This is a genomic window from Marinobacter sp. P4B1 (genome assembly GCF_001447135.1).
In the GTDB taxonomy this organism is placed as follows: Bacteria; Pseudomonadota; Gammaproteobacteria; order Pseudomonadales; family Oleiphilaceae; genus Marinobacter; species Marinobacter vinifirmus.
In genome coordinates this window covers 1135099-1236531 of the sequence record NZ_LLXM01000015.1, presented here as the reverse complement: position 1 = coordinate 1236531, position 101433 = coordinate 1135099, and the positions used below count along the sequence as shown (strand labels likewise).

Below are 101433 nucleotides of genomic sequence, written 5' to 3'. Positions count from 1 at the left end.
TAGCCAACCAAGTAATTCGTGTGGACTCTGACCGAAGCATTCGGCTTCGTTTAAGGAGGTGATCCAGCCGCAGGTTCCCCTACGGCTACCTTGTTACGACTTCACCCCAGTCATGAACCACACCGTGGTAATCGTCCTCCCGAAGGTTAGACTAACTACTTCTGGTGCAATCCACTCCCATGGTGTGACGGGCGGTGTGTACAAGGCCCGGGAACGTATTCACCGCGACATTCTGATTCGCGATTACTAGCGATTCCGACTTCACGGAGTCGAGTTGCAGACTCCGATCCGGACTACGACGCGTTTTAAGGGATTGGCTCACTCTCGCGAGTTGGCAGCCCTCTGTACGCGCCATTGTAGCACGTGTGTAGCCCTGGCCGTAAGGGCCATGATGACCTGACGTCATCCCCACCTTCCTCCGGTTTGTCACCGGCAGTCTCCCTGGAGTTCTCAGCTTTACCTGCTAGCAACCAAGGATAGGGGTTGCGCTCGTTACGGGACTTAACCCAACATCTCACGACACGAGCTGACGACGGCCATGCAGCACCTGTCTCAGAGTTCCCGAAGGCACCAATCCATCTCTGGAAAGTTCTCTGGATGTCAAGGCCAGGTAAGGTTCTTCGCGTTGCGTCGAATTAAACCACATGCTCCACCGCTTGTGCGGGCCCCCGTCAATTCATTTGAGTTTTAACCTTGCGGCCGTACTCCCCAGGCGGTCAACTTAGTGCGTTAGCTGCGCCACTAAGACTTCAAGAGTCCCAACGGCTAGTTGACATCGTTTACGGCGTGGACTACCAGGGTATCTAATCCTGTTTGCTCCCCACGCTTTCGCACCTCAGTGTCAGTGTTGGTCCAGGTAGCCGCCTTCGCCACTGGTGTTCCTTCCTATATCTACGCATTTCACCGCTACACAGGAAATTCCACTACCCTCTACCACACTCTAGTCTGACAGTTCGAAATGCCGTTCCCAGGTTAAGCCCGGGGCTTTCACATCTCGCTTACCAAACCACCTACGCGCGCTTTACGCCCAGTAATTCCGATTAACGCTTGCACCCTCCGTATTACCGCGGCTGCTGGCACGGAGTTAGCCGGTGCTTCTTCTGCGAGTAACGTCAATCCTTAAAGGTATTAACTTTAAGGCCTTCCTCCTCGCTGAAAGTGCTTTACAACCCGAAAGCCTTCTTCACACACGCGGCATGGCTGGATCAGGGTTGCCCCCATTGTCCAATATTCCCCACTGCTGCCTCCCGTAGGAGTTCGGGCCGTGTCTCAGTCCCGATGTGGCTGATCATCCTCTCAGACCAGCTACGGATCGTCGCCTTGGTAGGCCTTTACCCCACCAACTAGCTAATCCGACTTAGGCTCATCCAATAGCGCAAGGTCCGAAGATCCCCTGCTTTCCCCCGTAGGGCGTATGCGGTATTAGCAGCCGTTTCCGACTGTTGTCCCCCACTACTGGGCAGATTCCTAAGCATTACTCACCCGTCCGCCGCTCGTCAGCGGGGTGCAAGCACCCCCTGTTACCGCTCGACTTGCATGTGTTAAGCCTGCCGCCAGCGTTCAATCTGAGCCATGATCAAACTCTTCAGTTTAAATCATACAAGAACTCGAAAGTTCTTAATTCTTGCTCAAGACAAAACTCAATTTTCGACGAGTCACTGTCCTGATATTTCGTATCCGAAATACCTCGGCCAGCGCCCACACGAATTACTTGGTTAACTTGTTAAAGAGCGTTTGAGCTGTGTTGCTCAACGAGGAGGCGAATTCTACATTCTTCTCCGAGACTGTCAACGCTGATTCCCAAATTATTTTTCTTTATTTCGGTTTCCCGCTATCAGGACAACCAGAACTGTTCAACCCTTGCACGAAATGTGCAAAATTCGAACTGACGCAACCTCAGTTACCCCGAAACCCCTTCGCTACCAGGTACACTTCCCGGGACCGGGCCCTGGAAGAATCCGGCTTGCGCACCACTACTTTATCGAATACGGCACGCACCGCCTTCACATATTCGTCATAGCCTTCACCGTGAAACACCTTGGCCACAAAGCTGCCTTTAGGTTTGAGCACCTGGCACGCCATATCCAGCGCCAGCTCTACCAGATACATGGAAGCGGCCTGGTCTGCCGCATTCACGCCGCTGATATTGGGCGCCATATCGGAGATGACCACATCGGCACGGGTGCCGTCGAGTACGGCCATGATCTGGTCAAACACGTCCTGCTCGGTGAAATCACCCTGGATAAATTCAACACCCGCAATGGCATCCATGGGAAGTATGTCCGAGGCCACCACTCGCCCCTTGTGACCTACCAGCTTCGCTGCAACCTGAGACCAGCCGCCCGGGGCGGAGCCCAAGTCAACCACGAGCATATTAGGCTGGATCAGCCGGTCTTTGTCGTTAATCTCCAGGAGTTTGTAACTGGCACGGGATCGATAGCCATCTACCTGCGCCTGCTTCACAAAGGGATCGTTGACGTGCTCTTCGAGCCAGCGGTTACTGCTTTTGGAACGGGCCATGGGGTGTCTTCTGTCTACTGCGGGAAAGACTGCATTGTACGCGGCCACCCTCACTACCGCAAAAGCCGCCGAGCCTGACAATACAACGGGGCAACAGTACAATGACGCCACTGTTGCAACCGCTACCCAATGCAGGAACCCGGCCGTGAAACTGGATGACATCAAGAAACTTCACCAGAAAAAGTATCGCCAGTCGCTGGGCCACTTCCTGGTGGAAGGGGAGCACCTGGTACTGGAGCTGGAAAAAGCCGCCACCAGAAACCCGCACTGGCAAAAGGCCAGGCTGTTTGTCACCAGCAGCTATGAACATTGGCCCAGCCCCTGGCCAAAAACCACCATCAGCGACCGCCAGATGGCTCAACTGGCTGACACCAAAACTCCGCAAGGCATTCTTGCCGTGGCACCGCTTCCCTCTGATAAGGCAGGTACATCAACAGCCGGCGGGAAAGCGGTCTATCTACATGAGGTTCAGGATCCTGGAAACCTGGGCACGATCCTGCGCACCCTGGCCTGGTTTGGCGGCATGCGTTGCCTGCTCAGCCCCGGTAGTGTCGATCCCTATAACCCGAAAGTTGTGCGCGCCAGCATGGGCGCCATCTTCCATGTTCCGCTGGAAACCGATGTAAACCTGAACACACTCCCCAGCCGTTATCCCCGCATTGCCTGCCTGGACATTGGCGGAGAGCCAATCACCAGCCCAGGCTTCCTGAGCCACGACTGCTATCTTTTTGGCAACGAAGCCCGGGGCGTACCGGAAGAGGCTCTGACCAGCCTGGGCGCCGGGCGTTTCACCATCCCCGGCGCGGCTGCGGTGGAGTCTCTGAATCTTGCTTCGGCGGTGAATATGGTGGTTTATGAGTTGAATCGGACATTGCCTTAAACAGAACCCTCTGGAGCTACCGCTCATGTACATCAATGGAAATTGGATTAAAGACCGACCGGATTTCATCGTTACCAACCCGGCAACCGGCGAGACCATAGGACGGGTGCCAGACTGCACCGCCCAGAATATCGAATCGGCCATCGCCGCCGCCGACCAGGCATTCCGGGCGTGGCGAAAAACAACGGCCCATGAACGCTCGCAGCTACTTTACCGGGCCTGGGAGCTAATGATCCGCCAGAAGCGCTCACTGGCAGAGTTGATGACCCGCGAACAGGGCAAACCCCTGAAAGCTTCCCTGAACGAAGTACAATACGGCGCAGACTTCCTGCTGTGGTTTGCAGAAGAAGCCAAGCGCATGTACGGACAGATCATTCCCTCGGCCCGCGAGAATCAGCGTTTCCTGGTACAGAAATCCCCAGTGGGCGTTGTTGGCGCAATTACGCCCTGGAATTACCCTATTTCGATGATTACCCGCAAGCTTGCTCCTGCCCTGGCCGCCGGCTGCACCGTCGTTCTCAAACCCGCCGAAAGCACGCCTTTGTGTGCCGCGGCCATGATGGAAATCTTTGAGGAAGCCGGCTTTCCACCAGGGGTAATAAATCTGATTACGGCTGAGAACCCCGCCCGGGTTGGCGAAGCCTTCTGTACAGACCCGCGCGTCCGAAAGCTCACATTCACCGGCTCTACTCCCGTTGGAAAAATGCTCAATGGGTTAGCGGCCGCCAACATGAAGCGAGTCTCAATGGAGCTCGGCGGCCATGCCCCGGCCATCGTATTCCCCGATGCAGACCCGGTGCATGCGGCCAAGGGCCTGTCTATGGTCAAGTTCCTCAATACCGGCCAGGCCTGCATCAGCCCAAACCGGATATTCGTGCATGAAGACCATGCAGAGCCCTTTATCAAGGAACTGAGCAGCCGCGCCAGCCGACTTGTTGCGGGTAACGGTATGAGTGACGGCGTTGGCATTGGGCCGCTGATCAACGAAGCGGCCATACAGAAAGTGGACGACCAGGTTCAGGACGCCCTTGCCCGAGGCGCCAAAGCTGAAACCGGCGGCCACCGCCTGACCGATAACGGCCTGGCCGGGGGTTATTTCTACGCACCCACGGTGCTGTCCGGAGTAACAGCGGACATGAAGATTTATCGGGAAGAAACCTTCGGGCCGGTTGCACCCGTGATTACCTATCGCTCGGAAGACGACGTTATTGCCATGGCAAACGACACAGACTATGGCCTGGCGGCTTACATCTATAGCAACAACCTGGCCACCTCCATGCGGGCATTTGAAGCGTTGAACTTCGGCATTATCGGGATTAACGATATCAATCCCACCAGCGCAGCCGCGCCATTTGGCGGCATGAAGAACAGTGGTCTTGGCCGTGAAGGCGCCCAGGAAGGCATTGAGGAATATCTGGAAACCAAGCTTGGCGGGCTTGCCATCTGAGCCTAAAAAGGCAGGGCAAGGACGCCACAAATCAGGCTGGAAACCGCCAGAGATATCACTGAATACCTGAAGCTCCAGTCATAGGCAGCAACCCGGGTGTTGTAACCGGTACAACGCTCCAGCAGCAGCGCGTTAGCCGAAAACGGCGTGCCGGCAATGGTAATTCCCCATCCAGTCACAATGCCGAACCCCAGCGCCAGTAACCCGTAATCGGGCCATATCGGGCCGAGAATACTGCCCGACAAAGTACCGGAAATGATCGGATTGACACCGACGGCACCGCCGGCAAAAAACAGCCAGGGCACCAACATGGCTACCAGTGGATAAGCCCACACCGGCAGCGAGAAGTCTGAACCCATCCAGTTCAGGGCGAAGGTGCCAATCACACCCCCCAGAAAAGACGAGCCCCCCATAATCGCCAACTCATTGTTCATCATCGCCAGCGACGGTATGAAAAGCTTGCCGTCCTGAATACGGCGGTACAGCAACCCCAGAACGACTGCGGTCAGGCAACTGAGCGTCACCGCCTGGGAATAAATCAGACCGGCTAGACTGGTGAGGGCAAATGCACCAAGACATATCAGCGCGATAGTACTCAGGAATCGGACCCAGGCTGGCCCCGCTCCCTCAACAGCGCCTACCACAACCTTACTCTCCGGGGCCTCCTGCTCCCGGAACACAGCGCCGGCGACAAGATACAAAGCAGCAAACGGCAGGGAGGCTGCAATCAGCTTCCAGCTGGAAAGCCCGGGCAGAAACGTCACCACCATGACAATCGCAATAGACAGAGGCGATGCCATGGGCGATGCCCCAAATCCGCGCACCACCGCTCTGGCGGCATTTCTTGCCAGCCCACTGTCGCCCCTTTCCCTGATCTGAACACCAATCATGGTGGCAATAACGCCCACGGCGCCAAAATTCAGCGGCACCGACAAAACGGCGGTGCCAGTGGTCACGCCCAGGTAGCGATGGGCAGGCCGGCCGCTAAACAAACTTCTGGAAATGATTTTTATATCATTCGACTGGGCCAGAACGGCAGACAACAGCATCACGGTGATGATTAGTGCACCGATCCTCGCCATGTTGCCGGATGCCCGCTCGAGTGCGACCGGCTCTATCGCAAGCGCGAGCCCCCCAAGAATCAGGATCAGGCTGAAAATCACCCGAGCAACCATTCTCAGATTGGCCCAGCCAAGCACAATAGCCAGGCACGCCAGCGCGGTTGTCAGATAACTGAAGCCTGGCAGAAAAGTGAATACACCGGCCAGAAGTGCCAGATAAGTCAGAACCGTCCGGTAGCTGGCCAACCCGTATGGTCGCAGAAACGCTGTCATCCTCGTATCACCCGCACGTTCATATTGTTGTTAAAAACATTGCCTGCAAAAAAAGACCGCCGAGACTCCTGTTCAAAGTCTGGCGGTATAAAGGAGGGTCAACACTAAACCCCGGCGCTTCAGCCCATCCCCCGGCTGAAACACAGAGGCACATCCATCAGCTACGGCTTACCCAGTACCGACGAATTGCGAACGCCAGCGAGGCAACGGTCAGAAGAACAAATACCCAGGTAATCGGACCACGGAAGAACACCGACGGGTCACCCTTACTGATCAGGATGGTCCGGCGCAGGTTGTCCTCGAACATGGGACCCAGAATAAAACCGATGAGAAACGGAGCGGCAGCAATACCAGTGCGATTGAACACAAAGCCAAGAATGCCAAATGCCAGCATCAAGCCGATATCAAAGGTACTGTTGTTGACAGCATAGGCGCCGTAAATACAGAACATCAAAACGATCGGCAGCAAAATGGTTTTAGGGATATCAGCAATCAGGGAAAAATATTTGATAGCCGCATTACCCACTACCAGCAGAACCACAGAGCTCACCAGAATCCCACAGAACAGGGCATAAACCAGCGTCAGGTTTTCCTGGAACAGCACCGGCCCCGGAGTCAGCCCGTGAATCATGAAGGCGCCGAGAATAATGGCGGTAATAACATCCCCGGGAATCCCCAGCGACAGCAACGGAATCAGGGTTGCACCGGCAACGCCGTTGTTACCGGCCTCGGCTGCCGCAACACCCTCAACCTCACCTTTGCCGAAGTTATCCTTTCTGGGGGATGTCCGCTTGGCTTCGCTGTATGAGATAAACGCGGCAGACGTGGCTCCCGTTCCCGGGATAGCACCAATGATTACACCAATAATGCTGCCCCGGATAATGGTCTTCAGAGACGCTTTAAACTCTTTCCAGGTCAGAGACGCACCCGTAACCGCGGTACGTATGTGTGGAGCAACCTTGGACGTGTAAAAATCGATAACTTCGGGTATTGCAAACAACCCGATGAGCAACGGTATGAACGACACCCGGTCCATCATGTTGTAGTTATCAAAAGTCAGGCGCTGCGTGCCGTATACCGCATCCAGCCCGATTGTGGAGACGATAATACCCAGAAACGCTGCAATGAGCCCTTTGACAACAGAACTACCTGAAACCGAAACAATAATGGTCAGGGAGAAGCAGATCAGCCAGAAATACTCCGGTGGCCCGAAATTCAGCGCAATCTTCGCCAGGTAGGCGGCAAAGAAAATCAACGCCACGTTGGAAATCACATCGGCAACCACCGATGAATACAACGCCGTTTTCAGCGCCTTCTTAGCCTTGCCTTGCTGAGCCATCGGGTAGCCATCAAGCAAGGTACAGGCTGAGGCCGGAGAACCCGGGGTGCGAATCAATATCGCAGTAATCGAACCACCATACATTCCGCCCTTATAAATACCAACCAACAGAAGGATCGCGGTTACCGGCTCCATGGAGAAGGTAAACGGCAGGGCGAGCGCAACCGCCATAGTTGCCGTCAACCCGGGGATGGCACCCACCACAACGCCAATCAGAACGCCGACAGCTATCGCTATAAAATTATCAACGCTCAGAAAGAGCGACATAACTTCTGAAAAATTTTCCATCTCTGGCACCCAAAGCTTTTGGACCAACGCCCGCCCCAACTGACCGGAGCCTGCGCATACTTAACGAGTTTTTGCTGGCTTCAGAACCAGGCTTCCCACAGCTCCCCAACAGGCAGGGGCACATTCAGCAGGTAAATGAACAACATGGTCACAAGCACCGGAAAGGCGATCGCGAGGAGGTATATCAGCGGATTGCGCAGGCCGCTGGCCAAAAACAGCAACACGCAGGCAAGCACACCACTGCCGATGGCACCCAACTGCTCAAAGAAAAACGCATAGACAACACCTGCCGCTACCATCAAGGCCTGACGAATTAAAGACACGCCTCGGCGAAGCTCATCTCCAGGCTCTCGCTCGGGGGGAACTCGAAGGCCGGAGACCATCAGCACAAGAGACAGAACCAGCACTGACCAGCCGGCAACCTGCGGCAAGAATCGCGGCGACAGCAGCGGATGCTGCATAAACGGAGGCGCTGAAATGTAGCTGGGGATGATGTAATAAAGAAAAACCAAGGCCAGAATAAAGAATACCGCACCCACGATTGTATTCGGATTGAGTCGGCCGTAATGAGTTGCCGGCGTATCGGCACTCTGGTTCTCGGAGATAGCCATGATAAAACTCTCGACAGTATTCGTTGATAAAGAAAAGGCGGGCCGGCCTGTCAAACCGGTCCCGCCCAGCGCAAGATTGATCAGCGTTTCAGGTTTGCCTTCTCAGCAACGTCTGCCCACTTTTCAAGCTCGTCAGCAACGAAGGCACGAAACTCGTCACCAACCTCTTTACCTGCTACCGCACCAAACTGGGGCAAGAAGCTTTTAAAGTTTTCGCTTTCAACAATTTTCTCGAGCGCCGCCTCAAGCTTCGCCTGCGCTTCCTCGGGGAGCGATTTGTGAGCAATCAGGCCAAACCAGGCCGAAGTCACGTAATCGCCAAGACCAAATTCAGAACCAACTTCCTGCAGCGTAGGAACCTCCGGCAGGAATTCTGAACGCTCAGCAGTGGTTACCGCCAGGGCCTTGAGCTTTCCGGATTGGATATGGGGGTAAACCGTTGGCATATTTTCAAAGGCCACGTCTACATCCCCTGCCAACAGCGCCGGCAGTGCTTCGCCTGAACCCCGGAAAGGGACGTGAATCAGGTTAGCCTGGGTCAGGTTCTTGAACAGCTCACCAGACATATGGATCGAGCTGCCGATGCCTGGGGAACTGAACGACAACTGCCCTTCACGTGCCGCAGCAACGAACTCTGCAACAGAGTTATAGGGACTGCTTGCCGGCACAACCATCACGTTCGGGATGTCGATGACATTACGAATGAACACGAAATCCTCAACCGGGTCATAGCGAAGGTTGGGATAAATCGACGCGCCGATTGTGTGCCCCGGGGATGCCATCACCAGCATGTGATCGGAACCACGGCCGCCACGTGCCAACTGTGCTGTTGCAACAGTGGAGCCCGCACCTGGACGATTCTCGACAACAACGGTGGTGAGTTCTTTCTGAAGCAGGTCTGCCACCTTACGGGAGAGCAGATCTGTAGTGCCGCCAGCCGAATAGGGTACGACCAGGCGAATGTTATCACTCGGCCACTCTTTGCCATGCGCGACTCCAGTCATGGCGATAGTGACAGATGCAACGGCTGCAACAACCGCGGATTTGAACAGTTTAGTTGATGTACTAATCATCTTGTCATTGTCCTGCTTATCTTTGGTTCGATTATCGAACATATGTTCGTATTGTCGAACGCCAATTTCACATAATACGCTTGTTCGTGCAAGTACTTTTACGAACAAAATCTGATCAACTGAGGGCAATACGACTAATAGACGGGCTGATGCAAGGAGGCAAAAAAGACAGGGGAAAGGAAAACGCCGGGGCCGGTATCAAGTACACCGACTCCGGGCATGAACAGCTTCAGGGCAACACGGCCGCTATGTTACGAGCAGCCGTTTTCATTATCGGCACATACTCATCAACGATTCGCTCCAGGGTGACAGAACTGACGTGGCTGCTGGAGTTAAGCGCAAACCGCACCTGCCCCCTCCGGTCAATTACAGGGACTGCCACAGCACGCATACCCAACTCCAGCTCCTGATCTACGATCGCGTACCCTTGCTCTCGAACCCTTTCAAGCTCCACTCTGAGTTCGTCCGGCCCCTTGGTGTTCGGTGTATGCTTCTCAAAACGAGACTTTTCGAACACCGCCTCCAGTTCTGGCTTCTGCAAATACGCCATCAGAACGCGACCACCGGAAGTGGCATAGGCCGGCAACCTCGCACCAATCTGCAGATTGATCGGAATCAGGCCCCTGCGCGGAATACGAGCCACATAGACGATGTCTGCCCCGTCCAGAACGAGCGCAGAGCAGGATTCACCCAACTCGTAGGCAACCTTTTCCAGGTGGGGGGTTATGGTTTCCGAGAAGTCCAATGACGCAAGGTAGGCATATCCAAGCTCCAACACCTTGGCCGTCAACCTGAACTTTTTGTCCTCCAGAGACACATAACCCAGTTTCTGCAGAGTCAACAAAAAACGCCGGGCTGCCGCTCTGGACAACCCGTTTTTCTCTGCAACGGCGGACAGCGTCATGGAAGGGTTTTCCGTATCAAACGATCGGATAACCTCCAGCCCTCGCGCAAAAGTGGTCAGAAACTCCTTGTCAGCTCCTGACATATCCTTGTTTTGATCAGTCATTAAATCGGTCCATAAAGCTGAGGTAAAACAACATCACCCCTTATCGGCGCTCCAACTATCCAGTGTTTTTCCCTCAAGAGCCAGTTCTTCCAGCAAAGGTGCAGGCTGCCAGTAATCCGCCCCGGTTTTGTCACGCAGCGCACAGATGCAGTCGTACACTTCCCTGAGCCCCATCTGGCTTGCCGTGAACATGGGGCCACCGCGGAATACCGGGAAGCCGTAGCCATTCACATAAACTACATCAATGTCACTGGGCCGTTGCGCTATTCCTTCACCGAGAATGTGGAAACCCTCGTTAATCAGTGCCATCAGGTGCCGGTCAAGAATTTCCTGATCAGTCATGGTCCGGCGCTGCACGCCGTGGGCCCTGGCCTGCGCTTCAATTACTTCCAGAACCTCTGGATCCGAAGACCTGGCCCGGGTCTCTGGGTCGTAGCGGTAGTATCCCGCTCCGGATTTCTGCCCCAAACGTCCCATCTCGACAAGCGCATCAGCAATGCAATAGCTGCGGGGGTCGCCTTTTTGCTCAGGAGTCAGGGCCTGACGGGCCTTATAGCCGATATCCAGGCCGGCAAGGTCACCAACCGCGAGCGGCCCCATGGCCATACCAAAGCGCGTGAGAACACCGTCAATCTGCTCAGGTGACGCCCCCTCAATCATCGACAGCTGGGCTTCCCGCGCATAGGGGCGCAGCATCCGGTTGCCGATGAAGCCGTAACACACCCGAGCCAGAACCGGCACCTTACCAATTTTCTTGCCCAGCGCCATAGAGGTCGCAATCACATCCTCGGATGTGGCGTCGGCGCGAACCACTTCCAGCAGGCGCATCACATTCGCCGGGCTGAAAAAGTGCAGCCCGACCACGTCCTGCGGGCGCGAAGTGCAGGCAGCGATTTCATTCACATCAAGGTAGGAGGTATTTGAGGCAAGAATGGCCCCGGGCTTGCACACGCGGTCAAGCTCACCGAAAACCTGCCGTTTCACATCCATGCTTTCAAACACCGCTTCGATAACCAGATCGACATCGGCCAGGCTGTCATAGCTCGTGCTGCCAGTAATCAGGGCCTGACGTTTATCCGCCACCTCCTGCGACATCTTGCCCTTACTGACCGTGATGCCGTAGTTCTTGCTGATCATCGCAAGGCCACGATCCAGCGCCTCCTGGTTAAGCTCCAACAGCGTTACCGGGATTCCGGCATTGGCAAAGGTCATTGCGATGCCACCACCCATGGTCCCGGCACCGATAATGCCAACACGGTTGATGGGTTTCGCCTTTGCATTTTCGTTAAGGTCTTCAACAACTGCGGCCTTGCGCTCGGCAAAGAACATATGTCGCATGGCGGCCGCCTGGTCAGAGCCGACACACTCAACAAAACTCGCCCTTTCGAACTGCAGACCGTCCTCAAAGGGTTTCGAGACCGCCGCTTCCACACAATCAACAATCTTCTGCGGAGCAACCTGCCCACGCCGGCGCTTGGCCATGTTCTTGCGCCATACTTCGAAGACATCTGCATCGCTTTCGGCAGCAGGCACCTCCAGGTCTCTGACCCGGCGCAGCGGCGCGCCCTCTTCCAGAAGGGATTGAGCATATGCCAGGGCCGAATCCTGCAGGGGCTCCTCAACCACACGGTCAATCATGCCCAGTTCCAGAGCTTTCGGCGCAGCCACTCGCTTACCAGAGGTAATAACATCCAGGGCCGTTTCCACGCCGACCAGTCTGGGCAAACGCTGTGTTCCACCGGCTCCGGGCAAGATGCCCAGATTAACTTCCGGCAGGCCCACAGCCGCCGTATTCAGCGCGCAACGATAGTGACAGCTGAGCGCCAGCTCAAAGCCGCCGCCCAGAGCCGTGCCGTGTAATGCGGCAATAACAGGCTTTGCGGAAGACTCAATGGCTTCGTTCACTTCCGGCAGGGAGGGAGCCATAGGCGGTTTGCCAAACTCCTTGATATCCGCTCCGGCCACAAAGGTTCGGCCCTCACAGATCAGGACAATGGCCTTTGAGTTGTCCGTCTGAGCGTTTGTAATGGCGCTCATCACGCCCTCACGCACCTTTTGCGACAGGGCATTTACCGGCGGGTTATTGATGGTAATAACGCCGAAGTCACCAACCAGCTCATAAGTAACCAACATACGGAATTTCCTCTTCTGATAAAAAAAGAGCCGATCCCGCACTATCGGGAACGCGGTTCGGCTCTACAGAACACCTCAATACGGGCTAGATTACGCCTTTGTCGCGCAACGCCTTGATATCATCGTCTGACTTCCCTAGCACCCTGTTCAACACCGCAGCGGTGTCTTCTCCAAGCAGCGGAGGCGCCTTCTGGTAGGCCTGCCTGGTTTTGGAGAACTTGATCGGGTTTGCAATCCCCGGAACCGGGCCAATAGCCGGATGCTCCAGCTCGATCTTCATATTGCGGGCCTGAACCTGAGGGTCTTCGAATACCGCTGCAATATCCTGAATCGGGCCACAGGGCACACCCACAGCAACCAGTTTTTCCATCCAGTCACGACTGGTTCCGGTGCGGGTACGCTCGCAGATCTTGCCGACAAGTTCCGGACGGTGAGCAACCCGCTGGGGGTTGGTCTCAAAGCGCGGATCTTCAGACAGTTCCGGACACCCCAGAACATCACACAAACGCCTGAACTGGCCGTCGTTACCCACGGCGATAATTATCTGCCCATCACTGGTAGGGAATGGCTGATAAGGCGTTAGGTTCGGGTGGTATTCACCGGTCCGGGTTGGCACATCACCACTGCAGAAATAGTTGAGGGCCTGGTTTGCCAGCCAGCTAACCTGCACGTCAAGCAGAGCCATATCAATGTACTGGCCTTCACCCGTCTTCGAGCGATGATGGAGTGCCGACAGGATGGCAATCGTTGCGTTCATCCCGGTGGTCAGGTCAGCTACCGCCATGCCAACTCGCTGAGGGCCGGCACCCGGGTTGCCGTCGGCAACGCCGGTGATACTCATCAACCCGGCCTGCGCCTGCACCAGGTAGTCATAGCCGGGGTAACTGGCCATTGGGCCGGTCTGGCCGAAGCCGGTGATTGAACAATAGATCAACCCCGGATTCACCTTGGCCAGATCGTCATAGCCCAGGCCTTTCTTGGCGAGCCCGCCCGTTTTGAAGTTCTCAACCAGAATATCGCAGTCCGCCGCCAGTTCACGGACCAGCTGTTGCCCCTCTTCGCTGCCAAGATCAATCGTAACCGAGTGCTTACCCCGGTTTGCAGACAAAAAGTAGGCAGACTGCTTTGTCGGATTGCCGTCTTTGTCTTTCAGCCAGGGGGGGCCCCAATGGCGAGTGTCGTCACCGAGCTTCGGGCGCTCAACCTTGATAACCTCGGCCCCCAGATCCGCCATGATCTGGGTGCTCCAGGGCCCCGCCATAACACGGGACAAATCCAGTACACGAATGCCTGATAATGGACCTGACATCTCAATCTCCCCGATGTATCAAGCGTTCTGCGCGTTACGAATGAGGTGCCTGGCAATGACCAGCTGCTGGATCTGGGAAGTTCCCTCATACAGCCTGAACAGACGAACATCGCGGTAGAAGCGCTCGACACAGTACTCACCAATGTAACCTGCACCGCCATGAACCTGCACCGCGCGGTCTGCAACGCGTCCGACCATTTCCGTACAGAACAGCTTGCAGCAAGAGGCATTCATCGACACCGGCTCACCCGCATCATAGGATCTTGCGGCTTCTTCCACCATGCATTTGCCGGCATAGTATTCCATCTGGCTGTCTGCGAGCATCGCCTGAACCAGCTGGAAATTGGCAATCTCGGTTCCAAACTGTTTGCGCTGGCTGGAATAATTAACGCTTTCCTCAATCAAACGTTTTGCGGTGCCGACGCTCAACGCGCTGATGTGCAGACGGCCCCGGTCCAGCACCTTCATGGCTGTCTTGAAACCCTGGCCTTCTTTACCACCGATCAGCGCAGTCGCAGGCACACGCACGTTGTCAAAAATCACATCGCAGGTGTGAGAACCTTTCTGCCCCATTTTCTTGTCGGGCTTACCGAGAGTAATGCCCGGCAGGTCGGCATCAACCAGAAAGGCTGAAACGCCACGACCACCTTCCTCTTTGGTTCCGGTACGCGCCATGACCGTAAAGACTCCCGCACGGGGCGCATTGGTAATGTAGCGCTTGGTGCCGTTGATCACGTATTCGTCACCGTCGCGGCGCGCCATGGTGGAAACGGAGCCCGCATCGGAACCGGCATCCGGCTCGGTCAGGGCAAACGAGCCGATCAGTTCGCCGCGGGCCATCTTCGGCAGGTAGTGGGCTTTCTGTTCCGGAGTTCCGTCAATAATGATGCCTTGCGAACCGATTCCCACGTTGGTACCAAACATGGAGCGGAAAACCGGCGAGGTGTAACCCATTTCCTGAACCACCGCGACCTCTTCAGACATGGTCAGCCCGAGGCCACCGAATTCCTCGGGGATAGACAGGCCGAACAGCCCCATATCTTTCATTTCGTCGATAACTTCTTCCGGAATCCGGTCCTCCTCTGCAACCTGCATTTCCAGGGGAACCAAGCGCTCACGGACATACCGCCTGACGCTATCCACAAACTGATTCAAAGTATCTTTATCAAGTGCCATGCCGGCCTCCACTGAATTTCAGGTAGCGGAACGCCAGCCTCGAACAACTTTGTTCGATAATCGGTCATGGCGTTCGATTTTCGATTCGCGAGGACAAATGTCACACATTCTTTGCCCGCAATCAAGCCGAATGTCGACCACCTGGCTGTAGACCGGGCACCAGTACACAGCGAACAAACCAGCCCATAGTCTGAATTGACACGCCGACAAGCAGCGGCCTACACTAGAATTTACTGCAGAATTATATTTTGCACAGCGAAACAATAAACATAAAACAGGATGACTTTATGAACAAAACAAAAACCAAGATCGTATCCGCACTTCTTGCATGCAGTGCAACCACTGCCTGGGCTGCAGGAAATGTTGATCTGCCACAAACCATCGGGATGACCGCCTATGGCACCAGTTCGGCCGGCTATAGCCAGATGGTTTCTATCGGCAACCTGCTACGTAATGAGTACGGCGTATCCCTGCGGATCCTGCCCGGCGAGAACGACGTTTCCCGGATGACACCACTCAGAACCGGGCGCGTACCGGTTTGTTCCTGTGGCATTGCCGCTTATTACGCCGCCGAAGGCGTACTGATGTTCTCCGAGGACAACTGGGGGCCGCAGCCGGTTCGGGTTATTACCACCTCCATTGCCAGTTTTGGCCTGAGCATTGCTGTAGCCGGCGATATCGGCGTAGAAACCCCCTATGACCTCAAGGGCAAACGCATTTCCTACATTCGTGGTGACGATGCCCTGAACCTCGGCACCGAAGCCATGCTGGCCTTTGGCGACCTCACCTGGGATGACGTGGAGCGGGTAGACTTCCCAGGATACGGCAGGGCCTTTGAAGGCATTGTTGCCAATCAAAGCGATACCGCATTTACCGTTTCTGTCGCCGGCGGCCCACAACAGCTTTCCGCCAGTCCGCGCGGTATATCCTGGCTGGAGCTTGATCCTGAAGACACCGAGGGCTGGGAGCGACTGCGCTCCGTGGCTCCCTATTTCCAACCGCACCGGGTTACTTCCGGCGCCGGCATCAGCAAGGATGAGCCGTGGATTGGTTCCAGCTACCCCTACCCCATCATTATCGCCAACGCCGATGCCGATAAAAAACTGGTGGACGGGCTGATTCGTGTCTTCACCGAGGATTACGACAAGTACAAGGACTCCGCACCGGGCAATGCAGGCTATGCCTTGGAGAACCAGAATCTCAACTGGGTCATCCCGCTGCATGATGTGGTCGTCGACTACTACAAGGAAATCGGCCACTGGACGGAAGATATGCAACAGCACCAGGACATGCTGGTACAGCGCCAGAATATCCTCCTGGACACCTGGGAGAGCTACACCAAGGCCAACCCGCCTGCCGACAAGGAAGCCTTCAAAAAGGGCTGGATGACGGCGCGGGCAGAAGCACTTCAAGCGGCTGGCATGAATCCGGTATTCCGGTAAAACCTGCTGTCCTGGTTGAAACCTGATTCCGGTGTAAAGACAAGGGGTCTGTTACACCGGAGTTCTTTCAGGAGTCTTACTGCATGTCTGAAACACACAACACTGAACCATCGAAAGAAACCGTCAGCGGCATCCGGCAGCTTTCCGGCGGATGGCCATGGGTCCCCAGGGTTGCAACCCTTGTCCTGACTCTGCTGACGATTGACTACCTGTTCAATTTGCAGCTGATCAATATTGTTACCAAAGTAGAAAGCCAGTTTTTCTATGTGGTGGTGGCACTTATGCTACCGCTGGTTTTTCTGCTTTGGCCAATGTCACGCCACGCTTCCCGGAACAAGGTTCCCTGGTACGACATCATCCTGTTCCTTGCCGCCTCCATTATCTGCGGGTTCTTTGTCTACAACGCGGAAACTATTCTGGATTACGGCTGGGAATACGCGGCTCCCCAATACGCCGTAGTGTTCAGTTTCCTGTTCTGGGTTACCGTCATCGAAGCCATTCGCCGGGCCGGCGGCCTGCCGATTGCCATGATTGTCGGTGTCGCCAGCCTGTACCCGATATTTGCAGACAAGCTGCCGGGCCCCATCCAGGGCTTTCCATCTGCCCCCGACCAGACCGCTATCTACATGGCCATGAGTCGAGAAGGCATCATGGGCGTGCCCTTGCAAGCCTTTGCCAACATCGTGATCGGCTTCCTTCTGTTTGGCGTCGCCCTGCAGAAAACCGGCGGCGGTCGTTTCTTTATCAACCTGGCCTTCGCATTGCTGGGCCATGTTCGGGGCGGACCGGCAAAGGTTGCGGTTTTCTCCAGCGGCCTCATGGGATCCATGAGCGGCAGCGTAATCACTAATGTGATGACAACCGGAGTGATGTCAATTCCAGCAATGCGCCGCGTCGGCTTCAGCCGTTCCTACGCAGCCGGCGTAGAAGCCTGTGCTTCTACGGGCGGTGTTCTGATGCCACCGGTTATGGGTGCCACCGCGTTCATCATGGCCGCGTTCCTGAATATTCCCTACGGCACCATTGCACTGGCGGCAGTCGTGCCCTCCGTACTGTATTTCCTCGGCCTGTTTATCCAGATTGATGCCTATGCTGCCCGCAACAAGCTTCAGGGCCTGCCCGCCAGTGAATTACCATCGCTCAAGCAAACATTAAAGGAAGGCTGGTACTTCATCTTCGTGTTTGCCCTGCTGATCTGGATGCTGTTCTTCCTGCGACGAGAGGCCACGGCACCATTCTTTGCAACGGTTCTCTTGCTGGTGATCAACCAGGTACTGCCCTATCAGCGCTGGAAGTGGCAAGACGTGAAGGACTTCTTCGCAGAGTCAGGGAAGCTGTTTGCAGAGCTGATCGCGATCCTCACCGGTGTTGGCTTGCTGGTAGGTGCACTGTCGGTTACCGGGCTGTCAGGCACTATTGCCAATGACCTTATCTACCTTGCCGGTGGCAACACCCTGGTACTGCTGTTGATGGGAGCACTGACCAGCTTTGTGCTCGGCATCGGCATGACAGTTACAGCTGCCTATATTTTCCTGGCGGTTGCGCTGGCACCGGCCCTGATAAACGGCGGCGGCATGGATCCCCTGGCCGTTCACCTGTTCATCCTTTACTGGGGCATGCTCAGTTTCATCACCCCACCGGTTGCCCTGGGCGCCTTTGCCGCTGCAACGGTTGCCGGCTCCAACGCAATGAAAACCGGTGTGGAAGCCATGCGGCTGGGCAGCGTGATCTACTTTATCCCGTTCCTGTTTGTGCTTAATCCGGCGCTGATCTTTCAGGGCACCTGGAGCGAGATTCTCCTGGTGATTGTACAAGCACTGATCGGGGTAACGTTGATAGCATCGGCCATGCAAGGCTGGCTGATCGGGGTAGGCTCTCTGGCAGCAAGCAAGCTGTTGCAATGGCCAATCCGGCTGGGACTCATTGCCGGTGGCATGATCCTTGCCATCCCCGGTGGCGGACCGGTTCCGCTGACCAATCTGGAATTGTCTCTTATTAGTGCTGCGTTGATCATTCCTGCGGTCATCGCCGCCGCACTGACGCACCAGAGATACGAAAGAAGGGAAAAGGCCCTGGCCTGAAACCATGTGCCCGGAGGGTGATGCACCCTCCGGGCTATTCATTTACAAAAAGCCGGCAAGTCTCTGGCGCACAATCCCTTCGGCCTCGGCCATGATTCTGCTGACCAGCTCATCGCATGAAGGGATATCATTAATCAACCCAACAACCATGCCACAACTCCAGGCGGCTTCATCCATCTTGCCTTCCTGCAGTACCAGCTTACCCTTTGCGCCTGTGACCAGGTGGCGGATATCGTCAATGGTTTCCTGGTCACCCTTTTCACTCTCAATCCGGATGATTTCCCGCACGGCTGCGTTATCCATCACCCGCTCGGTGTTCTTCAGGTTACGCATGATCAGCCGGGTCTGTAGTTCATTGGCGTCCACAATTGCCTGTTTCACGTTCTCATGAACCGGCGCTTCTTTGGTGGCCAGAAAACGGGTGCCCATATTCATGCCTTCGGCACCCAATGCCATAGCCGCTACCAGGCTCCGGCCATCGGCCATCCCGCCAGATGCAATGAAAGGTATCTTCAGCTCTTCAGCCGCACGAGGCAGCAGGATGAAGTTTGGCACATCATCCTCACCGGGATGGCCGCCGCATTCAAAGCCGTCCACACTGACGGCATCACAACCGATTCGCTCGGCCTTCAAAGCGTGGCGAACAGATGTGCACTTGTGGATAACCTTGATACCCGCAGCCTTCAACTGCTCCATGTACTGCTCGGGGCTGCGGCCGGCGGTTTCAACCGCCTTGACACCACTGCGGATGATAACGTCAATGTACTCGGGGTAAGGCGGCGCATTGAAGGAAGGCAGGAAGGTCAGGTTTACGCCGAAGGGTTTATCCGTCATCTGCTGGCAGCGGGCGATTTCACTGGCGAGATGTTCAGGCGTAGGCTGGGTCAGGGCGGTAATCATGCCCAGACCACCGGCATTGGATACCGCCGATGCCAGTTCGGCAAAGCCTACGTTGTGCATGCCACCCTGTACGATCGGGTGTTCGATTCCAAATAATTCCGTAATTCGTGTTTTCACGGCATCACTCTTTTGTTGTTGATAAATGTTTCCGGTCTCTGAAACGCGAAGGAGCCGCTGCTGCGGCTCCTTCGTTGTCTTGCGATTACAGCTGCAGCGAACGCACTTCCAGAAACTCCTCAAGCCCCCACTTGCCGAACTCTCGCCCGATACCGGAATGGCCAAAACCACCAAAGGGAGCCAGCGGGTTGAAGCCGCCACCGTTCACCGTCACCTGTCCGGTCCGGAGTTTTGCGGCAAAAGCCTTTGCCTTTTCCTGATCCGCCGACCAGACCGCTCCAGACAGCCCGTAGGCAGTGCCATTGGCGATACGCAAGGCTTCTGCCTCATCGTTGTAGGGAATCACGCACAGCACCGGGCCGAAAATCTCTTCCTGGGCGATTGTGCTGTTCGGGTCTACATTGCCAAACACGGTTGCCTGTACAAAGTAACCCTTGTCCAGGCCTTCCGGCGCGTCCGGGCCGCCGGCTACCAGGGTGGCGCCTTCCGCAACACCGAGCCGGATGTAATCCACTACCCGGTCCCGCTGCTGCGCGGAGGCCAAGGGGCCCAAACGGGTGGCTTCGTCCAGCGGGTTGCCCGGGGTCATTCTGGCCGCGGCTGCAGCCGCCAGCTTGCACGCCTCGTCATGGCGATCGGCGGGCACCAGCAGCCGGGTCAGGGCGGTGCAGGTTTGTCCGGAGTTGAGCAGGCAGTTGCTCACTGTGCCTTTTACTGCGGCTTCCAGGTCCGCATCCGATAAAACAACCGATGCCGATTTGCCGCCCATTTCCAGCGCAATCCTCTTGAAGTCATCCGCAGCGGCATGGGCAATCGTGTGGCCGGTACGAGTGGATCCGGTAAAAGACACCATGCGTACATCCGGATGCCGGATCAGGGTTTCACCAACGGTTTGCCCGGCCCCGCATACCATGTTGAACACTCCCGCCGGCAGGTCGGTTTCATCCAGAATGTCTGCGAGGATAAAAGCTGCCTGCGGCGCAATCTCAGAGGGCTTCAGCACGACGGTGCAGCCGGCAGCAATCGCCGGTACTACCTTCAGAATGATCTGATGCAGCGGGTAGTTCCAGGGCGTAATACAGCCCACCACTCCGACCGGCGCATATTGCACTTCCGAGTTACCAGACTGCTCAACGAACGGAAACTCCGGCAACATATCGGTATAGGTCTTGGTTACAGTAGCCGGCAGACCAGCCTGGATTGCCGTGGCAAGCTTCAGTGGCATGCCCACTTCCCGGCTGACCGCTTCCGCAATTTCCGGTGCCCTTTGCTTGAGTCCAGCATGCAGCTGGCCAAGCACGTTCACCCTTTGCTCTACAGAACTTTCAGACCAGACCTCAAATGCTGCATGCGCAGCGGCAATTGCCAGTTCCATCTGTCCCGGATCGGACATGGGCACCCGGGCAATCACGTCGCCGGTGGCCGCTTCATGCACATCCGCCATGTCGCCGCTCCAGTCGACCCAGCTACCATTAATGTAGTTCTTGTTCAGAATCTTCATGTTTTTCCCTCAGTCGAAGACAATCACGCCACGCGCGTTCTTGCCCGAGATCATATCGTCAAAGGCCTGAACAGCTTCATCTATGGAGTAAGTCTGGGTGATCAGCTCATCGAGTTTAAGCTTACCCGCACGGTACAAACCTAGAAGCCGCGGGAAATCGTGTTGCGGCCGGGCTGAACCCAGCCAGCTGCCCTTCAGGGTGCGCTCGTCGGCCGGCAGGGTGAGCGTAGTAATCGAGGTTTTGTCTTTCGGGTCAGCAACGCCCACCACGACGGCGGTACCACCGCGCCCGAGAGACTTATAGGCTTGCTCAACCACGGCACCGGCACCAACACACTCAAAGGCGTAATCCACGCCGCCGGTCAGTTTTCTGATGGCCTTGGCGGCATCGTCCACTTCATTGAGGTCAATCGTGTGGGTGGCACCGAATTCCCGCGCCATGGCGAGCTTTTTCGGGTTGTTGTCCACCGCCACAATCATTTCGGCACCGGCGGTTGCGCAGCCCTGAACGGCGTTCAGGCCAACACCGCCAATACCGAACACCGCAGCCCTGGAACCCGGCTCCAGCCCGGCAGTATTAAATACAGCACCCACACCGGTCATCACGGCACAGCCCACCAATGCGGCGTTCTGTAGTGGCACATCCTCTGCAACCTTCACGCAGTTATCCACATGCAGGGTTGCATACTCCGCCATCACGCCACAGGCGCCGAACACATTCAAGGGCTCGCCCTGACTGTCGCGGGTTCGAACGGTTCCATCGGGCAGTGTAAACATCGCCTTGCGGGCGCTTTCACACAGAACCGGATGGCCACGCACACACTGGCGGCACTTGCCGCACATTGAGATAAACGAACTAACAACGTGGTCGCCTTCACTGAAGCCTTCCACACCCTCGCCAACTTCAACCACCACACCGGCCGCCTCGTGGCCCAGTACCAATGGCGGTGGATACTGAATCTTTCCAGTGGTGGCTGAAAGGTCGCTGTGGCATACGCCGCAGGCGGCAACCTTGATGGTTATCTCGCCCCGTTTTGGTCCGTCCACCGTAATCTGTTCGACCTGTACCGGCTTGCCCCACTCCCGGCAGACCACCGCCTTTGCTTGTCTGTCCATTACCCTGACTCCTGTTGTTTTTGTGTTGATTCAGAGTTGGCGAGGCCGGTCAGAATGCCTCGTCAAACATATCCAGTGCCGTTGAGTCCACCGATTGCAGCAACTCAGCCGTTGCTACCACGCCCGGCAATTCATACCGGCAAAAATAATCACAGGCGCGTAACTTGCCCTGATAGAAGGACTCAGGCTGATCACCGGCCCCACTGACTCCAGCAAGGGCTTTCAGGGCCTGTCGCAGCCAGAGCCAGCCGACAATTACCTGCCCGAAGGCATCCAGGTACAGAGTGGCATTGGCCAGTGCTTTTTCCTTATCACCAGAGGCCTTTACTTCATTAATCACCCGGGTAGCTTCAACCATTGCGGCCAGGGACCGTTCAAGCAACCCGGCATTAGAAGCCAGCCGTTCCTGCTTGCAGGCCTCGGCAATAGTAACTTCGATCCTGCGCACCAGTTCGCGGTAGTAACGGCCATCGGCCATGGAAACCTTGCGACCAAGCAGGTCGATGCCCTGAATACCATGGGTGCCCTCGTGGATCGGGTTAAGCCGGTTATCCCGGTAGAACTGTTCTACCGGATATTCCCGGGTGTAGCCGTAGCCACCATGCACCTGAATTGCCAGGCTGTTAGCTTCGAGACAATAACGGGAAGGCCAGGACTTGATCACCGGCGTGAGCAAGTCGAGCAGCCCGGCAGCAAGCTCACGCTGCTCGCCAGTTTCCGCAAACTTCTTCTCGTCCACCAATACTGCACCCTGCAGACAGAGCGCCAGCCCACCTTCCACATAGGCCTTCTGGGCCAGCAGCATGCGCCGGATATCAGCATGGCGGATCAGAGGCACCTGGGGGCTTTCCGGATCCTTCTCTCCAACCGGACGCCCTTGCTGCCGCTCGCGGGCATACTCAAGCGCATGAAGATAGCCGGTGTAACCCAGCATCACCGAGCCCAGGCCAACACCAATCCGGGCTTCGTTCATCATATGGAACATGGCAGCCAGGCCCTGGTGGGGCGAGCCAACCAGATACCCGACCGCCCCCGCTGCCTCACCAAAGTTCAACATGGTAGACGTCGTGCCACGGTATCCCATTTTGTGAATCAGGCCAGCCAGGGCGACATCGTTGCGCCCACCCAAAGAGCCATCTTCGTTAACCAGGACCTTCGGCACCAGAAACAGGGAAATTCCTTTCACGCCGGCCGGGGCCCCGGGTAAACGCGCGAGTACCATATGAATGATGTTCTCGCTCAGCTCGTGATCACCACCCGAGATGTAGATCTTGTTACCAAATAACCTATAACTGCCATCCGCCTGTGGCTCCGCGCGAGTGCGCAGATCTCCCAGAGAGGAACCTGCATGGGGCTCGGTCAGGCACATGGTGCCGAAAAAACGCCCCGCCAGCATCGGCTCGGCGTAGCGGCTTTTCTGCTCGTCGGAGCCATGGGCGAGAATCAGGTTAGCTGCCGCAATAGTCAGCCCGGCGTAGCCCTGAGTCCCTACGTTGGCTCCTTTGAGCATCCCCACACACATCTGGGCAACCGCACTGGGCAACTGCATGCCACCGCGCTCGTAGTCCTGGCTGGCCGCCATCAGACCAGTACTTTTCAGTACGTCCAGCGCCTTGTGAACTTCCGGGCGCATGTGCACACGGCCATTCTCGAAGGTCGGCTCTTCTTCATCCACCAAGCGAGCATGGGGTGCGAACTCCTCTGCGGCAACTTTCAGCGCCAGGTCCAGCGCCGCCTGCAGCGTTTCACGACTATGGTCCTGATAGCGCTCAAATCTGAGCACCTTCTCTACTTCATGAAGTTCATAAAGCTGGAAAGCCAGGTCCCGGGTACTGACGATTTTCTGCTGCATGACGGCGCTCTCCGTTTATACCACTTCGAACAGGCCGGCTGCGCCCTGACCGCCGCCAATGCACATGGTGACCACCACATATTTGGCACCCCGGCGCTTGCCCTCAATCAGGGCATGGCCGGTAAGGCGGGAACCACTCACACCATAGGGGTGACCCACAGAAATAGAGCCGCCATTCACGTTCAGCTTTTCCATCGGAATACCCAGACGGTCGCGGCAGTAGACCACCTGGGATGCAAAGGCTTCGTTCAGCTCCCACAGGTCAATGTCGTCCATGGTCAGGCCGTTGCGGGCAAGCAGGCGTGGAACAGCAAACACCGGGCCGATACCCATCTCGTCGGGCTCGCAGCCCGCAACAGCAAAGCCACGGAAAATGCCCATAGGCTCAATGTTGTGCTTTTCGGCATAGGTGCTGTCCATGACCGTACAGACGGAGGCGCCATCAGAAAGCTGGCTGGCGTTGCCCGCGGTAACAAACTGGCCCGGGCCACGTACCGCGTCCAGTGAGGCCAGCCCTTCCAGTGTGGTATTCGGGCGGTTGCACTCGTCCCGGTCCAGGGTTACCTGTTTTTCGCTCACTTCACCGGTTTCTTTGTCTTTAACCAGCATGGTGGCGTCGAACGGCACGATCTCGTCGTCAAACTTTCCGGACTGCTGGGCCGCGGCGGTGCGCTGCTGGGAAATCAGTGCGTACTCATCCTGGGCTTCACGGCTTACGTTGTAACGCTGGGCGACAATATCGGCCGTTTCGATCATCGACAGGTACAGTTCCGGCTTGTTCTTCATCAGCCATTCGTTAGTAGCACGGAAGCCATTAAGTTTGTCGTTCTGAACCAGGGAGATGGACTCTACGCCACCAGCCACGATGGCAGGCACCTTCTCCGACATCACTCGCTGCGCAGCAATAGCAATAGATTGCAGGCCGGAGCTGCAGAACCGGTTAATTGACAGCCCGGCCGTAGTAACCGGGAGCCCGGCGCGAATAGCCGCCAGGCGTGCCATGTTCTTGCCCTGACAACCTTCGTGGAAGGTTGCGCCCAAAATGACATCTTCAACAATGGCAGGATCAATTCCGGCACGCTCAACGGCGTGCTGGATAACGTGCCCGGCCAGATCAACACTGTGCGTGTTGTTCAGGGCACCACGATAGGACTTGCCAAGGCCGGTACGCGCGCTCGAAACGATGACAGCATCAGACATAAGATGAACTCCTTATAATTATAGATCGCTGAACTTGCGGCCTTCCGCCACCAGCTTCTCGAGCAACGGCGCAGGCTTCCACTGCTCGCCACCCACTGTGTTGTTGTAGTTCTTCACTGCCGCCAGAATATTGTCCAGCCCAACCTGATCTGCCCAGAACATGGGGCCGCCACGATACGCGGGGAAACCATATCCGTAGATCCAGACCACGTCGATGTCCAGTGACCGGTCGGCAATGCCTTCATCCAGGATCTTCGCACCTTCGTTGACCATTACATACATGCAACGCTCAAGGATTTCCTGGTCGGTAACCTCCCGGGCTACGATCCCCTGTTCCGCGCGGAAGCTTTCAATCAGCTGTTCCACTTCCGGGTCGACAACCGGCGCGCGGCTACCTTCCTCATATTTGTATACGCCAGCCTGGGTTTTCTGTCCCAGACGACCCTGCTCAACCAGCTTGTCCATCCAACTGGCCGGCACATCTTCACCGGCGTTACGACGCTCTTCACGAATACGATAACCGACATCAATGCCGGCCAGGTCAGACATCGCAAACTGCCCCATCGGGAAGCCCAGATCTGTCAGCACCTTGTCCACCTGCTGCGGCGAGGCGCCTTCGTTAACCAACGCCATGGCCTCGGCACCGCGCTTGTGCAGCATCCGGTTGCCCACAAATCCGTGACAGTTGCCAACCATCACGCCGACTTTCTTGATCTGCTTCGCTACTGCCATGACAGTGGCTTTGACTTCGTCGGACGTCTTGCTGCCGCGAACATTCTCCAGCAGCTTCATAACGTTGGCCGGGCTGAAGAAGTGCATGCCCACAACGTCTTCGGGGCGTTTGGTAGCCGAGGCAATTTCGTCAATGTCGAGGGTGGAGGTGTTAGACGCGAGAATGGCGCCCGGCTTGCACACTTCATCCAGCTTGGCGAAGATCTCTTTCTTGACGGCCATGTTCTCAAAGACGGCTTCAATCACCAGATCCACATCACGGAAATCGTCATAGCTCAGGCTGGTTTTGATCAGCCCCATGCGTTCTTCCACCTGCTCTGCAGTGAGCTTGCCTTTCTTGGCGGAGTTTTCGTAGTTGCGGCGAATTACGGCAAGGCCTCGATCAAGCGCGTCCTGTTTGACCTCAACGATGGTGGCAGGAATGCCCACATTGGCGAAGTTCATGGCAATACCACCACCCATGGTGCCGGCACCGATAATACCCACACTCTTCACCTCACGTACCGGAGTATCCTTGGCCAGGCCTTTGACCTTGGAAACCTCGCGCTCGGCAAAGAACGAATGAATCAGGCCAGCACGCTGCGGCGATTCCATGCATTCCTTGAACAGTTCACGTTCACGCTTCAGGCCCTCGGCAAACGGCAAGGTGAAAGCTGCTTCTACGGCGTCGACACACTTGAAAGGAGAGAACAGGCCACGGGCTTTTTTGGCCAGACCAGCACGGAACTGGTCAAAGACATCGCTGCCCTTGTCAGCTTCAACCTTGTCGGCAATATCACGCACCCTGCGCACCGGAGCACCTTCAGCTGCCAGTTTCCGCGCATAGGCCAGCCCAACCTGGCGAATATCGTCACCGCCTTCAACAGCATCAACAATGCCCAGAGCCAGCGCGTCTCTGGCGCCTACGAAGTTGCCAGACGTAATCATTTCCAGTGCCTTCTGGGCACCCACAAGGCGAGGCAGGCGCTGGGTACCGCCAGCACCGGGCAACAGACCAAGCTTTACTTCAGGCAAGCCCACCTTGGCAGACGCCAGGGCAACCCTGTAATGACAACCCAGGGCCGTTTCCAGGCCACCGCCCAGTGCGGTGCCATGAATAGCGGCAACAATGGGCTTGTCGCTTGATTCATAGGCATTGATCACATCGGGGAGGCCCGGCTCCTGCAAAGGTTTGCCAAATTCGCGGATGTCCGCGCCAGCAATGAACGTACGGCCTTCACATACCAGCAGGAGGATATCTGCTTCTGCATCCTTCTGGCCCTGCTCCAGGGCGGAAACCAGACCGGCACGCACCGCGTGGCTCAACGCATTAACCGGCGGGTAGTTTACGGAAATGACACCGACATTCCCTTCACGGGTATAAGCAACAACCTCAGACATAATCTCCCCTCGCCTTATGATGAAATATGGTTTTATCTAGCGAAATCAATTAACGATTTAATACAAGTTTACCCCTCATTTCAACCACCGTTTTGGTTCAGGCATAAAAAAACCGCAGACTTTCGTCTGCGGTTTTTTTATGCCTTTCTGTCTGATCCGGCCGGCTACCGGCAGCCTGGCCTAGACACCGAGCGATTCAATATCCCGGGCTAACATAGCCAGCTGGTGAGCATAGGAGTCGCGCAACTTGTCGCCAGGCACCAGGTACGACGGCGCCGCACAGGTCAGAACCATCGTAGTGCCATCCTGCAGGTGGATAGGTACACCGGCGGAGTTAATGTTCCGATCCCAGTCTCCCAGCGACAGGCAGAAACCGTGCTCCCGGTAATCTTCCATGGCCTGGTCCAGGCCTTCTTTAATTACCGGCCATTTTTCACCGTACTTCTTCGCCATGGCATCGTCGATCAGCTTGCGGGCCGGGTCGCTGATCGCGCAGTAATAGGCGCGCCCTGCAGAGGTTGTCGACATAGGCAGCTTCAGGCCAATATCCATCCGCAGGAGGGTTGCTTCAGGCGGCAGCCGGTTTTCTACATAAATCATGTGCAAGCGGTCGCGACAAGTCAGACCAACCGACATGTTGGTTTGCCGGGCGAACTCGTCCATGTAGGGCTTGGCCAGCTGACGCACCTTCAGGTTTGATACATAGGCGTAACCCAGAGCCAGCACGCCGGAACTAAGCTGATACTTTTCCAGCTGCTGGTTGTAGCCCAGATAACCCAGCTTGGTCAGCGTATAGGTCATGCGCGAAACGGTGGGCTTGGGAAGGCCGGTAATTCTGGCAATGTCCTGGTTGCCGAGTATGACAGACCCCTGACTGAACGCGCGCAGAACATCCAGCCCCCGGGACAATGCCTCCACAAACTTGCGATCCTTACCCGGCTGAACCGGCTCACCATCACCGGATGCCACTTGCAACTCCGGTGAGTTGTCCTGCTGTTTTTTTGCCATAACTTGCCTATTTCCTGAACTGCGTTGCCTGTCACGGATAGCCTGAAGAACCGTGGGCGTGAAAATTGGACACATTCTAGTCTATGAGAAACTCAAGAACCACAATCTGCCATCAAATTTCATGCCAGATTCGAAACACTGGCATTACCCGATGCCACGAAATAACCATGACGGAAACCCGGGCAACCTTTACCATAGTAGAGCGATACTTTATTCTGCAATGCGGAACAAAGTCATATGCACGACAACAAACACTACTCAGGAGCATGTATGAAGGTACTTTTTGTAGCGGGCGATCCCAAACCAGAGCGCTGGACCGTACCTATCAAACAACTGCTACCAGAAGCAGACATTTATGTCTGGGATCCGGACGGCCCGGCGATAAATGCAGACTACGCCATCGTATGGCAGCCACCGGCACAACTGTTCGAGCGTGAGACCCACCTGAAGGCCGTTTTCAACCTGGGCGCCGGTATCGACGGATTGCTGAAAGTGCCCAACCTGCCGGCAGACCTTACCGTGGTAAGACTGGAAGATGCCGGCATGTCAGTACAGATGGCCGAGCATGTACTGCACCAGATACTGGAAGTCAGCCGGCAGATGGAGCTGTACCGGGAGCAGCAACGCCAGCGCCTGTGGAAGATACACCGCCCCATCAGCCGGAAAGAGTGGCCCATCGGCATTATGGGGCTAGGGCACATCGGCAAGCGTGTGGCCAGCACACTGGCAAGCCTGGACTATACGGTAAACGGCTGGGCCAGGAGTGAGCACACGGTAGAAGGCGTGCGCACCTTCGCAGGCAACGGGCAACTCAGAGAGTTTCTGGGGGCAACGCGAGTGTTGGTTAACACCCTGCCACTGACCAGCGAAACCGAAAACATCCTCAACTACGACCTGTTCAGCCAGCTCCAGCCGGGTGCGGTGCTGATCAACGTCGGCCGGGGGGAGCACCTCGTGGAAGAAGACCTGCTCAGAGCCCTGAATGAGGAGAAACTGCAGCGGGCCTCCCTGGATGTGTTCCGCAAGGAACCTTTGCCGGCTGGCCACCCGTTCTGGGAGCGAACCGACATCACAATCACGCCGCACATTTCGGCGCGAACTCTTCGGGATGCCACCCTGGAGCAGATCACCGGGAAAATCCGGGACCACGCCAGCGGGCGAGCCATCACAGGAATAGTCGACATAACCCGCGGCTACTAACCCGCAAGCCGATTCTGCCGGTCAGCCCGGGGCCGGCAGAATCACCGCAAACACCGCCAGCAATAACAGCAACAGCGGCACCACCAGCAAGACAAAAACACCGTTCCACTGAAAGGCCACTACGTTGCGGGAAACCTGACCAAACCGTGACAGCAACATCACCGACGGCCCGAACGGCGACACCATCATTGCCAGTGAGAAACCAATAACCAGGCCAATTGCCACCAGCATCGGGTCAGCGCCGCTAGCTACCAGTTGCGCAAGCATGCCGGACTGAACGCTGAGCACGGTAATCGGAATCACGCCCGCCATGGAAAACAATGGCATGATTAACAAGCCAGCAGCTGCAATCAGGTAACTGCCCCACCCGCTCACCACAAGCCCGTCAAACAGATCTGCAGGCACCACAGTGGCAATCGACACCCCCAGCATGGCCGACCCGGCAAAGATCGCCATCTCGTTGGACATTACTGCCAACTGGCCCACCCCCTCTGCCACCGTGGCCCCCGGAGAGCGCTCCTGCCACAACATATAGGCCAGGGTAACCGCCGGAACCGCCAGCATAGCCGCCACCGAAACTTTCACTCCCGCCAGCGCCACCAGCAACCCCATACAGGCAAACACCACCAGGACCAGTACGACTAACTTACCGGTTCCGGCGGGCCAGCCGTCCAGGGCAACCCGCTCACTGCTGATTTCCCTGAACCGCTGCCTTTCCAGCACCCAGCCAACCACAATCATCAGTAACGCTGCGACAAAACCAAAAGGCAAAAGCGAAGACCAGCTCAGCTGCGGCAGCTCCCGGGTCAGAATGGCGACCGCCACACTGGTTGGCGCCACCAACGGCACCAGCGCAAATCCCCGCAAGGCGCTGATCAGCACACTCCTGAGCCACTGCAGCCGCGCCGCGCCCTCAATGCCCCGCTCTTTGAGACTGTCCGCCAGGGTGCCGCATAAAAGGCTCATCATCCCGAAGCTGAGTACCGAGGCAATACCGCAGCTCACCGCCGCATACTTTGGGTATAAAAGGGATACCCGGCCCCCGAGCAGCACATCGTGGATACGCCTGAGGACTTCAAAGCGGCGCACCAGGCACTGCATCATCCCCAGGCTGCCCAAAAACGCCGAATAGAACGCTGCATCCGACAACGCATCAAAGGCACCATCCATTCCGAGACGGCCGGTCACAAACAAACCAGCACTAAACGTGAGGGAAAGCAGGAACAACGTCCTTGCATAGACCTGAAGGCGCATCGCGCCCAGAACAAACACCAGGATGAATACCAGCCCGGCAGAGGCGCTAAGGGCTTTGCTCTGCAGACAAATCGCGACAAGCTCCATGACCACGGCACAAGCCAGCAGCCAGCGAAGAGTTCCATTCATAAACCAGTCAGCCACCAATGATGAACAATTCTTGCAATTGAGATAGACCCAGATTAGTCTTTTCCAATATCATTTACAAAACTATATTCCGCAGTTCGGAATTACCTAACCATAATCGATACGGCAATTCTTATGAACGCATACATCTATGATGGCTTGAGAACACCATTTGGGCGGCATGCAGGCGCCCTGGCCAAGGTTCGCCCCGACGACCTGCTGGCCGAGGTCATTCGCGCACTCATTGAGCGCAACGCCTTTGCTCCGGATAATTATGAAGACGTGATTGCCGGCTGCACCAACCAGGCCGGTGAAGATGCCCGCAACCTGGCGCGGCACGCCGGACTGCTGGCAGGCTTGCCGGTTGAAACCGGTGGCCAGACCGTTAACAGGCTGTGCGGCTCAGGCCTTGCCGCCATCATCGATGCTGCCCGCGCTATCCGTTGTGGCGAGGGTGAGCTGTTTGTAGCCGGTGGTGCCGAGAGCATGAGCCGCGCGCCGTTTGTGCTGGCCAAGTCCGAATCACCTTACAGTCGTGAATTCCGGGCCTTTGACAGCACCATTGGCGCGCGCTTCCCGAACCCACTGATCGAACGTCAGTTCGGTTCTGACACCATGCCTGAAACCGCAGACAACATTGCGCGCGAACTTAACCTGTGCCGACTGGAAGTGGATCGCTTTGCCGCGCAAAGTCAGGCCCGTTACGAGGCGGCCCGCCAGGAAGGCTTCTTCAAGGACGAGATCCTGCCCATTTCGGTGCCTCAGGGGCGCAAGCAACCGCCACTGACCGTGCAGGACGACGAGCATCCAAGGCCTACATCCAACCTCGAGGCGCTTTCCAATCTTCGCTCGCTGGCTGAAGATGGCGTGGTTACTGCCGGCAACGCCTCCGGCGTGAACGATGGCGCTGCCGCCCTGATTATCGGCTCCGAAGAAGCCGGCAAGCGGGCTGGCATCCAGCCCCGCGCACGTATCGTATCGGCTGCCATCGCCGGCGTTGCGCCCAATGTAATGGGCTACGGCCCGGTTCCGGCAAGCCAGAAAGCCCTGGCCCGGGCAGGCCTGACACTAAAAGACATGGATGTAATCGAGATCAACGAGGCGTTCGCCGCCCAGGTTCTCGGTTGCACCACCAAACTGGGAATCGATCCTTCCGATTCCAGACTCAACCCGAACGGCGGTGCCATCGCCGTGGGGCACCCTCTTGGCGCTTCCGGCGCCCGGATTGCCCTGACGGCGGTACGCCAACTCGAACGTACCGGTGGCCGTTACGCTCTGATCAGCATGTGCATTGGTGTAGGCCAGGGCATTGCTGCTGTAATTGAACGGGTTTCCAACTAACTTTTCAGGAGAACAACAATGGCTTCCGCACCTTGGGACGACCTGCTGAACTTTGAATCACAACTGGACGAAACCGAGCGTCAGGTACGCGACAGCATTCGCAGCTTCTGCGATAACCGTCTGATGCCCGGCATCGTCGAGGCAAACCGCCACGAAAAATTCGACCGCAGCATCTTCACCGAAATGGGTGAACTGGGCATGCTGGGTGCCACCCTGCCGGAAGAGTACGGCGGCCCCGGCCTGAACCACGTGTGCTACGGCCTGATCGCACGGGAAGTTGAGCGGGTCGACTCCGCCTACCGCTCCGCCCTGAGCGTACAGTCTTCACTGGTGATGTACCCGATCTTCTCTTACGGCAAAGAAGAGCTGAAAAAGCGCATTCTGCCGAAACTGGCCTCTGGCGAGTTTGTTGGCTGTTTCGGCCTGACCGAACCCAACCATGGGTCTGACCCCGGCGGCATGGAAACCCGCGCCAAGAAAGTTGACGGCGGCTACTTGCTGAGCGGCTCCAAGACCTGGATCACAAACTCCCCGATTGCCGACGTTTGCGTGGTCTGGGCCAAGCTGGACGGCGTGGTAAACGGCTTTGTGATCGAGCGCGAAGGCGCCACGGGCCTGGAAACCCCGAAGATTGAGGGCAAGTTCTCGCTGCGCGCCTCCGACACCGGTTCTATCTTTATGGACGAAGTCTTCGTTCCTGAAGAAAACCGCCTGGAAGTTGAAGGCCTGAAAGGCCCGCTGAGCTGCCTGACCAAGGCTCGCTACGGTATCAGCTGGGGCGCCCTGGGTGCCGCAGAGTTCTGCTGGCATGCAGCCCGCAACTACACCCTGGAGCGTAAGCAGTTTGGCAAGCCCCTGGCCGCCAACCAGCTGATCCAGAAGAAGCTGGTAGACATGCAGACTGAAATCACCCTTGGACTGCAGTCTGTGCTGCAGCTGGGCCGCATGATGGATGCTGGCATTGCCACCCCGGATTCCGTTTCCCTTCTGAAGCGTAACAACTGTGGCAAAGCCCTGGACATCGCCCGCGTGGCCCGCGATATGCACGGCGGCAACGGTATCGCTGATGAATACCACGTTATCCGCCACGTTATGAACCTGGAAGCAGTTAACACCTACGAAGGCACCCACGACGTCCACGCCCTGATTCTGGGCCGTGGCCAGACCGGCATTCAGGCCTTCAGCTGATCCTTTCAGGAACAGTGTAAGCAAAGAACCCCTCCGCGGAGGGGTTTTTTAATGCCTGACATCCGGCAACGAGTTTCAGGCAGGCCCAAAAAAGCCCCGGTGTGCAGGGCACCCGGGGCAAGCGATGAAATACCTGATATTCGTTTTAACTCAACGGAAATCGCTGATCAGAATGACAGCTTGGCGGAAGCCATTACCTGCTCATACTGCTGGCTGCCGCTGCCTGCAATCTCGCCAAAGTCCCAGTAGGCATACTCAAGGCCCAGCGTCAGGTTTTTGTGGGCGGACCACAGCAAGTTGGCGTGGACAGAGGTGGAGGAGTCGAAGTAGCTGAGAGTCCCTGCAGGAGAGAAGTCCAGATCGTCCACAATCTCGGTATGGGAAACCGTCAGGTTACTTCTCCAGGTTGAATTCCAGAAGTGACGGTAGGCCGCAGTGACCCCGTAGGTATTCAGCGGCTCAACCTTTCCGGCCGCCTGCTCAGCCCGATCCACATCCGGGTAGGTGAACAGCCCCATGTAACGGCCAAGCGCTCCATAGCTGTATTGCAGACGCAAGTCATCACGCCCAAACGTAGGAATACGGGCACTCAGAGATACAGCACCGGCTGCCTTGGTGTCCTCCGCAGCATCATCTTCCAGATGGCGCAACAGGGCCGCAACAGAGTAGATACCGTAGTTGCCGCGAGTCTGATAGCGCGCTACGAGATCCGGATAGGACTGATCGCCATAGGATTCAGAGCCAAAACCATCTTCCGGGTTTTCCAGCGCCACCATTAACTTACCACCCGGAGCGGACATGTTATAGCGGAGCATCGGCTGTCGGGTATAGATAAAGGCAGCCTGTTTACCTTGGTCCAGAATCTCTGGCAATGCAGCCAGATCGGTAAAGGTTGTGAAGGTCTGGCCAAAATCCCAACCATTCCAGGAGCCATACGCCTGCCGCATGCGCGGATTATAGCTGTTTGAGACAACTTCATTGCCGGGAGCATCAGCCGCGGTGTTGAAATCCATTTCGATGTACGTGGTCAAATCATGGCCGGCAACATCCTCGGTCTTGGTACCAATGCTGATACGAGATTCACGAGCAGAGAAGCCTGTTTTCCAGTCGCTTTCACCTTCATTGGCCGCCTTGGCAAGCGTCCGGGGCAAACCAATGGAGTAACCGTTGCTGATTCCATTACCGTTGGATCCGAAAATCACATCGGCCTTGATGAACCCGCCAAATGAAATCGTGGTGTCACCAATCTTGATGCCTTTGCCATCACGCAACAGATAACGGCTATCGTCCCGCGTTTCAGGGGCAGTCGACACAGCACCTTCCAGCTTTCCTTCCAGAACCTGGATGCGCTCACGCAGCTCTTCCAGTTCTGTGTTGCTCTGCGCCTGGGCAGTTACCGAGCCAAGCATCAGCAGAGGTGCACCAGCCAGGGCTACGGCACGGACCAGCGGATGGGTGGCAAAACGGGTTGTTGTTGTCATCTTGAAAAACCTCGCATCGGAGTTGGTTAGCGTCTTTATTGTTAAATCTACGGGACTGGCACATACCTTCCCGCAATAATTCCGCACAGCGGAACTATTGGTTATTTGCATTTCATTATGCAGCATCATCTTCCACGCATCCGAATATAGATGAAGAATTTTAGATCAACAAGTCCATTTATCTTTTTGCACGTCTACAACGGCGCATTTTTTTGACAGTTGATTCCGTTAGCATTGACATCCACCGTTTGGTTGATGGATCATGGATCAATTCTGCTATGCGGTATACATTTTCGCTAAGAGCACGGTGAGGGTTACCTATGAACATGAATTACACAGCCGAGGAATTGGCTTTCCGCGACGAAGTTCGCGCATTTCTGGATGCCAAGCTGCCTGCGGACATCGCAGCCAAGGTGAAAGGCTTTCGCAAGCTGAGCAAGGAAGACCACCAGCGGTGGCAAAAAATTCTCAGCGAGCAAGGCTGGTACGCCACGCACTGGCCGGAACAGTACGGGGGTGTCAGCTGGACACCGGTCCAGAAGCACATCTGGGATGAAGAGTCCTGCCGTTACGGTGTGCCCCGCTCCATTCCCTTCGGCGTAAATATGGTGGCTCCGGTCATCATCAAGTTCGGCTCCGAAGAACAGAAGCAGCAATACCTGCCCCGGATTCTGAGCGGCGAAGACTGGTGGTGTCAGGGTTATTCCGAGCCGGGCGCCGGCTCTGACCTGGCTTCCCTGAAAACACGGGCTGTACGCGAAGGCGACCATTACATCGTTAATGGCCAGAAAACCTGGACCACGCTGGGCCAGCACGCCAACATGATCTTCTGCCTGGTTCGCACCAACACAGAAGTGAAGGCGCAGGAAGGCATCTCATTCCTGTTGATCGACATGAATACCCCGGGCATCACCGTTCGTCCGATCATCACTCTGGACGGCGAGCACGAAGTTAATGAAGTCTTCTTTGAAGACGTGAAGGTTCCGGCCGAAAACCTGGTAGGTGAAGAAAATAAAGGCTGGACCTATGCCAAGTACCTGCTCACCTACGAGCGCACCGGCCTGGCCGGCATCGGCCTGTCCAAGGCAGCGCTGACACATCTCAAGCAGCTGGCCAGCCGTCGGGTGAAGAACGGCAAACCCCTGATTCAGGATCCGACCTTCAGCCAACGTATCGCGCAGGTCGAAATCGACCTGATGGCAGCAGCGATCAGCAACCTGAGAATTGTTGCCTCGGTAGAGGGCGGCGGCGTTCCGGGAGCGGAAAGTTCCATGCTGAAAGTGCGCGGCACCGAGATTCGCCAGGCCATCAACGACCTGGCACGCCGGGCGATCGGGCCTTACGCCATTCCGTTTGTTGAAGAAGAGATGGACCAGGCCTATGACGGCGAATTCCTGTCTGACCCGGATGCTGCTCCTCTGGCTGCCCATTACTTCAACAACCGCAAGCTGTCTATTTTCGGTGGATCAAACGAGATCCAGAAGAACATCGTTTCGAAAATGATTCTGGGACTTTAAGGAGGCGACCATGGATTTCCGACTCAACGAAGAGCAGCAAATGCTGCAGGACACCGTGGCTCGTCTGGTTCGCGGTGAATACAGCTTTGAAAAGCGGCTGGAATACAGCGAAACCGAACTTGGCTTCAGTGAAAGTTTCTGGAAGCAACTGGGCGAACTGGGCCTGATGGCTGTGCCATTCCCCGAGGAACTTGGCGGCTTTGGCGGCACCGGTGTTGAAGTTCAAAGCGTGATGACCGAGCTGGGCCGCGGCCTGTGCATCGAGCCGTACCTTCAATCTGTGGTTCTTGGTGGCGGGCTAATTAGCCAGGCCGGCAATGAACAGCAGAAAGAACAGTGGCTGGCCGGCATTGCAACAGGCGAAACCCAGGTAGCCGTTGGCCTGCAGGAGCCCCAGAGCTTCTACAACACAAATGACGTAGAAACCACCGCCGAGAAAGCCGGCAGCGACTATGTTCTTAACGGTCGCAAAGCGGTCGTAATCGGTGGCCATAGTGCCGACCTGCTGGTGGTTTCTGCCCGCACAGCCGGCAACAGCCGTGATGCCGCTGGCATCAGCCTGTTCGTCATCGACGCCAATGCTGAAGGCCTGGAGCGTCGCAGCTACCCGACCATCGACGGCGCGAAGGGCTGCGATCTATTCCTGAACAACGTCAAAGTCGGCGCAGACGCTCTGCTGGGCAACGAAGGTGAGGCTGCCGATGTTATTGAATACCAGGTTGGCCGTGCCATTTCCGCTCTGTGTGGTGAAGCGGTCGGCGTTATGGAAGTCGCCTGTGACCTGACCCTGGACTATCTCAAACAGCGCAAGCAGTTTGGTGTGCCCATCGGAAAGTTCCAGGTGCTTCAGCACCGGATGGCCGACATGATGTCCGAACTGGAGCAGGCTCGTTCAATGGCCATCCTTGCCGCCAGCGTGGCTGATGAGCCGCAGAGTGACGAGCGCCGCCGGGTAATTGCGGCCGCTAAGAACGTAATTAGTCGCAGCGCCCAGTTTATTTCCGAGAAGGGCGTTCAGTCACACGGCGGTATTGGCATGACCTGGGAATACAACTTTGCCCACTACGCCAAGCGCCTGGTGATGATCAACCACCAGCTGGGCGATGATGATTTCCACCTGGAGCGCTATGCCGCCCTGCTGGAAGCCAACTGATACTGAATCAGTGAACCTTGGGTCTGCCTCCACATTCAGTCAGGACCCTCTTTCGGGGTGGCCTATGCCACCCCTTTTTTATGCCTGGAATAACCTTGAGTAATAAATCTCTACGGAGGAACAATCATGACAAAAAACCATCCGGACGAAATGCAGGCTGATCTGAGAAAAGCCGAATGGAAAATAAGAACCGAACTGGCTGCCGCCTATAGACTGGTAGCCCTGTTTGGCTGGGACGACCTGGTGTTCACCCATCTGTCGGCCCGGGTGCCCGGCCCGGAGCATCACTTTCTGATCAACCCCTACGGATTGCTGTTCCATGAAATGACTGCCTCATCCCTGGTGAAAGTCGACCAGAATGGCGAAGTCGTGGAAGCCGGCGGGCTGCGCAGGGTTAACCCGGCGGGGTTTACCATCCACAGCGCCGTACATATGGGGCGTGAAGATGCAGGAGCCGTCATGCACCTGCATGCATCAGATGGTGTTGCGGTATCAGCCCACCGTGATGGCCTCCAGCCCCTGAGCCAGACCGCCATGCTGTGCCTTGAGCACCTGAGTTACCACGAATATGAAGGCGTAGCGCTCAACCTTGATGAGAGGGAGCGCCTGATCCGGGATCTGGGTAACAAATCCATGATGATCTTGCGAAATCACGGCATTCTGACCGTGGGCCGCGACGTGCCGGAAACCTTCACATACCTCTACTTCCTGATGAAGGCCTGCGAGATACAGGTAAAAGCGCAGAGTTGTGGCCCGGTATACATGCCCACCCAACAGGCTATCGACACCACGGCGGATCAATCAGGCTCACTCGGCAAGGCAGCAAAGCTTACCTGGCCCGCCCTTCTGAGACTGCTTGATGCCAGGTCTCCTGGCTACAACGTTTGAGCCCTTCATCAATCCACTATCAGGAAGGTCCTATGATTACTGTTGATATTAATGAACTGGCAGCCTATCAGGGCATGCTGATTGGCCACAGCCCCTGGGTAACCGTGAGCCAGGCCATGATAAACGCCTTTGCCGAAACCACCGGCGACCATCAGTGGATCCATGTGGATGTCGACCGGGCCAGCCGGGAGTCACCCTGGAAGAGCCCGGTAGCCCATGGCTACCTGACGGCATCACTGATCCCCAAGCTCAACAGCGAGGTCATCAAGGTGACCGGTACTTCAGCCACCATCAACTATGGCCTGAACAAGCTGCGTTTTCCGGCGGCGGTGAAGGCTGGCTCGGATATCCGGTCCCGGGTTGAGCTGGCATCCCTGAAGCAGGTGGATGATCACCGCCTGCTGGCCACCTACCAGACCGTGGTGGAAATAAGGAACGAAGACAAGCCAGCCTGCGTACTGGAAAATCTGGCCATGTACGTGGTCTGAGCCTTCCGGTCAGTGCAAAAAGGCGGCAAGCCCTGAGAGTGGGGGGGAGCCGCCTTCCTAACTTCCAGTGTTGTGCAAGCTACTTCTGCCACTCCTGTTCCTGGAGTGCCCGCCACATCAGCTTTCCGGTCGGTGATTTTGGTAACTCATCAACAAATTCAATGATGGTTGGTACCTTGTAGGCCGCCATTTGCTCCTTACACCAACTGATGATGTCATCCTTGGTTGTTGTGTTTTCAGCCTCAGGCGTTAGTACAATACAAGCCTTGACCGTTTCACCACGCTTGGGGTCCGGGGCAGAAATAATGCAGACTTCGTGGATGGATGGGTGACGGTACATCAACCCTTCCACTTCCGATGGCCAGACCTTGAAGCCAGAGGCGTTGATCATGCGCTTGACCCGATCCACCATGAAGAAATAGCCGTCTTCGTCGTAGTAACCCAGGTCGCCGGTACGGAAGAAACGCTTGCCATCGATTTCGACGAATGAAGCCTCGGTATCCACCGGGCGATTCCAGTAGCCCAGCGTGACCTGAGGCCCGCAGGACACGATCTCTCCGGTTTCTCCCACGCCTTTCTCTTCAAGCGTATCCACGTCGATAATCCGGCTGTCGACATCAAACACCGGAATGCCCAGACACTGGGGCTTGGGGCTTTTGGTTGGATTGATATGGGTCGCTGCCATGGTTTCAGACAGACCGTAGCCTTCAATGTAATCAAGGCCCGTCAGCTTTTTGAGCTTCTCGGCGACCGCAACCGGCATGGCGGCACCACCACCACCAATCATGTTCAGGCTGCTGATGTCGTACTTGCCCAGATCCGGATTCGACAGGAAGTCCACCGCCATGGTGACGATGTTGGTCCAGCCGGTAACCTTGTAACGCTCAATCAAACGTGCCGCTGTGGTTCTGTCCCAACGGGTCATGATGACAGAAGTGGCACCGCAGAATATGGGACCGTTCATGGAGCCAGTCATGCCGGTTACGTGGAAGAACGGCAGCGTGGATAGCTGAACACTATCCGGAGTGGACAGATTCCAGAATACCCGGTGCACGGCTGTCGCCATCACCGACCGGTGAGTGTGCATGCAGCCCTTGGGTGCCCCGGTGGTACCGGAGCTGTACGGAATAACGGCAAGGTCATCCGGGCCGGCAGTATGTTCACCGGGCTTGTGTCCGGCTTCCAGGGCCGCCTCCCAGGTAACCACTCCCGGTATATCCCTGGACCACGCGGGCGCAGCAACTTCAGCCGGCAATGTCAGGTCGGTTTCCGGGTTAATGTAGGTGTTGTAAGATGCAACAATCACTTGTTCCAGGTTGGTCTCACCAATCAACGGCGCGATGAAGCCCGCCAGTTCCTGGCCCGCCATGCACACCGTGGAGCCAGTATCCGAAATATAGTGCTCAAGCTCCGCCGCGCGGTTCATGGGATTCACAGGAATAACCACGGCGTCGGCCCGCAGGATGGCATAGTAGGAGATCACATACTGCGGGGAGTTCTGCATATAAAGCAGGACCCGATCACCCTTCTTGACCCCCTGGGCCTGCAGGTAACCCGCCATAGTATCGACTTCTCGCTTAAGCCGGGCATAGGTCATGGGCGCATCGTAGAAAACGATGGCATTGTGGTCCGGATAACGCAGTGCCGAGACTTCCAGGTTGGTGTACAGACTGGTTTTCGGCAGGGTCATGGTTTTGGGCAGATCTTTCGGCCAAACCTTGTAGTGGCGTGTAAACATATTCTTGTTCTCCCCCTGGGTTAATTCAGTCAACCGCTTGAGCGGACAAATCAAAATAATCAACAGCCCCGGGCAAGGGCTCGTCATGGCGTAACGGTGAAATGGCAACGGCTTTTTCACGAAGTACGGTCACATCCGCATCCGGCGCCACAATGTGGCGTGAGCTCCGGTCAAAACCAAGCCACCAGTAAGGCAGGCTGCGCGCATCACGGCCAGCGACCAGTGTTGGCTTCTGGATAGAGCCGTTGGACTGCCGACACCATCGGGCTGCGGTAATATCGGCCGCTTCACAGGCTGGAAAGTTCACATTCCACGCCAGAACCTGGCCGGGGTGGTAAAGCCTGCGAATGACCGCTTCAGCAAAGGTTTCCACCGGCGACCAGCGGACGTCGTCCCGGTTCAGGTAAGCCTGGCTCAGCGCAATGGCCGGAATGTTCATGTGGTGGGCACTCAGTACCGCTCCAACGGTACCCGAGTACTGGACCGAATCACTGATATTCGCTCCGCAATTCACACCGGAGAGCACCAGGTCTGGCGGTGTTTCCCCGAACCACTCGGCCAGGGAATACAACACACAATCGGCCGGTGTGCCTGAAACCGAATAACGATTAGCCCCAACCTGATAAACCCGTAACGGACTGTGAATGGATATGCTCTGGCCAGCTCCGCTGCGATCATGTTCCGGAGCCACAACCCAGACCTCATCGGCCAACCGCCGGGCAATGGCTTCAAGGATAGCGATACCCGGCGCATTGATGCCGTCATCGTTGGTAATCAGAATTCGATTGGCAATCTTTCCCTGCATCATCGCTTCTCCGCTCATGGCTTCCGGCCTTCACAAGCAATCTGCCAGCCGATATCCGCCAGCAGGCTGGCACGCTTGCCAACTTCCAGCGCATTGGCGTTGGCAGCATTGCCATCCAGGGCCCGCTTGTAAACGCCCTGAAGAATGGCCGCCAGCCGGAATAACGAGAACGACAGGAACACGTGCCAGTCATCGATGCCGTCCCGGCCGGTTTTCACGCAGTACCGGGCAATGGTTTCCTGCTCGCTTGGTATACCAAGCTCCTGCAGATCTTCACCATTCAGGCCTCGCATACCGGGCATGTCAGCAGGCAGGTGGTATGGCAGGCAGTAATAGGCGAGGTCTGCCAGCGGATGCCCGAGAGTCGACAGCTCCCAATCCAGGATCGCGATTACTTCCGGGCGATCCGGTGCCAGCATCAGGTTGCCAAACCGGTAGTCACCGTGGGCAATCGAAGTCTCATCCCTGGCCGGGAGGTTCTCCGGCAGCCAGGACATCAGCTTGTCCATGGCCGGCAGGTCATCCGTCCGGGATGCGAGATATTGCTTGCTCCAGCGAGCCACCTGACGGGACACATAACCCTCCGGGCGGCCGTAATCTGCCAGGCCAATAGCGTTGACATCCACAGAGTGCAAAGCTGCCAGCGTGTCGATGGCTGAGTGATGAGCCCTCATTCGCTCATCACGCTCCAGCTCTTTGAGTGCTGAATGGGAGTAAATCCTGCCTTCCAGAAAATCCATCACGTAGAAGGGAGTGCCAATGACCTCACTGTCTTCACACAGTACGCGAGCATTGGGTACCGGAACGGACGTGTGTTCAGCGAGCGCGCGCATAACGCGGTATTCCCGTTCCACCATGTGAGCCGAAGGCAGCGTTTTTCCCGGGGGCTTCTTCCGCAGTACATAACGCCTGTTGCCGGTATCCAGCAGAAAGGTAGGGTTGGATTGCCCGCCCTGAAACTGCTTCACGTCCATCTGGTTACCGAATTCCGGCAATGCCTGCTGAAGCCAGTTGAGCAGGTGGGCTTCATCGAATTTGTGGGCTGGCAGAACCGCTACCAGCTCTGGAGTCATGCTCATGATTATCTCTTGTCGTTATGTTCTGACTACCCCTGGCGCCAGACAGGTGCCCGGCGGCAGGGGTGTTCCGGTTTCCCGGTATCAGCAGATGGTTTCACCACCGTCGGCAACAATCACCTGCCCGGTAATGTAGGCACTGGCCGGGGTCGCCAGGAAAACAGCCAGGCCGGCAATATCGATCGGATCACCGATGCGCCGAAGCGGGGTTTTGTCTTCTGCCCGCTTTACGCGAACCGGGTCTTCCCAAAGCGCTTTGGCAAAATCGGTCTTGATCAGGCCCGGCGCAATGCTGTTCACACGGATACCCTTCGGCCCCCACTCAACGGCCAGGTTGCGCGCCAGGGCAGCTTCTGCCGCCTTGGACACACCGTAAGTGCCGATAGTGGTGTTGCCGCGAATACCGGCAATACTGGACAGCAGCACCACAGAACCTGAGCCCTTTTCGGCCATCTGTGGCAGCACCATATTGGTGAGCCAGAAGGTTCCCTTGACGTTGGTGTCCATGATCTTGTCCCAGGCGTCGTCGGTCATTTCCGCGGTCGGACCATACACCGGGTTGGTCGCGGCGTTGCAAACCAGAACGTCGATGCTGCCCCAGGCTTCGTTGGTTTTGTCGACCAGGTTTTGCAGGTCTTCCTTCTTGCCGACGTGGCAAGCGATGGCCATGGCATCAAAGCCCTGGGCCCGCATTTCACTGGCAACCTGTTCACAGGCTTCAGCCTTACGGCTGGAGATCACAACCCGGGCGCCACAGCGGGCCATTTCTTCGGCAATGGCCCGGCCAATGCCCTTGGTGGAGCCTGTGATAACAGCCACTTTCCCGGTCATATCAAATAATGGATTAGTCATTTCCGAATCCTTATTACTCTGGGTAACAGCTGTTTCAGCGGTACTGACGCAATTCAAGTTTGGCGACGGAATCCAGGTGAACCTCATCCGGGCCATCTGCCAGGCGCAGGGTACGGACTTTCGCCCAGGCCGACGCCAGGAAGGTGTCCTGGCTCACGCCAGCACCACCGTGCACCTGTATTGCGCGGTCGATGACCTTCAGGGCCATGCTCGGGGCAATCACCTTGATCATGGCAATTTCCTGACGGGCCACTTTGTTGCCTACGGTATCCATCATATGGGCAGCCTTAAGGGTCATCAGGCGAGCTTGCTCGATGTCGATGCGACTACGGGCAATGTCTTTCCGGATGGAATCAAATTCGGAAAGCGGGCGACCAAAGGCCTCACGGGCATTCGCGCGCTTGCACATAAGTTCAAGGGCCCGCTCGGCGACACCGATGGTGCGCATGCAATGGTGGATACGGCCCGGCCCGAGGCGCCCCTGGGCGATTTCAAAGCCGCGACCTTCACCCAGCAGGATATTACTGACCGGTACACGCACGTTGTCGTAGTGAATCTCGGCGTGGCCGTGCGGCGCATGGTCATAACCGAATACCGTCAGCGGGCGAATCATTTTCACCCCGGGTGCATCCAGTGGCACCAGAATCATCGACTGCTGCTGGTGCTTGGGAGCGGTGGGATCGGTTTTGCCCATAACGATGGCAATCTTGCTGGTGGTGGTCATGGCACCTGAAGACCACCACTTACGCCCGTTGATAACGTACTCGTCACCTTCCCGACGAATCTCGCAAGCAATGTTGGTTGCGTCAGAGGAAGCGACGTCCGGCTCGGTCATGGAAAAGCAGGATCGGATTTTTCCATCCAGAAGCGGCTTCAGCCACTGCTCCTGCTGTTCCTCGTTTCCGTAACGGGCAATGGTCTCCATGTTGCCGGTGTCCGGCGCGGAGCAGTTGAATACCTCGGGAGCCATCTCGGAACGGCCCATAATCTCGCACAAATGTGCGTACTCGAAGTTTGTCAGGCCGGCCCCCAGATCACTTTCTGGCAGGAACAGGTTCCACAGCCCGGCAGCCTTCGCTTTTTCTTTCAGCTCTTCAATGATCGGAACCGGTGCCCAACGGTTCTCCGCGGTTGCCACCTGATGGTGATGCTTTTCTTCATTCGGGTAGATATAGGCATTCATGAACTCGGTTAATTCGGCCTGCAGCTTCTTGGCCTTGTCAGACAGCTCGAACATATCCGCTTCCTCTCTGTTTAGTTATTTGCGACTGCTACTAACGCCGGCAATCGCGTTAGCAGGCATTCAGACGGGAACGCCTTCAGGTTTCTCACTACCAGAACGTATCCGGAAAGTGCCCTCACCGATTGCTAGCAGATTGCCCTGCTCGTCGTGAACTTCACCGGTACTGTTAAAAATCCGGCTTCCCCCCGCGCGCTTACGACCGGTCACCCGAATTACGCCCCCGGTGCACTGCCCAGTAAACGTGGTGGTCAGCGAAAGCGTAATAGCCTTGCGCATGCGCCCGGGATAGGGGCAGTAAGTGCCGGCCTCGGCCATGGCAATATCCAGCAAGGAGGTAAGTACTCCGCCATGGATCACACCACCCAGATTCAGGTGATCGGACTGGATTTCCAGCTCGATCACGGCCTCGTCCTCTTCCCACGACACCTGCCGGTAGCCCAGCATGTTGTGAAAACCCGGCAAGTCTTTGCCACCGGTAATGTGCAGACTACTGTTGCTCATCAGACTTTCATTCCAGGCAGGTTGAGGGACGCGGTGTTCCCGCCATCAACGGCCAGGGCCTGGCCGGTAATGTAACTTGCGTCGTCACTGGCGAGAAAAAGGATGGCGGCAGCAATTTCTGCAGGGTCGCCATAACGGCGGAGTTCACAACGGGAGCCAAGTTTGTGGGCTTTTTCGTGTGCCCGGGCATAGTCAAAGACTTTCTGGGTCATACCGGTTTCAACCAGCCCCGGACAAACAGCGTTTACCCGCACGTTGTCCATCCCCAGATCACAGGCTGCGGTCATGGTCAGGTTGATCACGCCGGCCTTTGATGCGCTGTAGGCATTGCCTCCAGCCCCCGAACGAATACCAGCAACCGATGCAGTATTGACAATGCTGCCCTTCTTGCGGGCCTGCATGTGAGGTGCAACGTGCTTTATCGTCAGCATGGTTCCCAGCAGGTTTACAGCGAGCACTTTCTCCCACTCGTCACGACTGTTCTCGGTGACCGGCGGATGGGCTCCGGAAATACTGGCGATACCGGCGATATTGCACAGCACATCAATCTGGCCAAAGGTCTTCATGGTTTCGGCTACCAGGGCAGTTACCGCAGCCTCATCAGCAACATCTGCCACCCGACGCAGCACAGATACACCATCGGCCATCTGATTTTCGGTTTCGAGCAAGCCACCCTCGGCGACATCAACAAGCACAACGGATGCCCCTTCGCGACCCAGCCTGAGTGCGGTTGCCCGCCCGATACCACTTCCGGCCCCGGTGACGATTACCACTCGCTGATCAAATCGCCCCATGAAATTCTCCCCGCTAACATGATTTATTTTTGTGTGTTCTATTTTGCTTTCCAGATAATTTGTCACGCGCAACGGTTATGAGTCAATATAATTGGAAGTTAATTTCATCTAGCAAAACTACAACATCAAAGGATGACAAAATGAAAACGCGATTTGACGAAATGCCCGTATACGCTCCCACTGACTCCGGCGAAGCCATGGAGGCCATCGGTTTTCGTATTCAGGCCTTTGCCAGCGGACAAGGCGACAAGACCGCAATCACCGACGAAAAGGGAGCACTCAGCTGGGCCGGCCTGCTGCATGAGGTCAACCGCATTGCCAACAGGCTGCGACAGGCCGGCCTTAAAAAAGGCGACTGCGTTGCGGCCTTGTCGGAAAACAGCAGGGAAATGGTGGCCCTATATCTGGGAACCCTGGTGGCGGGTGGTTGCATGGTACCGCTTTCCGGTATGGCCAGCGGCGAATCCCTGGCTCTGATGATTCGTGACTGCGGCTCCAGGTTCCTGTTCGTTTCCCGTAAAAACCTCGATATCTGGGCCGAAGCCAGCCTCAGGGCCGGCCTGAATCACGATGAGGTGATCGGGCTGGACAACGATGCTGCCGGACAGCATTTAAAGGACTGGCTGGGCTCGATTCCCGCCGAGCCAGACCCGGCGCCGGTAACGCTGAACGATCCGTTCAACATCATTTACAGTTCAGGCACGACCGGAACTCCCAAGGGCATACTCCACGACTACCGCTTCCGCCAGCGACAAATGGTCAGGATGAGCCGGTTCGGGCTCAACGGTGAAGCCGTTAACCTTGTATCGACACCAATGTACTCCAACACCACCCTGGTATCGGTGCTACCGACCATTTTCTATGGCGGCACCCTCGTGCTGATGGCCAAGTTTGATGCCCGTCGCTTCCTTGAACTGGCAGAACAGCACAAAGTCACCCACGCCATGCTGGTGCCCGTGCAGTTTGAGCGCATATTGGCGGTTCCGGACTTCGACCAGTTTGACCTTTCAAGCTTCAAGCTCAAGCTCTGTACCAGTGCGCCGCTCCGGGCCCATGTGATCGCCGAAACCATGAAACGCTGGCCAGGCAATATCCGGGAGGTCTATGGCCTCACAGAAGGCGGCATTTCCACCAGCCTCGACTGCGCTGCCTATCCGGACAAATGGGATACCGTCGGACTGCCCACCGAAGGGGCTGAAGTAAGGGTGGTCAGCGAAGATGGCAAGGAGCTGCCTCAGGGTGAGATCGGCGAGATTGTCGGGCGCGCGATTTCCATGATGCGGGGTTACGTAAACCGCCCGGAGCAGACCAGGGAGATGCTGTGGCAAAGCCCCGATGGACTTGCCTTTTATCGCAGCGGCGATATGGGCCGCATTGACGAAGACGGCTTTGTTCATATTCTCGACCGCAGGAAAGACATGATTATTTCCGGCGGTTTCAACATCTACGCCGTAGACCTGGAAAAAGTCGTCCTCAGCCATCCTGCGGTATTCGATGCTGCGGTTATCGGCATACCCAGCAGCCAATGGGGCGAAACTCCCCTCGCTCTGGTGGTAAAGAAATCCGGATGCCAGGAAACAGAAGAGGAAATCCGGGACTGGGCCAACCAGCATCTGGGCAAGACCCAGCGCCTCAGTGCCGTAGAGTTCCGGCAGGAACTGCCTCGCTCTACCATTGGCAAGGTCTTGAAGCGGGAGCTAAGAACGCCTTACTGGGATAACAGCGCCGGTTAACGGCGCTGCATACGATTCAGGGCATCACGGCAGTCATCGGAACGCAAGCGCTCACTGAACACACCGCGCTCCCGCTCCAATGCCTGCTGCACCTGGTCGCGCCATGGCGCCTTCATTAAACGCTTGCTGGCCCGCAATGCCTCTCGGGGCTTTTCTCCCAGCCTGCCCGCCAGGGCCAGGGCCGAATCCACAGCCTGCCCATCATCTACCACCCGGCTTACCAGGCCACACTCACCGGCCTGGGTGCCATCCAGGGTTTCACCAAGCAACAGCAATTCAGCAGCCATACGAGAGCCAAGGTGCAATGGCATGGTCACAGTTGAAGCAGCCTCCGGCACCAATCCCAAATCGACAAAGGCAGTTTTGAACCTGGCCGAGCGCCCCGCAAATACGCTGTCGCAATGGAGCAACATAGTGGTGCCAATACCAATCGCCAACCCTTCCACCGCCGCTATCACCGGAGTATCACACGCCATCAATTCTTCAATGAATGCAAGGCCGGCAGAGGGTTTCGGGTTTTCGTCCGTAGCCCGCGCCCGGAAATCATCAAGATCGTTGCCGGCGGTAAACACACCTTCAGCACCCGAGATGACGATGGCATGCACATGCTGGTCAGAACTTGCCTCCCGCACATAACCTGCCAGCTGCTCATACATGTTTCGGTTCAGGGCGTTCTTTTTATCCGGACGATCTATAACAAGATGGATCGTTTTTTCTTGGCTATATTTCTTGATCATGTACATCTCCTGGGTGTCGCCCTCCCCCTCTGAAACAGGAGAAAAACGTCCTATTGCAAATGGCAAATCTTGTGATAAAGTCGAACAACAAAAGTTCACGGTGCAGTCTTATATTCTGCACTGCGAAACACAAGCAATGCAACTATAACAAATACTGGAGCAAACTTATGGGCTTCCTTGCCACATTCAGAAAAAACCTTACTACCTATGCATCCGCGTTAACACTGGGTGTATCTGCTGTTATCGCCAGCGCACCTGTATACGCTGAAAAAACCTACACCTGGAAGGTTCAGTCCCACTGGCCAGGCTCCAGCAGCTCCTACCAGGACAGCCTTGGTCGACTGAAGGATGTGATCGAAGAACGCTCTGAAGGCCGGATCAAGCTCCAGCTGTTTGAAGCAGGCGCTATGTTCAAGGCCACAGAAACCTTCAATGCCGTGAGTCGTGGCATTCTGGAAATGGGTACGATTTCTCCCGGTTATGCCCAGGACAAGATGACCCTGGCCGGCATTGCTTCTGGCCTGCCCTTCGCATTCCGAAACGTTTGGGAAGCCGCGTACTTCCACCAGAACATGGGCTTCGAACAAATGCTGCGGGATGAAGCCGCCAAGTCTGGCGTTTACTGGGCAACCGACAAGGTTTACCCGACCGAAATGGTTACCAGCAAACCCATCAACAGCTGGGAGGACTTCACGGGGCTGAAAATCCGTTCCTCCGGTGCGCTTCAGAAGTTCCTGACCGAAGCCGGTGCTTCCGCTTCCTATATCCCGGGCAGTGAACTGTACACCGCACTGGATTCCGGCATTGTAGACGGCGCCCACTGGGGCGCTGCCCAGGGTGCTGCGAGCATGGGCCTGTACGATGTTGCCAAGTACCACGTTCAGCCTGCGCTGAACATTGCCGGCACTGATGTCATCATCGTCAGCCAGAAGGCCTTGGACAAACTTCCTGAAGACCTCCAACAGGTAGTGAAGCAGGCTCTGGATGAGCAATTCTGGATTCGTACCAACCAGTATCTGTACAAAGAGCGTATCGCCCTGGCCAAGGCCGTTGCTGATCAAGGTGTTGAAGTAAACGTGATGCCTGATGATGTTCAGCAGAAGCTTGCCCAGACCGCCCAGGGCATGTGGGATGAAGAAGCCAAGCGCAGCGATGAGGCCAAGAAGGCTCTGAGCCTGCTCAAGCAGTTCCTTGGCGAACTTGGCTACCTCTGATCTTAAACGCAACACCACAGGCCCCGATTAACCCCCGGGGCCTGTTTTCTCAGTTCACATCAAAGTCCCCCGGAGAGTGCCATGAGCGTAGTCAGCGCATTCATGAAAGGCGTCACCAGGCTCAACGAGTACGTTGGCCGATGTATAGCCCTGATCGTCTTTCCCATGTTTGTCTTTCTGATACTTGAAGTAGCTCTGCGCTATTTTTTCAATTCACCTTCGGTGTGGACAAATGAACTGACACAGCTGCTGTTCGGTGTATACGCAGTAATGTCTGGCGGATACATCATGGCCCACCGCGGGCACGTGAATGTCGATCTGCTGCACTCGACGCTTAAGCTGAGGGCCCAAGGCTTTGTCGACATTTTCACCTCTATTCTGTTTTTCATTTTCATGCTGGCGCTGGTCTGGTTCAGCTTTGACATGGCCTCTGAGTCGTTCGAAAGCCGGGAAACCTCCTTTTCTGCCTGGAACCCGCCTATCTGGCCAGCCAAGGGAGCCATCTTTGTTGCCTCTGTTTTGATGCTGCTGCAAGGCATTGTGAGGTTGCTGGAGGATATCGCCATCGCATTTAACCTGAGCTATTACGACCCCGCCGAGCGGAAAAGCCATTCTGAAGAAGGAGAAGCATAATGAGCATTGAAGTCATGACGCTTCTTTTCTTTGGTTCGCTGCTGTTTTTCCTGTTGCTTGGCCTGCCACTGGCATTCGTGCTGGGTGGTGTGTCTGTTGTTTTTCTTTATTTCACCTGGGGCTTTGACTCCTTCTACATGGTGGTTTCCCAGATCTGGGGCACCATGGAAAGCTTTACATTGGTGGCCATACCACTATTTGTCTTCATGGCGATGATTCTCGAACGCACAGGTGTTGCGCGAGACTTGTACCGCATGATGTATCTCTGGTTCGGCGGCCTCCGGGGCGGCCTGGCCATCGGTACTCTGGGTATTTGTGCGGTATTTGCAGCCATGGTGGGCATCAGCGGTGCGGCAGTGGTCGCTATGGGTGCGATCGCACTCCCCTCCATGCTCTCCCGGGGTTACGACAAGCAGATGGCACTCGGGGTTATCAATACCGGTGGCGGCTGGGGCGTTCTGATTCCGCCAAGTATCCTGATGATTCTGTATGCCCTGATTACGGGTGTATCCGTAGGCAAGATGTTTGCTGCAGGTGTTATGCCCGGCATTATGCTGATGGTACTCACCACCCTCTATATTGTTGTCCGCTGCGCCCTGCAGCCAGACCTGGCACCAGCGCTTCCTAAAGAAGACCGGGCATCCTGGCCTGAAAAGTTCCGCGCCCTGCGCTCTGTTCTCCTGCCGATCAGTGTGGTGGGAATGGTACTGGGCTCCATCATGGGCGGACTCACTACACCCACAGAAGCCGCAGCCATGGGTGTCCTCGGTGCGCTGATTTCAGCAGCGGTCTACGGCGAGTTCAAATGGTCGGTACTGAATGAAGCCGCGATCCGCACCCTCAAGCTGACTGGCTTGACCATGTGGATCCTGTTTTCGGCCCACGCATTCAGCTCTGCTTATCAAAGCATGGGAGCCCAGGCCCTGATTGAAAGCATTATGGCCATGATCCCGGGTGGAGCCTGGGGCACTATTATTGCCATGATGGTCATCATCTTCTTCCTGGGGATGGTTCTGGACCCTGTCGGCATTATGATGATCACACTGCCGGTATTTATTCCGATTATCACGGCATTAGGGTTTGACCCAATCTGGTTCGGCATTCTGTTCGTGATCAACATGGAGATCGGTTACAAGACACCACCCTTTGGTTTCAACCTGTTCTACCTGAAAGGTGTAGTGCCTCCGTCGGTCACAATGAACGATATCTACAAGTCGATCATTCCGTTTGTACTGGTAGAAATCGTTGGGATCATCCTGATCATGATCTTCCCGGAGATCGCAACCTGGTTGCCGGAATTACTCTTCTGAGATAGCAAAAAGGCCTGAGGTTTCTCAGGCCTTTTTGTTGGTCAAACAAGTACCGGGCTATGCTTTAAAGCCGATCAAAGGTATCTGCATTCGGACAAAATTCCCGACACTGCTCAGCAGACTCCCCGCCACGCAGCGCCTGCCAGCAGCGGGCCGGTGTCCGGGAAATTGATTGGGTGTGCACTATATGCGCCACCAGGACTAGTTCTGGTGTTTCAAAACTGCATTCACGGTGAAAGTGTAAGGTGCTTCCACGCCTAGTTTCTCACATCGCCGCAATACCGCCCCGGCAATGCTATCCAGCTCCAGCGGCCGGCCTTTCTCCTGATCCACCAGCATGGAGGTTTTGATGGCGTTAAAGCTGCTGATCAGCTCAAACATGTCATCGAGATCCCGCTGCGCCAGGTTCACACCATCGGCTCTGGAGGCCTCTACAGTCTCAGCCATCATCCCGTAGACCATCTTGCCGAATTCCGGATGATGGGTCAGGCTTCGGGTGTCCAGAAGAGTGAGCGCAGACAGCGGATTAACACCGTTATTAATCACCAGTTTGCGCCAAAGCTCATAACGGATGTTTTCGGTTACGGTGGTTGGAATACCCGCCTCATTAAAGGCTGCCTCCAGCCTCTTCAGTAAAGCCACCCTTGGGTCATCAGGCTGTTGCTGAGGCCAGACGCCCATCACTACCTGGGCAACGCCTTCGGCGAAGACTTTGCCCGGCTCGGTAATATGGCCGCCAATACGCACCGCAAGGCCACCCAAGACACGGCCCTCTCCGACCACTTCTGAAATGAGGGGTTCGTTATCTACGCCGTTTTGAAGAGACAGCACCGGAACCGAACCAGCCCTCAACCATTCAGAAAGCTCCGTCATCACTGCGCTGGTGGCTGTCGATTTAAGGGCTATCACGATCAGGTCAAAATCATCCGCCTGATAGTTATGAATAAGGTCTTGGTGGTGGCAAGCCGGGAGGGAGTGGTGGAAAACCTGCCCTTCATAATCAACGGTCAGGCCGTTCGCTTGTAGGGCCGCGAGGTGATCTCCACGGGCGGTCAGTACAACCTGTTGGCCGACTTCAGCCAACCTTGCGGCATAATAGCCGCCGATGCCGCCGGCACCAACAATAAGAATTCTGAGAGTCGCCACTGAAACCTCTGGGTGCAGATAAGCCTTCCGGCACGATAAAGGAAGTGCTCGAAAAGTAGAACACCCGAAAGGTCGTATCAACTATCGAAAATGAAACCCAGCTCTCAAGGCCAGGTATACTCCGGCAAAGCCACCCCCTCCCCGGCCAACCGCTCCGTAATCTCCCGCCTCAGCGCCACCACATCCCGGACCTCCCGTTGCCTGAGTTGATCAACCTCTTCTTTAGTAAAATGCTCGACTGCCACACCGGGCTGGCCCCAGCGCTCCACCACATAATTCATCACCTCGGCAATCTCGGCATCGTTCAGACCAGCGCCAACAACGCCGGGCACATGCATCAGGTAAAGCCGGCTCTGTGCATCGTTGAAAAACACCTCCACAAAACCCGGAAACGGAGGAATGCCTGCGGCTTCCACGCCCATGCCATCCATGCCATGGCAACCGGTACAGCGCAGCATGTAGTTGGATTGCGCCGATCGCTCGGCAGCCGTTGCCGGCACCAGCAGTTGTGCAGCCAGCAGGGTTGTCAGCAGCAGGTTTCCTGTCCGTTTCCGTATCATCTTCCTAACTCCCTAAGTTCAGTGGGTACTCATTCCAGGGTTCAGCCATTAGCCACGCCCAGAACCACGGAAACGGTGCAGTGATACCCCTTGTTGGTATTGGCCATGCACCAGTTGATGTCGTTGTGCAGTCCCATCCGGTAGCCCGGGCGCTCCCCTTCGCTGGTGAAGCAGAAGGTGGAACTGGGCACCGTGGCCCGGCCGCAGCAATCGTTGTAAGACACCAGATAGTCCTTATCGTCGGCCGGATTGCGGCAGGTGCCGACCCACGCCACCTTGGAAGCCTCGGTGCCCGGTGGGCAGGAAGTCAGAGAGCCACCAGAGGTGGAACAGAGGTTGCCGTCCAGTGCGCAGTGCTTCCAGTAGCTACAATCGTTCTCGTCTTCCAGTGTGCCGGCAAACGCGGCGCCCCCCAGAGACCGGTCAAACGGCAGAACCGGGGCCAGCATGGCGCCGGCCATGACGGTTCCGGCCTTGGCCAGGAAGGATCGGCGGCCATAGCTCTGCGCCGCTTTCCTGGTGGATTGCTCGGATGTCTTATCAATCAGGTTAAACAAACGATCTATCATTCTGGGCATAGTGTCCTCCCGGACTTATTAACTAGCGGTTTTACTGACCAGCTCCTGCACAGAGGCATAGCCGGTTTCCAGCGCATTGAACAAACTTTCCAACTGCTCTCTTGAATTCACCAGGCCCTTGGCCCGCACCACACCCTGCTCGTCAAGCAGCACGGCAAATGGCAAGCGGGCCACCCGGTAAGTCACCCCAAGATGTTCCGACAACACGTAAGGAAATTGCTCCAACTTCTGTGTGGCAATCAGCTGCTCGTGGCGGGGTTGGTCGCCGTCACTGGCCAGCACCACAGAGAGCCAGCCGGCTTCGGATTTCTGGATCGACTTGAGCGCCGGCAGCAGCTTTTTGCAGATCGGGCAGGTCGGCGACAGAAAGAACACCAGGCTATGCTTGCCGGACGGCTGGCCAAGGTTCACCTTGCCGCCGGTCAGGCTATCCAGGTTGAACACCGGGGACAGCTCGCCCACTTTGGGGCCGCTGTCGTTGATCATGGCGCCCACAGGTGCCACCCGCTCGTGCAAGATGCCGACTTGTCGGGCGAGCACGAAGAAGCCCAGAATGAGCCCGGCCACCATCAAGGCCAGCAAAACAACGGTAAAAGATAGAATTGCCACAGTATTTCCCTCTGAATGTCAGTATTTGCTGTTAGCCAGCAGCAGCCGCTGGTTCTCGGCCAGCTTTCCGAACAGGTTGTAGATCAGCCACAGCCCGGTGCCGGCGGGTATCGCCACCATCAACCCGGCCAGCCCGGGTGCCTGCACACCTTGCTGCGCAACCAGGGCTGCCAGGCCCGCCAGCACCAGATTGCGCAGCACCAGCAGCCACGAAACCGGGTGCGCCGCGCCACCACAGCCGCAATCGATCTCGGCATGGCCCCGGAACAGGCTGACGGCCATGGCTGCGCCGTAAGCCAACAACAGCCCCACCATCCCCAACGCCCCCAGCCAGGAGGTGTCCGGATAAACCAGCAACAGCACACACGCCGCCTCGGCCGCTATCAACGCTCTGGCCAAAGGCCCCGCCAGCCATTCCGGAAGCAACTGGTAGTTGATGACATACCCGAGAAACCGACCGTAATCCGAAGCCTTGTGCCAGGCTGCGTGGGTAAACAGCAGGGCCAGCAGAACCATGGTGGTCAGCACGAACATCTGCAGGAGATCGGGGCCCATGATCAGGAGCCTGCGATGGAGAAAATGGCCCAGCCACCAACATCTTCAACCGTGTTGGTTTCCTCCAGGGCGAATCCAGCATCCGCCTTCACCTGATAGCGGTACAGCACGCCCTCTTCATCCAGGCCAAACAGCACCGGCTGCTCGCCGTCGGTTACCGAGAGCGACACCAGGTGCTTGACCTCGGAGCGCCCCAGCACCTTGGCGCTGGCCAGGTCCACCGCCCACACTTCCTCGGCGCCATTTTTGTGGCTGCCGTTGTAGGCTTCGGAATGCATGGTTACGAACAGCACCTTATGGGCCTCGTTGTAGGCCACCACATCCACACCACCGGGGGCCCACTGGCCTTCAGTGCCTTCCGTGAAGGATTTCTGGCTGATCAGGCGAGGCGCTTTGTCGCTGTCCGAAACCCGGTAAACAGTGCCGAAGAAGGAGACAAACAGCAGCTCATCACCGGCCCGCTTGCCGACAATAAATACCGGGTCCTTGTCCGGATCAAAGATCTTGTCACTGCTGTCCGGCGAGCCGAACCGGCCATCCGCAGCGAGGGAAAAGCTCTGGAAACGGCCATCCCCACAGACCGTGGTGAACTTCACCGAATCCGCAGCCGGGAACACGCCGAAGCAACCTGGTGTTGGTACTTCCTGCAGAACACTGCCAGTCTCAAGGTCTACCACCGTCACGGAGGTAGCCGGTGTGGCGTTCTGGATAAAGGCGTAGCGGTCGTCGTGAGAGATCTTCAGGATGGCGTTGGACGGGGCTACCTGAGCTGCTTTTTCAGGCACCACCACTTCCCGAAGCAGACTCAGGGTAGACACATCAAACTCCTGAAGTACGGACTCGGTCGGGCCGTATGTGATCCGCTTAGCGTAATGAGACAGGCTGTAAAGACGGGAAAAATCACTATTGGCGACCATCTGACCAACAATGCCAAAGCTCAGGTTTCCTTTAACACTGAGGTCGTCCTGGGAGAGCACAACGGTCTGGCTTGACCCATCCCAACTCTGGTCCAATACAAACAGATTCGGCCCGGGCTGAATCCGTTCCTCAACCGTAAGCACTTCCGGCACAAATTTATCGGCCGCCTGGACGGTTCCTGAAATCAGAACACCTGCCAGCGCAGCGAGGGCAAACCTTGTACTGAGCATATGAAAACCTCCGAGTGTAGGGAAAGGGCGTTGGTACGCTCCTGATTCGGAGATGAGCACAAGGTGTGCCAGATTGGCCTTTTCTTGAAATCAGGGCAGTAGCTGATCAAAGAACAAGCACATTGGCGGAATTTCGATCTGACACTGAGAAATATCTGTATATCAGAGAGTTAAATCGCACTAAAACAGGGCCGAAGGCTCTTAGAAAGTGCGAGCTATAAGCGCTTAGTATCGTTAGATCGCCATTCAAGACTAAGACCTACTACACTGGCACATATCATCGTTTTTCAACGCCTAAAGGAACGCCGATGGACCTCACCGCCTACCTCAAACTCATGGCCGACAAAGGTGCCTCCGATCTCTACCTCTCCACCGGAGCCCCGGTGATGATGAAAGTCGAAGGCCACACTGCCCCCATCACCCAGAAGCACCTTCCAGCGGGCGCCGTGAAGGAACTGGCGTACTCGATCATGAAAGACAAGCAGCGGGCGGAGTTCGAGAAGTCGCTGGAGCTGGATATGGCGGTGGGGCTGGCCAATATCGGGCGATTCCGGGTGAACGTGCTCTGGCAGCGGGGCGAAGTGAGCATGGTGATTCGCCACCTGAAAACCGAGATTCCGTCCATCGATACCCTTGGCCTGCCAAAGATTCTCGAGAAGCTGATTATGGAACCCCGGGGGCTGATTCTGGTGGTGGGTTCCACCGGCTCTGGTAAGTCCACCACCCTGGCCTCGATGCTGGATTATCGAAATAACCACACCACCGGCCACATTCTCACCATTGAAGACCCCATCGAATACACCCACACCCACAAGCAGAGTGTTGTGAACCAGCGGGAGGTGGGCGTAGACACTCACTCCTATAGCGAAGCCCTGCGCCGGGCCATGCGCGAGGCACCGGATGTGATCATGATCGGTGAAATCCGCGACCGTGAAACCATGAAGCAAGCCCTCACCTATGCGGAAACCGGGCACCTGTGCATATCCACCCTGCATGCCAGCAACGTAGACCAGACCATGCGCCGGATCGTGAACTTCTTCCCGGAGCATGCCCACAAAGAGCTGTTTATGGACCTGAGCCTGCACCTGAAAGCCGTGGTGGCCCAACGGTTGTTGAAAGGCAAAGATGGCAAGCGCTGCGCAGCGGTCGAAGTGATGCTCGCAAGCCCCTACATCAAGGACATCATCAATAAAGGCGAAGTTGAGGGCATTACCGAAGTCATGGAGAAGAGCCAGCAGCAGGGTATGAAGACCTTCGACCAGGCCATCATGGACCTTTACCACCAGGGCAAGATCACCGAAGACACCGCGCTGGCCAACGCCGATTCCCGCCACAACCTGGAAGTGAAAATCCGGCTGGAAAAAGGCAGCCTCGCCGGCAACTCCGACAGCCTGACCTTCGACAGAGACTGACACAAAAAAGCCCCCGAACCAGGCTGCTCGGTGTCGTGAGCAACCAGGCCGGGGGCAGGCTGTGAACCTGATCAGTTCAGTGCAGCGTCAAATCAGATCTTGGTCATGCGCAGGTAAGGACGCAGTTCGTTCCAGCCCTGCGGGAAGATATCCTTCGCCTCTTCATTGGAGATGGACGGCGGGATAATCACATCGCCACCCTTGCGCCAGTCCGCCGGCAGGGCAACCTTGCTGGCATCGGCTGTCTGCAGCGCGTCGATAACACGCAGGATTTCGTCAAAGTTACGACCAACCGCCATCGGGTACGTCAGGGTCAGGCGGACTTTCTTGGCCGGATCAATGATGAACACGCTGCGTACGGCGGCGGTTTCGCTCTCACCCGGGTGAATCATGTCGTACAGCTGGGCAATCTTGTGGTCTTCGTCGGCAACGATCGGGAACTGCAGGTCACAGCTCTGGGTATCGTTTACGTCGTCAATCCACTTCATGTGCTCGTCTACAGAGTCGGTAGACAGGCCAAGCGGCTTCACGTTGCGGGCCGCAAACTCCTGGGCCAGCTGGGCAGTACGGCCCATTTCAGTGGTACATACCGGAGTGAAGTCAGCGGGGTGGCTGAAGAAGAACACCCAGGAATCACCAGCCCACTCATGGAAGCTGATCGCGCCTTTGGTGGTGTCTACTTTGAAGTCCGGAGCGGTTTCGCCAAGACGGATGGACATAATCTTTCTCCTGTCGGTTTGCCAGATAGTTGGCTTTGTTTGACTACAAGGCCAGAGTATCCGGCCACACCTCTTATATCAAAAAGAATATATCTATAGTTCCATTAGTTTTAACAAAATGAAAACTGGACACACGCTTTAATGGTGCTCGTCCAGATCCTCATAGCCGGTGATCATAGGCTTGATGTGGCTGGTCAGGGTTTTGCCCATCGTCGTCATGTACACATGGGCAATGATGAACACCAGCATGGCGAAGGCCGCGCCAGTGTGCACCAGGGCCACGGTTTCCAGCTCCAGGGCGCCGGCCAGGGTTGCCGGCCAGTCGTTGTAGAACAGGTATAACAGCCCGGACACCCAGATAATCGGCGAGATCACCACCTTGAAAAACAGGTACGCCAGCCGCTGCAGCGGGTTGTGCTTGGCCTTGGAGGTTTTCTTGTAAGGATGGGAGGCACCGGTGAAGGTGCCAATCAGGTAATAGTGCATGACCGCGAACAAACCATCACGGGTCGGGATGTACTGGCGCCATTCACCGGTGGTGAAATGCCAGAAAATGGCAAACACCCAAAGCACAATCAACGCCCAGGCCGCCAGGGTATGTACCTGCACCGCGGTGCTGAACCGCATCACCTCATAGGTACCGTGAATGGCGAACCCGGTAAACAGCAGCACGAAGATCAGCAGCGCCTGGCTCCAGTGCCAGAAGCGCTCAAAGCGTTTGAACATCAATACCCGGCTCATTGCCCTTTCCTCCCGCTGAACACGATCCGCGCCATGGCATGCACCAGTACCGCAAACAGCGTGGCCGCCACCAGCAACCACCCTATCCGGTCAAGCCACACGTTGCTGTGATGGCCCGGCATGTAGATGCCACCCAACCCCGCCAGCCGGCTTTCGGCCTTGTGGCAGCTACCGCATTTCACCGCATCGTTAGCCGGCGCCACCATATGGGTGATCGGCCAGTGCATGGTGGTTTCAATAAAGTCGAACTGGCCGCTGTATGGCATGCCAGACATGTCGCTGCCGGCCTGCAGGGCTTTCTCCCAGTTGAAATTGCTCCAGAGAGAGCTATCGTCTGCCCCGAATACGTGAGTGGCCAGCAGGGCTTGCCGCTCGGTATCAAACGGCTGCTTGCCCCGCATCACCTTGAACGGCCAGATGCGGGATTTGCCGTCATCCGGGCCGCCTTCCACCTTGTTGATGGCCACCGGCGGATTATCAATGTCCAGCGGGTCACCAGCCAGGGTGTACTGCACAGTGCCATCAAACCAGGCGTATTCCGGCACCACATTCTCGCCATGGCGGAAATCGCCTTTCTCACTCAGATAACTGGGATGGCCGTTTTCATCCAGTTCCTTAACAGGCTTTCCATCGTCATCCAGCCGGCCCGCCGTCGACCAGTCCCACCAGGTTTTGGTCGCCACGCCACCCCGGGCAAAGGCCGGGATGTGGCAGCTCTGGCAGGCAAGTTTATCTACGTGATCGTTCAGCTTGGGCTTATCGTGGGGCGCAAGGCCATGGCACGACTCACAACTGGCCCGGGAGAAATCGGTATGGCCCGGCACATCGATGCCCAGGGTATCCCGGGCATTGGCCTGGTATCGGCTACCGGATACCGCATGGCCCATGGTGGTGTGGCAATCCGAACAGCCAAAGTTCAGGCCGTCCGGAGACATATGCACATCCAGTTCTTTCGGCGGGTTGATCAGTGAGGAGTCGAGGTCCCCATGCTTCACGCCATCTGCACCGCCACCATGGAAATGACAGCTACCGCAATTGGCCCGGCCACTGGCGCCCACGTTCTGGGCGATGTGCTCAAGGTCCGGCGGCATTACCATCTTGCCACTGCCCTTAGGCCATTCCCGGGGAATTGAAGTCGGGTAACCTGCCAGCGTAGGGAACTTCCAGTAGTCGCCGGTGGTGTCATGACAAACCAGGCAATCCACGGCATTCTCCGCCTGCGGGGGCGGCTGGTTCATATCCTGCCAGCCATAGCCCACGTGGCAGGAGGTGCAGCGGGGCTCGTTGGTGACCGCCATGCCGCAAAAACTGTTGATCACCTTGCTCTTGCCCAGTACCTGCCCGGTTTTCTCGTGGTCGTAGAGCCAGGTCCAGTGGGTAGTCCCCCGAATCTGCTCGCCGGCCTCGGTGTGACACTGCAGGCAGGCGGCAGTGACATCTTCGGCCTTTTCGAAAGGCCCCTGTAACGCATTGAATTTGCTGTGGTCGGCCGTGGTGGGCGATTTCTCCAAAGCCATAGCCGGTAGCGCCAGAAACAGGCACAGCACGGCGGCCCAACCATGCCATGTGCGCCAAACCATCCTTTGTGCATCCTTGTTCATAGCAATCACCCGCCCATCCCGAAGACCTGCCTGTAAGTTTAGCCCGCTATCTGACGCTTGCAGGCCTACCTGATTGAGACTTAAGCAAGATCAATCTATGCCACCTATCATCAACGAACAGTGACAATGTCACTGAACCGCAGAATTCGACGCGTCTATATTGATCAGGAAGACAAACTTAAAAGGAGCACACCCATGTCGAATGTACTCAAGGTTTTTACCCTCGCAATGCTCGTAGCCCTGGCCCCCGCCCACGCCATGGCCGAGAAGCAAAAAGACAACCGCGCCAACAAGGGCAACAACGTAGACGAAGTACTGGTAATCCTGTCCAGCGACTCCAACCAGACCCAGGGCATGGCCATGGTACTGGCCAACACCATGGCCGAGCAGGGTGCCAGGGTGAACGTACTGCTGTGCGACGAAGCCGGCGACCTGGCCCTGAAGTCCTATGAAGCCGAGGCCCTGGCGCCTAAAAATGTGACCCCGGGGCAGATGCTCCGCGGCCTGCTGAAAGCCGGTGGTACCGCCAACGTATGCGCCCTGTACCTGCCCAACAGCGAGTACGGCAAGGACGATCTGATCGACGGCGTTGGCGTTGCCATGCCCCCGCAAATGGCCGGCCAGATGCTGGATCGCAAAATCCGCACATTCAGTTTCTGATGGAATAAGACAGATCAGGGTGCCCGCCATGGCGGGCACCCGAACAATCACGGACGGTAGATCTTTTCAGGATTAGCCTTGGATGCCCAGGGCAGGCCGGAATTCTGCCAGCCGTTCACCACGCGCATTCCCTTCTTCTCGCCTTCTTTCGCAGTGCTACCCTGGAAGCCGTTGTCCACGTACTTCACATTGGTAAAACCCTTTCCCAGCAGATAGTCGGCACTGGGTTTACCACGGGCAGAGCCAGAGCGGCACATGGTCACGATCAGCGAGTCACGATCCAGGCCCTTGGCTTCCAGCGCGGCATCTACCTCAGCCACGAAGTTCTCGTTCAGGTCCATGGCAAAAACCTGCTTCTCGTCGTTGAAGCGGGTGCGGTCTACCAGTTGGAACGGGATGTTCTGGTCCACCGCATCGGTGAAGCCGATGAACATGATCTCCACCGGATCCCGAACGTCGATGAACAGCATTTCATCGCCCTGTTCCTGAACCATTTTATAGGTGTCTTCCGGCGTCAGTGACAACGCCTCCTCTGCCTGGGCTCCGGCCACCATACCGAAAGCCAGTAACGTCGTTAACATGAACTTCTTCATCACACTCTCCTGAGGCTTTCCAAGTTTCACCACGAGATTAACGATATAACCATGACTTGGACAGCCAACAGGCACGCCAAACTCGCGGCGAAATGTCGCACCCGAAGCCCGGTTGTCATGACAAAAAACATAAATTGACGACCGTCAATTTCGCTGCCGACTGTTACCAATAGTTCGTGCAGTTACCGGGTGGTTTGTTAGCTTTAGTAGAGGGAGACCAACTTGTCTCATAAGGAGAGAACGATGATCAAACGCCCCCTGGTAAAAGCCCTGGCCATAAGCCTTGGTATGATGGCCGGCTCCGCAATGGCCGACGACCTGATGGATCGTGCCAATAGCATGTTCGAGCCAATCCCGAAGTATCCCCCGGTTATCGACGGCAATGAACTGACCCAGGCCAAGGTTGAACTGGGCAAGATGCTGTTCTTTGAACCGCGCCTGTCTTCCAGCCACCTGATCAGCTGTAACACCTGCCACAACGTAGGCCTGGGCGGCGATGACGAATTGCCCACCTCTATCGGCCACGGCTGGCAGAAAGGCCCCCGTAACTCTCCGACCGTGTTCAACGCGGTGTTCAACGCAGCACAGTTCTGGGATGGCCGCGCCGCAGACCTGGCCGAACAGGCGAAAGGGCCGGTACAGGCCGGTGTTGAGATGAGCAGCACCCCGGATCGCGTGGTTTCCACCCTCAAGAGCATGCCCGAGTATATCGAACGCTTCGAAGATGCCTTCCCGGGCCAGGACAACCCGGTCACCTTCGATAACATGGCAGTCGCCATCGAAGCCTATGAAGCAACGCTGATCACACCGGAAGCGCCTTTCGACAAATACCTGCGCGGCAACTCCGAGGCCCTGAACGAGAAGGAAAAAGAAGGCCTGGCCCTGTTTATGGACCGCGGCTGCACCGCCTGCCACAGTGGCGTGAACCTCGGCGGCCAGAACTACTATCCGTTCGGCCTGGTCGCCAAGCCCGGTGCCGAAATCCTTCCCGCCGGCGACAAAGGTCGCTTCTCCGTAACCGAAACCGCCTCTGACGAGTATGTGTTCCGGGCAGCACCACTGCGCAACATCGAACTGACCGCGCCGTATTTCCACTCTGGTGCCGTCTGAAGCCTGGAAGAAGCCGTTGCGGTTATGGGCACTGCCCAGCTGGGTACCGAGCTGAACGACAGCGAAGTGAAATCCATCGTGGCGTTCCTCAAAACCCTGACCGGCAACATTCCGGAGGTCACCTATCCGGTGCTGCCGCCGAGCACTGCTGACACTCCCAAGCCGGTGGACATGATTCCGTAATTACCGGGTTCGTTCCCCCTGCCAAGGCGCGCCACCCGGCGCGCCTTTTTTGTGCCTGTGTCCCACCCGCTGCGGCAACTACCCACCTTCGTCCGGTTGCGCCCGCTCTGTTAAGCAAGCTATCGTCTGTCTTTTCCTGACTCAGACGAGGGGCTATGAATCCGACCATTGAACTCCTGAAATCCCACCGTTCCATCCGCAAGTTCAAGGATCAACAGATTCCCCGGGAGCTGTTTGAAGAACTGATCCGCGCCGGCCAGTGTGCCGCCACCTCCAACCACGTGCAGGCCTACACCATTATTCACGTGGTCAATCCGGAAAAGCGGAAGAAGCTGGCTGAACTGGCCGGCGGCCAGGCCTATATCGAAACCTGTTCGGACTTCCTGGTGTTCTGTGCCGATATGAAGCGCGCTACGGAATCCGCCGAGAAAGCCGGTGCCGAGGTGGTCCGGGGCATGACCGAGCAGCTGCTGGTGGCCAGCGTTGACGCCGCACTGATCGCCCAGAATGTTGTGGTGGCAGCTGAATCCGAAGGGCTGGGCATCTGCTACATCGGCGGCATTCGCAACAACCCGCAGGAAGTGAGCGAACTGCTCAACCTGCCGGAGCATGTGTACCCGGTATTTGGCCTGTGCCTCGGCTACCCGGACCAGGATCCGGAAGTGAAACCACGTCTGCCCCTGGCCGCCATCCTGAAACAAGACGCCTACGACGATTCTGACGATGAAGCCCTGGTGGCCAGCTTTGACGACACCATGCACCAGTACTACCAGGAGCGCACCGGCGGCAACAAGGACACCAACTGGTCCGAGCAGCTGAAGCCGCTGTTTACCAGCAAGCTCCGGCCGCACATGAAGGATTTCCTGAACAAGCGGGGCTTCGGGGTTAAATAACCCCTCCCTCAGGCGTCCTCAAGGATGAGGACCACCAGCTCTTTCGGGCCATGGGCCCCATAGGCAAGCACCTGCTCAATGTCCGCCGTCTTGGACGGGCCTGAAACCAGCAACAGGTTCGTGGGCAGACCCGAGGACCAGTTGTGCTTCTGCATCATGCCGTACAGGTTGTCTTCCACTTCACTGGCCTTGAGCAGGGCAATGTGCAGCGGCGGTAGCAGGCTCATCAGGCGCGGCTCATGGCGATCCGGCCACAGCACCAGTGAACCGGTGGCAGCAATCCCGCCCACCGTACCCGTCACGCTGGCGTCCACCTGCCAGAACAGTTCCTCCTTCCATTCCTCAATGGGGCGGTCATAGACCAACAGCTCCGGTCTGGGCTCCGCACGCTGCCAGTGCTCCGCCAGCTGCTTGCCGTGCTCGGTACCCGGGGCATAGAGCACATTCTTCAGACCGCGACTTTCCAGCAATTCCTGAACCTTGGCGGGCCATTGCTCAGTCGTCAGCTGGTGGATTTCGGTGTGCACCGCTTCCATCAGCGAACGCAGGCGGGTAATCCGGTCCTCCGGCGCATACTGCCAGGGGCGGGTCACCAGGCCCTCATCGAAATCATCCGGCCGGGGGGTGGTGCCGGCCAGGCCGGCACGGAGCTTGTTCAGAATGTTACTGCGGGCGCTCATCGCTGATCCCCCTGGTTCAAATGGGCTTTGGCCAGGTCATGCAAAGACCGGCGAGCCGGCACCGGCGCCGAGTGGTTCTCGGTCCAGGGGCCGACGTTTTTCGGTGCCAGTTTGCCAAAACGGGTCGCGCCCCACAGGAACAGGCGGTAAAACACCGGCGACGTATTCAGGCTGGCCCAGAAGCGCCAGATCGCCCGCTCCTTGCGGGAATATTTGGCGCCACCGTCTTTCACTTTCGGCTGTTCGGCGGGGCTTTTCACGTTTTCCTGGCGCAAGCGCTGCAGCATTTCCGGGATCGGAATCTTCACCGGGCACACTTCGCCACAGGCGCCACACAAGGAGGACGCGCTGGGATGATCCGGCACCTTGTGCAACCCGACCATGTGCGGCGTAATAATCTTGCCGATCGGCCCCGGATACACTTCACCGTAGGTGTGGCCACCCACCCGGGTATACACCGGGCAGTGGTTCATGCACGCGCCGCAACGGATGCAGTTCAGGGTCTGGCGCAGCTGGGCATCGGCGAAGGCGCCGCTGCGCCCATTGTCCAGCAGCACCAGATGCACTTCTTCCGGGCCATCCAGCTCATCCGCCTTGCGCGGGCCGGAAATCATGTTCACGTAGGTAGTGATCGGCTGGCCCAATGCGGAGCGGGTCAGCAACGACAACAGGGGCACCACGTCCCGCAGGTTTTCCACCACCTTTTCGATACCGGTGACCGCAATGTGCACCGGCGGCGCCGTGGTGCTCATGCGGCCATTGCCTTCGTTTTCCACCAGCAGCAAGGTGCCGGTTTCGGCAATGGCGAAGTTGACGCCAGACACCCCGACATCCGCTTCCAGAAATTTCTGGCGCAGGGTGCGCCGGCCAATCTGGATCAGCTCGTTCACATCCTCGGTCTCATCCACGCCCAGTTTGTCGTGGAACAGTTTGGAGACCTGAAAGCGGTTCTTGTGAATCGCAGGCATGATGATGTGGGACGGCTTTTCGCCATCCAGTTGGACGATGTACTCGCCCATGTCGGACTCCAGGCACTCGATATTGCGGTCGGCCAGGTAGTCGTTCATCTCCATTTCTTCGCTGACCATGGACTTGCCCTTCACCACCTGAGAGCCTTGCTTCGCCTCGATGATGGAATGGACAATCCGGTTGGCCTCTTCGGTGGTCTCGGCCCAGTGGACCTTGATGCCGTTTTCGGTAAGTTTGGCTTCCAGCTGCTCCAGCAGATCCGGCAGCTGCGACAAGGCCCGGGCCTTGATGTGATTACCCAGCTCCCGCAGGCCTTCGCGTTCTTCCTCGTCCGGGAAGGCATCGGCCCGCTTCTGCATCAGCGAATCCATGGCGACGCGGAAGTTGGTGCGCAGCTGGTCGTCGGCCAGGGCGCCCACCGCGCGGCCACGGAAGCTGTCGGTGAGGTTTTTTACCGGTATACGCTGGCTCATGGTTTTACCTCTCCGCTTACCCGCTCCCACAGGAAGCTGGCCAGGTGCCGGCCCCGGAACGCCTGTTGCTGTTTTTCCAGGGAGCCGTTGATGTTGAGCAGGCAGCCACCATCGGCGGTCACCATTTCCACCGCCCCGGATTCCCGCAGTGCGCGGGTTTTGTCCAGCACCATGGCGCCGGAGACTTCCGGCATGCGCACGGAGAAAGTGCCGCCGAATCCGCAACATTCGCTTTCGTGGTCGTGGTCCAGCCGCTCGACGTTCGCCAGCTTGCCCAGCAACTCCCGGGCGTGCAGGTGGGTGTTCATTTCCCGACGGGCGGAACAGGAGGTGTGCAGGGCAATCTGCGTGGGCTGACCGAGATCCTGCCAGTCTACCTTGCATACGTGCAGCAGAAACTCGGTCAGCTCGAAGGTACGCTCGGCCAGGTCATCCACACGCTTGAGGGTATCCGGCTCTTCCGCAAACACTTCCCGGTAGTGCTGCCGGAACATGCCGGCACAGGAGCCCGAGGGGACTACCACCGGCAAGCCGTTGTCGAGCAGGTTGAGCTGTGCCCGCGCCACCTCCCGGGCCTCATTCACGTAGCCGGAAGTCCAGGCCGGCTGGCCGCAGCAGGATTGCTCCTGCGGAAAGTGCACCCGAATGCCTTCCCGTTCCAGCAGGCGGATGGCATCCAGGCCGGCCTCGGGAAAGAAAAGGTCCACCACGCAGGTGCCGAACAGCGTGACCTCGGCCGGCTTGGCCGGATACGTTCGTGGCCTGGGTCGCTCAGGAGCCACGCGGGTGGCATTTGGGGCGGCGTCGTAGAACAGCTCACTCATCAGTCATTGTCTCCGGGTTCTGGGGGCTGCGGAGCAGCCCTGCCCGTTGTTTCAGATCAGTTCATCAAAGGGTCGGTAACGCCCAAAGCATAGGCTGCCACCAGGGCAACTACACCGGTCATTACAAGATAGTAGATGGTCGGGCGAATGGTTTTCCGAAGCGTCTGCCCTTCACGACCCAGCAAACCCACTGTGGCAGAGGCCGCAACCACGTTGTGAATCGCAATCATGTTACCGGCAGCCGCACCAACAGCCTGCACCGCCACCATCAGTGCCGTAGACAACCCGAGGCCCTGGGCAACACCAAACTGGAACTGGCTGAACATCATGTTCGATACGGTATTGGAGCCGGCAAGGAAAGCACCCAACGCACCGACCATAGGCGCCAGGAAGGGATAGATGCCGCCCACAGAATCCGCCACCCAGGTGGCCATGGCCAGCGGCATGCTTGGCAGGTCGGCCAGGTTGACGCCGGAGTTGATCATGATCCGCACCATCGGAATGGTGAACAGCAGTACAAAACCCGCGCTGAGCAACACCCCGCCCGACTCTTTCAGGGCTTCACCCATGGCCCGGGTGCTCATTCGGTGGATGAAGAAGGTGGCTATCACCACCATCACCAGAATGCCGCCAGGCAGATACAGTGGCTGCACACCGGCGCTGACACCGGCCTCACCCAGAATGTTCGAGAAGGATACGCCAATGCTGACGAAGAAGTCTTTCACCGGCTCCACGGTGCGGCTGATCACCAGAATCGCACCCATCAGAACATACGGTAACCAGGCACGAAAGCCACTCATGGGGTGGGCGGCGATGTCTTCCAGTTTCATTTCCAGCTTGCCAACCCACTCGGCCGGCCAGTCTTCACGCCCGGCAAAGTCCCAGGTTTTCTTCGGAATCAGAAAGCCTTTCCTGGCCGCAAACGTGACAATCGCCAGGCCGATCAGGCCGCCCAGCAACGACGGGAACTCCGGCCCCAGCAGCATACCGGTGATAACGTAGGGCACCACGAAGGCGACGCCGGCAAACAGGGCAAACGGCAACACTTCCAGACCTTCCATCCAGCTTTTGTTGCGACCGAAGAAGCGAGTCATCATAACGGCCATCAACACGGGCATGAACACGCCCACAACACCGTGGGTCACGACCACTTCAGAAGTGATCAGCTGCAGGTAGGCGTCCCAATCAGAACCATTGGCCAACAACTGGCCGGAAATGGTCGCCTGGTCAAGGCCGGTGGTAACCCCCACAATGATAGGCGTACCCACCGCGCCAAACGAGACCGGCGTGCTCTGCACCATCATGCCCAGCATAACCGCAGCCATGGCCGGAAAGCCGACAGCTACCAGCAACGGCGCCACAATAGCTGCCGGCGTACCAAACCCTGAGGCCCCTTCGATAAAGCTGCCAAACAACCAGACGATAATGATGGCCTGAATGCGGCGGTCTGGCGTGATATTAGTGAAACCTGAACGGATGGTAGCAATAGCACCGGAGTGCTTCAGGGTGTTCAGCAGCAGGATGGCGCCGAAAATAATCCACAACACGCCGATGGTGATCACAAGCCCTTGCAGGGTAGAGGCGACAATCCGGTTGAAGGTCATGTCCCAGGCTGTATAGCCGAGGACGGCCGTAGCCAGGAAAACAACGGGCATCGCGTTGCGGGCGGGCCAGCGCAATCCAAGTAACAGAACCCCGGCCAGCAGGATGGGGGCAAATGCCAACAGGGCGAGTAATCCGGATGACATGATGTTCTCCAGCGTTTTCTTGTTAGTTGATACTTTTGATCAATTGGTATTACCAATTTACAAAAAGAGGTAGGACACATTATTTGAGCAACCCTCTATCTGTCAAAATGACCCTTTAAGACTTTAGTCTTAAGGGCTTGTAAAAACCCCCGAAAAACAGGTACAAACAAGCATTAAATATTTTTGGTCAGACCAATTTTAAATGCGGGAACCAACATGCCGATTAACCACATTGCACCCAGGCGACTGGCCGACACCATCGTGGAACAACTGGAAACCATGATTCTGGAAGGCACTCTAAAGCCCGGCCAGCGGCTGCCGCCGGAGCGGGTGTTGGCAGAACAGTTCGGGGTGTCCCGACCTTCCCTGCGTGAAGCCGTGCAAAGGCTGGCCGCCAAAGGTCTGCTGACCAGTCGGCAGGGAGGCGGGAATTTCGTAACAGAAAGTCTGGGCTCCAGCTTCAGTGACCCGCTGGTCCTGCTACTGGAGAATCGCCCTGAAGCCCATCGGGATTTACTGGAGTTTCGCCGCACACTCGAAGCAGACTGCGCCTATTACGCGGCCCAACGTGCCACCGAGGTAGACCAGGAACTGCTCACCCGGGCATGGCAGGAACTGGACAATTGCTACCGGTCACCCAGCGAGGAAAATATCGAGCGGGAAGGTGCCGCAGATGCCGGCTTCCATATGGCTATCGCCGAAGCCAGCCACAACGTAGTGCTGCTGCACACCATGCGCAACCTGTTTAATCTCCTGAAAAAAGACATCGTGACCAATATCGGTGGCATGTACTCAAAAGACGCGGCCACCCGTCAGGGCCTGATTGAGCAACACCAAGCGCTGTTCTCCGCAATTATGGAAGGTCGGGCGGAAGACGCCAGGGCCATTGCGGGGGAACACATCGGCTTTGTGCAGCAAGCGATTTCGGCGCATTCAGAAAGTGAACGCCGGCGGGAGAGGGCCGTGCGCCGGGGCAGCACCCGACAATCCGGGTGAGCAGAAAGAAAAAAGCACCGGGGCAAGCCCGGTGCAAAGACTGACAACATCGGAGGAAAGCGGAACCACTCAGTCGCTGACGGGCGTTTCCTTGATCGCCGCACGCATACGGCGGCGCAGAATCGGGCCCACCAGGTACGGCAGCGCCAGGCCAAGGCCGGCAAAAATCCACAGCCCCATTGCCAGCGGGCTGCCCCACAGAATGCTCCACTCACCGTCTGACAACACCATGGCGTGGGCCAGGTTCTTCTCCATCTCCGGCCCCAGCAACAGGCCCAGGATGATCGGCACCAGCGGTATTTCCAGCTTGCGCAGGAAGTAACCGGCCACACCGAAGGCCACCATGAAGTACAGGTCAAACGCACTGTGGCTGATCGAGTAGATACCGACAAAAGCCACCATGGTCACGATCGGCAACAGGTACATGGGCGGTACCGACAGCAGCTTCACAAAGAAGCCCACCAGCGGAATGTTCAGCACCAGCAACAGCAGGTTGCCAATCAGCAGCGCCGCAATCACGCCCCAGACAATGTCGGCATTCTGGGTGAACATCAGCGGTCCCGGAGTAATGTTGAGGGAGATCAGCATGGCCAGCAGCACCGCCGTGGTTCCACTACCCGGCACACCCAGGGTCAGCATGGGCACCAGCGCGCCGGAAGACGCCCCGTTGTTACCCGCCTCCGGAGCAACCACACCCCGGATATCACCCTCGCCAAACTTGCCCTTCTTGCCGATCACCTGCTTTTCCAGGGTATAGCTGATAAAGCTCCCCAGAGACGCACCGGCACCAGGCAGAACACCGGAGATAAAGCCCAGTACACCACCCCGGATCTGGGTAGGAATGGTACTGACGATTTCCTTGAAGCTCAGGCTCAGTTTACCCACAGACATCTTGTCGCGCCCACTGCCCATGCGATGCTCTACGAAGAACAACAGCTCCGAAATCGCAAATAAACCGACAATCGCCAGGATGAAATCGATGCCTTCATACAGCTCCAGCACACCGAAGGTGTAACGCTGGGTGCCGGTCGAGATATCGATACCCACGGTAGAGATCATGATACCAAGCGCAGCAGCAATCACCGTTTTCATCGGGTTCTTACCGGTAATGCCGCCCAGGGTGGCAAACGCCAGCAGGAACAGGGCGAAGTATTCAGCCGGACCAAAACTCAGCGCAAACCGGGCCAGTACCGGTGCCAGCATGATCAAACCAATGGTACCGATCAGGCCACCGGCGAAAGACGCCACCGCCGAGATAGCCAATGCGTCCGCAGCACGCCCGTTCCGGGCCATGGGATAGCCGTCCAGGCAAGTCATCATGGCAGGCTCATCACCCGGAATATTCAGCAGGATGGAGGAAATCCGCCCGCCATACATCGCCCCCGCATACACCGAGGTAAGCAGGATCATCGCGGTTTCCGGCGGCAGCCCCAGGGTAAACGCCAGGGGAATCAGGATTGCAACACCGTTTGCCGGGCCCAGTCCGGGCAAGCAGCCAATCAGGGTGCCCACAAAGGCGCCGAACAGCGCATACATCAGATTATTGAGGGTCAGCGCGACCGCAAAACCCTCCATCAGATAACCAAGCGTTTCCATCACTGCACCTCCAGCAAGCCGGCCGGCAAGCTCAGAGACAGGCCGTAGTTAAACAGAACAAACACCACGATGGCGCTCAACAGGCCGGTAATAAACGCCGGCTTCGGGTTCGCCCCCATCCGCCAGCTCAGTGTGCCAACCGCCATCGTCGTCGCAATGACAAAGCCCAGGGGCTCCAGCAGCATCGCATAGGCCACCAGCACCACCAGTGATACCACCAGTTCCAGTGCCGACTTGCCAACCGGCCACTGGGCGTCCGGGTCCGGTTTTACCATCAGGTACAGGCTGCCAACTACCAGCACCACCGACAGAATGGTCGGAAAAGTTTCGGGGCCTACCGCTTCCGCGCCACCGAAAGGCTCGGGCCACTGCTGGGCAACCCAGCCATAGGCAACGGCAAGTACCAGCAGGCCCAGGCCGAGAATACGATCACCAAGGCCCGTCATTTCAGCAACCCGATTTCACGTGAGAGGGTTTCAATGTCCTTTACCTGGGCCTGAACAAAGGCCTCAAACTCGCCCGCCGGCGGGTGGAAAGGAATCAGGCCGTTGTTCTTCATCACCTTCTTCCACTGATCACTGGCATACAGGGTGTTCAGCGCATCGACCCAGTATTCCCGGGCACCTTCCTCGGCGCCTTTGGGCATATAGAAACCGCGCCAGTTCGGACCCACCGCATCAATCCCCTGCTCTTTCGCAGTCGGGAGATCAGCAAACTCACCGGGCAGACGCTCTTCGGCCAGCACTGCCAGCACCCGCAAATCACCGGACTTCATGAACCCGGTGGCTTCGGACAGATCACCGGTGAAGGCATCAACCTGCCCGCCCACAACCTGGCTCATGGCTTCACCGCCATTGTTGTATGACAGATAGGGCACAGACGGCAGCTTCTCCGCACCGGCAGCCTTGGCAGCAATCAGAACCTTCAGGTGATCCCAGCCACCCCGGGCACTGCCGCCGGCAAACTTCACCGACTTCGGATTCTCCTTAACCGCCGCCAGCAGCTCGTTCAGGTTCTGGTAGCGGGAATCCTTACCCACAGCAATGATGCCGTAATCGGCACCCAGGGCGCCGATCCAGGTCACCATGTCAGCGGTCATACCCGGGAACTGTTTCTGTGCCAGGCGGGTTGTTGTTGCGGTGGATGCGGCCACCAGCAGCTTGCTGTCTTCCGCCCGCTTGCTGACCGTGTGGGCATAGGCAACACCTCCGCCGGCACCGGCCATGTTCACGGTCTGCACACTGCCACTGACCAGATCGAGCTCCTGCATCACATTACCCACACTGCGACAGGTGAAATCCCAGCCACCGCCCGGGTCGGCAGGCGCCAGGCATTCGACTTTGCCGGAGGGTTGCCAGGCCATGGCCGAGAAAGAGACAGCCGCAGCGGCTACAAAAGACAGAGTTCGTTTGATCAACATGGTTGTTGCCTCGTGAGTTTGTTTTTGTGCGGGCTCCCGAAACACTTGTGCAGACAGGGCGTCGGAACAGGCGGCCACCGGAAGCAGCTTGAGGCAGGTTAAAAGTTGAGCAGGGCAGTCTTGAAGTTTGTGTGCGTAAAGCCTTTAAAGAGTAAAAAAACCATTTTGTTCATAAAGGGCACGGGTGTATCCGGCCCTGATGCATTACTCTGGATACCATAACGAAAAGAACCCGATTCAGACCCAGCATGCGCAAAACCCGACTGAAAACCCGGATGATCCTGACTCTGGGGCTGGCTGGCATCATCCAGACCCTGCTGGTGGGCGGCATCGCCGGCTATTACCTTAGCCAGTCCCTGTATGAGGAGACGGAGCAACGTGCGCTGATGGTAGCGAGAACCGTTGCCGCTGCCCCCTCGGTCATCGCCGGCATCAACCGCCGGGACATTCCTGCCCTGAACCGAACCACCTCGCGCCTGACCGCCACCAACCAGGCACTGTTTGTTGTGATCGGAGACAGGCAGGCGTTGCGCCTGGCTCACCCGGACCCCACACGACTCGGCCGCTCGATGGCCGATGACGACGGAGACTATGGCCGGCGCGCCCTGGAAGACGGCGAATCCTATGTGGCCCGCGCCAGGGGTAGCCTGGGCGAATCCATGCGGGCCAAGGCCCCGGTGATCGATCCGGAAACCGGCCGCATTATCGGCATTGTCTCGGTGGGTTACAGCCTTGAGCAGGTCGACGCCACCATCCAGCGCTACAACCTGGTGTTTTATGGAGTGATCGGGCTGATGATCCTGGCGACGGTGATCTCCGCGATCGTTATCTCCAACCGGTTCAAGAAGGCCATTTTCGGACTTGAGCCGGAAGAAATTGCCCGCCGGTTCCGAGAGCAGGAAGCCACCCTCCAATCCGTGCGTGAAGGCATCATTGCCGTCAATCGGGACGGCGTAATCACCATGGCTAACCGGGCCGCCTGTGCCAATCTGGACTTGCCTGGAGAAACCGAACTCGCCAGCCGCCCCATCCTTGAAATTCTGCCGGAAAGTACCCTGCTGTCTGTGCTGGAAACCCGGAAGCCAGACTTTGACCGGGAAGTCTGGCTACGGGGCCGGAAAATGGTGGTGAACCGCCTGCCGGTGCGCCAGAACAACGAAGTGATCGGCGTGGTAACCAGCTTCCGGCCCAGTGACGAACTGCACCAGGTCAGCCAGCAGCTTACCCGCATCCAGCAGTACGCCGACACGCTGCGCAGCCAGACCCACGAATACTCCAACAAGCTGCACACCATTGCCGGCCTGATCCAGATCGGTGCGACCGACGAAGCCCTCACGTTGATCGGAAGCGAAGTCAGCGACCACCAGTCCTTGCTGAAACTGCTGCTGGAAGCCGTACCCGACCCAGTCATTGCCGGCTGCCTGCTGGGCAAGTACAACCGGGCGAGGGAAATGGGGCTGAACCTGGACATAGATCCGGACAGCGCCATGGAAGATATTCCAGCCAACCTGCCCCGGGAACAGCTGGTCAGCGTGCTCGGCAACCTGATCGACAATGCCCTTGAAGCAACCCGCCAACATACCGGCGAGAATGGCCGGGTACGCCTGTCGATGACGGACCTTGGCGATGAGCTGATCTTCGAGATCGAGGACCAGGGCCCCGGCGTACCCGATGCCGTCCAGCAGACCATTTTCGAGCGCGGCGTCAGCGGCAAGGGCGAAGACCATGGCATCGGGCTGTACCTGGTACAACAGTTCCTGAATCGCTGGGGTGGCTCGGTCACCATTGAAAACCTGCCCGCCGGCGGTAGCCGGTTTACACTGTATTTGCCAAAGTATCAGGAAGAAGGAGAAAGCCTGTGATGCCTGTCAGGCTTCTGATCGTTGAAGACGACCGCAAGATTGCAGAGATCCAGCGCCGTTTTATCGAGCGGATGGAGATGGTGGAACTCTGCGGCATCGCCCACACCCTGGCCGATGCCCGGGATCAGGCTGACATCCTGGAGCCGGACCTGATTCTGCTTGATGTCTACTTTCCCGATGGCAATGGGCTGGACCTGCTGCGGGAACTCCGGGCGGCCAACAGTCGCAGTGACGTTATCCTGATCACCGCAGCCAAGGAAGTGGACACTCTGCGCGATGCTTTACGCGGTGGAGTGTTCGATTACATCCTCAAACCCCTGGTGTTCGAACGCCTGCACGAGGCCATCGAACGCTACCGGAGCCACCTCGACAAGCTGTCTGCCCTTGAGCAACTGGGCCAGAGCGAAGTCGATGCCCTGCTGCCCAGGGCCACCTCCGCGCCCGCAAACACCGGCCGCCAACGACTACCCAAAGGCATAGACGGCCTGACCCTGGACAAGGTTCGTGATCTTCTGCCACAACGCAGCCGCTGGAATGCAGAAGACATGGGCGCCGAGATGGGCGCGTCCCGAACCACGGCACGCCGTTACCTGGAATACCTGGTGGGCACTGGCGAACTCAGCGCCGAAGTAGCCTACGGTTCAGTTGGCCGGCCGGAGCGCCAGTACCTGCCGAAGAGCTGACGTGCCCTGTTCTGGCCAGACCTAAAAAAACCGGGGAAGAACCCCGGCTGAAGTAATCACACGATGCACCAACACAATGCATTGTCCTGATGAGTGGTCAGAATAACCGCCCCATGTGACCCTTTCGTGACAATACCGGTTAAGCCGGCAACTTTTCCCAGACGGTCAGCTCCGAGAAGCTGTGCTGGAACTTGTTACGGGTCTCCCGGATCACAAACGGCAGGCTGCGGGGCTCTGTCAGCAGGCGGAAACGGGGCGACAGCCTATCTTTCAGGCCATCGAGGGTGCTGTAGGGTTCGCCATCTTTCAGGAAACCGCCCACCCATTCCTGCTTCGGTGTGTACTCCTCCAGCCAGGTGTAGGGCGAGGCAATCACCAGCAGACCCAGGTCGTTGATGCGTTCGTGGATGGTTTCAAGGAACAGGGACGGCTTGTATAACCGGTCAATCAGGTTGCCCGCCAGCACCAGGTCGTAATCCCGGTAATCGTCACCCAACTCACAGGCGTCACCCTGGTGAAACGCCACCCTGCGCGCCGCGTCTGACAGCCCGAGGGCTTCCAACGAACGCTCCTGATAGCTCACCAGCTCCCCTTCTTCGGGCCTGGCGTAGCGGGCAGCGCCGTCGCATATGACTTCCCGGCACTTGTTGATAAAGGTCTGGGAAAAATCCACGCCGTCTACATGGTCAAAATGCCGGGCCAGTTCAAGCGTGGTCCGGCCTACTGCGCAACCAATATCCAGGGCCCGGCAGGTTTGCCGGCCGTCCAGAGCTTCCATGGCGGCATCCGCCAGCTCTTTCGGAAAGTTCGCCTCGCCATGCCAGCTTTCGCCAAAGTGGAACTCCAGGTACTGGGCCAGGGTGGTGTTGTCTTCGTAGTAGCCGGTCGGCTCCGTCATTGTGTTCTCCTCGTACCGGCAGGTCAGGACTTGCCGGCCAGTTTCGAGTAAAGCGGTTCCACCAGGGGTTTCAGGCCCTTGGCTTCATCAATAAACAGCTGCAGGTGCGGGAAAGGAATCTCGATGCCGGCGTCATCCAGTGCTTCCTTAATCTGCTCCAGCACATCGGCCATGATTCTGGGCTGAACATCCAGGTTATCCGGCGTAATCCAGATTTTCACTTCCAGGTCTACCGAGGAATCGCCCAGGTTTTTCAGTACCACCCGGGGTTCCATACCGGCGCTTTGCAGCACTTCCGGATGCGCCAGCAGCACCGGCATGATCACCTCCCGGGCCGCCTTGGCAGACTCCTTGTAGGCGATGCCCACCGGAATATTCAGCCGGGTCGCGCCCTCGGCACTGTAATTGACGATATCGGAAGACGCCACGCTGTCGTTGGGAATCATGGTGAAAATGTTGTCCCGGGTGCGCAGCCATGTGGTGCGCAGGGCTATCTTGACCACCTTGCCGTCCTGGCCGTTGATGGTCACCCAGTCGCCAATCCGGAATGGCCGTTCGATCAACAGGGTAATGCCGGCAATGAAGTTGGACAGGGTCGATTGAGCCGCAAAGCCCACCGCAATACCGACAATACCGAGCCCGGCCACAATCGACACCACATCAAAGCCAAACTGTGCCAGCACGGTGACCGCCGCAAAGGTAGCGGTAAGCACAGAGAACAGGTTTTCCACCAGCTGCCGGATGGACGGATCCAGCCGGTAGCGGCTCATGGCTTCCCGGATCAGCCGGCCGGCAACCAGCCAGCCCACAAAGAACCCCAAGGCCATCAGCCCGGCCCGGGCCATGGATTTCAGCAATTCCGGCGCCGCCCCGAACTGGGCCATGATCACCAGCAAAGCGCCCAGCCCGAACAGATACCGGATCCCCGTACGGGCATGGTTAAATAACGGATGCTGGGCCCGCTTTTTGCCCACGGCAAAACGCACAATGCTGATCAGCAGGGCGTACACCACCAGAAACAGCCCCAGATACAAGGCCGAAATCAGAAGCTGGCTGAGGGCATGCACCGCCAGTTCCCCCCAGTCCGCCTGGCCATCGCCAAACGCATTCAGGGTGTCGGATACATTCTGTTTTATCTGTTCACGCACAGCGGCAAAGATGCTTTCTGCCATTGAAGGTTCCTTGTACAACGGTTCAGATACCCTGCCTGTAAGGGTAGCCGGTTATGCCATCCCGGGCGTTACAGTACAGACTCTACCGCCTCGATCAGTTGCGGGTCGTCCGGCCGGACCTTGCTGGGGAAACGCTCAACCACCGTCCCGCTGCGGTCCACCACATACTTGGTGAAGTTCCAGCGCGGCTGCTCACTCTGGCGGTTGATTTCCCGGAACACCGGGTTGGCCTGCTCGCCGGTAACCGGCGTGGGCGCAATCATGGTGAAGGTCACCCCGAAGTTCACAAAGCAGACCTTGGCCGCTTCTTCCTCGGTGTCCGCTTCCTGGCGAAAATCATCACTGGCAAAACCGACCACCACCAGGCCCCGGTCTTTATATTGCTGGTGCAACGCCTCCAGCCCTTCAAACTGTCCGGTATAACCGCAACGGCTGGCGGTATTAACCACCAGCATGGGCTGGCCCGCCGCCACCTCGCAAAGATTAACGGAATCCCGGGAATGCAGCTTGCGCTGCTCGTGGTCCAGGAATTCCGGGCAAGACTGGGCAGCCGCCGAAGAGGCAAAGCCCAGAAACACAACCAAACTCACACACTGCATCAGCACCCTACGCATGATCTTTCCTCCTGTTGTCTGGCCGGTATATACGAACCAGAGCGCCAGACTGTTCATGCACTTTAGCACTTGCAGGGAAATCCGGCCCCGCTACCGTGCCAGCCCTTGAAGAAACCGGCCCGAACCATCATTGTTTATTGATCACTATCGATAGTCCTTCAGAATCCCGGAGCTCCATGTCCATTAAACCCGATTTTTCCCTGCTCGAACTGGCCTCCGTCCGCGAAGGCGATTCCGTCTCCACCACCCTGGCCAACAGCGTGGCCTATGCCCAGCATGCCGAGAAGCTTGGTTTCAAGCGTTTCTGGCTGGCCGAGCATCACAACATGGAAGGCATCACCAGTTCTGCCACCTCGGTACTGGTGGGCCACATTGCCGGCAAGACCGAGAGCATCCGCGTCGGTTCCGGTGGCGTGATGCTGCCCAACCACCCGCCCCTGGTGATTGCTGAACAGTTCGGCACCCTGGAATGCCTGTACCCGGGCCGCATTGACCTGGGCCTTGGCCGGGCGCCGGGGACTGACCAGATTACCGCCCGGGCACTGCGCCGGGAGGGGCTGGGCGCGGAACAGTTCCCCGAAGATGTTGCCCGCCTGCAAACCCTGCTCGGGCCGCTGCAGCCGGGCCAGCCGGTCAAAGCCATTCCCGGCGCCGGCACCAACGTGCCGATCTGGCTGCTTGGCTCCAGCCTGTACAGCGCCCAGCTAGCCGCCATGCGCGGGCTGCCCTACGCCTTTGCCGGCCACTTTGCACCGCGCCTGTATCGCGAAGCGCTCAGGGTGTACCGGGATAATTTCCAGCCTTCCGAGCAGCTGCAGCAGCCCTACGCCATGCTGGCTATTCCGACCGTACCGGCGGACTCCATGGAAGAAGCCAAATTCCTGAGCACCACCAGCTACCAGCGGATTCTGTCGCTGTTCCGTGGCCAGCCGCTGTGGATGAAGCCGCCGGTGGAGTCCATGGATGGCCTGTGGAATGCCGCTGAAGAAGCCGGGGTTAAGGATTTTCTGGGCTTGCAGGTCATCGGTAACGCCGATGACCTGAAACAACAGCTTGACGAACTGCTGTCGGATATCCAGGTGGAGGAGCTGATGTTCACCGTTGATATCTACGAGCCGGCCCAGCGCCGCCACGCCCTCGACATCCTGGCCCAAACCCGGACCTGAACCGACTGACCGAATGCAGGGAGCCTGACATGCCCGAACAACCGTTTTTCGTGTTTCTGTCCCATGGCCTGGAAAGCGGCCCGGGCAGCACCAAGATCCAGGCCCTGAAAGCGGTGGCTGAAGAGTTTGATGGCGTACGCGCCGAGGCCATCGACCACCGCAGCAGCAAAGACCCGGCAGTCCGGCTGGAGCAGATGCGAGCCGCCATGGAAAGTGCCGGCGCGGTGCCGGAGCGGACCATCCTGGCCGGCTCCAGCATGGGTGGCTGGGTGTGCGCCCAGACCAGCGCAATCACACCGGTACTGGGCTGTTTCCTGCTGGCCCCGGCACTGGCGTTGCCGAAATATCCGCAATCGAGCCCGCTGATCGGCGCCCGTTATACCCGCATCATTCATGGCTGGGATGATGATGTCGTACCGGTGATGCCCGTTCTGGAACTGGCCCGTAAGCAGCGCCTCGAAACCCTGGTTCTGCCAGACGGCCACCGGCTGGAGAAAAGTGTCGACAGGGTGGCCCGGGAGTTCCACCGATTCCTCGAAACCTGTCTCAAAAATCCGAATAAAGTCTGAATTCATAGACTTGCGATACCGCGAAACCTGTCGCCAGTGTTTCCTGATTTCGGTCATTTCCTTGCGAAAACCGCTTTGTTTTGCCAGTCTAAAAAAAGGTAACAAGGAATTAACTGAAAAAAAGAGCGGAGACAACGCGATGAACAGCACAAGCAAATTCAGGAAACTGGCGGGTATTTCAGCACTGGCGTTTGCCGGTCTGACCGCAGCCAATGCGGTAAATGCAGCCAACTGGCGCTACGCCCACGAAGAATACGAGGGCGATGTTCAAGACGTTTACGCCTACAAATTCAAGGAATACATCGAAGAGAACTCCGACCACACGCTGCAGGTGTTCCGCTTCGGTGAGCTGGGCGAGTCTGACGACATCATGGAACAGACCCAGGCTGGCATCCTCAACTTCGTGAACCAGTCCCCCGGTTTTACCGGCGCACTGATTCCCGAAGCGCAGATTTTCTTCATTCCGTACCTGATGCCCACCGACATGGACACGGTGATTGAGTTTTTCCGTGAGTCCGAGGCCATCAACGAAGACTTCCCGAAGCTGTACTCCGAGCAGGGCCTGGAACTGCTGAAGATGTACCCGGAAGGTGAATTCGTGGTGACCGTAGACGAGCCGGTCACCTCCCCCGAGGAATTCAAGAACAAGAAGATCCGGGTTATGACCAACCCGCTTCTGTCTGAAACCTATTCTGCCTTCGGTGCCACGCCCACTCCACTGCCCTGGGGTGAAGTGTACGGTGCCCTGCAGACCAACATGATCCAGGGCCAGGAAAACCCGATCTTCTGGATCGAGTCCGGCGGACTGTACGAAGTATCTCCGAACCTGGTCTTCACCGGCCACGGCTGGTTCACCACCGCCATGATGGCGAACCAGGATTTCTACAACGGCCTGTCTGACGAAGACAAGAAGCTGGTGCGAGATGCCGCAGACTTCGCCTTTGAGGAAATCATCGTACACATCGACGGCCTGGCCGACGAAGCCCTTGAGAAGATCAAGGCTGCCAGCGACGAGGTTACCGTTACCCGTCTGAACGAAGAACAGATCGAAGCCTTCCGTGCCCGGGCACCGCAGGTAGAAGAGAAGTTCATCGAGATGACCGGTGAGCAGGGTCAAGAACTGTTGAACCAGTTCAAGGCCGACCTCAAGGCAGTTCAGGAAGACTAACCGGCAGGATTCAGGGGGTGGCCACGGCCACCCCTTGTTGTCCGGCCCTGGTTCAACCCCGCCCCGCCGGGGAATTTACCGGCCGGGAGCGACCTGTTTCGGAGTACCCCATCCATGTCTGAGCGTCCTCAGGAGGCTGTGGAAGACGATACCGGTGCCTACGCATCCGGTTTGCCCGGGTTTCTGGGCACTATTGATGAATGGATTGCCAGGATTGAAGCCGTCATGCTGGCCGGCGGCGTTATCCTCATGGCGGTCAACACCTGCGTTAACGTGATTGCCCGGTTTGTGTTCGGAGAAGGCCTGTTTTTCTCCGGCGAGATCAACCGGATCCTGATTATCCTGATTACCTTTGCCGGCATCGGCTACGCTGCCCGCCATGGCCGCCACATTCGGATGTCTGCCGTTTACGATGCTTTTCCTGCCAAGGGCCGCAAGGCTCTGATGATTTTTATTGCCCTGTTCACGTCCGTGGTGATGTTCTTCCTGTGCTACCACTCCTACGGCTACATCGAAACCCTGTACGGCCGTGGTCGCATTCTGCCGGCGCTGGGCCTGCCCATCTGGTGGATCTACGTCTGGGTACCGGTCGGTTTTGCCATTACCGGCATCCAGTATTTCCTGACCGCCATCAAAAACCTCACCAGCAAAGACGTCTACCTCTCGACGGGTGTGGTGGATGGTTACGCCGATACAGAAACCGAAGTCTGAAGCGCATGAACCCGAACCACTAAGGATATTCACACCATGGCAACTATGATGATGATTATCATGATCGGGCTGCTGCTTCTGGGCTTCCCGATGATGATCCCGCTGATCACCGCTGCGGTGTTCGGCTTTGTAATGATGTTTGACGGCTTCGGCCAGATGGGCACATTCGTCCAGCAGATGATGGGTGGCATCCGGCCGGCGTCGTTGATCGCGGTGCCCATGTTTATCCTGGCCGCCGATATCATGACCCGGGGCCAGTCGGCCGACCGGCTGATCAACATGGTCATGTCGTTCATCGGCCATGTAAAAGGTGGCCTGGCGATCAGTACCGCCACCTCCTGCACCCTGTTCGGTGCAGTTTCCGGCTCAACCCAGGCGACGGTAGTGGCGGTAGGCTCGCCCCTGCGCCCCAAGATGCTGAAAGCCGGTTATTCCGATCCCTTCACCCTGGCGCTGATCATCAACGCCAGTGATATCGCCTTCCTGATCCCGCCCAGTATCGGCATGATCATCTACGGGGTTATCTCCGAAACCTCCATTGCCGAGCTGTTCATTGCCGGCATCGGCCCCGGCCTGCTGATCCTGTTCATGTTCTCGGTGTACTGCCTGATCTACGCCTACAAGAACCAGGTACCTACAGAGCCAAAAGCGTCCTGGAAGGAGCGGGCACTGTCGGTTCGGGATGCGTCCTGGCCGCTGATGTTCCCGGTGATCATCGTAGGCGGTATCTACGGCGGTATCTTCAGCCCCACCGAGGCGGCTGCTGTATGCGTGCTTTACGCCTTCCTGCTGGAGTTTGTGATTTTCCGGTCGCTCAAACTCACCGATGTCTACCGGATTGCCAAGTCCACCGGCCTGATCACCGCCGTGGTGTTTATCCTGGTGGCCGTGGGTAACGGCTTCTCCTGGATTATCTCCTTCGCCCAGATTCCGCAAAGCATTCTTGAAGCAGTGGGTGTGAATGACGCCGGCCCGGTCGGCGTGCTGATTGCCATCTGTGTGGCCTTCTTCATTGCCTGCATGTTTGTAGACCCGATTGTGGTGATCCTGGTACTCACGCCGATCTTCGCCCCGGCTATCCAGGCCACCGGGCTGGACCCGGTGCTGGTGGGGGTACTGATTACCCTGCAGGTGGCCATCGGCTCTGCCACACCACCGTTTGGTTGCGATATTTTCACCGCCATTGCGATTTTCAAGCGGCCCTACCTGGAAGTGATCAAAGGCACGCCGCCTTTCATTTTCATGCTGGTGGCTGCTGCCGGCCTGATCATTGCCTTCCCGGATATTGCGCTGTTCCTGCGGGACCTGGCTTACCGAGACTGAACCGGGCAACCGGCCACTGACAGGAGACTGGTATGTTCAAACGAATTCTGGCTGCCGTAGACGGTTCCAAAACCTCATTGAAGGCCCTGGACAAGGCCATCGAGCTGCAGCGACTGATACCGGATGCGGAAATTTTCATCATCTGTGTCTACAAACACCACAGCCTGTTCGAGGCCTCGCTCTCGATTGGCCGTCCGGATGACATGGACATTCCGGACAAGGTGCTGTCGGACTACGCCAAGGAGGTGGTGAATCACGCCAAGGAGTTTGCCAAGGAGCATGGGGCTACCAAGGTGCGCGGTTTTGTGAAAGCGGGCAGGCCGTCCAAGGTGATTGTGAAGTTTGCCCAGGAAAAGGAAGCAGACCTGATCGTGGTTGGCACCAAGGGCACCAACAGCGACAAAGACGGCATGTTCCTCGGCAGTGTGTCCCACCGGGTGGCCTCCCAGGCCAAGTGCCCGGTACTGGTGGTCTGAGGCCACCACTCAGGCCGGACTGCACATCCCCAGCAGCCCGGCAATCACGGATTTCCGCAGTCTGCCTGTAATTTCACCGTGCTAGACTTCCCCGCGACTTCGTTAACTTTCATCCACAAATCACAAGGCGTCACTCCATGACTGCAATTGTCGATTTTCTTAATTCGATTCTCTGGGGCTACGTCCTCGTATACGGCCTGCTGGCCGTGGGTGTTTTCTTTACCATTCGCCTTGGCTTTCTGCAGTTCATCAACTTTGGCGAAATGGTCCGTGCCATCCGCGGTTCCCGCGAGAGCGATGTACACGGTATTTCGCCGTTCCAGGCCCTGTGTACCAGCCTCGCGTCGCGGGTGGGTACCGGTAACCTGGCCGGCGTGGCGGTCGCCCTTTACCTGGGTGGCGCCGGTGCCATTTTCTGGATGTGGATGGTGGCGCTGGTAGGCATGGCCACCGGCTATGCCGAAAGCACCCTGGCGCAGCTGTACAAGGTGCGTGACGGCAAAGGCCAGTACCGGGGCGGCCCGGCGGTCTACATTGCCAAGGGCCTGAAAGCGCCCTGGGCCGCCGCCATCTTTGCGGTGTGCCTGATCATTTCCTTCGGCCTGGTATTCAACGCAGTACAGGCCAACTCCATTGCAGATGCCATGGAAGGTGCCTTCGGTACACCGAAACTGGGCGTGGGTATTGCGATCGCGTTCTTTGCCGGCATCGTGATTTTCGGCGGCCTGCGCAAGATTGTACGCTTCGCGGAATTTGTGGTGCCGTTCATGGCCGGTGCCTACGTGCTGTTGGCGCTGATTGTGATGGCCATGAACATCACCGAAGTGCCGGGCATCCTGGCGATGATCGTCAAGAGCGCATTCGGCCTTGAAGAAGCCGCCGGTGGCGCGGCCGGTTCCATCACCGCGGCCATGCTCAACGGCATCAAGCGCGGCTTGTTCTCCAACGAGGCAGGCATGGGTTCTGCCCCGAATATCGCCGCCACGGCCACACCTGCTCCGCACCACCCGTCCTCACAGGGGCTGGTACAGGCCTTCGGCGTGTTTATCGACACCATTATCGTGTGTACCGCCACTGCCGTGATGATCCTGCTGGCCGGCGTTCTGGAGCCAGGTTCCGGCGTAACCGGCACCCAGCTTACCCAGCAGGCCATGGAAGTTCATCTGGGGGATTTCGGCGGTTACTTCATTGCCATCGCCATCCTGTTCTTTGCCTTTACCTCCATTGTGGCCAACTACACCTATGCCGAGAACGCGCTGGTGTACCTGAAGGGCGGCAATACACTGGGCCTGACTATTCTGCGCCTGGCCGCACTGGGCATGGTGGTCTGGGGTGGTTACGAGGCCGTGGTAACCGTGTTCAACGCGGCCGATGCCTCTATGGGACTGATGGCGACCATCAACCTGATTGCCATCGTGCTGCTGTCCGGTACCGTGGTGAAACTGACCAAGGACTACCTGGCCCAGCGCAAGCAAGGCCTGGTGCCCCACTTCAAGTCACAGGATTACCCGGAACTGCACGAGAAAATCGACAGCAATATCTGGCACTGACCTTCATGCTTCGGCCGCAGCCACCCGGTTGCGGCCGGCATGTTTAGCTCGGTACAGGGCCCGGTCGGCGGCCCGGAACAGGTCACCAAACTCGGTACAGCTCTCTGGCCAGCAGGCCACCCCTACCGACACCGTCAGGTGTTCAGGCACCGCACCCCCCTCCCCCGCCGGCTCACTGGCAACCGCTCGCCGCAGGGCCTCCGCACGTTCGGTAGCCTCCGCAGACGTAGCTCCCGGCAGCAGCACAGCAAACTCCTCACCGCCATACCGGCACACGGTATCGCTACCCCGGAAATGCCGTGCCAGCACCCGGCTGAGCATTTTCAGGGCTTCGTCTCCGGCTTCGTGGCCGTAGGTATCGTTAAAGCGTTTGAAATGGTCAATATCCAGCATCAGCAAACTCAGGCTTCGCCCGCTGCGCCGGGAAACTTCCTGTTCATGGCGGAACAGTTCATCAAAATGCCGGCGGTTTTTAAGGCCCGTCAGTCCGTCCTCGTAAGAGAAACGCTGCAATTCTTCCCTGAGCGCCAGGCCGGACAGGGTAATCCCGAGCTTCTCCACCGACTGATATACCCAGGCCACAACCCGCACCGTGCCATAACCCTTGAGGCTTTCAGGCAATCTGGGATGGGCCAACAGCAGCACGCCCTCCGGGCTGCCGCCGGTCAGCCCGGGTTCTACCCTGAGCAAAAAGCATAACGGGTCGGGTAACGCCTGGCTGCGCAATGGCAGCGTGGTCTCCTTCAATGAAGGCAGCCCCCTGTCAAGACTCGCCGGAAAGGCGCTCTCGGCCGCCGGCCCCCATATTGCTTCACGCTCATAGCTGCCATCCGGTCTGCGGCGGTAGAAACTGCCGGCCATCGGCATGTACAGCCCTGGCAGGGCCCGGGCCAGTAGCTCGAACGCCTCCTCCAGCACCGCACAGTCCTGGATTCCGGAGATCAGGTCCGCCAGTTTCTGGCTTTTCCGGCTCTCCAGGGCCAACAGGCGGGAGCGGGCTGCCTCCCGCTCGGCCAGGGCCTCGGCCCGGGCGGTACGTTCGGCCACCTTTTGCTCCAGCTGCACCGTCATCTGCTGCAGTGCTTGTTGGGTGCGGCTGAAATGCCATACGGAAATGCTGACCACCGCGAGGGCAAAGGCCAGTGCGCCCCAGCTTGCCGGTACCAACCAGCCCCAGGGCAGGAAACCGTGTGCCACCGCCATATCGGCAATCAGCAACACCGCGAATAACCCGCAAGCTACCAGCAGGATTTGTTGCTCCCGGTACAACACCCGGAACCGGAGCGCCGCAGAGCCCACCAGCAGCACCAGCGACACCAGCAGCAAGCCGTCAAACACCGGAAAGGCAGACGACAGGTTGATCAGCCCCGACAACGACGCCAGCAGCGCCAGCACCGCAAACCCCAGGTGGAATTTCCAGAGCCAGCCCAGTACAGCCGGGCTCTGGTGGGCCAGCCACTGCTGCAGCAACAAAGCCAGGGTAACCGGAACCAGGAAATAGGAACCCGCCGCCAGGTAGTCCCAAAGCAGTGGCTGGTAGGCAATCAGCAAACTGGCGGGGGTTTCCGCCACCAGCATGGTCGCGGTCACCAGGGAGAACAGGGCAATACTGGCAAAACCCATCGGCCCGCGCTGGATGCTGGCAAACACCAGGGCCAGGAGGGCAATCAGTCCGCAAATGCTGGCAATTACCAGGCTCTTCGCCGAGCGACTGACCAGGTGCAGCACCAGGTCCTGGTGGTCGAGTATGGCCACCTCGCCCCACAGCCCGATATCGGTGTAATTGGAAAAGACCCGGAAATACACCGTTTCGCCTTCGTAGTTCTCCGGCAGGGGTATTTCGTGCCAGGGCCAGCCTTCAAACCGGCCCCGGCCCTGTTCATCAAAGGTGCCATACTGGTAGAGCAGCTCGCCCTGAAACCAGGCCTGCACAATGATATCCACGCTGTAGATGTAGAGCATGGGGGAAAACCACTCGCCTTCCGGCAGGGTTACCCGGAACCACGCGTGCTCGCGCCCGGCCCGGCCGGGGGGATTAGAGGGAAAACCGATGTCGTGCCACTGCCCCGGTTCATCTTGCACAATCCATTGCGGAGTGCCATCGGGCATCAGGGGTGAATCCCCCCAACGGTATTGCCAGCCTTCATCCACCGGCTGCATGGCAGCCTGGACGGTTAACGGCAGGCACAGCAGCACAAAGCTGACCAGGAAAGCTAGAAGCGAGAATCGATTGGCCGCACGCAAGATTAAACCTGCTTATATGAATTGTTCAGGCAGTATAGACCGTAACCAACCGCGACAGAACCCGCTTAGCCTGAGCCTTTTTGTCGCAGGGTAAACAGGGCCAGCAGGGCCGACACCACCATCAGGAACAGCGCCACCGCATTGAGAACCGGTGTCGAACCTTCCCGCAGGCGATTGAACAGCGCCACGGTGAGCGGCGTATCGCTGCCCGTGAGCATCACGGTAGTGTTGAAGTTTTCGAAGGACATCAGGAACGCCATGGCGGCCGCGCCCAGAATGGACGGCAGCAACCAGGGCAAGGTAACGGTAAACCAGGCCACCAGCGGCGTTGCTCCGAGGTTCAGGGCGGCTTCCTCCAGTTGCCGGTCAAACTTGCGCAACCGGGCGCCAATCACCAGGGTAGCCAGTGTAGTGATAAAGGTCACCTGGCCCATCACCACCAGGGGCATACCGGGCCGGAACACATCCAGTTCGATACCCCAAAGCCGCGACACCTCATTGGCGGTGCCACTGTAGAACACCAGGATGGATACCCCCAGAATGACCCCGGGAATCACCAGCGGCAACAGCATTAACAGATACAGGAATTCCTTACCCCGGAACTGCAAGCGCTCGAACAGCACAGCATTCACGCAACCCAGCGCCACACTGGCCAGGGTGACCCAGAACGCGATCTTGGCGCTGACCCACAGGGCACTGAGCAGGCCATCGTCATGGAACAGCCCGGTACGACCTTCCGAGCCATCCGCCAGGTACCAGTCCAGGGTGAAGCCCTGCCAGGGCAGTGACGGGAACGAGGAATCGTTGAATGCGAACACGGCGGTGACCAGCAACGGCAGGGCCAGGTACAGGAAAAACGCCACCAAGTAACTCAGGTAGAGGGCATCAAACAGCCGGGACCGGGGTACGGAGCGGATCATGGCCTCATCCCATCACCTTGCGCAGGGACTGGCCGGTGAGTTTCAGGCCCAGCCACACCATCAGTGATGACAACACCAGCAGCAAGACCCCCAGTGCGGCACCCTGCTCCCAGTTAAAGCGGGTAATAAACTGGGTGAAAATCTGCTCGGTAAACCAGGCGCTGTCCTTGCCGCCCATCAGTATCGGTGTCAGGTAACTGCCGAGGGTGAGCATGAACACCACGATACAGCCCGAAACAATGCCCGGCATGGCCCAGGGAATGACCACTTCCCGCAGCACGGTAGCGTGGCCGCCGCCTAGGTCGTAACCGGCTTCCACCAGGTTCTCGTCCATACCATCCAGCGTGGTGACCAGGGGCACCACCATAAACAGCAGGCCGTTGTAGACCAGGCCGATGATCACCGCCACATCGTTGTAAAGCATCTCCACCGGGCCGTCGACCCAGCCCAGCGCCTGCAGCCAGGAGCTGAACAGGCCGCTTTCCCGCAGCAGGATCATCCAGCCGTAAGTACGCACTAACTCACTGGCCCAGAACGGGATCAGGCAAGCCAGGAACAGGATGCCCTTGCTCCGGCCCCGGGCCAGGCGGGCAATGTACCAGGCAATGGGGAAGGCAATCAGCAGGGTCAGGAAGGTGGTGAACAGCGACATCACCCCGGTACGCACGAAGGTTCGCCAGTAATAGGATTCGCTGAAGAAATTCTGATACTGCTCCAGCCCCCAGGCCAGGGTATCCCAGCTTTCCCGCACCTGAAACGACACGCGCAGCATCTGCAGGTGCGGCACCAGAACCAGCAACACAATCCAGAGCAGAAACGGCGTTAACAGCAACCAGAGGGACAAACGGCTGGCAGAGGCATTCACGACTGACAGGCTCCGTAGACCCGCGCCAGTTTCGGATCCCAGGCCAGGCGGATCTCCGCGCCGGTGGTCAGGCGCGGTGCCGTGCCATCCTGCGGCAGGCGAGCAAACACCGGCTGGCCGCCGTTTTCTGCCTCAACCCGACTGTTGGCACCGTCAAACAGGGTGGTCAGTACCTTCGCCTGCATGGCACAGAAGCCGTCTTTAAGGGCCTCACCGGTGAACATCAGGGATTCCGGGCGCACATAAAGCTCGGCCCGGTCACCGTTAGACAGCCCGTTGGCGGCAAGCCGGCCCCGAACCACTTCGCCGTTATCCAGCCGGATATCGGCCATGTTGTCCGCCAGGGTGACGACCTCTCCGGAGAGCCGGTTGTTATCCCCCACAAACCCCGCCACGAAGGGTGTGGCGGGTTCCCGGTACAGCTCCTCTGGCGGCGCCACCTGTTCAAAGCGGCCGCTTTTCATTACCGCCACCTGGTCCGACATCACCATGGCCTCGGACTGGTCGTGGGTGATGTACACAAAGGTGGTGCCGAACTGCTTCTGCAGGTGCTTCAGCTCCACCTTCATCTGTTCCCGCAACTTCAGGTCCAGCGCACCAAGCGGCTCATCCAGCAACAGCAGGGTGGGCTCCAGCACCAGGCAACGGGCCAGGGCCACCCTCTGGCGCTGGCCGCCGGAGAGTTCCTGCGGATTACGGTGCTCCAGCCCGGGCAGGCCCACCTGCTCCAGCACCCGGGCAATGCGCTTGCGGCGCTCGGCCACGGGCACCTTTCGGCGTTTCAGGCCATAGCCGATGTTGTCGCCGACGGTCATGGTGGGGAACAGCGCCAGGTGCTGGAACACCATGTTCACCGGGCGCTTGTTAGGCGGCACGTCATTCATGCGCTGGCCGCGGATGAAGATATCGCCCTCATCCGGCTTGTCGAAGCCCGCCAACAGCCGCAGCAGGGTGGTCTTGCCGCAGCCGGAAGGCCCCAGAATGGAGAAGAAGGTGCCGGCCGGCACATCCAGCGAGATGTGATCCACCGCTGCGGTTTTGCCAAAGCGGCGGATCAGCCCGTTACAGGACAGGTCAGACTCTGTTGCCATAAGAATCAGTTGGCAGCCTGGACGCGATCGAGCACCTGCCCTTCCATGGCTTCCAGCCCCGGCGGTACCGGCGGATACCATTTGATGTTGTTGATGGCTTCCTCATCAAAGCTCAGGCGATAGGCATCCCGCAGCTCGGCCTTCACAAACTCGTCGGCGCCTTTGGAGGCGGTGAAGTTTCCGGACGCATTGGTAATTTTCGCCGCAATCTCCGGCTGCATCACGAAGTTGATCCACTTGTAGGCGGCCTCTTCGTTCTCGCTGCGGCGGGGAATGGCAAAGGTGTCAATCCAGCCCAGGGCACCGGATTCCGGGGCCACAAAGCGGATCTCGGGGTTTTCTGCGTTCAGCTTCCAGCCACCGGCATCCCAGGCCATTGCGGCGGTCACTTCACCGGTACGCAGCAACGACAGCAGCTGGTCGCCGCCGGTCCAGTAGGTTTTCACATTGGCCTTGCAGTCGATCAGCTTGTCTTCCACTTTCGCCATGATGGACTGGTACTCAGCGCGATCGTTATAGGCAGCAAACGGGTCCATGCCCATGGCGAAGGCAAAGCCCATGAGCGTCGGGCGCTTGAGCCGGTAACTGACCTTGCCGGCCACGGCCGGGTCACACAGGTCGGTGTAGTCGGTGACGGTGTCTGCCACCGAGTTGTGTACGATCAGACCACTGGTGCCCCAGACAGACGGCACCCCGAAGGATTGGCCGTTCAGGGCTGTCGATTCTTGCGTCGCCTTGACCATTGACGGCTGCAGCTGATCGGTATTAACCCGGCTGTAGTCGATGGGCTTGTAGATGTTGAACTGGCGCTGCACGCCCACGATGCGGTCCTGGCTGGGCTGGGCCAGGTCGAAGCCGGCACCGCCGGTGGCCCGCAGCTTGGAGATCATGTCTTCGTTGTTGGACAGGGTAATTTGCACATCAATGCCGGTTTCTTCTTCGAACTGGGCCACCACCTCGTCCGGAGCGTAGCCACCCCAGGTGATCAGGCGAAGTTCTTCAGCCAGAAGGTTACCGGAGGCGGTCGTGGCGGCCAGCAGGGTGGCCAGTGCTGATATCCGTGTCTTGCGCAGTGCCATGGTCATTCATTCCCCTGAAACAGTGTTATGCGGTTTCGCTACCGTTTTGTTATCAGGAAGTTATAGACCATGTATTTCAGTTTTGTGAAACCCGGATGCAAAAACGGAGGCCGAAGCCTCCGTTTTTTTGATCGCTGATACGCCAGGAAAGGCTTACTGACCGGACTTCAGCATTTCCCAGTACTTGGCGTACACCTGCAGCGCCTCGTCACCAATGTCGGTCTGGAACTCCGCATTGATCATGTCGGTGGCGTTCGGATAGCTGGCACGGTCATTTGCCACAGAGTCATCCAGCAGTTCCCGGGCAGCCAGGTTCGGTGTGGCGTAGCCAATCTCTTCGCTGATCAGGGCAGAGATTTCCGGCTGCAGCACAAAGCTGATGAACTGGTGGGCCGCTTCCGGGTTCCTGGCGTTCTTGGGAATCACGAAGCTGTCCAGCCAGGCGATGATGCCCTCTTCCGGATACACGTACTCCAGGGACTCCAGGGTGTCACGACCCATCACGGCTTCACCGTTCCAGATCATGCCCACGTCGGTTTCACCTTCCAGATACGGCATGCGCGGGGCATCGGAGTTGAAGGTCCGCACAGACGGCATCAGCTCGGTCAGCTTCTCGTAGGCTTCCTCGATTTCCTTGGGATCGGTGCTGTTACCGGAGTAACCCAGCACCCGCAGGCCTACATGGAACACTTCGCGCATGTCGTTGGTCAGCATCACCCGGCCTTCGAAGCGCTCATCCCACAGGTCTGCCCAGGCGGTCACTTCGCCTTCCACATCGGCAGTGTCCACGGCAATGCCGGTGGTGCCCCACAGGTAAGGCACGCTGTACTGGTTGTCCGGGTCGATATCCAGGTTCACCAGTTCCGGGTCGAGCTGGTCAAAGCCTTCGATCTTGCTGCGATCGATGGGCATCAGCAGGTCTTCCTGGCGCATCTTGCTCACGTAGTAGGTAGACGGCACGGCCAGGTCATAGGCGGCGCTCTCGTCCAGCAGTTTCAGCCGGGCGTACATGGCTTCGTTGCTGTCGTAGGTGGTGTACACCACCTGGATACCGGTTTCCTCGGTGAAGCGGTCCAGAACTTCCTGGGGCATATACTCGGACCAGTTGTACAGGTTCAGTACCTGCGGCTCCTCGGAACCACTGCAGCCCGCCAGGCCCAGTGCCAGCGCGCCGGCCAGTGCCAGTTTCTTCATCGTTTGCTCCTTAACAGTATCCATTGAGACAAGATCAACATGACCAGTGAAAACACCAGCAACAGTGTGCCCAGGGCATTTACCTCGGGTTTCAGGCCTACCCGCACCATGGAATAGATGCGCAAAGGCAGAATTTCGTAACTCGGGCCACTAACGAAGGTGCTGACCACCACATCATCCAGTGACAGTGTAAACCCCAGCAGCCAGCCTGCCAGTAATGCCGGCATGATCACCGGGATCAGTACGGTGCGGGTCATGGTGAAATCGGAGGCACCCAGGTCCCGCGCTGCTTCCGGCAGGCGCTCGTCAAAGCCGCTCAGGCGCGCCATCACGGTAATCACCACAAACGGCAGGCAGAAGGTTACGTGGGCCAATAGCAGGGACACGTAACCCAGCTGCAGCCCCACCAGCAGGAACAGGGCCAGCAGGGAGATGGCCAGCACAATCTCCGGCGACATCATCACGATAAACAGCATGCCGTTAAGCACTTTCTTGCCCCGGAACCGGTAACGGTGCAGGGCCAGGGCGGTGAGCGCACCAATCAGGGTAGACACGGTAGCCGCAGACAGCGCCAGCCACAGGGAATTCCACATGGCCTGCACCATGGCCCGGTTGTTGAACAGGGCTTCATACCAACGCAGGCTCAAGCCGCCCCATTCGTAACCGGTGCGGGATTCGTTGAAGGAGAACACCACCAGCACCACAATGGGCACGTACAGCAGCAGGTACACCAGGGTCAGGTAGGTGCGGGGCAACCAGCGGTTCATACGCCGTCCTCCCCGATCCGCCGTTTACTCAGCCGGTGGGCGAACATCAGGAACGCCATGGCCAGGGTCAGCACAATGCTGGCGGCCGCACCGAAGGGCCAGTTGCGGGCGTCCAGGAACTGGTTCTTGATCACGTTACCTACCAGCAGGTTGCGGGATCCCCCCAGAATGTCCGGCACAAAGAACAACCCCATGGCCGGCAACAATACCAGCATCACACCGGCCAGCACGCCCGGCAGGGTCAGCGGCACAATCACGTGGATGAAGGTGGACAACCGGCCGGCGCCCAGATCGTGGGAGGCCCGCAAATAGTCTTCCCGCAGGTCATCGAATACCGCATACAGCGGCAGGATCATGAACGGCAGCAGCAGGTACACCAGCCCGACAATTACCGCACCCTCGGTGTAGAGCATCTTCAGGGGCTCTTCAATCAGGCCTAGGGACATCAGGGCGTTGTTGAGCAAGCCGTTGGTGGCCAGCAGCAATTTCAGGGCGTAGGTACGCACCAGCGAATTGGTCCAGAAGGGCACAATCAGCAGGAAGATCAGCAACACCTGGCGCTGTTTGGGCACCTTCGACAACGCCCAGGCAAAGGGATAGCCAATCAACAGGCAGATCAGCGTGGTCATGGCGGCCATGTACAGGGAATGCAGGAACACATCCAGGTACAGGGGGTTCAGCAACTGCCGGTAGGCATCCAGGTTCAGGGGCAGCGATATGAATGAGCCCGGGTCCCGGGTCATCACACTGGCACCCACCACCAGCAGGTTGGGGGTGAACACCAGGAACAGCAACCAGCCCCACACCAGCACCAGCACCGCCGCACGGAACGGCTGCCGGGTAACGCTACTCATCCATCAGCTCGTCGTCTGTGGCCACGGCCGGTTCTTCCGGCAGCAGCCATTCCCAGCCGTCAACCCAGCTGACTTTCACCGGCTCGCCCAGCCGGTAGTCAAAGGTGGGGTCGTCTTCATCAAAGAATTCCGAGGCCAGCACTTCGGTGCCATCGCTCAGGTGGATGACCGAATCCAGGGTACTGCCCTTGTAGTTACGCTCAACCACCTTGCCGGCCACGCCGTCTTCATCGTCCGGCGCCAGTACCCGGATATCTTCGGGGCGCAGCAACACGTGCAGACCCTGCCCTTCTGTAACCGGGAAGTCGGGTTTGCGGAAGGTGCGCTTCAGGCCGAACACGTCCACGGTGATGGTGTCATCGCCGTTGGCGGCATCCACCCGGCCCGGGAAGAAGTTGGTTTCACCCACAAAGCGGGCGGTAAACAGGTTGGCGGGGCGTTCATAGACCTCGCGCGGGGTGCCCAGCTGCTGGATATGGCCGTCTTTCAGCACCACCACCCGGTCAGACATCGACAGCGCCTCTTCCTGGTCGTGGGTGACGAACACAAAGGTAATGCCCAGCTCCCGCTGCAGCCGCTTGAGCTCCACCTGCATGGTGCGACGCAGCTTGAAGTCCAGGGCAGACAGGGGTTCGTCCAGCAGCAGCATTTTCGGCCGCTTTACCACCGCCCGGGCAATCGCAACCCGCTGCTGCTGGCCGCCCGAAAGCTGATGCGGTTTACGCCTGGCAAAGTCTTCCAGCTGCACCATGGCCAGGGCTTCTTCTACCCGCTGCTGGATTTCCTCTTTTGGCCGCTTCTCCATTTTCAGGCCATAGGCCACGTTGTCGAACACCGACATATGGGGGAACAGCGCGTAGTTCTGGAACACCGTATTCAGCGGTCGATGCTCCGGCGGCGTGTGGGTCAGATCCTGCCCGCCAAGGGTGATGGACCCTTCATCCGGGTGCTCGAAACCCGCCATCATCCGCAGCAGGGTGGTTTTTCCGCAACCAGACGGCCCTAACAAGGTAATGAACTCGCCATCGAAGATCTCGAGATCCAGCGAATCCAGTACTTTCTTGCCGTCAAATTGCTTGGTGAGATTGCTCAGAGATAGCAGTGTCTGTTTCATCGGCCCTGCCCAAAGTTTGAGCGGCGTATTTTTCCAGAAACAGCCCCGAACAGAAAGAGGCGCGAGGGTTTCGGATTACCCTCACGCCTTTTTTGTTCCAGCCTGCTGAAACGGATACTTACTGATCAGCCACGCTGTTCAGGTAAGCCTTGTCGGAAATGTTAGTCCACTTGCGCACACCCGCCAGGTATTCACGGATAGACGTGATGATTTCCCGGGCCAGCGGATCCTTCTCGGCTTCCTCTTCGAGCAACCGGTGAGTGGTCTCGCGCAGGGCTTCAATCACTTCCGGCGGGAACACCTTGTGGGTTACCTCCGGATAGTCTTTCTGCATGCGGTTCCAGGCATCGGCGCTGTCGTTGGTGCTCTTGGCATACATGTCATAGGCAGCGGTACGCATGGCTACCCGCAGGATTTCCTGCAGGTCTTCCGGCAGTTTGTTCCAGGTTTTCTGGTTAACCAGGAACTGCACTTCCGCGCCCGGCTCCTGCCAGCCTGAGTAGTAGTACTTGGCAATCTGGTGGAAGCCCATGGGGAAGTCCAGGGCCGGTGCTACCCATTCCAGCGCATCAATGGTGCCACGATCCAGTGCCGTGTAGAGCTCACCCGGCGGCAGGTTGGTCACCGACACACCCAGCTCTGCCATCACCTCGCCGGCAAAGCCCGGGGTACGCATTTTCAGGCCCTTGAGGTCTTCCAGGGAATTGATTTCCTTGTTGAACCAGCCACCCATCTGGTTACCGGTGTTGCCGCCTGGGAACGACAGCAGGCCGAAGGGCTCATACACTTTCTGCATCAGCTCCATGCCGCCACCGTAGTAGAACCAGGCGTACTGTTCGGGAGCCAGCATACCGAACGGCACGGTAGTGAAATACATGGCGTTGGGAATGGAGCCCTTGTAGTAATAAGAGGCGGTGTGGCCCATGTCGTACTGGCCGTTACGCACCATGTCGAAGATGCCGAAAGGCGCCTTGTGCTTGTTGGCAGAATCAATGCGAACATCAATCCGGCCAGCAGACATCTTCTCCACCATGTCTTCGAAGTGCTTGGTGGTCTCGCCCAGAATGGGGGAATTCGGGCCCCAGGTTTCAGCCAGGCGCAGGGTATATTTCTCGGCCAGGGCCGACGAACTGAAGGCCGCCACAGCAACCGCTGTTGCCGCCAGGAGTGTTTTACGGATGTGCATGGTGTTGGCTTCCGTTATTGTGTTGTTGGTCTGAACTGTTCAGGGAACGGTAAAACATGATACCTGCGGCAGCCCCCAACGCCAATCCGGCGCCGTCATGTAAACGACTTGCAGCTGTGCCACACTGACCGCTGACCGAGTGCACAACCAGGACGAGCACCATGAAGCACCTGTTTCTTATCCGCCACGCCAAATCCAGCTGGGCCGATGAAGGCCTGGCCGACCGGGACCGCCCCCTGAACAACCGGGGCGAGCAGCAGCTGCAGCCTCTGGGCAAGGCCCTTCAGCGGCTGGAAGTATTCCAGTCGAGCGACGTCTTTGCCAGTGATGCAACCAGAGCCCGGCATACCGCCCGGGGCATTCTGCCGGCGGACTTCCCCGCAGACCGGTTTCATATAGACCCGGGCCTCTATATTTTCGACTTCAAACGTCTTCTGGAGTGGCTGAAAAAGCAGGATGACGGGATCGAAAGGGTCGTTATTATCGGCCATAACCCGGCGCTGCAGGAGCTGGCCGACTGGCTGGCAAAGCACGCGCCGATGGCCCTGCCCACCGCCAGCTTTCTGCACATTCGCCTGCCCGGTAAGCACTGGCGCAAGCTCGATAAAAACTCCGGCACACTGGAACACTTCCTCACACCCAGAAACTACAGTTACCGGGAATTCGAACGCAAACACCGGAACCCGATAAAGCGACCAGCGCCAGGCGCCATTAACGACCTTCCGGCTACCCTGCAGCTTCAGGCTGAGCGCCTGAAACAACTGGAGCCGGGCGTGATACTCGGGCTGGATGACGAATTCCTGCACCAGTACCGCATTGCCCTGCGCCGCAGCCTGGCCCTGGCCGAAGCCATTGCTGAAGTAAGCGGCACCACCCGACTGCGCCCGGCCGTTGCCCAACTCAAGCGGCATGCCCGGGCAACCGGCCGGCTGCGGGACCTGCACGTATTCCTGGCGGACTTGCCTGCGCTGTGTCCGGATACCCCGGAGTTACGTGCGGCACTGGAAACCTGGGCCGGAAGCAAGGCCGCCAGCCGCCAGAAACGCCTGGCCAAACGCCTCGGCAGCGTCCGCTACCGCAACAGCCTGCACAGCTGGGAAAGCGAAATAGACTCCGGCAAATTTTGTAAACTGGTATCTGGCCTCAGTGCCGGAGACATCCGCAAGGCCATTCTGAAACGGCTGCGGAGTTTCAACCGGGGGACGGCAGAACTGCTGCATACCGCTCCGGATGAAGATTTCCACACGCTGCGCAAGCAACTCAAACGCATACGCTATTTAATGGAGCTGGACCCCGGGGCGAGAAAGCAGGACCTGAAAACCCTCAGAAAGCGGCAAGACCTTTACGGCCGCTTCCAGGACCTGCACATACAGCTGGAACTGCTGGAGCAGTTCCGGAAAGATGCCCCGGAAACCCTGCCGGAGGCGGTTGCCGGGATCATTGACTTGATCGGGCAGGAAAAAGCCGACACCCGCCGCCAGATTCTGGCCATGGGCGGGCTCGGCCTGGGCTGAGCTGGAATCAGATACGCACCATGCGGGCTTCAAGCAACAGGTTGGGGCCCAGCTTGGCCACCTTGACCTGCTCCGGATTCAGGCCCAGGTCTTCCAGGGTCTCGTGGATGTCGTCCAGGGCTTCGTTCCGGGGCGCCGCCAGCAACAGTTCCCGAACCGATTCCAGGACCATCTTCACCGGCACGGTCATAAAGTAAACCGAGATCACCAGCATCATCACCGGGTCAGCATACACCGCCAGTTCTGACCACTGGCTGCGCTCAAGCATCCAGGCGGCCGCAAAGCCGATCATGACGGCGGCACTCAGGGCGCTGTCCATCAGCCACTGGCGTTGTTCGGCTTTCACCAGCCCGGAATCATTACGGAAACTCGACCAGCGCAGGTAAACCCACACCGCCAGGCAGCCCACCACGTTCACTGCACCAAAAATCATCGCCATATCCGCAGCAACGGCCCGGCCGCCCTGAAGCAGCGACACCACGGCAGAGGCCAGTGACAGCACACACACCAACCCGATCACCAGGCCTTTCACGGCAATCACCAGCGGCTCCACCGCACCCATTCCGAACGGATAGTCTTCATTGGCGGGCCGGCGCACCAGGCGGGCGGCATAGAGTGACAGCAGCGACAGCCCCAGACTGATCAGGGAATAAGCACCGTCGAAGAGAATAACCAGTGAATCGACCCAAAGGCCCCAGGTAATGCCGGCGAGGGCAAACAGGCCCGCACCCACGGCAGATAACGTCAGCGCCAGATTTTCCCGCGCCAGAGAAGTAAACATTTTGACCTCCTGAGAATTGCCGGCCATATTATCGGCATCATTCAAAAGGCGTGAGTCGCTGAGCGACGGAAAATCCGTCGCATAGGTAAGCCCATGAAAACCTCCCAGATCAAAACCTTCCTTTCCGTGGTACGCAACGGCAGCGTAGCCGCCGCTGCCCGGGAGCTGAACCGCAGCCGCACCACGGTCAGCACCGTGCTCGCATCGCTGGAAGATGAGCTGGGCGTGGAGCTGTTCGAACGCAGTGGCAACCAGCTGCACCTGACCGCCATCGGCCAGTCCATCCTCACCGACTGCCGGCGTTTCGACCAGGTGGCCGGCCAGATACTGGCCCGCTGCCAGCATCACCTGAGCGGAGCCGAATCGGTACTGCGCATTGCCCGGGACGATTCCATTCCAGAGGACATCTGGCGGGACATCCTGCGCCGGCTGAAACAACGCTTCCCCCAAACCAGCCTGTCGATCTATCTTGCCCCTCCGCGAGAGCTGCCCTCGCTGGTCCGCAACCAGTCGGTGGATGTCGCCTACGGCCTGATGCCGGAGTTGATGAATGAGGGCTATCAATGGTTCCGCGAGCTGGCTGACGTGCGCATGCTGACTGTGGCTGCGCCAGAGCATCCGCTTAGCCAACTGAAACGGGTAACCCAGGACGACCTGATCAGCCACACCGAAATCACTATTGCCTACATGCAGGATTCAGTGCTGGTGGCAGACTCGCCGGAAACCGCCAATTACCTGGCCTTCACCCAGTACGAGCTGATACGGGACGCGGTGATTGACGGCGCCGGCTGGGCCGACTTGCCGTTACCTTTGATTGCAGAGGCGTTAAGAAAGGAACAGCTGAAAACCATCCACCATCGAAGTGCCCGCTGGTGGAAGGTGTTCAGCGCACTGGAATCGGAACAGGCGCAAGGGGGCGCTGTGGTGGGCTGGCTGGCCAACGAACTGGAAGCCTATCTGGAGACTCTTTCCTAGGGCTCGGCCTGCTGGCCCGGGCGCTCATCCGCCGGCGCGCCGTTGTCGCATTTCTTACAATCCAGCTCGAAGCCTAACATCGACCGACGTCCTTCCACGGCAGTAACCCAGGGTCGGTTCACCCAGGGCGGATCGTGGCGCACGTGCTGGTTATGCCCACACGCCAGCTGGGCTACCCAGTGGTTTTCGTGGTCTTTGTGATAGCCGGTGATGGACTGCTTCATGTCAAAACCTCACACCGGCTATCAAACGCTATGCCGGCTTCAGAAACGGAATTCAGGCCCTACGGAGAAGATGTGGATATCCGACTCCAGGTTATCAATGACATCATCACCCACATTCTGCAGGTAATCCCACTCCAGCCGGAGGCCAAAGGACTCGGTGAAGTCGATGGTCGCGCCGGCGCCGGTGCGGAAAGCCAGGCCAGATTCTTGCTCCGAACCGTTAAAGCTCTCAGATAGAACGGTTAGCTTCGCGTCCACATCCTGGCGCCAAAACTGCAAGCCAGCCTTGGCAAATAATCGAACCGGCCCAAACTCAGGTGTAAAGACAAGCAAAGAACTATCAAACATATGATAGGAGGCATCAATACCAGCGGAAACTACGTCAGGAATTGCGCCTTCTGCGGACGTTTCATCGATATAGCGATAGCCTGCTTCAAATGCCAGATACTTATCGAAGAAACCGCCCGCGTAAAGCCGACCGCTCAACGCAGTGTCATCACAATCAACACCAGACCAGCCGTCACAAAAAGCCTTAACCTCAGCCTGCCCCAGACTGATACCCGCATAGCCTTGCTGTGCCAGCGCCATGGAGGCAGAACCAGACAACGCAACACCGGCTACCAGAGAAGCCATCAACTTACCTGTTTTCATCATTTCATCCTTACCAAAGAAAGGTTTAGCCAACGAATGATAAGGATGGTACCTGCGGAGCCGACATAAACCTGCCTTTACTCTGCATATTTTGCAGGATTTTACACAGTGCGTGCCCGCCCCACCCAGGCAGACCACGAGTAAAGCGCCAGCGCTACCCAGATCATCACAAAACTCAGTAACTTTGCGGTACTCAGTGGTTCATGGAAGATATAAAGCGCGATCAGAAACTGGATGGTGGGGTTGATGTACATAAGAAAACCCACGGTGGAGAGCTTCAGCCGCCGGGCGGCACCGGCAAACGCCAACAGGGGAATGGCCGTGACTGCACCACTGGAGAGCAACAGCAGCGTGCTGTAAGCAGACTCGGTAAAGTGCGAAAGATTCTGCGAGGACAACCAGGCCAGCGTCAGCAACCCCAGAGGCAGCAGCAACAGGGTTTCCACAAACAGGCCGGACAGGCCATCCAGTTCCACCTTCTTGCGTAACAAGCCATAGGTGCCAAAGCTGAACGCCAGCGCCAGGGTTATCCAGGGCAGCTCGCCCAGCAGGAAGAACTGGTAAAGGATGGCAACGCCGGCCATCACAACCGCCACCACCTGCAGGCGGGAAATACGCTCACCGAGTATCAACAAGCCCATGGCGACGTTCACCAGGGGCGTAAGAAAGTAGCCCAAGCTGGCCTGCAGCACATGGCGGGTTTCCACGGCGTAGATATAGATACCCCAGTTAGCAGCAATAAACACCGAGCAGCCCAGCACAAAGCCCAGGTTCTTCGGCTGTTTCAGGGCTGCGGTGACTGGCGGCCAGCGCCGAAGCAGTGAAATCACGACCGCCAGGAACAGGCA

Annotated in this window: 90 protein-coding genes, 1 rRNA gene and 1 pseudogene (1 of these 92 only partly in view); 31 read left to right on the top strand and 61 right to left on the bottom strand. The window is 57.6% G+C overall.

The genetic code is table 11. From position 1 onward, the window contains the following. Positions 1-51: 51 nt before the first annotated feature. Both AQ621_RS17190 and rlmE read right to left on the bottom strand, forming a co-directional pair. Positions 52-1592 (bottom strand): 16S ribosomal RNA (locus AQ621_RS17190). A gap of 304 nt (positions 1593-1896) precedes the next feature. After that, positions 1897-2520, bottom strand: coding sequence for a 23S rRNA (uridine(2552)-2'-O)-methyltransferase RlmE (gene rlmE, locus AQ621_RS17185; RefSeq protein WP_058342406.1), 624 nt, complete (start codon positions 2518-2520; stop codon positions 1897-1899). A gap of 145 nt (positions 2521-2665) precedes the next feature. Here rlmE and AQ621_RS17180 point away from each other — a divergent pair, with 145 nt between their 5' ends. Both AQ621_RS17180 and AQ621_RS17175 read left to right on the top strand, forming a co-directional pair. Further along, positions 2666-3400: a TrmH family RNA methyltransferase gene (locus AQ621_RS17180; RefSeq protein ID WP_058342405.1), complete on the top strand. Its 735-nt coding sequence runs from the start codon at positions 2666-2668 to the stop codon at positions 3398-3400. A gap of 25 nt (positions 3401-3425) precedes the next feature. Then, positions 3426-4847, top strand: a complete 1422-nt coding sequence (locus tag AQ621_RS17175; RefSeq protein WP_058342404.1) for an NAD-dependent succinate-semialdehyde dehydrogenase — start codon at positions 3426-3428, stop codon at positions 4845-4847. A gap of 2 nt (positions 4848-4849) precedes the next feature. Here the strand turns inward: AQ621_RS17175 and AQ621_RS17170 are convergent, their stop codons facing one another. From AQ621_RS17170 to AQ621_RS17135, 8 genes are all read right to left on the bottom strand, one after another. Then, the gene (locus tag AQ621_RS17170; protein ID WP_145840295.1) at positions 4850-6181 is read right to left on the bottom strand and encodes a hypothetical protein; all 1332 of its coding nucleotides are present in this window, start codon (positions 6179-6181) and stop codon (positions 4850-4852) included. Positions 6182-6338: 157 nt separating this feature from the next. Next, positions 6339-7808: a tripartite tricarboxylate transporter permease gene (locus tag AQ621_RS17165; protein WP_058342402.1), complete on the bottom strand. Its 1470-nt coding sequence runs from the start codon at positions 7806-7808 to the stop codon at positions 6339-6341. A gap of 80 nt (positions 7809-7888) precedes the next feature. Beyond that, complete coding sequence (locus AQ621_RS17160) at positions 7889-8419, bottom strand: tripartite tricarboxylate transporter TctB family protein (RefSeq protein WP_082641141.1); 531 nt, start codon at positions 8417-8419, stop codon at positions 7889-7891. A gap of 80 nt (positions 8420-8499) precedes the next feature. Next, positions 8500-9534 carry a Bug family tripartite tricarboxylate transporter substrate binding protein gene (locus AQ621_RS17155; RefSeq protein WP_227508381.1) on the bottom strand — a complete coding sequence of 345 codons (1035 nt, stop codon included), beginning with the start codon at positions 9532-9534 and terminating at the stop codon, positions 8500-8502. Between the two features lie 187 nt (positions 9535-9721). After that, positions 9722-10480 (bottom strand): IclR family transcriptional regulator domain-containing protein, encoded by a 759-nt coding sequence (locus AQ621_RS17150; protein WP_145840303.1) that lies wholly within the window; start codon positions 10478-10480, stop codon positions 9722-9724. A gap of 54 nt (positions 10481-10534) precedes the next feature. Further along, on the bottom strand, positions 10535-12634 hold the full coding sequence (locus tag AQ621_RS17145) for a 3-hydroxyacyl-CoA dehydrogenase NAD-binding domain-containing protein (RefSeq protein ID WP_058342399.1): 2100 nt from the start codon (positions 12632-12634) through the stop codon (positions 10535-10537). An 85-nt stretch (positions 12635-12719) separates the two neighbouring features. Next, entirely contained in the window at positions 12720-13943 is a 1224-nt protein-coding gene (locus AQ621_RS17140; RefSeq protein WP_058342398.1) for a CaiB/BaiF CoA transferase family protein, read from the bottom strand. An 18-nt stretch (positions 13944-13961) separates the two neighbouring features. Next, positions 13962-15119, bottom strand: coding sequence for an acyl-CoA dehydrogenase family protein (locus tag AQ621_RS17135; RefSeq protein ID WP_058342397.1), 1158 nt, complete (start codon positions 15117-15119; stop codon positions 13962-13964). A gap of 287 nt (positions 15120-15406) precedes the next feature. Here AQ621_RS17135 and AQ621_RS17130 point away from each other — a divergent pair, with 287 nt between their 5' ends. Together AQ621_RS17130 and AQ621_RS17125 are read left to right on the top strand one after the other, a co-directional pair. Then, the gene (locus AQ621_RS17130; protein ID WP_058342396.1) at positions 15407-16561 is read left to right on the top strand and encodes a TAXI family TRAP transporter solute-binding subunit; all 1155 of its coding nucleotides are present in this window, start codon (positions 15407-15409) and stop codon (positions 16559-16561) included. An 83-nt stretch (positions 16562-16644) separates the two neighbouring features. After that, positions 16645-18642 carry a TRAP transporter permease gene (locus tag AQ621_RS17125; protein WP_058342395.1) on the top strand — a complete coding sequence of 666 codons (1998 nt, stop codon included), beginning with the start codon at positions 16645-16647 and terminating at the stop codon, positions 18640-18642. 42 nt (positions 18643-18684) lie between these two features. Here AQ621_RS17125 and AQ621_RS17120 read toward each other — a convergent pair whose 3' ends face one another. From AQ621_RS17120 to AQ621_RS17090, 7 genes are all read right to left on the bottom strand, one after another. Continuing rightward, positions 18685-19659, bottom strand: coding sequence for an NAD(P)H-dependent flavin oxidoreductase (locus tag AQ621_RS17120; RefSeq protein WP_058342394.1), 975 nt, complete (start codon positions 19657-19659; stop codon positions 18685-18687). A gap of 85 nt (positions 19660-19744) precedes the next feature. Further along, on the bottom strand, positions 19745-21160 hold the full coding sequence (locus AQ621_RS17115; protein ID WP_058342393.1) for an aldehyde dehydrogenase family protein: 1416 nt from the start codon (positions 21158-21160) through the stop codon (positions 19745-19747). Positions 21161-21169: 9 nt separating this feature from the next. Beyond that, positions 21170-22276 (bottom strand): zinc-binding dehydrogenase, encoded by a 1107-nt coding sequence (locus tag AQ621_RS17110; RefSeq protein WP_058342392.1) that lies wholly within the window; start codon positions 22274-22276, stop codon positions 21170-21172. 49 nt (positions 22277-22325) lie between these two features. Next, positions 22326-24128, bottom strand: coding sequence for an acyl-CoA dehydrogenase (locus AQ621_RS17105; RefSeq protein ID WP_058342391.1), 1803 nt, complete (start codon positions 24126-24128; stop codon positions 22326-22328). A 15-nt stretch (positions 24129-24143) separates the two neighbouring features. Further along, positions 24144-25328 (bottom strand): acetyl-CoA C-acyltransferase, encoded by a 1185-nt coding sequence (locus tag AQ621_RS17100; protein WP_058342390.1) that lies wholly within the window; start codon positions 25326-25328, stop codon positions 24144-24146. Positions 25329-25346: 18 nt separating this feature from the next. Then, positions 25347-27440 carry a 3-hydroxyacyl-CoA dehydrogenase NAD-binding domain-containing protein gene (locus AQ621_RS17095; protein ID WP_058342389.1) on the bottom strand — a complete coding sequence of 698 codons (2094 nt, stop codon included), beginning with the start codon at positions 27438-27440 and terminating at the stop codon, positions 25347-25349. Between the two features lie 180 nt (positions 27441-27620). Next, entirely contained in the window at positions 27621-28448 is an 828-nt protein-coding gene (locus AQ621_RS17090; protein ID WP_058091207.1) for an IclR family transcriptional regulator, read from the bottom strand. Between the two features lie 270 nt (positions 28449-28718). On the opposite strand from AQ621_RS17090, the gene AQ621_RS17085 reads away from it, so the two are divergent. After that, entirely contained in the window at positions 28719-29648 is a 930-nt protein-coding gene (locus tag AQ621_RS17085; RefSeq protein ID WP_058342388.1) for a 2-hydroxyacid dehydrogenase, read from the top strand. 21 nt (positions 29649-29669) lie between these two features. Here AQ621_RS17085 and AQ621_RS17930 read toward each other — a convergent pair whose 3' ends face one another. Beyond that, positions 29670-31031 (bottom strand): hypothetical protein, encoded by a 1362-nt coding sequence (locus AQ621_RS17930; protein WP_058342491.1) that lies wholly within the window; start codon positions 31029-31031, stop codon positions 29670-29672. Positions 31032-31163: 132 nt separating this feature from the next. On the opposite strand from AQ621_RS17930, the gene AQ621_RS17075 reads away from it, so the two are divergent. Beyond that, positions 31164-32369, top strand: a complete 1206-nt coding sequence (locus AQ621_RS17075; RefSeq protein ID WP_023008966.1) for a 3-oxoadipyl-CoA thiolase — start codon at positions 31164-31166, stop codon at positions 32367-32369. Positions 32370-32387: 18 nt separating this feature from the next. Further along, positions 32388-33557 carry an acyl-CoA dehydrogenase gene (locus AQ621_RS17070; RefSeq protein ID WP_058342387.1) on the top strand — a complete coding sequence of 390 codons (1170 nt, stop codon included), beginning with the start codon at positions 32388-32390 and terminating at the stop codon, positions 33555-33557. A gap of 167 nt (positions 33558-33724) precedes the next feature. Here AQ621_RS17070 and AQ621_RS17065 read toward each other — a convergent pair whose 3' ends face one another. Next, positions 33725-35167 (bottom strand): DcaP family trimeric outer membrane transporter, encoded by a 1443-nt coding sequence (locus AQ621_RS17065; protein ID WP_227508380.1) that lies wholly within the window; start codon positions 35165-35167, stop codon positions 33725-33727. Positions 35168-35358: 191 nt separating this feature from the next. On the opposite strand from AQ621_RS17065, the gene AQ621_RS17060 reads away from it, so the two are divergent. From AQ621_RS17060 to AQ621_RS17045, 4 genes are all read left to right on the top strand, one after another. Then, positions 35359-36555: an acyl-CoA dehydrogenase family protein gene (locus AQ621_RS17060; RefSeq protein ID WP_058342386.1), complete on the top strand. Its 1197-nt coding sequence runs from the start codon at positions 35359-35361 to the stop codon at positions 36553-36555. Positions 36556-36565: 10 nt separating this feature from the next. Beyond that, entirely contained in the window at positions 36566-37708 is a 1143-nt protein-coding gene (locus AQ621_RS17055; RefSeq protein WP_058342385.1) for an acyl-CoA dehydrogenase family protein, read from the top strand. Between the two features lie 126 nt (positions 37709-37834). Continuing rightward, positions 37835-38596, top strand: coding sequence for a class II aldolase/adducin family protein (locus tag AQ621_RS17050; protein WP_058342384.1), 762 nt, complete (start codon positions 37835-37837; stop codon positions 38594-38596). Positions 38597-38628: 32 nt separating this feature from the next. Beyond that, positions 38629-39084 (top strand): MaoC family dehydratase, encoded by a 456-nt coding sequence (locus AQ621_RS17045; protein ID WP_058342383.1) that lies wholly within the window; start codon positions 38629-38631, stop codon positions 39082-39084. A gap of 79 nt (positions 39085-39163) precedes the next feature. Here AQ621_RS17045 and AQ621_RS17040 read toward each other — a convergent pair whose 3' ends face one another. The 7 genes from AQ621_RS17040 to AQ621_RS17010 all read right to left on the bottom strand — a co-directional run bounded on the left by AQ621_RS17040 (position 39164) and on the right by AQ621_RS17010 (position 46093). Beyond that, positions 39164-40822 carry a long-chain fatty acid--CoA ligase gene (locus AQ621_RS17040; protein WP_058342382.1) on the bottom strand — a complete coding sequence of 553 codons (1659 nt, stop codon included), beginning with the start codon at positions 40820-40822 and terminating at the stop codon, positions 39164-39166. Positions 40823-40847: 25 nt separating this feature from the next. After that, positions 40848-41627 carry a 5'/3'-nucleotidase SurE gene (surE, locus tag AQ621_RS17035; RefSeq protein ID WP_058091236.1) on the bottom strand — a complete coding sequence of 260 codons (780 nt, stop codon included), beginning with the start codon at positions 41625-41627 and terminating at the stop codon, positions 40848-40850. A 14-nt stretch (positions 41628-41641) separates the two neighbouring features. Then, the gene (locus AQ621_RS17030) at positions 41642-42706 is read right to left on the bottom strand and encodes a phosphotransferase (RefSeq protein WP_058342381.1); all 1065 of its coding nucleotides are present in this window, start codon (positions 42704-42706) and stop codon (positions 41642-41644) included. A gap of 81 nt (positions 42707-42787) precedes the next feature. Continuing rightward, positions 42788-43555 (bottom strand): SDR family NAD(P)-dependent oxidoreductase, encoded by a 768-nt coding sequence (locus AQ621_RS17025; RefSeq protein WP_058342380.1) that lies wholly within the window; start codon positions 43553-43555, stop codon positions 42788-42790. Positions 43556-43589: 34 nt separating this feature from the next. Continuing rightward, a complete protein-coding gene (locus AQ621_RS17020; protein ID WP_023008950.1) occupies positions 43590-44792 on the bottom strand; it encodes an acyl-CoA dehydrogenase family protein in 1203 nt (400 codons plus the stop codon). A gap of 66 nt (positions 44793-44858) precedes the next feature. Then, a complete protein-coding gene (locus tag AQ621_RS17015) occupies positions 44859-45299 on the bottom strand; it encodes a PaaI family thioesterase (RefSeq protein WP_058342379.1) in 441 nt (146 codons plus the stop codon). Then, complete coding sequence (locus tag AQ621_RS17010; protein WP_058091217.1) at positions 45299-46093, bottom strand: SDR family NAD(P)-dependent oxidoreductase; 795 nt, start codon at positions 46091-46093, stop codon at positions 45299-45301. Before AQ621_RS17010 ends, AQ621_RS17015 begins: the two co-directional genes overlap by 1 nt. A gap of 140 nt (positions 46094-46233) precedes the next feature. Here AQ621_RS17010 and AQ621_RS17005 point away from each other — a divergent pair, with 140 nt between their 5' ends. Then, positions 46234-47826 carry a class I adenylate-forming enzyme family protein gene (locus AQ621_RS17005; protein WP_058342378.1) on the top strand — a complete coding sequence of 531 codons (1593 nt, stop codon included), beginning with the start codon at positions 46234-46236 and terminating at the stop codon, positions 47824-47826. On the opposite strand, the gene AQ621_RS17000 is transcribed toward AQ621_RS17005, so the two are convergent. Next, the gene (locus tag AQ621_RS17000; protein WP_058342377.1) at positions 47823-48563 is read right to left on the bottom strand and encodes an enoyl-CoA hydratase/isomerase family protein; all 741 of its coding nucleotides are present in this window, start codon (positions 48561-48563) and stop codon (positions 47823-47825) included. The genes AQ621_RS17005 and AQ621_RS17000 overlap by 4 nt on opposite strands. Positions 48564-48730: 167 nt before the next feature. Here AQ621_RS17000 and dctP (AQ621_RS16995) point away from each other — a divergent pair, with 167 nt between their 5' ends. The 3 genes from dctP (AQ621_RS16995) to AQ621_RS16985 all read left to right on the top strand — a co-directional run bounded on the left by dctP (AQ621_RS16995) (position 48731) and on the right by AQ621_RS16985 (position 51720). Next, positions 48731-49777, top strand: a complete 1047-nt coding sequence (dctP, locus tag AQ621_RS16995; protein ID WP_058342376.1) for a TRAP transporter substrate-binding protein DctP — start codon at positions 48731-48733, stop codon at positions 49775-49777. 81 nt (positions 49778-49858) lie between these two features. Further along, complete coding sequence (locus AQ621_RS16990) at positions 49859-50410, top strand: TRAP transporter small permease subunit (RefSeq protein ID WP_023008944.1); 552 nt, start codon at positions 49859-49861, stop codon at positions 50408-50410. Continuing rightward, complete coding sequence (locus AQ621_RS16985) at positions 50410-51720, top strand: TRAP transporter large permease (protein WP_058342375.1); 1311 nt, start codon at positions 50410-50412, stop codon at positions 51718-51720. The genes AQ621_RS16990 and AQ621_RS16985 overlap by 1 nt, the downstream gene beginning before the upstream one ends. Before the next feature lie 201 nt (positions 51721-51921). Here AQ621_RS16985 and AQ621_RS16980 read toward each other — a convergent pair whose 3' ends face one another. From AQ621_RS16980 to AQ621_RS16955, 6 genes are all read right to left on the bottom strand, one after another. After that, positions 51922-52866, bottom strand: a complete 945-nt coding sequence (locus AQ621_RS16980) for a ketopantoate reductase family protein (RefSeq protein ID WP_227508378.1) — start codon at positions 52864-52866, stop codon at positions 51922-51924. A 104-nt stretch (positions 52867-52970) separates the two neighbouring features. Continuing rightward, positions 52971-53426 (bottom strand): c-type cytochrome, encoded by a 456-nt coding sequence (locus AQ621_RS16975; protein WP_058342374.1) that lies wholly within the window; start codon positions 53424-53426, stop codon positions 52971-52973. A 41-nt stretch (positions 53427-53467) separates the two neighbouring features. Continuing rightward, the gene (locus tag AQ621_RS16970; protein ID WP_058342373.1) at positions 53468-54004 is read right to left on the bottom strand and encodes a methylamine dehydrogenase light chain; all 537 of its coding nucleotides are present in this window, start codon (positions 54002-54004) and stop codon (positions 53468-53470) included. 18 nt (positions 54005-54022) lie between these two features. Then, on the bottom strand, positions 54023-54613 hold the full coding sequence (gene mauD / locus AQ621_RS16965; RefSeq protein WP_201785342.1) for a methylamine dehydrogenase accessory protein MauD: 591 nt from the start codon (positions 54611-54613) through the stop codon (positions 54023-54025). 18 nt (positions 54614-54631) lie between these two features. Then, the gene (locus tag AQ621_RS16960) at positions 54632-55168 is read right to left on the bottom strand and encodes a MauE/DoxX family redox-associated membrane protein (RefSeq protein WP_058342372.1); all 537 of its coding nucleotides are present in this window, start codon (positions 55166-55168) and stop codon (positions 54632-54634) included. A gap of 2 nt (positions 55169-55170) precedes the next feature. Then, the gene (locus tag AQ621_RS16955) at positions 55171-56316 is read right to left on the bottom strand and encodes an amine dehydrogenase large subunit (RefSeq protein ID WP_058342371.1); all 1146 of its coding nucleotides are present in this window, start codon (positions 56314-56316) and stop codon (positions 55171-55173) included. A 308-nt stretch (positions 56317-56624) separates the two neighbouring features. Here AQ621_RS16955 and AQ621_RS16950 point away from each other — a divergent pair, with 308 nt between their 5' ends. Beyond that, positions 56625-57728, top strand: coding sequence for a PilT/PilU family type 4a pilus ATPase (locus tag AQ621_RS16950; RefSeq protein WP_022989579.1), 1104 nt, complete (start codon positions 56625-56627; stop codon positions 57726-57728). A gap of 92 nt (positions 57729-57820) precedes the next feature. On the opposite strand, the gene AQ621_RS16945 is transcribed toward AQ621_RS16950, so the two are convergent. The 3 genes from AQ621_RS16945 to AQ621_RS16935 form a co-directional block, all read right to left on the bottom strand. Beyond that, on the bottom strand, positions 57821-58447 hold the full coding sequence (locus AQ621_RS16945; RefSeq protein ID WP_022989580.1) for a peroxiredoxin: 627 nt from the start codon (positions 58445-58447) through the stop codon (positions 57821-57823). Positions 58448-58585: 138 nt separating this feature from the next. Then, complete coding sequence (locus AQ621_RS16940) at positions 58586-59188, bottom strand: cytochrome b/b6 domain-containing protein (RefSeq protein ID WP_058342370.1); 603 nt, start codon at positions 59186-59188, stop codon at positions 58586-58588. Beyond that, a complete protein-coding gene (locus AQ621_RS16935) occupies positions 59185-60768 on the bottom strand; it encodes a tetrathionate reductase family octaheme c-type cytochrome (protein WP_058342369.1) in 1584 nt (527 codons plus the stop codon). The genes AQ621_RS16940 and AQ621_RS16935 overlap by 4 nt, the downstream gene beginning before the upstream one ends. A 216-nt stretch (positions 60769-60984) precedes the next feature. Here AQ621_RS16935 and AQ621_RS16930 point away from each other — a divergent pair, with 216 nt between their 5' ends. Continuing rightward, a complete protein-coding gene (locus AQ621_RS16930) occupies positions 60985-61449 on the top strand; it encodes a DsrE family protein (RefSeq protein WP_094624481.1) in 465 nt (154 codons plus the stop codon). Between the two features lie 47 nt (positions 61450-61496). On the opposite strand, the gene AQ621_RS16925 is transcribed toward AQ621_RS16930, so the two are convergent. Next, positions 61497-62042 carry a rhodanese-like domain-containing protein gene (locus AQ621_RS16925; RefSeq protein WP_058342368.1) on the bottom strand — a complete coding sequence of 182 codons (546 nt, stop codon included), beginning with the start codon at positions 62040-62042 and terminating at the stop codon, positions 61497-61499. 243 nt (positions 62043-62285) lie between these two features. Between AQ621_RS16925 and AQ621_RS16920 the strand changes: the two are divergent. Both AQ621_RS16920 and nfsA read left to right on the top strand, forming a co-directional pair. Next, a pseudogene (locus AQ621_RS16920) lies at positions 62286-63335 on the top strand (cytochrome-c peroxidase). A gap of 155 nt (positions 63336-63490) precedes the next feature. After that, positions 63491-64228, top strand: a complete 738-nt coding sequence (nfsA, locus tag AQ621_RS16915; protein ID WP_058342367.1) for an oxygen-insensitive NADPH nitroreductase — start codon at positions 63491-63493, stop codon at positions 64226-64228. Positions 64229-64236: 8 nt separating this feature from the next. Here the strand turns inward: nfsA and AQ621_RS16910 are convergent, their stop codons facing one another. From AQ621_RS16910 to AQ621_RS16895, 4 genes are read right to left on the bottom strand one after another with little or no spacing between them, the layout of a single operon-like run. Further along, positions 64237-64908: a LutC/YkgG family protein gene (locus AQ621_RS16910; RefSeq protein ID WP_058342366.1), complete on the bottom strand. Its 672-nt coding sequence runs from the start codon at positions 64906-64908 to the stop codon at positions 64237-64239. Further along, positions 64905-66350, bottom strand: a complete 1446-nt coding sequence (locus AQ621_RS16905) for a LutB/LldF family L-lactate oxidation iron-sulfur protein (protein ID WP_058342365.1) — start codon at positions 66348-66350, stop codon at positions 64905-64907. Before AQ621_RS16905 ends, AQ621_RS16910 begins: the two co-directional genes overlap by 4 nt. Then, positions 66347-67174, bottom strand: a complete 828-nt coding sequence (locus AQ621_RS16900) for a (Fe-S)-binding protein (protein WP_058342364.1) — start codon at positions 67172-67174, stop codon at positions 66347-66349. Before AQ621_RS16900 ends, AQ621_RS16905 begins: the two co-directional genes overlap by 4 nt. 56 nt (positions 67175-67230) lie before the next feature. After that, positions 67231-68922, bottom strand: a complete 1692-nt coding sequence (locus tag AQ621_RS16895; RefSeq protein WP_036219753.1) for an L-lactate permease — start codon at positions 68920-68922, stop codon at positions 67231-67233. Positions 68923-69138: 216 nt separating this feature from the next. Between AQ621_RS16895 and AQ621_RS16890 the strand changes: the two genes are divergently transcribed. Then, entirely contained in the window at positions 69139-69918 is a 780-nt protein-coding gene (locus AQ621_RS16890) for a GntR family transcriptional regulator (RefSeq protein ID WP_058342363.1), read from the top strand. 69 nt (positions 69919-69987) lie between these two features. Here AQ621_RS16890 and AQ621_RS16885 read toward each other — a convergent pair whose 3' ends face one another. From AQ621_RS16885 to AQ621_RS16875, 3 genes are read right to left on the bottom strand one after another with little or no spacing between them, the layout of a single operon-like run. Beyond that, on the bottom strand, positions 69988-71514 hold the full coding sequence (locus AQ621_RS16885; RefSeq protein WP_058342362.1) for a tripartite tricarboxylate transporter permease: 1527 nt from the start codon (positions 71512-71514) through the stop codon (positions 69988-69990). Next, on the bottom strand, positions 71514-71960 hold the full coding sequence (locus AQ621_RS16880) for a tripartite tricarboxylate transporter TctB family protein (RefSeq protein WP_058342361.1): 447 nt from the start codon (positions 71958-71960) through the stop codon (positions 71514-71516). The genes AQ621_RS16885 and AQ621_RS16880 overlap by 1 nt, the downstream gene beginning before the upstream one ends. Continuing rightward, positions 71957-72934 (bottom strand): Bug family tripartite tricarboxylate transporter substrate binding protein, encoded by a 978-nt coding sequence (locus AQ621_RS16875; protein ID WP_022989595.1) that lies wholly within the window; start codon positions 72932-72934, stop codon positions 71957-71959. The genes AQ621_RS16880 and AQ621_RS16875 overlap by 4 nt, the downstream gene beginning before the upstream one ends. Before the next feature lie 248 nt (positions 72935-73182). Here AQ621_RS16875 and AQ621_RS16870 point away from each other — a divergent pair, with 248 nt between their 5' ends. Both AQ621_RS16870 and AQ621_RS16865 read left to right on the top strand, forming a co-directional pair. Then, entirely contained in the window at positions 73183-74796 is a 1614-nt protein-coding gene (locus AQ621_RS16870; RefSeq protein WP_058342360.1) for an ATP-binding protein, read from the top strand. Then, a complete protein-coding gene (locus AQ621_RS16865) occupies positions 74793-75479 on the top strand; it encodes a response regulator (RefSeq protein ID WP_094624472.1) in 687 nt (228 codons plus the stop codon). The genes AQ621_RS16870 and AQ621_RS16865 overlap by 4 nt, the downstream gene beginning before the upstream one ends. 139 nt (positions 75480-75618) lie before the next feature. Here the strand turns inward: AQ621_RS16865 and AQ621_RS16860 are convergent, their stop codons facing one another. The 3 genes from AQ621_RS16860 to AQ621_RS16850 form a co-directional block, all read right to left on the bottom strand. Further along, positions 75619-76377 carry a putative 4-mercaptohistidine N1-methyltransferase gene (locus tag AQ621_RS16860; protein WP_058342358.1) on the bottom strand — a complete coding sequence of 253 codons (759 nt, stop codon included), beginning with the start codon at positions 76375-76377 and terminating at the stop codon, positions 75619-75621. A 23-nt stretch (positions 76378-76400) separates the two neighbouring features. Further along, the gene (locus tag AQ621_RS16855) at positions 76401-77549 is read right to left on the bottom strand and encodes a mechanosensitive ion channel family protein (RefSeq protein WP_058342357.1); all 1149 of its coding nucleotides are present in this window, start codon (positions 77547-77549) and stop codon (positions 76401-76403) included. A gap of 68 nt (positions 77550-77617) precedes the next feature. Continuing rightward, positions 77618-78148, bottom strand: coding sequence for a glutathione peroxidase (locus AQ621_RS16850; protein WP_227508397.1), 531 nt, complete (start codon positions 78146-78148; stop codon positions 77618-77620). Positions 78149-78339: 191 nt separating this feature from the next. On the opposite strand from AQ621_RS16850, the gene AQ621_RS16845 reads away from it, so the two are divergent. The 7 genes from AQ621_RS16845 to AQ621_RS16815 all read left to right on the top strand — a co-directional run bounded on the left by AQ621_RS16845 (position 78340) and on the right by AQ621_RS16815 (position 85126). Continuing rightward, on the top strand, positions 78340-79329 hold the full coding sequence (locus tag AQ621_RS16845; protein WP_058342355.1) for an LLM class flavin-dependent oxidoreductase: 990 nt from the start codon (positions 78340-78342) through the stop codon (positions 79327-79329). 29 nt (positions 79330-79358) lie between these two features. Next, the gene (locus tag AQ621_RS16840; protein ID WP_058342354.1) at positions 79359-79898 is read left to right on the top strand and encodes a YqiA/YcfP family alpha/beta fold hydrolase; all 540 of its coding nucleotides are present in this window, start codon (positions 79359-79361) and stop codon (positions 79896-79898) included. A 139-nt stretch (positions 79899-80037) separates the two neighbouring features. After that, complete coding sequence (gene dctP / locus AQ621_RS16835; RefSeq protein ID WP_058342353.1) at positions 80038-81066, top strand: TRAP transporter substrate-binding protein; 1029 nt, start codon at positions 80038-80040, stop codon at positions 81064-81066. A 114-nt stretch (positions 81067-81180) separates the two neighbouring features. Further along, positions 81181-81777, top strand: coding sequence for a TRAP transporter small permease (locus AQ621_RS16830; RefSeq protein WP_036219755.1), 597 nt, complete (start codon positions 81181-81183; stop codon positions 81775-81777). A gap of 36 nt (positions 81778-81813) precedes the next feature. Next, positions 81814-83100, top strand: coding sequence for a TRAP transporter large permease (locus AQ621_RS16825; RefSeq protein WP_022989604.1), 1287 nt, complete (start codon positions 81814-81816; stop codon positions 83098-83100). 32 nt (positions 83101-83132) lie between these two features. Then, the gene (locus AQ621_RS16820) at positions 83133-83576 is read left to right on the top strand and encodes a universal stress protein (protein ID WP_022989605.1); all 444 of its coding nucleotides are present in this window, start codon (positions 83133-83135) and stop codon (positions 83574-83576) included. A gap of 137 nt (positions 83577-83713) precedes the next feature. Continuing rightward, on the top strand, positions 83714-85126 hold the full coding sequence (locus AQ621_RS16815; protein WP_058342352.1) for an alanine/glycine:cation symporter family protein: 1413 nt from the start codon (positions 83714-83716) through the stop codon (positions 85124-85126). A 3-nt stretch (positions 85127-85129) separates the two neighbouring features. On the opposite strand, the gene AQ621_RS16810 is transcribed toward AQ621_RS16815, so the two are convergent. The 10 genes from AQ621_RS16810 to AQ621_RS16765 all read right to left on the bottom strand — a co-directional run bounded on the left by AQ621_RS16810 (position 85130) and on the right by AQ621_RS16765 (position 96440). Then, positions 85130-87370 (bottom strand): GGDEF domain-containing protein, encoded by a 2241-nt coding sequence (locus AQ621_RS16810; RefSeq protein WP_227508377.1) that lies wholly within the window; start codon positions 87368-87370, stop codon positions 85130-85132. 65 nt (positions 87371-87435) lie between these two features. Then, complete coding sequence (locus AQ621_RS16805) at positions 87436-88290, bottom strand: ABC transporter permease (protein ID WP_058342351.1); 855 nt, start codon at positions 88288-88290, stop codon at positions 87436-87438. Between the two features lie 4 nt (positions 88291-88294). Further along, complete coding sequence (locus AQ621_RS16800; protein ID WP_022989609.1) at positions 88295-89155, bottom strand: ABC transporter permease; 861 nt, start codon at positions 89153-89155, stop codon at positions 88295-88297. Beyond that, positions 89152-90246 (bottom strand): ABC transporter ATP-binding protein, encoded by a 1095-nt coding sequence (locus tag AQ621_RS16795; protein WP_058342350.1) that lies wholly within the window; start codon positions 90244-90246, stop codon positions 89152-89154. Before AQ621_RS16795 ends, AQ621_RS16800 begins: the two co-directional genes overlap by 4 nt. 5 nt (positions 90247-90251) lie before the next feature. Next, complete coding sequence (locus AQ621_RS16790) at positions 90252-91325, bottom strand: extracellular solute-binding protein (protein ID WP_058342485.1); 1074 nt, start codon at positions 91323-91325, stop codon at positions 90252-90254. A 153-nt stretch (positions 91326-91478) separates the two neighbouring features. Continuing rightward, complete coding sequence (locus AQ621_RS16785) at positions 91479-92519, bottom strand: extracellular solute-binding protein (protein ID WP_022990628.1); 1041 nt, start codon at positions 92517-92519, stop codon at positions 91479-91481. Next, on the bottom strand, positions 92516-93286 hold the full coding sequence (gene potC, locus AQ621_RS16780) for a spermidine/putrescine ABC transporter permease PotC (RefSeq protein WP_022990627.1): 771 nt from the start codon (positions 93284-93286) through the stop codon (positions 92516-92518). Before potC ends, AQ621_RS16785 begins: the two co-directional genes overlap by 4 nt. Beyond that, the gene (gene potB / locus AQ621_RS16775; RefSeq protein WP_058342349.1) at positions 93283-94140 is read right to left on the bottom strand and encodes a spermidine/putrescine ABC transporter permease PotB; all 858 of its coding nucleotides are present in this window, start codon (positions 94138-94140) and stop codon (positions 93283-93285) included. The genes potC and potB overlap by 4 nt, the downstream gene beginning before the upstream one ends. Next, positions 94133-95254: a spermidine/putrescine ABC transporter ATP-binding protein PotA gene (gene potA, locus AQ621_RS16770; RefSeq protein WP_058342348.1), complete on the bottom strand. Its 1122-nt coding sequence runs from the start codon at positions 95252-95254 to the stop codon at positions 94133-94135. Before potA ends, potB begins: the two co-directional genes overlap by 8 nt. 118 nt (positions 95255-95372) lie before the next feature. Next, on the bottom strand, positions 95373-96440 hold the full coding sequence (locus AQ621_RS16765) for a TRAP transporter substrate-binding protein (RefSeq protein ID WP_173637060.1): 1068 nt from the start codon (positions 96438-96440) through the stop codon (positions 95373-95375). A 161-nt stretch (positions 96441-96601) separates the two neighbouring features. Here AQ621_RS16765 and AQ621_RS16760 point away from each other — a divergent pair, with 161 nt between their 5' ends. Next, positions 96602-97954 (top strand): CHAD domain-containing protein, encoded by a 1353-nt coding sequence (locus AQ621_RS16760; protein WP_058342347.1) that lies wholly within the window; start codon positions 96602-96604, stop codon positions 97952-97954. 7 nt (positions 97955-97961) lie between these two features. On the opposite strand, the gene AQ621_RS16755 is transcribed toward AQ621_RS16760, so the two are convergent. Further along, complete coding sequence (locus AQ621_RS16755) at positions 97962-98735, bottom strand: cation diffusion facilitator family transporter (RefSeq protein WP_058342346.1); 774 nt, start codon at positions 98733-98735, stop codon at positions 97962-97964. A gap of 93 nt (positions 98736-98828) precedes the next feature. Here AQ621_RS16755 and AQ621_RS16750 point away from each other — a divergent pair, with 93 nt between their 5' ends. Beyond that, complete coding sequence (locus tag AQ621_RS16750) at positions 98829-99710, top strand: LysR family transcriptional regulator (protein WP_058342345.1); 882 nt, start codon at positions 98829-98831, stop codon at positions 99708-99710. Here AQ621_RS16750 and AQ621_RS16745 read toward each other — a convergent pair. From AQ621_RS16745 to rarD, 3 genes are all read right to left on the bottom strand, one after another. Then, positions 99707-99934: a DUF3565 domain-containing protein gene (locus tag AQ621_RS16745; protein ID WP_058342344.1), complete on the bottom strand. Its 228-nt coding sequence runs from the start codon at positions 99932-99934 to the stop codon at positions 99707-99709. The genes AQ621_RS16750 and AQ621_RS16745 overlap by 4 nt on opposite strands. 39 nt (positions 99935-99973) lie before the next feature. After that, positions 99974-100585 carry an outer membrane beta-barrel protein gene (locus AQ621_RS16740; protein WP_058342343.1) on the bottom strand — a complete coding sequence of 204 codons (612 nt, stop codon included), beginning with the start codon at positions 100583-100585 and terminating at the stop codon, positions 99974-99976. A 101-nt stretch (positions 100586-100686) separates the two neighbouring features. After that, positions 100687-101433 carry the 3' portion of an EamA family transporter RarD gene (gene rarD / locus AQ621_RS16735; RefSeq protein WP_058342342.1) on the bottom strand. The gene runs 144 nt beyond the window's last position, so only the last 747 of its 891 coding nucleotides appear in the window; the start codon falls outside the window, past its right edge — the gene reads right to left on this strand; its stop codon occupies positions 100687-100689.

Excerpts from the sequence above, each read along its gene's own strand:
- rlmE (WP_058342406.1), bottom strand. The coding sequence starts at position 2,520 with ATGGCCCGTTCCAAAAGCAGTAACCGCTGGCTCGAAGAGCACGTCAAC.
- AQ621_RS17175 (WP_058342404.1), top strand. The coding sequence starts at position 3,426 with ATGTACATCAATGGAAATTGGATTAAAGACCGACCGGATTTCATCGTT.
- AQ621_RS17170 (WP_145840295.1), bottom strand. The coding sequence starts at position 6,181 with ATGACAGCGTTTCTGCGACCATACGGGTTGGCCAGCTACCGGACGGTT.
- AQ621_RS17165 (WP_058342402.1), bottom strand. The coding sequence starts at position 7,808 with ATGGAAAATTTTTCAGAAGTTATGTCGCTCTTTCTGAGCGTTGATAAT.
- AQ621_RS17160 (WP_082641141.1), bottom strand. The coding sequence starts at position 8,419 with ATGGCTATCTCCGAGAACCAGAGTGCCGATACGCCGGCAACTCATTAC.
- AQ621_RS17155 (WP_227508381.1), bottom strand. The coding sequence starts at position 9,534 with ATGTTCGATAATCGAACCAAAGATAAGCAGGACAATGACAAGATGATT.
- AQ621_RS17150 (WP_145840303.1), bottom strand. The coding sequence starts at position 10,480 with ATGTCAGGAGCTGACAAGGAGTTTCTGACCACTTTTGCGCGAGGGCTG.
- AQ621_RS17145 (WP_058342399.1), bottom strand. The coding sequence starts at position 12,634 with ATGTTGGTTACTTATGAGCTGGTTGGTGACTTCGGCGTTATTACCATC.
- AQ621_RS17140 (WP_058342398.1), bottom strand. The coding sequence starts at position 13,943 with ATGTCAGGTCCATTATCAGGCATTCGTGTACTGGATTTGTCCCGTGTT.
- AQ621_RS17135 (WP_058342397.1), bottom strand. The coding sequence starts at position 15,119 with ATGGCACTTGATAAAGATACTTTGAATCAGTTTGTGGATAGCGTCAGG.
- AQ621_RS17130 (WP_058342396.1), top strand. The coding sequence starts at position 15,407 with ATGAACAAAACAAAAACCAAGATCGTATCCGCACTTCTTGCATGCAGT.
- AQ621_RS17125 (WP_058342395.1), top strand. The coding sequence starts at position 16,645 with ATGTCTGAAACACACAACACTGAACCATCGAAAGAAACCGTCAGCGGC.
- AQ621_RS17115 (WP_058342393.1), bottom strand. The coding sequence starts at position 21,160 with ATGAAGATTCTGAACAAGAACTACATTAATGGTAGCTGGGTCGACTGG.
- AQ621_RS17110 (WP_058342392.1), bottom strand. The coding sequence starts at position 22,276 with ATGGACAGACAAGCAAAGGCGGTGGTCTGCCGGGAGTGGGGCAAGCCG.
- AQ621_RS17105 (WP_058342391.1), bottom strand. The coding sequence starts at position 24,128 with ATGCAGCAGAAAATCGTCAGTACCCGGGACCTGGCTTTCCAGCTTTAT.
- AQ621_RS17100 (WP_058342390.1), bottom strand. The coding sequence starts at position 25,328 with ATGTCTGATGCTGTCATCGTTTCGAGCGCGCGTACCGGCCTTGGCAAG.
- AQ621_RS17095 (WP_058342389.1), bottom strand. The coding sequence starts at position 27,440 with ATGTCTGAGGTTGTTGCTTATACCCGTGAAGGGAATGTCGGTGTCATT.
- AQ621_RS17090 (WP_058091207.1), bottom strand. The coding sequence starts at position 28,448 with ATGGCAAAAAAACAGCAGGACAACTCACCGGAGTTGCAAGTGGCATCC.
- AQ621_RS17085 (WP_058342388.1), top strand. The coding sequence starts at position 28,719 with ATGAAGGTACTTTTTGTAGCGGGCGATCCCAAACCAGAGCGCTGGACC.
- AQ621_RS17930 (WP_058342491.1), bottom strand. The coding sequence starts at position 31,031 with ATGAATGGAACTCTTCGCTGGCTGCTGGCTTGTGCCGTGGTCATGGAG.
- AQ621_RS17075 (WP_023008966.1), top strand. The coding sequence starts at position 31,164 with ATGAACGCATACATCTATGATGGCTTGAGAACACCATTTGGGCGGCAT.
- AQ621_RS17070 (WP_058342387.1), top strand. The coding sequence starts at position 32,388 with ATGGCTTCCGCACCTTGGGACGACCTGCTGAACTTTGAATCACAACTG.
- AQ621_RS17065 (WP_227508380.1), bottom strand. The coding sequence starts at position 35,167 with ATGATGCTGCATAATGAAATGCAAATAACCAATAGTTCCGCTGTGCGG.
- AQ621_RS17060 (WP_058342386.1), top strand. The coding sequence starts at position 35,359 with ATGAACATGAATTACACAGCCGAGGAATTGGCTTTCCGCGACGAAGTT.
- AQ621_RS17055 (WP_058342385.1), top strand. The coding sequence starts at position 36,566 with ATGGATTTCCGACTCAACGAAGAGCAGCAAATGCTGCAGGACACCGTG.
- AQ621_RS17050 (WP_058342384.1), top strand. The coding sequence starts at position 37,835 with ATGACAAAAAACCATCCGGACGAAATGCAGGCTGATCTGAGAAAAGCC.
- AQ621_RS17045 (WP_058342383.1), top strand. The coding sequence starts at position 38,629 with ATGATTACTGTTGATATTAATGAACTGGCAGCCTATCAGGGCATGCTG.
- AQ621_RS17040 (WP_058342382.1), bottom strand. The coding sequence starts at position 40,822 with ATGTTTACACGCCACTACAAGGTTTGGCCGAAAGATCTGCCCAAAACC.
- surE (WP_058091236.1), bottom strand. The coding sequence starts at position 41,627 with ATGCAGGGAAAGATTGCCAATCGAATTCTGATTACCAACGATGACGGC.
- AQ621_RS17030 (WP_058342381.1), bottom strand. The coding sequence starts at position 42,706 with ATGAGCATGACTCCAGAGCTGGTAGCGGTTCTGCCAGCCCACAAATTC.
- AQ621_RS17025 (WP_058342380.1), bottom strand. The coding sequence starts at position 43,555 with ATGACTAATCCATTATTTGATATGACCGGGAAAGTGGCTGTTATCACA.
- AQ621_RS17020 (WP_023008950.1), bottom strand. The coding sequence starts at position 44,792 with ATGTTCGAGCTGTCTGACAAGGCCAAGAAGCTGCAGGCCGAATTAACC.
- AQ621_RS17015 (WP_058342379.1), bottom strand. The coding sequence starts at position 45,299 with ATGAGCAACAGTAGTCTGCACATTACCGGTGGCAAAGACTTGCCGGGT.
- AQ621_RS17010 (WP_058091217.1), bottom strand. The coding sequence starts at position 46,093 with ATGGGGCGATTTGATCAGCGAGTGGTAATCGTCACCGGGGCCGGAAGT.
- AQ621_RS17005 (WP_058342378.1), top strand. The coding sequence starts at position 46,234 with ATGAAAACGCGATTTGACGAAATGCCCGTATACGCTCCCACTGACTCC.
- AQ621_RS17000 (WP_058342377.1), bottom strand. The coding sequence starts at position 48,563 with ATGATCAAGAAATATAGCCAAGAAAAAACGATCCATCTTGTTATAGAT.
- dctP (WP_058342376.1), top strand. The coding sequence starts at position 48,731 with ATGGGCTTCCTTGCCACATTCAGAAAAAACCTTACTACCTATGCATCC.
- AQ621_RS16990 (WP_023008944.1), top strand. The coding sequence starts at position 49,859 with ATGAGCGTAGTCAGCGCATTCATGAAAGGCGTCACCAGGCTCAACGAG.
- AQ621_RS16985 (WP_058342375.1), top strand. The coding sequence starts at position 50,410 with ATGAGCATTGAAGTCATGACGCTTCTTTTCTTTGGTTCGCTGCTGTTT.
- AQ621_RS16975 (WP_058342374.1), bottom strand. The coding sequence starts at position 53,426 with ATGATACGGAAACGGACAGGAAACCTGCTGCTGACAACCCTGCTGGCT.
- AQ621_RS16970 (WP_058342373.1), bottom strand. The coding sequence starts at position 54,004 with ATGCCCAGAATGATAGATCGTTTGTTTAACCTGATTGATAAGACATCC.
- AQ621_RS16960 (WP_058342372.1), bottom strand. The coding sequence starts at position 55,168 with ATGGGCCCCGATCTCCTGCAGATGTTCGTGCTGACCACCATGGTTCTG.
- AQ621_RS16955 (WP_058342371.1), bottom strand. The coding sequence starts at position 56,316 with ATGCTCAGTACAAGGTTTGCCCTCGCTGCGCTGGCAGGTGTTCTGATT.
- AQ621_RS16950 (WP_022989579.1), top strand. The coding sequence starts at position 56,625 with ATGGACCTCACCGCCTACCTCAAACTCATGGCCGACAAAGGTGCCTCC.
- AQ621_RS16945 (WP_022989580.1), bottom strand. The coding sequence starts at position 58,447 with ATGTCCATCCGTCTTGGCGAAACCGCTCCGGACTTCAAAGTAGACACC.
- AQ621_RS16940 (WP_058342370.1), bottom strand. The coding sequence starts at position 59,188 with ATGAGCCGGGTATTGATGTTCAAACGCTTTGAGCGCTTCTGGCACTGG.
- AQ621_RS16935 (WP_058342369.1), bottom strand. The coding sequence starts at position 60,768 with ATGGTTTGGCGCACATGGCATGGTTGGGCCGCCGTGCTGTGCCTGTTT.
- AQ621_RS16930 (WP_094624481.1), top strand. The coding sequence starts at position 60,985 with ATGTCGAATGTACTCAAGGTTTTTACCCTCGCAATGCTCGTAGCCCTG.
- AQ621_RS16925 (WP_058342368.1), bottom strand. The coding sequence starts at position 62,042 with ATGAAGAAGTTCATGTTAACGACGTTACTGGCTTTCGGTATGGTGGCC.
- nfsA (WP_058342367.1), top strand. The coding sequence starts at position 63,491 with ATGAATCCGACCATTGAACTCCTGAAATCCCACCGTTCCATCCGCAAG.
- AQ621_RS16910 (WP_058342366.1), bottom strand. The coding sequence starts at position 64,908 with ATGAGCGCCCGCAGTAACATTCTGAACAAGCTCCGTGCCGGCCTGGCC.
- AQ621_RS16905 (WP_058342365.1), bottom strand. The coding sequence starts at position 66,350 with ATGAGCCAGCGTATACCGGTAAAAAACCTCACCGACAGCTTCCGTGGC.
- AQ621_RS16900 (WP_058342364.1), bottom strand. The coding sequence starts at position 67,174 with ATGAGTGAGCTGTTCTACGACGCCGCCCCAAATGCCACCCGCGTGGCT.
- AQ621_RS16895 (WP_036219753.1), bottom strand. The coding sequence starts at position 68,922 with ATGTCATCCGGATTACTCGCCCTGTTGGCATTTGCCCCCATCCTGCTG.
- AQ621_RS16890 (WP_058342363.1), top strand. The coding sequence starts at position 69,139 with ATGCCGATTAACCACATTGCACCCAGGCGACTGGCCGACACCATCGTG.
- AQ621_RS16885 (WP_058342362.1), bottom strand. The coding sequence starts at position 71,514 with ATGGAAACGCTTGGTTATCTGATGGAGGGTTTTGCGGTCGCGCTGACC.
- AQ621_RS16880 (WP_058342361.1), bottom strand. The coding sequence starts at position 71,960 with ATGACGGGCCTTGGTGATCGTATTCTCGGCCTGGGCCTGCTGGTACTT.
- AQ621_RS16875 (WP_022989595.1), bottom strand. The coding sequence starts at position 72,934 with ATGTTGATCAAACGAACTCTGTCTTTTGTAGCCGCTGCGGCTGTCTCT.
- AQ621_RS16870 (WP_058342360.1), top strand. The coding sequence starts at position 73,183 with ATGCGCAAAACCCGACTGAAAACCCGGATGATCCTGACTCTGGGGCTG.
- AQ621_RS16860 (WP_058342358.1), bottom strand. The coding sequence starts at position 76,377 with ATGACGGAGCCGACCGGCTACTACGAAGACAACACCACCCTGGCCCAG.
- AQ621_RS16855 (WP_058342357.1), bottom strand. The coding sequence starts at position 77,549 with ATGGCAGAAAGCATCTTTGCCGCTGTGCGTGAACAGATAAAACAGAAT.
- AQ621_RS16850 (WP_227508397.1), bottom strand. The coding sequence starts at position 78,148 with ATGCAGTGTGTGAGTTTGGTTGTGTTTCTGGGCTTTGCCTCTTCGGCG.
- AQ621_RS16845 (WP_058342355.1), top strand. The coding sequence starts at position 78,340 with ATGTCCATTAAACCCGATTTTTCCCTGCTCGAACTGGCCTCCGTCCGC.
- AQ621_RS16840 (WP_058342354.1), top strand. The coding sequence starts at position 79,359 with ATGCCCGAACAACCGTTTTTCGTGTTTCTGTCCCATGGCCTGGAAAGC.
- dctP (WP_058342353.1), top strand. The coding sequence starts at position 80,038 with ATGAACAGCACAAGCAAATTCAGGAAACTGGCGGGTATTTCAGCACTG.
- AQ621_RS16830 (WP_036219755.1), top strand. The coding sequence starts at position 81,181 with ATGTCTGAGCGTCCTCAGGAGGCTGTGGAAGACGATACCGGTGCCTAC.
- AQ621_RS16825 (WP_022989604.1), top strand. The coding sequence starts at position 81,814 with ATGGCAACTATGATGATGATTATCATGATCGGGCTGCTGCTTCTGGGC.
- AQ621_RS16820 (WP_022989605.1), top strand. The coding sequence starts at position 83,133 with ATGTTCAAACGAATTCTGGCTGCCGTAGACGGTTCCAAAACCTCATTG.
- AQ621_RS16815 (WP_058342352.1), top strand. The coding sequence starts at position 83,714 with ATGACTGCAATTGTCGATTTTCTTAATTCGATTCTCTGGGGCTACGTC.
- AQ621_RS16805 (WP_058342351.1), bottom strand. The coding sequence starts at position 88,290 with ATGATCCGCTCCGTACCCCGGTCCCGGCTGTTTGATGCCCTCTACCTG.
- AQ621_RS16795 (WP_058342350.1), bottom strand. The coding sequence starts at position 90,246 with ATGGCAACAGAGTCTGACCTGTCCTGTAACGGGCTGATCCGCCGCTTT.
- AQ621_RS16790 (WP_058342485.1), bottom strand. The coding sequence starts at position 91,325 with ATGGCACTGCGCAAGACACGGATATCAGCACTGGCCACCCTGCTGGCC.
- AQ621_RS16785 (WP_022990628.1), bottom strand. The coding sequence starts at position 92,519 with ATGAAGAAACTGGCACTGGCCGGCGCGCTGGCACTGGGCCTGGCGGGC.
- potC (WP_022990627.1), bottom strand. The coding sequence starts at position 93,286 with ATGAACCGCTGGTTGCCCCGCACCTACCTGACCCTGGTGTACCTGCTG.
- potB (WP_058342349.1), bottom strand. The coding sequence starts at position 94,140 with ATGAGTAGCGTTACCCGGCAGCCGTTCCGTGCGGCGGTGCTGGTGCTG.
- potA (WP_058342348.1), bottom strand. The coding sequence starts at position 95,254 with ATGAAACAGACACTGCTATCTCTGAGCAATCTCACCAAGCAATTTGAC.
- AQ621_RS16765 (WP_173637060.1), bottom strand. The coding sequence starts at position 96,440 with ATGCACATCCGTAAAACACTCCTGGCGGCAACAGCGGTTGCTGTGGCG.
- AQ621_RS16760 (WP_058342347.1), top strand. The coding sequence starts at position 96,602 with ATGAAGCACCTGTTTCTTATCCGCCACGCCAAATCCAGCTGGGCCGAT.
- AQ621_RS16755 (WP_058342346.1), bottom strand. The coding sequence starts at position 98,735 with ATGTTTACTTCTCTGGCGCGGGAAAATCTGGCGCTGACGTTATCTGCC.
- AQ621_RS16750 (WP_058342345.1), top strand. The coding sequence starts at position 98,829 with ATGAAAACCTCCCAGATCAAAACCTTCCTTTCCGTGGTACGCAACGGC.
- AQ621_RS16745 (WP_058342344.1), bottom strand. The coding sequence starts at position 99,934 with ATGAAGCAGTCCATCACCGGCTATCACAAAGACCACGAAAACCACTGG.
- AQ621_RS16740 (WP_058342343.1), bottom strand. The coding sequence starts at position 100,585 with ATGAAAACAGGTAAGTTGATGGCTTCTCTGGTAGCCGGTGTTGCGTTG.